The following is a 114,494-nucleotide window of genomic DNA, read 5'->3' as shown; positions in this document are numbered from 1 at the left end:
CCTCCCGGGAGGAACACGCGGCCGTCACGACGGCGAGCCGTGCTCTACGAGCCGTCCAGCACCGTGCCGGTCAGCACCGGCCCGCCGGGCTGCGGATCACCGTTGTCGTTCGTCAGCTGGAAGCGCACGGACTCGGCCGGCTCCGTCACCCGGTCCTTGACCGTCGGCAGGGACACCTCCGCACTCAGCTTCCCCTTGGGCACGTCCGCCCCCAGGTAGAGGTACTTGACCTGCGACAGGGGACGCTCCGGATCCGGCGACTCGCCCGAGGCGCCCGCCAGCCACGCCGGGTCGACGTCCTTGGTGGACAGCTCCGGGCCGCCCGTGACCGGGGCGACGAGGAACATGGGGCTCAGGTCCACGTCCGCGGCCTCGGACAGGGACACCTTCCACTTCAGCGGGTTCCCCTCGGTGACCCGGTCCGCCACCGGCGGCACGGTGATCGTGGGCATCGGGTCGTCGTTCTGCACCGTCACACCACCGCGGTACGAGCCGATGACAGCGCCCCGCAGCGCCTTCACGATCACCGTGTGGTCCACGTCGTAGGCGAAGCGCGTGTTGCCCTTCACCTCCACCGGTACGTCGATGTCATGGCCGCCCGGATGCACCGTGACCAGGCGGGCCTGTGCCCTGCCCGTGACCGGGTCGACGACGTACACCCGCACCTGCCCGCTGCCCCGCCCGGACACCTCTACCGGTACGTGGTACGTGCGGACGCCCGAGTCGCCCTCCTTGACGGTCGTGCGGCCGATGTCGACGCGTGCCAGCGGGGCCTCGTGAACCGCGGGAGTGCCCGGGCGCCAGCCCCAGGCGTCCATCAGCCAGGCCTGACCGGAGCGTGAACGCGGGGTCAGGTCAAGGGACTTGATGTGCTTGAGGTCGAGGCCGGCGCGGGACGCCGCCGACAGCGGGACACGGACCTCGCGCGCCCAGTAGGAAGCGGTCCGTTCCGTGCCCGGCAGGCCGTCGACGGTGGTGCGGCCGAGGGTGGCCCTCCTGCCGTGGGCGTCGGTGAGGGCGACGTCGAGCTTGGTGCCGGTCGAGTCGGGCGGCACGATCACGCGCAGCGCGAGGTCCTTGGCACCGCCCAGCGACACCGGCGCATCCGGGCGCACCCGGACCGCCGACCCGGCCGCCGACCAGTGGAGCGCGACCGCGCGGCGGCCGACCTCACGGTCCGTCTCCCACCGTGCGAAGTGCGGCGCGGCGCCCTTCACACGGGATCCCAGACAGGCCACGTGGTCGTCCGGATCGACCGCCGAGCACAGCCGACCGCCGGTCACCGTGACCTTGCCGTCCGGCAGGAACCCGCCCTCGCGGTTCGCCCCGACCGCGTGCGTGAGCACCCGCGCGGGATCGGCCGAGGGGGCCCGCAGGCCCGAGCCGTCGAGCAGGGGCCGTACCCGGTCGTCCCCGGCCACGAACAGCCGCGCCGCCGCCGCGATGTAGGTGCTGCCCGCCCTGTGCTGCTGATTCGCGGTCAGCCGGGTCGCGGTGCCCGGGGAGCACACCGGGTCGCGGTGGTCCGGGTCGTCGTAGAAGTCGTCCTCGGCGGGCGCCTGGGCCTGTCCCGGGGTCCACTCGGTGTTGAAGAAGTTGTGGTCGGCGCCCACCACGTACACCGCGCTGTGCAGCGCGGCACCCCGGCTGACCGAACGGGTGCCGTCGACGTAGACCTCGCCCTGCAGGTCTGAGACGTCGCCGTCGCAGCCCGGCAGGATCGTCGCCGACGGCACGTCCGCGACCGGATTCTGGCCGAAGACCGTCGGTCCGATGAGGACGGTGCCGCGGATGTGCCAGCGCACCGGGCCGTGGTAGCCGTCCTGCGCGGCGGGCGGCGGGTCGAGGCTGTCCATCGCCGCACGGTTGACGCCCTCGCCGCCGCGGGAGTGGCCGACGAGCAGCACGCGCGAGAGGTCGGCCGGCGGTGCGTTGCGTACGGCCGCGGGGGCCGACCCCGGGGCGGCGGCCCAGTCGGCCCAGTGCGCCAGGTGCCGGCGGACCAGTGAGGAGCGGGCCTGTGCGCCGCCGTCCTCGGCCGCGTCGTCCTGGGCGTTGATGCCGTTGGCCGAGATCGACACGGTCACATAGCCCTGCGACGCGAGCAGCTGCTGGTCGCGCAGGTAGCCCCGGTAGCTCGGGATCGGTTTCGTGCCCTGCGGGCAGGGCCAGTCGCCGGTCACGTCGGTACGGGTGTAGCAGGTGGAGTGGCGGCCGTGCAGGAACAGGGCGAGCGGCCGGTGGCCGGCGGCGCCCTGAGGGGCGACCACCACGGCACGCATCTCGACCGGCTGGGGGAAGCCGGGCAGCTTCACGGGGGCGAGGTCGTACTCGCCGGTCGTCGTGGCGTACCGGCCCGGTTTCCCGGGGTCCACGGAGTTCGCGGGCAGCCGGGCGGGCGGCGCAGCCGCCGCGGAGCGCCGTCCGCCCGGGGTCTCGCTACGGCCCGCGGCATCCAACTCCCGTCCTCCGGCCCGCACATGAAGGGCCGTGAGCCCGGTCGCCGCCGCACCTCGCCCGAGGCCGAGACGGAACGTGCGGCCGTCCCTGTCCGGCCGCGGAACACCCAGCATCCGGCCCCCGGAGTAGAACTCGACCCGCGCGTCTCCCATCGGCACGGGAGCGGTCGAGCGCCAGACGAGCTGCCGGGCCTCACCCTTGCCGGCGATCCGCCAGCCGGGTGGCAGACCACCGTTCTGGTCGGCGGCTGTGCTGGACGGTCTGGCGTCGGGCGGCGGTGCCGCCTGTGCCAGTCCTGGCGATCCCCCCGCCACCGCGAGCACCGCCGCAGCGGTCACCCATATTCGCCGGGCACGGAACAAGGTCCCCTCCTCAAGTACCGAGCAAAAGCACCCCTGTTGGTCAGCCGGGGGTGTCACGCGCTTCAGAGGACGGCGGGAGGGACCTGTGGGTTGCCTGTGACCGACGATTCGGCTGGTGCCCGGTGATGCGATCAGGCCGACCCCGGCGACCAGGCATGGACTCCGGGACCGCGGGACAGGACCCCCCCAATGAGCCGAACACCGTTGCGCGCCGCCGTCGTCGGCACCGGCCACCGCGCCCAGACCTTCGTACGGGGACTCGCCGCCCGCCCCGGCCACCGCGTGGCAGCCCTGTGCGACCCGAGCCCGACGCGGATGGCCTTCCACAACCGGGTGCTGACCGCCGCCGGGGAACCGGCAGCCACCGAGTGGGAACCGGACCGCTTCACCGACATGCTCGCCAAGGAGGCCATCGACGAGGTCGTCGTCACCACCGTCGACGCCGCACACGACCGCTACATCGTGCCGGCACTGGAGGCGGGCTGCCGCGTCGTCACCGAGAAGCCGATGACCGTCGACGCGGACCGCTGCGCACGCATCCTCGACGCGGTGCGGGCGACCGGCAATTCCCTCACCGTCGCCTTCAACTACCGCTTCAACCCGGTGCACGAGAAGGTGCGGGCGCTGCTCGCCGACGGCGCGATCGGCGAGATCCTCTCCGTCCACTTCGAGTGGGTCCTCGACGTACGGCACGGCGCCGACTACTTCCGCCGCTGGCACCGCGAGAAACGGAGCAGCGGCGGCCTGCTGGTGCACAAGTCCAGCCACCACTTCGACCTGGTCAACTGGTGGCTCGGCGACGAGCCGCACGAGGTCTTCGGCTACGGCCGGCTCGGCTTCTACGGCCCGGAGGCGGGCGAACGCCACGGACTGCGCCGGGACTACGACCGCGCCCACGGAGCCGCCGCGGCCGCCCACGACCCCTTCGCGCTGGACCTGGCCGGGAACGACACCCTGCGCGCCCTGTATCTGGACGCGGAGGGGGACGACGGTTACCTCCGCGACCGCAATGTCTTCGGCGGCCCGGTCACCATCGAGGACGACATGGCGGTCCTCGTCCGTTACGCACGCGGGGCGACGATGACCTACCACCTCACCGCCTACTCCCCGTGGGAGGGCTACCGCGTCATGTTCAACGGCAGCGCCGGCCGTCTCGAGCTGGAGGTCGAGGAGAGCCGCTGGGCCCAGCCGCGGACCCCGGTCGCCTCGGACAGCGGTGCGCTGCACGGAGACACGGCTGCCGAGCACGCGGGCGGTGCACGGCTCACCCTGCGCCCGCTGTGGCGGCCGCCCGTCGAGGTGCCGCTCGACGCCGCCCACGAGGCCCACGGCGGGGGAGATCCCCGTATGCTCGACGCGCTCTTCGGACCCCTGGACCCCGGTGCGCCGGATCAGGACGCGACAGCGCATCCCACCGCCACCCAGCGCGACGGCGCCCTCGCTCTCGCCGTGGGGCTCGCCGCCAACCGGTGCTTCGAGACGGGACGGCCGGTGGCCGTGCGGGACCTGGTCCCCGGGGTGTGGCAGAGCTGAGGGGGCGTCAGGACCAGGCGCGGTAGGGCTCGTCGACCAGCTGGAAGACCGGCTCGCCGCGGACCGGGTCCTTGGCCGTCGACAGCCGGACCCGGTCACCGCTGTGGATGGCGATCAGCGGGCCCATGACCCTGCCGCGCACCACGAATCCCTCGGCCATCTCCACGAGCGACACATTGCGCGCGGCGGGGGTGTTGCGGTGCACGATCGTCGCATGGCGGACCGTGCCCACGCCCTCGCTGCGCTCCGTCCGAAGGTCGCCGCCCTGGCAGACCGGACACAGCAGCCGGTGGTACATGGCGGTGCCGCACCAGGTGCAGCGCTGGAAGAGGATGGTGTCCGCATCGGGCGCCTGGGGATCGAGCACGCCCGCCGCGGAGCCGGCTGTCTGACGAGCAACGTTTCCTGAGTGGTGGTACACGCTGGTCAACTCCCTGCGCTCGGCCCGGAATCCCGCGTGCGCGGGTCAACCGTGCACGCACGTGCCCGGTCACCGTGCCACCGTGCACGGCATCAATGTATGGCACTCAGTGTCATACGTAAAGACACTGCGTACCCTCAATAGGGGACTCCGGTCAGTCCTGCGCGAGAGCGCTCTCGATCTCCTGGACCACCCGCCACAACGGTGCGCGACGCCGGGAGACGACCACCACCACGTCCTCGGGTTCCTCGTCCTCGGGCACCGGGCGCGTGGTGAAGGCCTGCTGTACGTACCCCAGGGCGTGGTCGAGGGCCGCGCTCGCGTCCTGCTGCCCGTCCGAGCGCAGCCAGGAACGCAGTGCGTTGTTGTGCGCGGCCGCCACCGCCGCGGCGATCACGTCGGCCTGCAGCGTCCCGTGCGGACGGCCCGCGAGGCGGCCACGCAGATGGTCGGCGAAGGCGCGCTCGTAGCGCCACACCACCGAGAGTTCGTACGCCCGCAGTCCGGGCACCTTCTTGGTCAGGCGGTAACGCTGCACGGAGAAGGTCGGGTTCTCGGTGTACATGCGCAGCACGATCCGCACCGCGTCACAGACCCGCTGCACCGGTTCGTCCTCGTCGCCGCTGTCGGCGAGGAACGCCGTCATCTCGGCCAGGCACCGCTCGTGGTCGGGGAAGACCACGTCCTCCTTGGAGGGGAAGTAGCGGAAGAACGACCGCCGCCCGACTCCGGCGAGCGCCACGATGTCGTCCACCGTGGTCTGCTCGTAGCCCCGCTCCAGAAACAGCTGGAAGGCCGCCGCGACCAGGGCGTCCCGCATGGGTGGCCGCGCGGCAGCCGGCTCCGTCTTCATGAACGGGAAAGTAGCATCCGCACGGCACGGATGGCACTCAGTGCGCCGCCGAAGGGAACTGAGTGTCCTCCTGTGGGGCTGCTGAACTGTCGCGGTGCGGGACGCGTATCACTCCCCGGGAACGGCGGAGGCCCCGCAACGGGGACGGAAGGAGAGCACAGTGCCCATACCTCCCGCATCGGGGTCACCGCAGGACCGCCTGCCGCTGGAGCCCATCCGGGTGCTGCGCCCGCGCCGCACCGACGCGCTGGCGGAGCTGTTCAAGGAGATGGAGCAGGGCACCGGCGATCTCGAGCGCGTCGCCGTGCCGGACCCGCGGTCCTGGGACGAGGGCGAGACACAGGAACTCCCGCCCGTGCGCACCGGGCACGACAGCGCACCGCGCGGTGGCGACCGTTTCGGCTTCGGGCCCGGACTGCGCCGCGCCGCCGTCACGATCGCCGTCGCCGCGGCCGCCCTCGTCGGCTTCGGCGGCGCCCTGCTGCTGCACGAAAGGAACGACGCCGTCGCCGCACCGGAACCCCGCCCCACCGTGTCCGCCGAGCCGGCCGCGACCGCCTCCGCCTCCGCCGCGTCGGACCCCGACGGCCCGGGCACCCTCCGCGAGGGCGACAGCGGCCCCGCCGTGACCGATCTGCAGGAACGCCTGCTGCGCATCCCGGACGTCTACACGGGCGGCTCCGCCGGCGGCACCTACGACGCCACCCTCAAGGCCGCGGTGGCCCGATTCCAGCTCTGGTACGGCATCCGGGGCGACGAGACCGGCGTCTACGGCAACGACACCAGGGCCGCACTGGAGTCCCGGACGGCCTCCGGCACCGGCTGACACCGCGGGGGCCCCGCCGCCTACCGCGGATCCGCAGGCACCCGGATGTCGAGCACACAGACGTCGTCCCGCCGCTCACCCTCCAGCATGGCGGCGAGCATGGGCGCCAGGGAGCCGGGCTCGTCGTTGTGGTGGCTGAGGACGGCCTCGGAGAGCCGTTTCAGGCCTCGGTCGAGGTCCTCCGCGGGCCGCTCGACCAGGCCGTCCGTGTACAGGAGGACACGGTCGCCGGGTGCGAGGGTCAACTCGGCCTCCGCGAAGTCCGGCGCCGTGCTCGCGCCGAGCAGCATGCCGCTGGGGCGGTCGAGATAGTGCGCCTGGCCGTCGCGCAGCAGCAGCGGCGGCGGATGGCCGGCCTGCGCCCAGATCAGCCTGCGCTCGGCGGGGTCGTAGCGGGCGAGGACCATGGTCGCGGTGCCATGGGGTCCGCGGGAGTGCAGCAGCAGTGTGTTGAGCCGGGCGAGCGCTCCCGTCAGCGAGGACCCGGTGATGACCATGCCCTTGGCGGTGAAGCGGAGCTGGGCCATCGTGGCGACCGCGTCTATGCCGTGACCGGCCACGTCGCCGACGACGAAGAGGGCTTCCCCGTCGGGCAGTTCGATGGCGCTGAACCAGTCACCGCCGACGTGGGTGCCCGACTGGGCGGGCAGATAGGCCACTTCGACACGCAGCCCCGCCAGGCGCACGGGCCGGGTGGGCAGGGGCAGCAGGGCGTGCTGCAGCCGGCCGGCCAGCGTCCGCTCGGCGCGCAGCACATCGTGCTGGCTGAGCACGGCCCGCTCGCTCTCGACGAGGGCGAGCTCCGCGCTGCGCTGTGCGGTGAGGTCCTGTACGACGCCGTGCACCTCGAGGGGCCTACCGGCGGCGTCCGGCACGGCCTCGGCGACGGCCCGCAGATGCCGCAGCCCGTCCGCCGTCCTGATGCGGAACGGGACGTCGAAGGGGCGGCCGGCACCCAGGAGTTCGCCGATGGCACGGGCCAGCGCGGGGGCGTCCGAGGGCAGGGCGAGCCCGGGCAGGTCGGTGAGGCCGACCGGGCCTTCGCCCAGGTCGCGGCCGAGGAGCTCGAAGACCTGCGAGGACCAGGTGGCCTCGTGCGTGACCAGGCTCCAGCTCGCCCAGCCGAGACTCCCCAGCCGCTGCACGTCCGCGAGGCGCTGTTCCTGCCGGTCCGAGGAACCGTGCCGCACCCACGTCACGAACAGCCCGTCGCCCAGCCGGGCCGCCCGCACCGTGTAGGTGGACAGCTCCGCGACACCGTCCACGACCTCCTGGTGCGCGAACGGCGCGCTCTCGTACGGCTTTCCGGTGGCCAGCGCGCTGCGCAGGCCCTGCCACAGCGGCTCGCCCGCCAGGGCCGGGCAGGCCTCCTGGAACCGCCGGCCGACCAGGTCGGATCCGGCGCCGCCGACCACGTCGGCGGCCTGCGCGGTGGCGGCGTCGATGCGGTAGTCGTCGATCATGCCCGAGGTGCCGGGCAGCGGAGTGAGCAGCATGGCCGCGCCGGGCAGCGCTTCGAAGACGGTCTGCAGGGCCTGCACGGCTTCGGTGGCGTCGACGGCGGCCTGCGGACCGGTGGGGAAGTCCCGCAGACGTCCGGCGCACAGCCGGACGGCGGCCTTCAGATGAGCCCGCTCGCTCGCGCTGAACGGCCCGTTGCGGGTGCGCAGGATTCCGATGCAGACGCTCGGTGAGGCACCGGTCGGCACCGGCAGCCAGGCGCGGGACGCCCAGCGTTCGGACGGGTTCCCGATCAGCACGTAACGCTTGCGGTCCGCGGCGGCGTCCTCCAGCCAGAGCGGCTCGCCCGCCCGCAGGGCCTGGAGGGCGGGTACCCGGTTCATCGGCGGGATCTGCTGCCACTGGGCGGCGAGGGTGGCGTCGATGCCGGCGTGGCCGATCAGTTCGAGCCCTCCGGCGGGCGGTCGCGCATAGATCATGACCGCGTCGGCGCCCACCTCGGGGGCAAGCTGCTCCAGCAGGCAGGCGGCGAGGTCCTGCGGCGTGGTGACACGGACGAGCTCCCTGCCGAGAGCGCCGAGCGCCGCGGCACCCCAGTGGGCTGCCGCGTTCCGCGAGGGCGGCACGGCGGCTTCGGTCAGGACGGCGGGCTCCGGGACGGGGACGGCACCGCCCGGCGGCGGCAGGCTGCCGAGGGTGATCCAGCACTCCTCCAGCACGGTGCGGTCGGCGGCTGCCGCCCGTCGCTGCAGCTCCTTCTCGGCGGCGCCGGAGGAGCAGCCGGTCAGTGCCATGACCACACCCTTGGCCTGCTCCAGCACAGCCGACATGGCCGCCAGGTGGCGCAGCCGGTCCATCTCGGCGCGCTGCCTGGCGACGACCTGGGCCAGCGCGACGGTGTCGGCAGCGGTGCGGGGTTCCGCCGGGGTGTCGGGCTTACTCGTCACGCGTCGAGCATCGCACAACAGGGCGGGTTCGATCGTGGTCCAGCCTGAGCGGGCTTCACTCGAAAGGAGAAGGGACGGCGTGTCCAAGTGGACGCCGGGTCCGTCGGGCCTGTCAGTCGTCCGGCGGCGGGTACAGCCACAACCGGAACAACCGGCTGAGCAGCGGCATGACCAGATAGGTCAGCACCGGCAGTAGCAGGCAGGGGAACACAGCCGCCCTGAGCGGCAGGGGCCAGGCCGTGGTGCGGGGCGTCACCAGCCACTGGATCAGCAGGGTGAACGGATAGGCGCCGAGGAACGTGGTCAGCACCATCTTCCAGCGGGGCGGGGACTGTGCCGTGGTGCCCGGCAGGCTGAACCAGGTCTCCATCCCGGTGGTCGACTGCCGCTCGTCGTCCACCTCTGTGGCGATCCCCTCGATCCGCGCATGCCACTCGGCCCGTTCAGCGGACTCCAGCCACCGCGCCAGACGCTGTGGATCGGACCAGCGCAGCACCGCGTGATACCGGGGGCCGTCCTCGGGACGCAGCCAGGAGACGCCCTCGTTGCCCGGGAACCGACTGGCGCAGCGGGTGATCCCACGCGTCCAGTCCTCGAACTCCGCTTCACGGCCGGGGCGCACCTGCCAGGTCAGTACCGTGGTGACCGGATCGCGCCGGCGCAACTGGGTGGTGCTCATGCTCACCACGTGTGCCACGCGCGGCGCGAATCATGCCGTGCAGGCCCGGCCCGCCGCGGTCAGCGCCCCGAGTCGACCAACGCCTGGGAGACCGCGCGGACACTGCGCGCGATGTGCTGGAGCTGCAGCACCTCCGCCGCGTACAGCTTGATCGTGTGCTCGATGACCGACTCGGGCAGGCCGAGCGCGGGCAGATCGGCGCGTGCGGTCTGCAGCGCGGTGCGCGCGACCCGGATCTCGTGCTGCACCTGGATCTGCGCATGGCGGGCCAGCAGCACGGGGTGGCGCATCAGGGCCGGGTAGCTGCCGTAGCGGGCCGGCACCAGTTCGCGCAGCCACTTGGCCGCCGAGCGCTCCCAGTCGTAGGAGCCGGGCGTCTTGACCTGGCAGGGCCAGTCCGCACTGATGCGCGTCGTCGTCAGTTGCATGATCATCGCTTCCGGGTGTGCGGCGTCGTGTGGGGGTGGTCCGACGTGGGCGGGCGGCCCCGGTCTAGGGGATGACCGGGGCCGCCAAGGGCGCTCGCGGAGGCGAGGCCCGACCGAACACCCTGGGCGCCGACGCGGGTAGGAGACGGCGGCTTCGGGTGTCCGTGCAGGAGCCCGGGAGAGCAGACGGTGCCGGCGCGGGGATGGTGTAGGCGCATGGGCGGACCGTCGGCTTTCTCCGGGCTGATGCGGGTGGGGACAGGGTGCGGAACGTGTCCGGAGTGGGCCGGTGCGCGATCCGTGAGAAGTATTTATATATGCCGTCCGGTTTGCAAGAAGCATGAAAACATTCATGCGCAGTATGTTGCGAAAGGTCCCTTTGTAATTCCGCTGTAACACCGGTCGGGGACGCCGGATCAGTCGCGCAGGAAGAACTGGTGCTGGTCGGAGATCTGCTCGTACTCCTCGAGCCGTGCCTGGGTGCGCTCGGGATCGGCGTCGGTCATGGCCTGCAGCAGCGCGGCGGCGATCACGCCGGGTGCCGCGTAGGAGTCGAAGACCAGGCGGGAGCCGGTGCCGGTGGCGAAGACGATGTCGGCCTCGTCGGCCACGAGCCCCAGCGCCAGGTCCGTGACCAGGGCGACCTTCAGCCCGGCACTGCGCGCGACCCGGACGGCCGTGAGCGTCTCCTGGGCGTGCCGGGGCATCGAGAAGGCCAGCACCCAGGTGCCGCCCGCCTCACGCGACTGCAACAGCGCGTCGTAGGCGACGCTGCCGCCCCGCGTCACCAGCCGCACGTCCGGGTGGATACGGCGCGCGGCGTAGGCGAAGTACTCGGCCAACGAGACGGAGATGCGCAGGCCCAGGACGGTCAGGGGCGTGGACGCCGACAGCTTGCGGCCGAGCTCGATCAGCTGGTCGGGGTCGGCGAAGTCACGCCGCAGGTTCTCCAGGTTCTCGATCTCGGCGTCGACCGCCGCCTGCAGCTCGTTGCTGCCGTTCTCCTCGGTCGCGGCGGGGCCGCCGGCCAGGGTGCCGAGGGCGATCGACTGGAGCTTCTCGCGCAGCGCGGGGTAGCCGCTGAAGCCGACCGCCGCGGCGAACCGCGTCACCGAGGGCTGGCTCACACCGACGCGTTCGGCGAGGTCGGTGATCGACAGGAAGGCCGCTTCGGTGATGTGCTCGATGAGGTACTGGGCGATGCGCCGCTGGCCGGGGGAGAGCCGGGGCCGGTCGAAGAGTGTCCTGAGCTGGGAGGCCGGGGCGGCCTCGGCTTCCGGAGCCGTCTTGCCCGAGGTGATCGCGGATGCCTGTGCACGTGCCTGCTGCGGCGATGACACCGGTGCGCCTCCTTTGTCTCCCACAGTGCTTCAACATAGCCCACACACCTTCGTGACCAGGGCTTGTGCGGCGGCATCCGGCGCCGACGTCACCGGCGGTAGATCGTGATCGAATGCCCGACGTCGTCGACCGGACGACTGCTGCGGATCAACGCGGCCAGCCGGCCTTGAGCCTTGGCCACCGCCGAGTCCGACACGACGAGCAGCCCGTGCACCTGAGGCGGGGGCACCTGACGCGGATCGGGCGCGTCGATGCCGTAGTACGACGGCACTCCGCTGCCCTTGTACACCAGCCAGATCCGCTCGCCGCGGTAGCGCTGGTGCAGCCGGTCGGCGAGCCGCCCCAGGTCCTGCCCCCAGTCCACGTTGGAGTCGTGCAGCCGCAGACGGGTCTCGGCGGGACCGCCGAACGCCTCGTTGGAGTACGGCAGATAGTACGGATACGTCAGCAGCGAGCTGACCGCGACGAACACCAGCAGCGCTCCCGTCACGAGCGGCGCCCACCGCCGGCGCACGGCGAGCACACAGCCCGCGGCCACCGCCAGGAACATCGGCACGAAAATCGCGTACCGGGTCCCGAAGTCCCGCGACCCGGTCATGGCGGCGGCCAGCAGCACACCGGCGGGCACCAGTACGTACGGCGCCGCGGGCCGCAGCCGTCGCACCGCTGTCAGCACCACGGCCCCGGCCACCCACAGGGCGAGCATGCCGAGCGGCGTCTTCACCAGCAGGGCGGCCGGCAGGTAGTACCAGCGGGACCCGGTGTACAGATGCCCGAACAGGAAGCCCTGCCACGGGTAGTTCTCCAGACCGAACTGAATGCGCATCCCGTCCCGGTAGGACGCCGGCAACGGCAGCAGCCGCACGAGCAGCCCCTTCACCCCGTGCACCGCGGGCACGGGCTGCTCCGGCGTCCACCGCAGCCTTGGGTCGACCACCAGATACGACGCCCACACGACGGCGACCGCGGCCACCGCCGCCACGCCGGCACTGAGAGCCGCCCTCTTGCGGCGGTTCTCGGCTCCCGCCCGCCACACCGACCAGGCGGCCAGCGCCAGCAGCACCGGAACCGCCGGGAGCACGCTCATCTTGGTCGCCAGCCCCGCCCCGAGCGCCACCCCGGCCAGCGGCACATACAGCCGGGGCCGCCGACGCGCCCGCCACAGCAGCCAGGCCGAGGTCAGCACGAACCCGGCCGCGGGCACGTCGAGCGTGGCCAGCGAGCCGTGGGCGATCACATCGGGGGAGAAGGCGTACAGGGCGAGCGCCGCCAACCCGGCCGCGGCGCCCGCGAGTTCACGGGCGAAGGCGAACACGACCAGCCCGAACAGCAGCGTCAGCACGATCATCGGGAGGCGCGCCCAGAACATCAACCGCCATGGATCGTTGCCGGACTCGTACAGCAGATGCCGCCCGGACTGCCCCTGATCACCTTTGTACGAGGTGTCGACGTGCGGACCTGCGATCGCCACCCCCACCGCGATGACCAGCTTGCCGAGCGGGGGATGCTCGGGGTTGAGACGCACCCGGTGCTCGTGCAGATAGTCGGCGGCCGTGGCGACGTAGACGGGCTCGTCGATCGTCGGCGTCTGCTGCACGGCGGTGGTGACCATCGCCGCGGCCATCTGGGCCAGCAGCGCGACGACGAGGAGCGGCAGCAGCCACCGCCCGCGCGGGCGGTCCGACCGCTCGGGGGCCGTCGCCGGCGGCCGGTGTTCCTCGTCGTCGTGTGTGCCCGGCTCGAGGACCGAGTGCTGTTCGTGCGCCATCATCCGCCCCGCGGTGACACGGACCGCGAGGGGGCGGGAGCGATCCGGACCCGTTCCATGGGCCCTACTGTCGCATCAGCTCCCGCCTCCCGGGCCCTACGACCTGGCTCCCCAGGTCGTCACCGCTTCAGGAGTCGTACCGACAGACCTTCCGTCGTGTAGACGGGTACGGCCCGCAGCCGGTCGGAGTTCAGCTCGATGCGGTCGAACTGGCCGCGCAGCCCCGCAGCGCACAGGACGCGCACCTTGCTGCCCGCAACGGGTGGCTTGTCGGCGTCCAGGTGCAGCGTCAGCACGCTCCCCCTGCCCAGCACAGCCCGGCGCGTGACCTCGAGGGCGGGCTCGTGGCCCGAGCGCAGCGTCAGCTCCAGCGCACCCGACTCCTGCGCGTATACGCCGTGCACCTGCACGGGCCGCTGCAGCCGCAGCGTGCCGCCCGACACCCGGACCTCGCCGTGGCCCAGCGCGTGGGACGAGGCGGCGACCAGCACGCCGTCCTTCACCACGGTGCCGCCCGTGAACTTGTTGTGGCCGGTCAGGGTGAGCGTGCCGCTGCCCCGCTTGGTCAGGCCGCCGTCGCCGCAGATGTCGTTGCGCCAGCTGTCGGCCGCGCCGAAGCCGCCCGCTGCCGCGTCGAGCGTGACGGTCACATCGGAGTCGAAGGCGCCGTAACCGTCCGCCGCGGCGAACAGGTTGAGCCGCCCCCACTGCTCGAAGCCGTCCAGCAGCACATACCCGGAGGGCAGCGCGGTCGTGCGCAGCACCTCGCGCCGCTGGTCGGCGTCCAGGTACGGCAGCCGCGTCTCCAGCAGCACCTCCGCGCCCTTCGGCACGGTCAGCGGCTCGCTGCGGCCGTGACGGGTCAGCACGTACGTCAGCCGGGGCCTGACCGCACGCGCGTTGGCCTCCCGGTCCGCGTACGGGTCGGTGGCGTCCGAGTGCGCGTAGGCGTACAGGGTGTCGGCCGTGGTGCCGGTCTGCGCCTCGAAGTAGGCGAGGGCCTGGGCGCGGGCCGCGGCCTTGAGGGCGGCGTTCGCCGGGTCGGCCAGGGTGGCGGCGGCCAGCGCGGTGGCCATGATGCGGCCGCCGATGACGTCGACCGTGGAGTGCATGCCGGCCATGATCCGGGTGTGGCTGAGTTCGAGCGCTCGTGTCACCAGCTCCTGGAAACGCTCCGGAACGGCGTACGCGTAGGCCAGGCCCGCCAGGTGGAAGGCGTTGGTGTGGCCGCTGGGGAAGCCGCCGTCGTCCGCCGGGGAGGTGCTGCGCTGGCGCAGCAGCTGCGGGGCGACGATCACCTTCGAGTCGTAGACGGGGAAGCCGAGGGCGTCTGTCCTCCCCGTGTCGACGACCTCGCTGTCCTCGTTCATGCGCCATGGACGCGGGTACAGGTAGGCGTACTTGGACGGGTTGCCCGAGGCCCAGTTGCCGCGGAGCGTGTCGACCAGTTCGGCCACCTTGCCGAGTGCGGAGTCGTGCGAGCCGGCGCCGAGGGCGGAGCCGGCCGGGGCGTCCGCCGGCACTGCGTCGTCGATCTTGGTGGGCGGTGTGCCGTCGGGGGCGCTGGTGATCGAGGTGACGGCCTTGGCGCCCGCCTTGTAGAGGTCGGCCAGCGGTCCCAGGCCCGCGATCATGGCGTAGCTCTGGTGCTGGCGGTCGTAGAGGAACGCCTCCTTCGCCTGCGCGTCGGTGCGCGCGGCGGTGATGCGGGCGCAGTAGCGCATGTTGGCGCGCAGTATCTCGGGCCGCAGGGGAGTGCCGGTGTTCCAGGCGCCGCCGGTCTTCCATATCTGCGCGAACCCGCCCAGCACACGGACGACCGCGTTGGTCTCCGGCGTGAGGTTCGTCGGGAGGTTGGTCCTGTAGTCGTCGACGAACGCCGCGGGCGTCGTGGCGGCCTTGGCGTCGGCGGCACCCAGCCACGAGACGAAGGTGGGCGCGGCCAGCACACCGGCCGAGGCGCCCAGGGAGGTCTTGAGGAACCCCCGCCTGTTCACGGTCGGTCGACCGGCCTTCGAGGAGGAGCGGTGCCCGGCAGGTGACGGCATGCGTGTGCCTCTCTTCAGTTCTGCGGCCCTGCGGCCGGGGAGGAGATCGTGCGATCAGAGGTGTCCCGCGGGACGCATGAGATGTGCGAATCCGGTGCGTCCCGTGAAGCTTTGAGCGAAGATCTACGGCCGGGTCCTGTCCCGTCGGCGAGGGCCCGGCGGCCGTGACGTGTCGGGTGCGTGAACGCGGGCCGACCGGTTCACAGGATCGAACGGGCCAGCGCCACCGCACCCTGCACCGGCGGTGCGCGCAGCGGCTGCGGGCGTGCTCCCGGCACGGACCTCGCGAGCGCCGTCGCGAACGCGCCGTACAGGGAGGCCTGGGCGAGGACGGTGCTGCCCGCGACCACCACGTCGTCCACCACGACCCCGCGCGCGGCGAGCCGTTCCACGAGCGCGGCCAGCGAACGGCCGGCCTCAGTGATCACCGCTCGGGCGATCGGTGAGCCCGCCTCGGCGGCCGCGAACACGACCGGCGCGTGCCGGCCCCACTGGGCGGAGACGTCCGTGGCGCTCTCCAACGCGGCGCCGAGCGCCGGTACTTCGGAGACGTCGAAGGACGAGAGGAGACCCCGGGCGAGTTCGTCGGGTTCCTCCCCGCGGTCGTGCGCCGCCCATGCGGCCCGTGCGGCCTCGCGGACGAGACCGGCCGCGCCACCCTCGTCGCCGAGCACCGCGCCCCAGCCGCCGACCTGGACGGAGGTCCCGTCGGTGAGCCGGCCCACCGCGACGGAACCGGTACCGGCGACCAGGCCGACGCCCTTGTCCAGTCCCGCGGCGGGCACGAGCAGCTCGGCGTCGCCCACGACCAGCGCGGGCGTGCCGAAGTGCTGTTGCAGGGCGGTACGTATCGCGGCGCACTGGCGCGGGGTCTCACAGGCGTGGCCGCCCACGGCGACGGCCGACGGGCGGGCGCCCGTCGGCAGCGCGTCGGCGGCCAGCGCCGCCAGCCAGCCGGCGGCGGCCACGGGGTCGTGCGGCCGCCAGCCGCTGCTCGTCCGGACATGGTCGGCGACAAGCTCCGTACCGGCGTAGGCACGCAGCTGTGTCTTGGTGCCGCCCACGTCGATGCCGACCGCGAGGGGCGTGGAGTCCTGCACGGAACCTCTTTTTTCGTCGTTGCACTGGGCGCGACGGTCGGGCGAACCGTGCCTGAGATTAAGGGAGTTGGTGAACTAGGGAAGCCCCGGGACGGGCTTCTGGCGGACACGGCAGGCGAGTACCGTGAAGTTCGTTAGGAAGTTAACTAACGAAGTACAGTGCGTCAAGAGGCATCGCGCACTCGACCACTGAGCGGCCCGTGACCCGTGGGAGAACTGTGATACACGACGTGGCGGAAGCCCCCCGTCTGACCGAGAGCGCAAGCGCGGTATTCGCCGTGCTCGCCGAGGCGGGCAGCGCGACCCGGCCGCAGCTCGCCAGCCTTGCGGGCCTGTCCAAACCCACCGTGTCCTCCGCCGTCGCGGAGCTGGAGAGCGCGCGGCTCGCCGCCCACTCCGGCACCGCGTCCGGCGGCACGGGCCGTTCCGCCGCCGTCTACGGCCTCGGACCCGCCGCCGGGACCGTACTCGCCGTCGACCTCGGTCCGGCCCTGACCCGGGTGCGTGGCTGCGCCCTGGACGGCACCCTGCTCGCCCAGGCCACCGGCACCCGGGAGGAGGCCGCCGACGTGGTGCGCGAGGCACTCGTCGCGTTGCCCGCCGGCGCCCCGCTGCGCACCGTCGTCGTCGCCGTCGGCGACGTCACCGCACGCGAGAAGGAGGGCGCCCGGATGCGCCCCGCCACGGCCAAGGCGGGCCCCGTCTTCGACGCCATGGCCGTCGCCCTGCCGCCGGGCGTTCCCGTCCACCTGGAGAACAACGTCAACTGCGCCGCGCTCGCCGAACTGCACGAGGGCGCCGCGCTCGGCCGGCACACCTTCGGCTATCTGCGGATCGGTGTCGGTATCGGCCTCGGTATCGTGGTGGGCGGCCAGGTGCTGCGCGGGGCCAACGGCGCCGCCGGTGAGCTGGCCCGGCTGCCCTACCCCTGGGACGACGGCCGCGAGCCGCGTCATGAGGCCCTGGAGGAGTACATCGGCGCCCGTTCGCTGCTGCGGCGGGCGGCCGCGGCCTGGCCGGACGAGGAGGGGCCCCGCCCGCGCACCGCCGAGCAGCTCTTCGCCCTGGCAGAGGAGGGCCGGGCGGCGGCCCGCGCCGTGATCGGCCGCCATGCCACCGACGTCGGCCGTCTCGCCGCCGCCGTGACCGCCGTACTGGACCCGGGACTGATCGTCCTGGGCGGCAGCACCGGCGCGGACCCGCAGATACTGCCCGGTGTGCGGGCGGAACTCGCCCGGCTGAGCTGGCCCACCGAAGTCGTCAGCAGCACGGTCGGTGATCTCGGCACCGTCGTGGGCGCCGCCCGGCTCGCGGTTTCGCGAGGAGTCCAAACCGTGACCGAGGCCGCGGGGGCTAAGGATTGACGGCCTCCGACTCGACGTGCCAATGTCCGGACAAGCGCTTTCTAAGTCGGCCGGGACGCCGACTCCGGGTGAGCCTCCCGCCCGTACGCGAAGTACGGCAGTCGCACGAGGGCGTGCTTGTGCGACGACGGCCCTCATGGCCGGGGACGCCGCCCGCTCCAGGCGACGCGGCCGGGCGAGGCCGTGCCCCCGGAAAGCGAAATTTCCTGCAAAATGCACCCGTGCCGCCTCGGCTGGCGCCGTGCTCCGTCCAGTACGACGAAAAGGGAAGAAAATGACCAGTGTGGGTGTGCGGCGCTCCCGCCGACTCGGCCGCGGCGGCATAAGCCGTGTGGTTCCCCTCGCTGCCGTGGCCACGGCAGGTGCCCTTCTGCTCACCGCCTGCGGCGGGTCGGGGTCCGGCTCGGGCGGGAACTCCAAGTCCCTGACGTTCTGGATCTCCACGGTTCCGGGGCAGGACGCGGGCTGGAAGAAGCTGGTGGCGCAGTACAAGAAGGAAGCCGGCGTCGACGTCAAGCTCGTCAACATCCCCTACGACGGCTACACGACGAAGCTGCACAACTCCGCGCAGGCGAACGCTCTGCCCGACGTGGCGGCCGTGCCGGCGCTGGACCCGATCTGGTCGAACAAGCTGATCGACCTGAGCTCCATCGCCGGCAACAAGAGCTACAACATCAACGCCAACTTCCTCGCCAAGGACTCGTCCGGCAAGGTGCTGGCCATCCCCTCGGACGTCACCGCGTCCGGCCTGTTCATCAACAAGACGCTCTTCCAGAAGGCCGGCGTCTCCTTCCCCACCTCGCCCTCGAAGACCTGGACCTGGACCGACTTCACCGCGGCCGCGAACAAGGTCCGGGAGAAGACCGGCGCCAAGTACTCCCTGACCTTCGACCAGTCGCCCTCGCGGCTGCGCGCCATGGTCTACGAGATGGGCGGGAAGTACGTCCACGCGGACTCCTCCGGCAAGTTCTCGGTGGACGCTGCGACGAAGAAGGCCGTGAACACCTTCGTCGGATGGAACGACGACAAGACCATGCCGAAGTCGGTGTGGACCAGCGGTGCCGACCCGTCCGCGATGTTCCAGAGCGGTGACGTGGTCGCCTACTGGTCCGGCGTGTGGCAGGTCGCCGCGTTCGCGGACAGCATCAAGAAGTTCGACTGGGCGAGCGTCCCGACCCCCGCCGAGCCGGTGCAGGCCAGTGACGTCAACAGCGGCGGCCTGATGGTGGGCTTCAACAACAACGGCGCCGCGGCCACCGCCGCGAAGAAGTTCATGACCTGGGTGTACGACCCGAAGCAGTACACCGAACTGGTCGAGAGCTCCGGATTCCTCCCGGTCGAGAGCGGTCTGAACCCGAACTACCCCTTCAAGTCCGACGCGGCGCAGTCGGCGTTCAAGCTGTACAACGAGGAGATCCCGCTGTACGCCCCGATCTCCGGCTACTTCAACGGCGCGCAGACGGACTGGGTGCTGAAGGGCAAGAGCCTCACCACCGACCCGACCAAGACGGAGCTCGGCAAGGCGATCAACGGCCAGCAGTCGGCCGACAAGGCCCTGGAGAACATCGTGGCCGGCTACAACCAGCAGGTCGGCGGCGGATCGTAGGCCACAGGGCCGGGGGCGGTGTCGCAGACGCCGCCCCCGGCCCTGAACGCCCACACGATGCCGGGCTCATGGCGTGAACCCGCCGCAACCCAATCCACCAGCACGGAGTCAGGAAGATGACAAAACGCGCCTCGGTCGTGTCCGCGAGCCCGCCCAGCAGACGCAGCAAGTACACCCTTGCGCCGCTCGTCCTCATCGCGGCCAATGTCGTGCTCTTCGCGCTGTTCTTCGTCTGGCCGGCGGTGATCGGGCTCGTCTACTCCTTCACGAACTACACCGGTGTGGGTGCGTTCCAGTTCATCGGACTGGACAACTACCACAACCTGTTCGGGGACTCCACGTTCTACGACGCGCTGACCCGGACGCTCCTGTACACCGTGCTCTTCGTACCGCTGAACTTCGCGCTCTCACTGCTCGCCGCCAACCTGGTGGTGAACAAGCACGCCAAGGGCACATCGGTCGCGCGTGTCATCTTCTTCATCCCGTGGCTGCTGTCGCCCATCGTCGTGGGTGTCCTGTGGCGCTGGCTGTTCGGCGAGAACTTCGGCCTGGTCAACTACGTCATCGAGAAGCTCGGCGGAAGTGCCGTTCCGTGGCAGTCGGATGCGGACCTGTCGCTGCTCGTGGTGGTGATGGCGGCGTCCTGGATGTGGACCGGTTTCACGATGCTGCTGTTCATCGCGGCGATCAAGAACGTACCGGTGTCGTACTACGAGGCGGCATCGCTCGACGGTGCCGGACCATGGCGCCAGTTCGTCAGCATCACGCTGCCGAGCATCGCACCGACCTCCTTCATCGTCATCCTGCTCAACACGATCAACGCGATGAAGGAATACCCGGTGTTCGTCTCCCTCAACAACGGCGGACCCGGAACGTCGAACAACCTCCTTGTCCAGTACATCTACCAGACCGGCTTCCAACGGGGCCAGATCGGCTACGCGAGCGCCGCGTCGTTCGTGCTCATGCTCATCCTGATGGCCGTCGCGATCATCCAGCTGATCGTCAACCGGCGGGTGGAGAACCGATGACAACCACAGACATGCCCCGCAAGGTCGACGCCGGTCCCGGACGGACTGTTTCCAAGAAGCGGACCCGCGGCGCGGCGAGCGGCGGGATCCGGCAGGCGGTGTCCGCGACGACCCTGCTGTGGATCCTCGCGTGCCTCTACGGGCTGCCGGTGCTGTGGTTCATCCTCAGCTCCCTCAAGCCGGCCAGCGACCTGTTCTCCTATCCGCTGACGCTGGTTCCGCACCACCCCACCCTCTCGGGCTACCTGACGGCTTGGCGCAGTGCCAACTTCTCCCAGTTCTTCATCAACACGACCATCGTGTGTGTGATCACGACGATCCTCACGGTGGGAGTGAGCTGCTGCACCGGGTATGCGCTGGCCAAGTACGACAACAGATGGCTGAAGGCGTTCTTCCTCTGCATCCTGGCCACCACGATGCTGCCGGGCGAGGTCATGCTGGCCCCGGAGTTCCTGGTGGTGCGCAACCTCGGCCTCTACAACTCGTTCGCCGGCATCATCTTCCCGGCCGTGCTCACCGCGACCGGCTGCTTCATGTTCCGCCAGTTCTTCCTGACCGTTCCCGACGAGCTCGTGGAAGCCGCCCGCATCGACGGCGCCCGCGAACTGTCGATCTTCCTGCGGATCATGGTGCCGCTCTCCCGGCCCATCATGCTGACCCTCGCCATCCTGTCCTTCCAGTGGCGGTGGAACGACTACATCTGGCCGCTGCTGATGCTCAACGACCCCAACAAGTTCACCGTGCAGATCGGCATCCAGAGCATCGTCGGCGCCCAGAACATCAACTGGTCGGTCCTGCTCGGCGCCTCGGTCATCTCCATGATCCCCCTGATCGTGATCTTCCTGGTCTTCCAGCGCTACGTCATGGGCGCCGACATCAACGCCGGACTGAAGGACTGACCTTGCCCAGCCCGCTCGACCACGAGTTCGTCCGCGCGGTGGCGCTCGCCGCCGACGGGCCGGCCGCCCCGCTGGCGGCCGGCCCGTCGGCGGAAGTCATCGGGCCGCACCGCACCCTTGCAAGGCGGGTGAAGACCCTGGTCGCGGCGTACCGCTCGCCGGAGTCGGCCCTGCACGGCAGCGAGCGGGCCGTCGCCGCCGCGCTGACCCACCTCCGTGCCCTGCGGTCCATGCAGACGGCCTCCGGCCTCTTCGCGGGCGGCGACAACGTGCAGTCGCCGCCGGACTCCGCGTTCACCGTCAACGATGTGTGCGACGCGCACGTCCTCGCCGCAGGCGCAGGGCCGGAACTGGCCGACGTCACGGCGGCGCTCGCCGACATCGCGGGCGGCGCCACCGGCCCGCTCCTGACCGGCGGGGTGCACACCCCGAACCACCGCTGGGAGCTGTCCGCGGCGCTGGCCCGGCTGCACCGCTCGTTCCCGGACGACCGGCTGCTCGCCCGTGTCGAGGAGTGGCTCGCCGAGGGCATCGACATCGACACGGACGGCCTGTACTCGGAACGCAGCGCCGTCTACGCGTCCATCGTCACCAACCCGTCGCTGCTGTTGCTGGCCGAGGTGCTCGGGCGCAGCGACCTGCTGGACGCCGTCGAACGCAACCTCGCCACGACCCTGGACCTGATCAGGCCGGACGGCACGGTGGAGACCGTCCACTCGCGCCGCCAGGACCAGACGCAGTCGTTCGCGCTGTGGCCCTACCTGCCGCACTACCGGCTGCTCGCGATCCGCACCGGCCGGGGCGACTTCGCCCGCGCGGCCCGCCTGGCGGCCGCCGACGGCATCAACGACCCCGACCTGCTCGCCCAGACCCTCCTCACCCCGGATCTGTGCCGCGCCCTGCCGGCCCCGGACGCGGAGAAGCTCCCGCGCGACCGGTACCTCCGCACCGCACGCCTCGCCGCACACGTCTCCGCCACCGCGCACACCGTGGTGTACGGCGGCTCCGACGTGCCCCAGCACCAGCGCATCCGCTCGGGCCTCGCCTGCAACCCCACCCTCCTGCGCCTGTTCGCCGGAGACGCCGTCCTCGACGCGGTCCGCCTCTCGCGGGGGTTCTTCGACCTGGGCCCGTTCCGCGCCGCCGACATGCAACAGCTCGCCGACAACCGGTACCGGCTCACCCAAACCCTCACCACCGCCTACTACCAGCCGCTCCCGGAGGACCGAAGGCGCGACGACGGCGCCTACCGTCTCGTGGACGAGGGCCGCTTCTCCGCGGCGATGGCCTTCCCCGACCGCCCTCAGGACGAGGTCTCCCACACGACCCGAGTCGAGGTCGACCTGCGGGAGGACGGGGCCGACCTGCGGATCGACATCAGCGGCCCATCGGTGCCCTGGGCCCTCGAACTGACCTTCCGGCCGGGCGGCGAGCCGCAGGGCGCCGTACCGCTCGGCGACGGACGCTGGTGCCTGACGACCGAGCCGTTGGCCTACCGTGTCGGCGACGACGAGATCCGGGTCGAGGCCGCCGTCGAGACGGGTGAACCGCTCGCCGGACCGGACCGGAGCGACGTGCTGCGCTACGACCCGGGGCAGGACTACACCGTGGTCGGCGGCACCGACGCGACGACCGGGAACCGCGTCTACCTCGGCGGACACGGGCCGCAGACACTGACCCTCACACTGCGCGCCACATCTCAGGCATGAAGGGCTGATCTCCTTGCACCTCCCACGCCAGCTCGGGCCGCTGCACGACCTGCCGGACACCCCGGAGGCATACGACGCCGTCCTCGCCGACGTCACCGAGCAGGCCCTCGCGCGCCTCACCCCCGAGGGCAACCTCGAACACCCCGACTGCGTCGACGACATCGGCGACACCTCGCTCGGGATCACGTCCCTGCTGGTGCTCGCCCTGCAGCGCACCAAGGACCCGAGACTGCCCGGGGCGGTGCACCGCAGCCTCGCCTTCCACCTGAACGAGCGCGTCTACACCGAGGACAACCCCGGCTACCCGAATCTGCGGATCCGCAACTCCGGCTTGCCGTACGCCCGTTACGTCCTGGAGGCGGGCGCCCATCCCATCGGCGACTGGCCGAGCACGGTGTGGGCGCTGCTCCAGGCGGTCGACATCCTCGACGCGCCGGACGGACTGGTCGACGCCGGCCAGCGGGCCCAACTGCTCGACGTGGCACGGGGTTACTGGCGCTGGCTGACCGAGGCGACCTTCTTCAACCCGCAGGAGGCCGGAAACCAGGCCATCGGCTGCGTGGTCGGCGGCCTGATGCTGGCACGCCATCTCCCGCCGCAGGAAGGGGAGTCGGTCCGCGCCCGGGCGATCGGCCTCTACACCGAGAAGATCCGCGCGCACCGGGTGCCCGACCGGGGCGCCCTGCTGCCTCCCGAGCACGGCGGCGCCTACGACAACAACTACGGCCCGATCTCCCTCTCCTTCCTCGCCCAGGCCCACCGGGTCAGCGGCGAGGAGATCTTCGCCGAGGACGGCGACGCACTCGCCCGCTACATCGACGCCCGCCTCACCGGCGGCGGCTTCGACAACGGCGGTCCCCGCTACAGCGAGCAGCACTCCGGCTTCGAGTCGGTCCTCGGCCTGCGCTACTTCAGCCGCCGTATCGGTTCCGACCTGGGCCGCTACCGCGGCGACACCCGCTGGGGGCGGCACGCGGCAGCGCCCGACGGCGGCGTCGACGGGCACTTCGCCTGGATGCTGGTCTGGCAGATCCAGGACCCCACCCGCTGGCACCGCACGCCCTCGACCGAGCCCGTGCGCCACCAGCTGCGGGCGGGCACCGTCTCGGTGGCCTTCGACGACCGTATGACCCCGTCGGTGGTCGAGGCGGGCGGCACCTACTACCTGCCGGCGGCCGTGAACCGCCAGCACGGCTTCGGCCCGGTGCTGGACGGATTCGTGTTCTGCCGTCCCATGGGCGAAGTCCGGGTCAGGGACGTGCGCGCCGACGGTCTGGCGGCGAAGCTGGTCACCAAGCCGGTGGTCGGCCGCGACCACGTCCTGCGGCACGTGCGGTCCCTGTACGTCACCGACGGCACGAGCCTGTGGACGACGGTCGCCGTGGAGCGCCTGCCCTCAGAGCCGTATCTGCTCGCCGGACTGCCCTACGCGGCCGACGACGGCGACCGGGTGCGCCGGACGGCAGAGGGCGCGGTGGCGTCGGCGGGCACGCTCCGGCTGACCCATCCGCAGGCGCAGGGCGCGGAGCACTTCGACGCCCGCGCGGAACTCACCCAGGAACAGGCGGCGTTCGCGCTCGCCGCCGATCCGCGCGGCTACGGCAACCCCGACGAGGGCTGGCGCCACCTGGTGAGCTCCACCGCCCTGGAGGCGGGCCCGGTTCCGGGCGCACCGGACGACCTGCATGTGTTCGCCGTACGGTACGGCTCCGCGGCGCCGCTCACGGTGGCCGTCGAACGGGACGGGGACGGGCTGCGCATCGGAACCTCCGCCTTCACCGCGGTGATCGGCGCCGACGACGAACGGGGAGAGCCGCAGCTGACGCTCCGCGCCGTCAGCTCTTGAGCGCGAGTTCACCCACCGGCACCACCAGGTCCGCCCGGTCGCGGGTCGCGGCGACCAGCTCCGCATTGCGCTGGTCGCTGCGCAGCACCCACTCCAGCGCCTCCTCATGTCCCTTGCCGAACTCCTCGTGCCGGGCGATCAGCCGGCGGAGGCGTTCTTCTTCGTCCAGTTCGCAGAACCACACCTCGTCGAGCCGGCCGCGCACGCGGGGCCAGGCCCCCGTCTCAAGCAGCAGGTAGTTGCCCTCGGTCACCACCAGCCGGGCCGTCGGCGGCACCGGTACGGCGCCCGCAATGGGCTGCTCCAGCACCCGCTCGAACCCCGGCGCGTACACCACGTCTCCTTCTTCGCTCTCGCGCAGGCGCCCCAGCAGCGCCGCATACCCGGCCGCGTCGAAGGTGTCGGGCGCTCCCTTGCGGTCCCGGCGGCCCAGCCGCTCCAGCTCGACATCGGCGAGGTGGAAGCCGTCCATGGGGACGTGCGCGACCCAGGGCTCCCCGGCGCCGTTCAGCTCCCGTACGAGGTTCTCGGCGAGCGTCGTCTTGCCGGCGCCGGGGCTGCCGGAAATGCCCAGGAGCGCGCGCCGGCCGGGGCGGACGAGGGTGCGGGCACGAGTGAGGAGGTCGTCGAAAGTCAGCGGCACACAGCAGAGTGTGTCACCCGGCCGGCGGCGATGATTTCCGGCCGGACGGGGAGTCGTATCCCCACAGGCCGACACAGGTCCGTACGGGAAAGGAGCGTGCCGTGCCCGACGACGCGGCGCAGATCCGCGCACTGATCACGAAGTGGGCCGAGGCCGTTCACCGGGGCGACCTCGACGGCGTCCTCGCGGACCACACCGAGGACATCGTGATGTACGACGTCCCGCCGCCGCACGAGGGCCTCCACGGCCTCGCCGCCTACCGCGCGACCTGGCCGCCGTTCTTCGAGTGGCAGGCGCAGGGCGCCTGCTTCGACATCGAGTCCCTGGACGTCACGGCCGGCACCGATGTCGCCTACGCGCACGCGCTGCTGCGCTGCGGCACACCCGAGGAGCTGGCCGAACGACCCGCCGTCCGGCTGCGGTTGACGCTCGGCCTGCGCAAGGAGGGCGGCCGCTGGCTGGTCGCACACGAGCACCACTCGTTCCCGCACGACTGACCGCTGTGGCGTGCGCCACAAGCTGGATGTCCCCGAACGGGGGAACCGGACCCCTATGACGCAGCTCGGTCCTCCCCTCGGTCTCCCCGAAGCCATCCAGGCCTGCCTCTTCGACCTCGACGGGGTCGTGACCCGGACGGCCGTCGTGCACGCCGCCGCCTGGAAGGAGACTTTCGACGCTTTCCTGCGCGAGCGGGACGGCGAGCAGTTCCGGCCCTTCGACGCCACGGCCGACTACGACGAGTACGTCGACGGGCGCCCCCGCGCCGACGGCGTCCGCACCTTCCTCGCCTCCCGGGGCATCGAACTGCCCGAGGGATCCCCCGACGACCCGCCCGACAAGGCGACCGTCCACGGCCTCGGCAACCGCAAGAACGTCCTGCTCCTGGAGCGGATCCGCACCCAGGGCGTCGAGGCATACGAGGGCACCCTGCGCTACATCGAGGCCGTACGAGCCCATGGTCTGCGCACCGCGATCGTCTCCTCCAGCGCCAACACCCGTGACGTGCTGCGCTCGATCCACGCCGAGGGCCTCTTCGAGGTCCGCATCGACGGTGTCGTGGCGGCCGAGCGGAAACTGCCCGGCAAACCGCGCCCCGACACCTTCCTCGAGGCCGCCCGTGACCTCGGGATCGAGCCGTCGCGCGCGGCCGTCTTCGAGGACGCCCTCGCCGGCATGGACGCCGGCCGGTCCGGCCACTTCGGGTACGTCGTCGGCGTCGACCGCGTGGGACAGACCGACGCGCTGTACGCCCACGGCGCGGACGTGGTCGTGAAGGACCTCGCCGAACTGGGAGGCCGGGCGTGATCACCCACCGGTCGTACACCGTCGAACCCTGGGCCGTGCGCGAGACGGAGCTGGGCCTCGACGTCCTGGCGCAGAGCGAGTCCGTCTTCGCGCTGTCCAACGGCCACGTCGGCTGGCGCGGCAACCTCGACGAGGGCGAACCGCACGGCCTGCCCGGCTCCTATCTCGGCGGCGTCCACGAACTGCACCCGCTGCCCTACGCGGAGGCCGGCTACGGCTACCCGGAGTCCGGCCAGACCGTCATCAACGTCACCAACGGCAAGGTCCTGCGCCTGCTGGTCGACGACGAGCCCTTCGACCTGCGCTACGGCCGCCTCGTCTCCCACGAGCGCACCCTCGACCTGCGCAGGGGAGTGCTGGAGCGGGTCTGCGAGTGGGTCTCGCCGGCCGGTACGACGATCCGCGTCCGCTCGACCCGGCTCGTCTCGCTGTCCCAGCGGGCGATCGCCGCCGTAGCCTATGAGGTCGAGGCCGTCGGCACGCGCACGCGTGTGGTCGTCCAGTCGGAGCTCGTCGCCAACGAGCAACTGCCCGAGCGCAGGGGCGACCCACGGGCGGCCGTGGCCCTGCAGTCGCCCCTGGAGGCGGAGGAGGCCTTCGCCGAGGGATCCCGGCTGCGCCTCGTGCACCGCACCCGGCGCACCGGCCAGCGCGTCGCCGTGGGCGCCGACCACGTCGTGACCGGTCCGGACGGGACCACCACCGGCAGCGAGAGCAACGAGGACGTCGCCCGCCTCACCGTCACCTCCGTCCTCGAACCGGGCGAGCGGCTGCGGGTGGAGAAGCTCGTCGCCCACGGCTGGTCCGCCACCCGCTCCAAACCGGCGATGAGTGACCAGGTCGACGCGGCCCTCGCGGCCGCCGCGGTGGGCGGCTGGGCGGGCCTCGTGGAGGAACAGCGCGCGTATCTCGACGACTTCTGGGCGCGCGCCGACGTCGAGGTCGACGGCGACGAGGAGATCCAGCAGGCCGTCCGCTTCGCCCTCTTCCACGTGCTGCAGGCCGGCGCCCGCGCCGAACAGCGCGCGATCCCCGCCAAGGGCCTGACCGGCTCCGGCTACGACGGCCACGCCTTCTGGGACACCGAGGCCTTCGTGCTGCCCCTGCTCACCTACACCGCGCCCGAGGCCGTGGCCGAGGCGCTGCGCTGGCGGCACAGCACCCTGCCCGCCGCCCGGGAACGCGCCGCCCAGCTCGGCCTGAACGGCGCCGCGTTCCCCTGGCGCACCATCGAGGGCTCGGAAGGCTCGGCGTACTGGCCGGCCGGCACCGCCGCCTTCCATGTGAACGCCGCCGTCGCCGACGCCGTCGTGCGGTACACGGCGGCCAGCGGGGACGAGCAGTTCGAGCGGGACGCCGGGATCGAGCTGCTGGTGGAGACGGCCCGGCTGTGGCGCTCGCTGGGGCACCACGACCACGAAGGCGCCTTCCACATCGACGGCGTCACCGGGCCTGACGAGTACAGCGCGGTCGCCGACGACAACACGTACACCAACCTCATGGCGCGCGCGAACCTGCTGGCGGCCGCGGACGCCTGCAAGCGGCACCCGGAGCGGGCCGCGCGGCTGGGTGTCGACGACGAGGAGAGCGCGGCCTGGCGGGACGCCGCAGAGGCCATGCACATCCCGTACAACCACGAACTCGGCGTGCACGAGCAGCACGCCGGCTTCACCCGCTACCAGCGCTGGGACTTCGACCGCACACGGCCGGACCAGTACCCGCTGATGCTGCACTTCCCCTATTTCGACCTCTACCGCAAACAGGTCGTCAAACAGGCCGACCTGGTGCTCGCGATGTACACCTGCGGCAGCCACTTCGACGACGAGCACATAGCCCGCAACTTCGCCTACTACGAGCCCCTCACCGTCCGGGACTCCTCGCTGTCGGCGAGCGTCCAGGCCGTGATCGCCGCCCAGGCCGGCCATCTGGACCTCGCCTACGCGTACACGGCCGAGTCGGCGCTGATGGATCTTGCGGACCTGCAGCACAACACGCGTGACGGGTTGCACATCGCGTCCCTCGCCGGCACCTGGACGGCCCTGGTGGCCGGTTTCGGCGGACTGCGCCGCGACGGCGACACGCTGCGCTTCGCCCCGCGGCTGCCCGAGCGGTTCAGCCGCCTGGCCTTCTCCCTCCAGCTCCTCGGCCGCCGCCTGCGCGTGGAGGTCGGCCCCGACAAGGCCACGTACACCCTGCTGTCCGGCCCGCCCCTGACCATCCGCCATCACGAAACCCCCGTGACCCTGGACGACGACGGCCCCGTCGTCCGAGCAACCCCCCAACTCCCGTCCCGCCCGGCCCCGCAACAGCCACCGCACCGCAGCCCGCGCTAGGGCGTCGGGCGTTCGCCCGCATGCCGGGCGGCAGGTGGTCGGCGCGGCCGTCTCGCCCCGATACACCAGCTGCGCCTCGGCCGGCACCGGCGACGACGCCAACTCCACGGCGGACGTCCGGCGGGACCGGACGCCCGCTCCGGGCCCCCGCCGCTTCGGCACGATGCACCTGTTCGTGGCCCCGGCGGTTACTGCGGAAACCGGGACGGCGTTTCCCGGGGCCCCGGTTCAGGTAGGAGTCGGGTGTCCGGCCGACGAGAAGGGGGAGTGGCATGACAGTGAGCGACACCGGTGGCCGGCTGGGGGAGGAGTTCTTCACTCCGGGAACCGCGTCCTTCAGCGAGTTCCTGGCCGCCCACCGCCCCGAACTGCTGCCCACCCGGCCGCCGTTCCCCGATGGCGTCCGCGCCGAGCCCGGCCGGTTCCCGCACGGCACCACCGTGCTGGCACTCGCCTACCGTGACGGTGTGCTGATCGCCGGCGACCGCCGCGCCACGATGGGCAACCTCATCGCCCAGCGCGATTTGGAGAAGGTGCACCCCGCGGACGACCACACCGCCGTGGCCTTCGCCGGCTCCGTCGGACTGGCCCTGGACATGGTGAAGCTGTACCAGGTCGAGCTGACGCACTTCGAGAAGATCGAGGGCATCCCGATGACCCTCAACGCCAAGGCGAGGCGCCTGGCCGGGATGATCCGGCAGAACCTCGGCCAGGCCATGCAGGGCCTCGCCGTCGTACCGCTTCTGACCGGCTACGACGAGGCGGCCCCGGACGGCGAGAAGGGCCGCATCTTCAGCTTCGACGTCGCCGGCGGCCTGTACGAGAAGACGGACTTCCACGCCGAGGGCTCCGGATCGCCGTACGCCCGGGGCGCGCTCAAGAAGCTGTTCCGCAAGGGCATGGACCGGCGGGAGGCGGCCCTGGCCGCCCTGCAGGCGCTCTACGACGCGGCCGACGACGACTCCGCGACCGGCGGCCCGGACATCAACCGCCGTATCTTCCCCATCATTTCGGTGATCACCGAGGAGGGCTTCGAGCGGCTGCCGGAGTCCGAGACGGAGGCGCTGAGCCGCGAGATGGTCGAGCACCGCCGCAGCCGCCCGGACGGGCCGACCGCCACTCCCTGAGCACGGGCCCCGCACGATCGTCTTTCCCCTTCCATGGGGAAGAGCTGCCGCGACCTTTGCTGCACATGTTTTGCAAGTACGGGAGGATGGCATATGGCTGCGGACCGCAGCCGCTGTGCACCCGAAGGAAGACCTCCCCGTATGACGGCCGCACCCGACACCGCTCCGCCGCTCCCCGCCAGGGCCTCCGCCTGGCACCGTGTCCGCACCTCGATGACACGGGAGGAGTGGACCAGGATCGGCGGGATGGCCGCCTTCGTCCTCGCCCTGCACCTCGTCGGCTGGTTCACGCTCGTCGGCATCGTCGCCCCCGAGCACTACAGCGTCGGCAAGCAGTCCTTCGGTGTCGGCATCGGCGTCACCGCCTACACGCTCGGCATGCGGCACGCCTTCGACGCGGACCACATCGCCGCGATCGACAACACCACCCGCAAACTGATGGGCGAGGGGCAGCGGCCTCTGTCCGTCGGCTTCTGGTTCTCGCTCGGGCACTCCAGCGTCGTCTTCGCCCTGGCGCTGCTGCTCTCCTTCGGCGTCAAGGCCGTGGCCGGACCGGTCCGTGACGACCACTCACGGCTGCACGACATCACCGGCCTCATCGGCACGACCGTCTCCGGGACCTTCCTCTACCTCATCGCGATCATCAACCTCGTGATCATGGCGGGAATCTGGAAGGTCTTCCGCCGGATGCGCTCCGGTGACTTCGACGAGGCGGCCCTGGAGGAGCAGCTGGGCAACCGCGGCTTCATGAACCGCCTGCTGGGCCGCGTGATGAGGTCGGTCACCAAGCCCTGGCACATGTACCCGCTCGGCCTGCTCTTCGGCCTCGGCTTCGACACCGCCACCGAGATAGCGCTGCTCGTGCTGGCCGGCTCCGGCGCCGCCTCGGGACTGCCCTGGTACGCGATCCTGTGCCTGCCCGTCCTGTTCGCCGCCGGCATGTCGCTCCTCGACACCATCGACGGCTCGTTCATGAACTTCGCCTACGACTGGGCGTTCTCCAAACCGGTCCGCAAGGTCTACTACAACCTCACCATCACCGGCCTCTCGGTCGCCGTCGCCCTGCTCATCGGCACCGTCGAACTCCTCGGCCTGCTCGCCCAGAAGCTCGATCTGCACGGCGCGTTCTGGGACTGGATCGCCGGCCTCGACCTCAACACCGTCGGCTTCGCCATCGTCGGCCTGTTCCTCGCCACCTGGATCGCGGCCCTGCTGGTGTGGAAGCTGGGCCGCATCGAGGAGAAGTGGACGGCGGGCCTGTCCCGGCCCGCGCAGCAGCCCGCGGACTAGACCCGCCGTCCGTTCAGGCGCTCAGCCCCGCAGCTTCAGCTCCTTGCGCCACCTCACGAACTGCTGGTCCGGATCTCCCGTGTACGACCAGGGAGCCCGTGTGGCCCGGCGCCCCAGCATCCGCAGCAGGGTGGCCGCGACGTCCGGAACGTTTGCATTGCAGGCGGCGTGCGCCAGGTAGTTGAGGTCGCGCAGTTCGCCGGGGGCGATGGCACTGTCCGTGCGGCCCATGATCCAGCGCTGCCAGGTACGGCGTACGTCGCTGACCGCGCCGTCGTGGTTCCAGTGCTGCCCGAGGCCCACCGCGGACTGGCTGCCCTGCGCCGCGTCCAGGGCGTAGCGGTACTCCTCCACGCGCGCGTACTGCACCAGAACCGGCAGTGCGCAGCCCGTGGGTGCCACTCCGGCCGCGTCACGGGCGAAGTCGTACATGAGGCCGTGGCTGCCGTGCCAGCGTGCCGAGTAGTAGTGCAGGACCTGCAGATGGCCCTCCACGCTGTACGGGTCGCGCTGGTGCAACTCGTCCCACCAGCGCGACAGTTCCTGCCGGCGCACCCCCGAGGAGTACAGCCGGGCCACCGAGATCAGGGAGATCCACGGCGTCGGGTCGTCCAGATATGCCTCCGCGGCCTGCAGACACGCCGTCACCGCGGTGTCGATGCGATGCTGGTCGATCGGCACGCCACGGCCCGCGGCGATCGCCAGGTTGAACGCACGGGCCGTCTCCGTCGCCGCCCGCAGCACCAGCGCGTCACCGCTGTGGGGCTCGGCCGCCAGCCACGACTCCACGGTCGAACTGCCCGCACAGGCCTGTGCGAGCAGCCGGATGCGGTGGCCGCGCGCGAGCCACTCCGGGCCGGTGTCCCGCAGCAAATCCCTGAGGCCCTGCCAGCGGCCGATGACGATGTCGTGACGTGCGTCGGTCAGGGGCGCGTCCCCGCAGTCGGGGTCGTAGTCGGGAGCGAATCGGTCTCTCGCCATCGGGGTCTGCCTCAGAAGTCGGTGGAGAGACCTTCGTGGACACGTGAGTTCGCGGTGGGCAGGTCGTCGGGGACGTACTCCGCCTCGACGGTGCGGCTGGCGTCCAGGCGGGCGGGCCGGTAGTAGTCGCTGCCCTGCCTCCAGTACCAGAGCATCGGGACCAGCCCGACGGCGAGCCCGCCGATGCCGATCGCGATCGCCGCGCTGTCGAGCTCGCCCAGCGACTCGGCGAAGATCCAGAACATGAACAGCGCGCCGAACAGCGGCCACAGCCCGCCGAGCAGGAAGTCGGCCGCCGACTTCAGCAGCATCCTGCGGTACGCCACGACCACCGCGAGGCCCGCGAGGCCGTAGTACACGGCGATCTGCAGGCCGATCGCCGAGATCGCGTCGGAGAGGATCTCACCGACGGAGCCCAGGGCGTTGGAGGCGATGAACATCGCCAGCGCCACCGCGCCGACCACCGTGATCGCCACCCACGGGGTGTTCCAGGTGCGGTGCACCCGGCCGAGAGCGGAGGGCATCGTACGGTCCCGGCCCATCGCGAACAACGAGCGCGTGACCTGGATGAGGGTGGTCTCCAGGGTGGCGATGGTCGACAGCATCACCGCCACGATCAGCAGCTTGCCGCCCCAGCCCGGCCAGATCTCCTCGCCGAGCGCACCCAGCACGTTCGCGTCGTTCGCCTCGATCTGCTTCGAGGTCAGGATGACGTTCACCGCGATGGTGAACACCTCGAAGAGCAGGAAGACGATGCCCACCCCGATCAGCCCGGCGAGTCCCGTCGTACGGCGACTGTTGCGGGTCTCCTCGCTCAGGTTGCTGGTGACGTCCCAGCCCCAGTAGTAGAAGGCGGCGACGAGTGCGCCCGAGGCGAAGCCCGACACTCCGTCGAAGTGGGAGAAGCCGAGCCAGGACCAGTCGAACACGCGGGCGTTGCCGGTGTGGAAGACGGCGAGCACCGCGAACAGCGCCAGTATCGCCAGCTCGACGCCGGACATGACGAGCTGGGCCCGGACCGTGAGCCGGGCACCGCCGAGCACCACGAGCAGCATGATGATGAACCAGGCCGCGCCGACCACCGTCGACAGCGCGGTGTTGTCGGCGAGGCCCTCGTCGAACAGGGCCAGCGTCATCGAACCTGCGGGCAGCGAGCCGGCCACCATGAAGATGGTCGCCGAGATGACCAGCGCCCAGCCGCTGATGAACCCGAGAAAGGGATGCAGGGTGCGCCCCACCCAGGAGTAGCTGGCGCCCGCGTTCACGTCGATACGGCCGAGATAGCTGAACGCCAGCGCGATGCCCAGCATGGGTATCGCGCAGTACAGCAGCGCGGCCGGGCTGGCCAGGCCCACCGCGCCGACCAGGACGGCGGTGGTCGCGGCGATCGAGTACGCCGGGGCACTGCCCGCGACGGCCATCACCACGGTGTCGAACGTACCGAGGGCATTGGCCTGCAGCCCTCTGCCCCTGCTGTTGCTCATGGTTGCGCTGCTTTCCGTCTTGCACGACGCGAGGGCGACCCGCCCCGACGGCGTAGGGGGAGGTGGGGGGTGGTGAACCCGCCCCGGATCCCCGAGGGTTGGCCTCGGAGCAGATCAAGGGCAGCGAAAAAACAAAGGGGTGGGTGGAGAGCGCACGGCTACCTGCGTTGTCGTTCGGTCACACCGTGTGTGCGAGTGATGATAGCCCTACTCCTTGAGCTTTCAAGATTGACCAAGGGGTAACCTCCTGCGCCGCCGGCGACTGCCGTGGTTGGACGGCGCGCAACGGGAAACGCGGATCGGGACACCGTAGGAGAACGACCCGCCGCAGCGCGCGAGGAGGCACTCATGGGCAGCGAACGCACGAGCCCCGAACCGATGGCCGACGACGTCTACCAGCCCACCGGGACGAACGAGGAGCAGGAGGACGCGGCGCCGCTCGACCTGCAGGACGCCGTCGACGAACGCACCTACGACGACACCCTCGACGAGGGCTACTCGCCACCGGAGAAGCCGCTCGGCGTCACCAAACACGGCACGACGGCCGCCGAGCAGCGCACCGGCGAGAGCCTCGACGAACGGCTCGCCGAGGAGGTCCCCGACGCGGCCGTGCCCGCCGGTGACGAGATCGGCGACCTCCCCGGAGGCGAGGGCGAACCCGTCGACCCCGAGGCCGGCACGGAGCGCGCGGGCCGCCTGGTCGCGCCGGACGAGGGCGCCCACCCCGACACGACCAAGGAGACGATCGCCGACGACGTGGGCATCGACGGCGGTGCCGCCGGCGCCGAGGAGGCCGCCGTCCACGTCGTCGAGGACGAGACGCGACTGCCCGACGCCGGGCAGGACCGCTGACGCCGGCCCCTCAGTCGCCGATCCGGTCGATCTGCCGCAGCTTGTTGGTGGCGTCGAGGGCGGCGACCTTGTAGGACTCCGCCAGCGTCGGGTAGTTGAAGACCGCGTTCACCAGATAGTCGACGGTGCCACCGCAGCCCATCACCGACTGGCCGATGTGGATGAGCTCGGTGGCGCCGGTGCCGAAGCAGTGCACGCCGAGCAGGGTGCGGTCCTCGGGGGAGACCAGCAGCTTCAGCATGCCGTGCGAGTCGCCGATGATCTGGCCGCGGGCCAGTTCGCGGTAGCGGGAGATGCCGACCTCGAACGGCACGCAGTCCTCGGTGAGTTGGTCCTCGGTCCGGCCGACGAAGCTGATCTCCGGGATGGTGTAGATGCCGATGGGCTGCAGGTTGTGCATCTGCCCGACCGGCTCGCCGCACGCGTGGTAGGCGGCGGCCCGCCCCTGTTCCATCGACGTCGCGGCCAGCGCGGGGAAGCCGATCACGTCGCCGACGGCGTAGATGTGCGGCACCTCGGTGCGGTAGTGCTCGTCCACGGTGATCCGCCCGCGCCTGTCCGCGGACAGTCCGGCCTTGTCCAGGTCGAGTTCGTCGGTCAGGCCCTGCCGGCCCGCCGAGTACATCACGGCGTCGGCCGGTATCTTCTTGCCGCTCTCCAGGATGGTCAGCGTGCCCCGCGCATGCCGCTCCACCGCGGCGACCGTCTCGCCGAACCGGAACGTCACGGCGAGATCCCGCAGGTGGTACTTGAGCGACTCGATGACCTCGACGTCGCACATGTCGAGCATCCCGGCACGCTTCTCGACCACCGTCACCTTGCTGCCGAGCGCCGCGAACATGGAGGCGTACTCCATGCCGATGACCCCGGCGCCCACGATGACCATGGAGCGCGGCACGCGTTCCAGCGCCAGCACGTTGTCGGAGTCCATGATCGTACGGCCGTCGAACTCGACGCTGTCCGGCCGGGCCGGCCGGGTACCGGTGGCGATGACGATGTGCTCCGCGCTGAGCAGCCGTTCGTTGCCGGTGACCTCGCGCAGCGCGATGGTGTGCGGGTCGACGAAACTGCCGGTGCCGGCGAAGAGGGAGACGTGGTTGCGGGAGAGCTGGCTGCGGATGACGTCGACCTCCCGGCCGACCACGTGCTCGGTGCGCGAGGTCAGGTCGGAGACGGTGATGTCCTCCTTCAGCCGGTAGCTCTGCCCGTACAGATCCCGCTGGGTGAGACCGGTCAGATACAGCACCGCCTCGCGCAGGGTCTTGGAGGGGATGGTGCCGGTATGGATGGAGACCCCGCCGACCATGTCGGGGCGGTCGACGACGGCGACCCGGCGGCCGAGCTTGGCCGCGGCGATGGCGGCCTTCTGGCCACCCGGGCCGGATCCGATGACAAGCATGTCGAAGTCGGGCACCCTCCGGAGTCTGTCAGCCCCGCCCCCCGCTTCGAAAGACTGAACGGACGACTACCGCCCACGAAGTGACGGGGAACATCAGCGCCAGTCCGTCCGGCCGATGCCCTCCTCAGGGCGGCCAGCCGGGCATTGTCGCTCCGCTGGGTTGTGCCGGGGGCTGGCCACCCGCAACCACGGCCTCCCGCTAGAGGCCTGCGCCACGACGTGACCCCGCCGGGCCCGCAGTGCACCACCTGCTGACGCGCTACGACATCCCGTACGTCCCCGACGGCACGCTCTGGCCGCTGAGCGTCGGGCGCCGGGTCCGCCGTCCGCTGCAGCTGGACCTGGCCGAACTGCGCGCCCTCCCTCCGGTCAGCACGCGCGTGACCATGCAGTGCGCGGGCAACGGCGGGGCCCTCCTGACGTCCCGTCAGGTCGGCTGGCCCTGGCTCGCCGAGGCCGGCGTGGCACGGGACGCCGTCGAGGTGGTCTTCACCGGCGCCGACCACGGCGTGGAACGGGGCGTCGCACAGGACCACCGGCGCTCCCTGCCGGTGGACTTGGCCGTGGGCAACGAGCCCGAGGTTCTGATGGCGTACGCGATGAACGGCGCCCCGCTGCTGCCCCGGCACGGCCGCCCGCTGCGCCTGATCGTGCCCGGCAGGCAGGGCATGGCCCAGGTGAAGTGGCTGCGCGAGATCACCGTCACCCACACGCCGTCCACCGGTTTCCAGCAGGCCGTGGCCTACCGGCTCCGGCAGGACCCCGCCGACGAGGGCCGGCCGGTCACCCGCATCGAGCCGCGCGCCCTGCTGGTCCCGCCCGGCTTCCCGGACAACATGTCCCGCTCCCGCGTGGTGCGACCCTGGCGAGCATCTGCTGAGCGCGCGGGCCACCCACGCCGAAGGACACAACCAGCCATCGGAGCAGCACTGGAACCGCGGCCGCTGCACCAACACCCTCGTCCAGCGGGTGCCCGTGCCGTGCCTGGAGCCCGGCGACACGGACTGAACCGGCACCGGGTCTCCAGGCGGCCGTACGGGAGCGGGTGGGGCTCTACGGCAGCAGTTTCTCCAGGGCGGCGGGGCCCTCCGTCTCCAGCTTGCGCCTGGCCCATTCGAGGTTGCGCGGGGTGATGTCCCTGCCCGTGGCAAGGACCAGGTCCTCCGGCGACACATCGGTGCCGGTACTGGTGTGGAGCAGGTCGTCCGGGGTGATGCGTTCCTCGGACGGCCCGGACACGTCGGGCTGTGACGTCGGCATGATCTCTGCTCCTCGAGTCCGGATCGCTACTGCTAACACCATTCATCGCGGGAGCCCGGCGTGCATCCGGAAGCACACGCGAGCGACCCGAGATGCCTAAGTGACAGGGCGGGCGTCTAATGAGAGGCGACGACCGTCTCGACCGGCAGAGAAGACCGAGAGAATGTCACCGACCCACACCGAAACGGGGGGCGCAGGGGCTGCCCCCGGAGGGGGGCTGCGACGGCTGGGGGAGTGGTGCGCCAGGCACTTCGTGATCGTCATCCTGGCCTGGCTGGTGGCGCTCGTGGCGCTGCAGACCCTGAACCGGTCCTTCGGCGGGGAGTACTCCGACAATTTCTCCCTGCCGGGCGTGCAGTCCCAGCAGGGCCTGGACGTCCTGAAGAAGCACGATCCCGCGGCGGGCGGCTACAGCAGCCAGATCGTCCTGCACGACGGGCAGAAGTCCCTCACCGCGCTGAGCTCGCAGATGTCCACCGCGATCGGCGACGTGCAGAAACTGCCGCACGTCCTGTCGGCCCAGAACCCGCTGTCCGCCCCGGCCTCGAAGGTCGGCCCCCTCGCCTCCGACGGGAAGACCGGCTACATCACCGTCCGCTTCGACGTCCAGCCCTCGACCCTGGGCGACAACTACCTGAGCGGGGTGGACAAGGCGGTGCAGCCGCTGCGCTCGGCAGGCGCCCAGGTCGAGTACGGCGGACCGCTCGGCGAACTGGGCCGGTCCGCCGCCGACGACCGGGTGAGCGAACTGATCGGCTTCGCTGTCGCGATCGTCGTCCTGCTGATCGGCTTCGGCAGCGTGATCGCGGCCGGCCTGCCCCTGTTCACGGCACTGGTCAGCGCCGTCGCCGGGCTCGCGATCCTCGGACTGCTCGCGGCGGCGTTCACGTTCGCGACCGTCTCACCGACCCTCGCGACCATGATCGGGCTCGGTGTCGGCATCGACTACGCCCTGTTCCAGCTCACGCGGCACCGCCAGAACCTCATGAACGGGGTGGATCCGGTCCAAGCCGCGGGCCATGCCACCTCCACCAGCGGCCGGGCCGTGCTCGTCTCCGGCTGCACGGTGATCATCGCGCTCGCCGGCCTGTACGCGTCCGGGGTGAGCTTCATCGGGAAACTCGGCCTGGCCGCCGCCATGACGGTCATCTCGGCGGTCGTCGGCGCACTGACGCTGCTCCCGGCCATGCTCGGCCTGATCGGCAGACGCATCGACCGCTACCGCGTACGGCGTCCCGTCGCCGAGACCGACGCCGAGCCCGGAGCCGAGCCGACCGGCACGTGGCACCGCTACGCCCAACGTGTGGAGCGCAGACCCTGGCAGTTCCTGGCGGCAGGCATCACGGCCGTCGTCGTCCTCGCCATCCCGTTGCTCTCCATCCAGCTCGGCCACATCGGAGACGGCGCCGACCCCACCTCCTTCACCGACCGCCGCGCCTACGACCTGATGACCAATGCGTTCGGCCCCGGCTCCAACGGCCCGCTCACCGTCGTCATCGACCAGACCTCCGTGGCGTCCTCCCAGCGCTCCGCCCTCTCCTCCCAGGCCCAGAAGACCCTGAACGCAGTGGCCGGCGCCTCCACCGTCACGCCCCTGACACCCACCAAGGACGGCGACGTCCTCGTCGGCACGGTCTACTCGAAGCAGTCCCCGCAGAGCGCCTCGACCACCGCCCTGACCAACCGCCTGATCCACCACACCCTCCCCGACGCGGTCTCCGGAACGAAGGCCAAAGGGTACGTAACCGGCACCACCGCCGCCCAGGTCGACTTCCGCGACATCGTCGCCGGCCGGCTGCCCCTGATCATCGGCGTCGTGGTCGCCCTCGCGTTCCTGATCATCCTGGCGGTCTTCCGCGGTCTGCTCGTGGCGGTCAAGGCGGCCGTCCTCAACGTGCTGTCGATCGGTGCCTCGTACGGCGTGGTGGTGGCCGTCTTCCAGTGGGGCTGGGGCGGGCCCGCGCTCGGCGTGCACGGCAAGGTGCCCATCGAGAGCTATGTGCCGATGATGATGTTCGCGATCATCTTCGGTCTGAGCATGGACTACGAGATCTTCCTGCTCTCCCGTGTCCACGAGGCCTGGCTGCGCACCGGCGACGCCAAGGCCTCGGTCGCCCACGCCCTGGAGATCACCGCCCGGGTCATCACCTGCGCCGCCCTGATCATGGTGAGCGTCTTCGCGGCCTTCATCGTCAGCGACAACATCGTGGTCAAGATGCTCGGTCTGGGGCTCGCGGTGAGCGTGCTGATCGACGCGACCGTCGTACGGCTGCTGATGGTTCCGGCCGTGATGACGCTGCTGGGGCCGCACGCCTGGTGGACGCCCCGCTGGCTGGACCGGATCATGCCGCACATCGACGCCGAGGGCGGGCAGGTGGCAGACCCCGCGTCCGACGTCAGCCGCCGTCCCGTGACACGGGCGTGAGGACGAGCATCGTCACGTCGTCGTCGATGCCGGGGCAGTACCGCACGAGATCCGCCCACACCCGGTCCGCGAGCACGGCCGGATCGTCGTCGGCCAGCGCGGACAGCCGGTCGGTCAGCGGGTAGAAGGTGCCGGAGGGGTCGCGGGCCTCGCTCACGCCGTCCGAAGCCAGGAACAGGCTGTGGCCGGGCTCCAGCCGCAGCGTGAGCCCGGCGTGCGGACCGCCGTCCGACAGGCCGAGACCGAGCGGTGTCCACGCGGCGAGCTCGATCTCGGTGGCCTGCCGGCCGCGCAGCAGCACGGGCGCCGGATGCCCGCAGGACACCATCCGCACCGACCGGCCGTCGGGCGAGAACTCCAGCAGTACGGCGGTCGCGAACAGCTCGGCGTACCGGGACGACGCCGAGTCCAGCTCCAGCCTGCGGTCGAGGCGAGCGGCGACCGACTCCAGGTCCGGCTGGTCCAGCACCGCCTCCCGGAAGGCCCCCAGCAAGGCGGCAACCGTGGAGACCGCCGCCAGCCCGTGCCCCTGGACGTCGCCCATCACCGCCCGCACCCCGTGCGGTCCCTCGCGTACGTCGAAGAAGTCGCCGCCGACCAGCGTCCCGCGCTGCGCGGCCCGATACAGGCCCACGCAGCGGACCGGGCCGACCCGCTCGGGCAGCGGAGGGACGACGGCGCGCTGCGCGGCCTCCGCGACGGTGCGCTCCAGATCCAGCTGGGCGTCGCGGCGGCTGCGCACATAGGACACGAACACGCTCAGCACGGCGACGAAGGAGATGGTCAACAGGTCCGTGTTGCCGGGGTGGTTGAGCTGGAAGGCCGGGATGTTGAGCACGGCGACGACGACACCGCCGAGGAGCGCGGTCGTCAGCGGCCCGTACGAGAGGACGGCGAGCGGTGGGATGGCGCCCAGCAGAAAACCGATGTCGAGGGGTTCCTGGCTGGCCAGGGTGGCCGCGCAGACGCCCGCGATCAGGACGACCGGGAGCATCCGCACCAGCCGGGGCGGTGGCGCGCCCCGCAGCCAGCCCCGCCGGTCGTGGTCCTGCCGGCGCGCTGACAGGAGGTGCACCTTTCCCACAGCACCACGCTCCTACGGCGGGACGCCGCCCGCACGCCGGGCCGGCTGTCGGTGCCGGGTGGCATGCTGGTCGATGGCGGTGATCGGCGGCTGAAGGGGGAGCGGCGTGGGGTTCGAGGGCGAGGTCTGGCAGGTGCGCACGGGCGCGGAACCGGTCGGGGAGATCCTGATCGACGACGCCGACTTTCCTTGGCTGTCCGGCCGTTTCACGGCTGGTCCGGCGTTTGCGGAGGTCCGGGATCTGTTCGCCCGTGAACTCGCCCTGGTCGCGCGGGACGACGAGGAGCAACGGCAGGAGTGGGAAACGGCCTACGACGAGATCACCAGACGGGTGTCCCTGTCGTCGCCGGACGGACCCGTTCCCGAGTTCCTGCTGCACATCGAGGGCGACCGGGCCTGGTTCCGCTGGAGCGACGAACCGTCCGAGCATGGGTAGCGGCGCGGCGGCGCCCGGCGTACGGGTCGTGCTGATCGGCGGCACGTCGAACGTGGGCAAGTCGACGGTTGCACGAGCGGTGGCGGAGCGTCTCGGTTTCGAGTATCGGTCGACGGACCTGCTGGCCCGCCACCCCGGGCGGCCCTGGAGAACCCCGGAGCGGGAGGTGCCCGCCCATGTCGCCGAGCACTATGCGTCGCTGACGGTGGACGAACTGATCACATCCGTCCTCGCCCACTACGAACGGCTGTGGCCCCGCATCCGCACACTGATCGGGACCCATGCGGCCCAGAACGGGGCCGGCGCAGGCCTCGTCCTGGAGGGCTCGGCGCTGTGGCCCGCCCGCGTCGCAGGGCTGGACGTCCCGCACACGGGCGCCGTGTGGCTGACGGCCGACGCAGCGGTGCTGCGCGCCCGGGTGCACGCGGGCGGACGGTACGAGGCGGCGACGGACGAGGAACGGGCACTGATGGACCGCTTCCTCGCCCGCACGGAGCGCTATCAGAACCTCATGGTCGAGGCCCTCGACGAGCTGAGCCTCGACCGCATCGACACCGGAGCCGGTCTGACCGTCCCCACGCTGGTCGACTCGGTCCTCGCCACAGTGGCGAAGCAGACCGCACCAGGCAGACCGTGACGCCGTGTCAGCACTTCCCACAGGGCCTGGGCCTCGCTTCGATGCCGGGTCGCGGGGCGGACCGTCCCCACGCTGGTCGACTCGGTCTCGTTGTGGCCAAACAGCCCGTCGCGGAGGGGCCATGACGTCGCGTCAGCCGACTGGAGTCCGCAACAGGGCCCTGTGGCTCGACGACCGCATCGATGCCGGGGTGTGGGCGGTCCGGCCGGCGCGTCGATCGACTCGGCCCGTTTTGATCAAATGGGCCGCTGTAGAAAGACTGTGACGTCGCGTCAGCCGGTGGCGCCGTCCAACAGGCCCTGCGCCTCGACCAGGATCTCGGTGACCCGTTGGCCGAACGCGGCGTCGCATGCGTGCGGGCGTCCGGTGCGGGCGGCGGCGAGGAGTGCGTCGGCGGCATGTCCGAGCGCGGCGACGGCTCCCTCGGCGCTCTGCGGCAGCACCGACACCCCCGCCGCGCCCCGGAGTTCGGCAGCGGCGCACGACGCCGCGGGCGGGGCCGACAGGCTGAGCGTCAGGGTGCTCGAGGCGCCGCCGGCATGGTCGAGAACCAGATGGACCGTGTCGCCGGGACCGGGCGCCGCGGCCACCACACGCCGGGCGTCACCGAGGACCGGCAGCAGTACGGACAGGGCATGCGGGCCCACGTCCCACAGCGCGCCCTTCTCCCGCCGCCAGGGCGAGTTGGCGAACGGGCTGTCGCTGTCACCGCCGAACAGCGCCCCCAGCCACTGCGCGTGCGCCGTGAACCAGCCCCCCACCCCTGCCTGTTCGGTGATCCACGCCTCGGTCTCCGGCAGGAAGCGGCTGGTGAAGAAGACGACCGAGGCGACGCCGGCCTCCTGGACGGCGTCGACCACGGCCCGCCCCTGCCCGACGGTCGTGGCGAGCGGCTTGTCCAGCAGCAGATGACACCCCGCCCGCGCCGCCCGCACCGCGAGCTCCGCCTGCACGGCCGGCGGCAGGGCGACAGCGACCGCGTCCACGTTGGCGAACAGTGCGTCGACGTCGTCGTAGGCACGCGTGCCGAACCGGTCGGCGAGCTGCTTCGCGGCCTCCGTACGGCGGCCCCACACCCCCACGAACTCCAGCTCCGCATGCTCGTGCAGGGCAGGGGCGTGCGCCATCTCCGCCCAGGGACCGGTACCGAGAAGTCCTATGCGCATGCCGCCGCCTCTCCACTCCGTCGCCCTTGCGGCGACCGACCGCGAGCGAGCCTCGCACACCGGCCGACCGGTCGCGCAAGCAGATTCGGCTCAGGCGGCGATTCAGTGGTGCGGCTGCTGAATGCGTTCTCTTTCCTCTATTGGACCTACGGCCCGTAGGCGGGTCACGCTGGAATGCGTTTGGGCTTTCCCGCACTCCATGTGCGGTGGGCCGAACATCATTCGGTACCGCGCAACAACCGGAAGAGGTCACGAGCACATGCAGACCCGCCGCATCGGTGACGTCGAAGTCAGCGCGATCGGCCTGGGCGGGATGCCCATGTCGATCGAGGGACGGCCGGACGAGGCACGCTCCCTCGCCACGATCCACGCCGCCCTCGACGCCGGCGTGACCCTGATCGACACCGCGGACGCCTACCACCGGGACGCCCACGAGGTCGGCCACAACGAAACCCTGATCGCCAAGGCGCTCTCCTCCCACGACCGCGGCCGGGACGTCCTGGTCGCCACCAAGGGCGGCCATCTGCGCCCCGGCGACGGCAGCTGGACCCTCGACGGCAGCCCCCGCCACCTCAAGGAGGCCTGCGAGGCGTCCCTGCGGCGGCTCGGCGTGGAGGCCATCGGGCTCTACCAGTTCCACCGCCCCGACCCGAGGGTGCCGTACGCCGAGTCCGTCGGTGCGATCCGCGACCTGCTGGACGAGGGCAAGATCCGACTGGCGGGCATCTCCAACGCGAACCCCGACCAGATCCGGCAGGCGAACGAGATCCTCGGCGGCCGGCTGGTCTCCGTGCAGAACCAGTTCTCCCCGGCCTTCCGCTCCAGCGAGCCGGAACTCGAACTGTGCGACGAACTCGGCATCGCGTTCCTGCCCTGGAGCCCGCTCGGCGGCATCTCCCGGGCCCGTGAACTGGGCTCCGCCTACGCGCCGTTCGCGCGGATCGCCGAGGCCCACGGGGTCAGCCCGCAGCGTGTGTGCCTGGCCTGGATGCTCGCCAAGTCGCCGGTGGTGGTGCCCATCCCCGGCGCCAGCCGCCCGGAGACCATCCTCGACTCCCTCGCCGCGACCGAACTCACCCTCGACGCCGAGGAACTCGCGCAGCTCGACGCCGTCTGACAGGCCCACCCGGTCCGCACCCTCGGCTACCTGTTCCGCGCCGACCGCCGCCACCTGATCGCGGCGGTCGGCGTGTCCACGCCAAGCTCGGCCCGATCTCCCTGCTGACGCTGATCACCGCATCCCTCGTCGACGCCGTCGTCAAGCACCAGCCCATCGAGCGGCTCTGGCTCGCACCGGGATCATCCTGCTCATCCTGCTGGGTACGGCAGTGTGCGCCGCACCCGTATGCAGCAGCCGTCCATCGGCTGCCACTCGCGCGTCAGCGCCGGCGTGCTGCAGGCCAAGGTGGTCCGCGACATGGAGACGGTCGAGCAGCTGGTGTCACCCGCGCCCACGGCCTGGCGGGCAAGGCGCCGCGCCGCATGGACGGCACCCTGCGCAGGCTGTTGACCTCGGCATGCGCCTCGACCTGCTCAACGGCCGGTTCGGGTCGCCGGCCTGGCTCGTCCTCAGGTGGTCGGCGTGGTCGTCCATGACACCCGGCGAGACGATGCCCTCGTCGGTGCGTCCGGCGCGGGCAAGTCCACCCTGCCGCAGGGCTTCCCGCGCCCTGATCACGGATCCCAAGGGCTGGTCCTGGACGAGGCGACCTCGGCCCTGGACACTCGCTCGGAGGCTTTCGTCCGGCAGGCGCTGGCCCGGCTGCTGCACGGGCGGACCACCTTCGTGGTGGCGAACCCCTGCGCGGCGGCGGGGCGTACACACAGCTGCGCGGCGGACAGATCGCCTGAGCCGCCGTGCGCGCCCCGCGCCGTCTCCTCAGGCGGCGCTGCTGCGGCGCATGCCGTGCGGGCAGGTCGAGTCGTGGTGGATGCCGAGGCTCGTCCACCAGCGTTCGCAGCACGCGGCGTCCAGCTCACCGCGCACGATCTCGTCGGTGGCCGTGCGCGCGGGGTGGCGTGCCACGACCGCGGCCCTGCGCAGGTCGCGGATCAGTGTCTCGCGGACGACGGCGATGACCGGGACCAGGCTCGCCGCGGCGAACAGACATGCGGCCCACCGGGGGCCGTGGAGGAATTCGAGGACCGTGGCCCAGGCGAGTTCGGCGCTGGTGGTGAGGTAGAGGGTGCAGAGGAGGCGGCCGGAGCGGTTCATGTGCTTCACCGTTCGTGCTGAGGGGGTTACCCTCTGTTCAACGCCTCGCGGCGCGCTGGGAATCGGGTCGGACGGCGGTTTTGCGTCAATTGAGGCTCGGGGCGCGGAAGATGCGATTGGTCCGGGCCTGACCGGGAAGGCGAGGCGCAAACCAAAGAGAGGAGCACTTCGTGCTCGTTCCGGACCCCAAGGTCGTCAGAACGTTGCTCACCAGATACGCGTCGCTGCGCATCGCGCAGGCGGAGCGTGAGGAGCCGCAGGCCGCACGGGAGTTGGCGGACGTCAGCCTTGCCCTGTGCGCCACCATGGGAGCCGCGAGCGTCGAGGACGCGATCACCAAGGCGGACGCCCTGCTCATCGCCTCGCGAGGGGCCGCAGGCGGGGACGGCGGCCTGTCACTGGCCGTCTGACGCGACGACAGTTTCGAATGACGCACATCCGGACAGTCACAACCGCCGTGTCGGCGTCAAGTGCTCCTGGAGAATTCACACCCTGGTATCCCGGGGCGCATACACTCGACAGCCGTGCCCATGCGCATGGGCCACCACACGAAAGGCGCGTCGGTGTTCCAGGATTCCCCGATCTACGACCGACTCGTCGCCGAGCGCGGCGACGTCCCCACTCAGGCTCGCCGGGAGGCCGAGCGCGTGAGCCGGGAACTGGAGTACGCCATGCGGCCGCTGCAGTCCTTCGGCTCCGTACCCGCCGCCCCCGAGCGCCACTCCTCGCCAGGGGCCGGATGGCAGCGGACCGCGCTGCTGCCCGGCTCGCTGCCCCACTGACCGCCGCCCTCAACACACCGTGGTGCTGGAGCCGTTGACTCGTGTCTGCGGCTCCGGCCCGGGACGAGCCAGCCACTCCGCTATGGTCCGGGCGATCGGCAGCCCCGTCTCCACCTCGACGAAGCCGAACTGCCCCGACTGATTGCACTCCAGGAACCACCAGGTGCCGTCGGCGTCCTCGGCGAAGTCGAAGGCGCCGTAAGCCAGTTCGGCCTCACGCAGGTAAGAGCGGACGGCGTCGGCGATGCGCGGCGGGACGTCGGTCGCACGCCACGGTATGTCGGCCGAGGCGAAGCGCACGTCCACCGCACCGGGATCGTCCGGATCCGCGTCGTCGGCAGCCGCCTTGCGGGCCGCCAGCAGCCGCTCGCCCACCACGGTCAGCCGGATGTCGGCCCGCTTGCCCACCCGCCGCTGCAGCAGCGTCGGCCCGAACGCCACGGCGGAGAAGTCCGTGTCCGGCGCCACCCTGCTGGTCGGTACCGCCCGGGGCGGATCCTGCGGATGGGCCCCGGACACCGGCTTGACCACCAGATCCGGATAGCGGTCGGCGAACTCCCGGGCCGCCTGCGGAAACGTCGTGATCAAGGTGGCCGGCACGGGCAGTCCGCAGCGCTGGGCGAGCCGCAGCTGCCACGGCTTGTGCCGGGCCCGGCGGGCCGCGTCGGGATGGTTCATCCAGCGGGCGTCCGAGCCCCGCAGCATGCCGTACAGGGCCTGGGCGGACTCCTCGGTCAGCCAGGCGGATGGCTGGGCCGCCCGCGCGGCCGCATCCCCCGGCCTGCGCACCCAGACCGACCGCAGCCCGGCGATGCTCACCAGGCGGCCCGCGGACTGGAGGTGGCCGCGGAAACGGCCGTGCACGTACTCACCGGACAACGCGACAGCGCCGGGCAGGTCGGCGGGGTCCAGGCGGACCACCGGGACCCCGGACGCGTTGAGGTGCACGACCACCATGTCGGCGGTCACGTCCTCTTCACAGGTCAGGATCAGCACGGTCATAGTGGGCGGTTCCGCGTTCAGTCGTCGAAGTGTGTCTTGGAGCCCGCGGTGGACGTGGTGGTCCCCAACTCTCTGAGCAGCGCGAGGTCGCCGGCGGCGACCCGGCCGTCCATGAGCACGTTCAACTGCAGCCCGGAGTCGTAGACGTACGGAGTCGTGGCTTCCAACTCCACCGCCGGACGTGCGTAGTTGAGCGCGAACGGTTGCATCGTGTCTCCCTCGTCAGTGCAGCACCGACCCGGCGGTCCGCTCCCCGCGGCGCCGCCCGGCCCGCCGACTGCATTGCCCTTCCAGTCACTTATACGAATCGAACGAGTGATTGGTTTCCTTACTCTGCGTAGTCACAGGGAGGATTCGTGACGATTCGGCCCGTCCAAAGGGCCGCGCATGCTGCGCAGAGCAAGGAGAAGGACGCCGATGTCGTCCAGGTAGACCGGGTCGGGCAGCAGGTCGGTCGGCAGCACGAAGTACAGGACGGCACCCCAGAAGACCCAGCGCCGACCGGTCGGAAGCCCGGCACGCATCAGGTCGCGCCGCGTCCGCACCAGCCGTACCAGCAGGGCGACGGCCACCGCGAGGGCGAGCGCCGCGAGGGCAACGGCGACCACGATCACCGTTGTGGTCCATTTCACGGTCCTCCTCCATCCGGCGTGCCGAACGGCGCGCCCCTTGTCCCGGATTCCCCTTTCCGGCGTTCGTACGTCCTCCGTCACCCCGTCAGAAGCGCGACAGTGCCTCACACCTGTGGCCCATCCCGACTGGCACGGACCGGAAGCGGCGCTTAGTAATGGCACTGCATCGCAACGTCGTGAAACGCGCCGGGAGATGCGAGAGCAGGTGAACCGTTCCGTCTATTCCATGGAGGAGAGTCATGAGCATCCGCTCTTCATCACCCCGTCCCTACGACCCCTCCATAGTCGGCGCGCACGACGACCCGGCCAGCGCCCTGGTGCATGCCGCCATCGCGGACCGGCCACTGGAGGAAGTCGCCAACCTGATCACCATGCTGGAGCAGTCCCCGGAGTATGCGAAGGCCACCATCGACGCGTTGCGCGCGGTCGGCACGGACCGCTCCGTGGAGGACGTCACCCGTCTGGTCACCCTGCTGACCCAACCGCCGCGCGACCCTTCCAGTGCGGACGAGGTCATCCGTGCGGCGGCCGAGAACCGTCCGGTGGAGGAAGTGACCCGGCTGATGGCGCTGCTGCACCTGCCGTCGACGGAGCGCCGCTTCGGACAGGAGGCCGCAAAGGCGGTCGCCGCGGCGCGGTCCGTGGAGGACCTCGTGGAACTCATCGGCCGGCTGAGCACAGAACGCGGTGCCCACCCCGCCCCGCCGAAGACGGAGCCGTCGCTTCCGCAGCCCGGCGAGGCGGACTGGCGCCCGGAAGGCACCGGCAGCGGCCTTCCGCCGTTCCCGACGGTCCTGCCTTCCTACGGTGGCGACACCATGCCGAGGCAGCCCGTCGGCGCGCCGCGCCGCGCCGCCGAGCGCCCGCCGTGGGCGGGCCTGCTCGTCGCAGCCGCACTCTTCCTGTGCGCGCTGCTCTGGTTCCCGATGTACAAGTCGGGCACGTCCGTCGACGTGTACGCCTCCGGCATCGCGGTGTCGATCCTGTACGCCCTGCTGGCCGTACTGGTGACCCTGCGTCCCGTCCGGGCCGTGCTCGTGGTCGCGGCCGTGCTGCCGGCGCTGCTCGCCGGGGCCGAGCTGTACCGCGGGTTCCGCTCGCGGTCGCTGTTCCGGGCGCTCGACCTCACGCTCGCCCCGGGCTGGCTCGCCGGCCTGGTCGCCGTGATCGCGGCACTGACGGCAGTGACGGCCCTGGTCCTGCGCGCAGCAGCGCGCCCTCCCGCCCTGGGGGGTGCTCCTGCCCGTCCTCTGGCCACGGCACGGCGTCTGGACTGATGCGCCGCGTCCCCGCCGCCCGCACGGCGTCGCGGCCCCGCGCCCGCGGTTCTCCGGACCGCGGGCGCTTCGGCGTCGGTGGACAAACCCCGCGCAGGCGGTTCCCGTGCCCAGGTGCTCAGCGGCCGGAGGAGTCCGGCCGCTCGACTGCGCCCTCCGCCTCCTGTCCGCTGTCCGGGGCGGACGTGGGACGCAGCGCTTTGGCGGTGTCCTTCAGCCGCTCCAGCTTCCGCGTCAGCTGCTGGAAGGGCGAGCCCTGGGGCTGAGCGGGCGGCTGCGGCCGGGCCGGCGGCCCGTCGCCGTTCTCGCGGTAGACGGCCAGCGCCTCGTGCGCGCGCTCGGCGGCCTCGCGGTACAGATCCCGGGACTTCGTCATGGCCTCGAGCGCCTCGGCGTACATGGCCACGAGCCCCCGTGCGTGGGCGAGTTCCTCCTCGATCGTCCTCAGCTGCCAGTCGTCCCGCAGGGCGGTGACGGCCTCCTCGGCGCCGTCCGGCAGCGGAAGCGGCAGCGCGGCGAAACGGGTCAGGGCGTCGACGAGTTGTGCGGGCCGTGAGCCGTCGAGGAAGACGGTGCGTACGGAGAAGTCGTCCGCGTCGAAGCCTTCGGGGGCCGGCGTGGTGGGCAGCAGGACGGCACCGCCGCGCGGGACCTGCACCCCGAACTCGCGCAGGGCCCGGTTGACGATACGCAGCTGGTCCGGTGCGGCACGGTGCTCCAGCACGCGGTGGCGCAGGCTCGGCGGCAACAGCGGGCCGAGCGGCAGCCGCCCGCGCTCGTCGGGCGTCATCGCCTCGTGCACGACGAGGTTGATGTTCCAGGCTCCGTGCACGGAGTTGCGGAGCAGGCGCCGGATGTCCTTGTCGTCCGCGGGCAGGCGGTTGGCCTCCCGCAGGCGCAACCCCGTGCCGGGCTGGTGGTCCCAGGGTGCATCCGGCTCGGCGGGCCAGAACATGGTGGCGGGGGAGGGCCACGCCTGCTCCCAGGGGCGTTCCGCCTCCGCCGCCAGCACCCATTCCACGCCGGTGCCGGCATCGGGCGTCAGGGTCAGCCTGGCCCGCACGGTCACCGACTCGGCGACCGTCCAACGCGCCTCGAAGACGCAGTCCGAAGTACTCGCGGAGGTCTCGGAGACGGCCACCTCCAGATGGTCGTCGATGGTCCCCTCGTCCTTGAGCCGGTGCAGCGTCCGGCGTACGACGTCTTCGGCATCGGGCCCGGTATGGCTGCCGCGGGCCAGCCACAGGGTGGGGGACGGGGTCGGTCGGACGGAGGGCGAAGTACGCATGAGTCCATCTGAGGGCGGGGGCACGTGTATCCACCAGTATCGTCGCCGCGCGCCGGCGGGGTGCCCCCGGGGGGTGCTCGCACGGGAGGCGCGCGGTGCACTCGGGGTGCGAGGAACGCACTCCAGGACACCCGGTTCACCCGTATCCCCGGCGTACGGGGCCCGCCACAATGGCGCCCGCGAACAGGGCCCGCCCACCATCCGCTTAGGGGCGGGTCCTGTTCGTGTACCGCCGCGCCGTATGACTCGCTCTTGGGTTATATATCGGAAGCCGAGATATCATGGCGGCATGGCATCGAGGAGCATGACTCAGGCGGCGTTCTTCGTCCTCACCGCCCTGGCCGACCAGCCCCGGCACGGCTACGGGATTCTCCGGGAGGTCGAGGAAGTCTCCGGCGGCGCCGTGCAGTTGCGCGTCGGCACCTTGTACGGCGTCCTGGACCGGCTCACCGCGGACGGGCTGATCGTCCTGGACCGCGAGGAGGTCCACGAGGGCCGGCTGCGGCGCTACTACCGCCTGACCGACGAAGGCATGCGGGCGCTCGACGCGGAGGCGGAGCGCATGGCGGCCGGCGCCAGCGCCGCCAAGTCGCGCATCGCCGAGGGGCGCAAGACCCCCGGCGCGGTCGCGAAACCGTCCGCAGGCCCAGGACTGGCAGGAGGTGTGGCATGACGACGCTGCTCGAGAAGCGCTGTCGCACGGTGCTGCGCCTGCTGCCCGCCTACTACCGGCGGGGCCGGGAGGAGGAGATGGTCGAGGTCTTCCTGTGGGACGTCGACGAGGAGCTGCAGGACCAGAGCAGGCCCACCCTGGGCGAGGTGGCGAGCATCGCCGCCCTCGCCGTGCGCAGCAGGCTCGCCGCCACCGGGGCGCCCCGGCCGTACGCCCTGCTCGGGTCGGCCGTCCGTCGCTTCGCCCTGTTCGCCGTGCTGCTGCAGGCCGCCGCCGCGGTCGTCGACCGGGTCCTGGAGCTGACCTGGGCGGGCACGCACGGAGCACGCGAGTGGGACATGTTCCTGACGGGATTCACCGGCCGCGGGCCGCTCATGAGCGTCGTCGGGGCCGCCCAGTGGACGCTGCCGCTGCTGTGGACGGTCGGATACTTCGCCCTCCTGCACGACCGCCGGCGCCTCGCCCGGACGTCGGTGCTGCTCGCCGCGCTGCCCACGCTGTGGCCGTTCGCCGGTCCGCTGGTGCTCGAACTGGAGCCGTGGGACCCGTGGTTCGCCACCGCCGGCGCGCTCTTCGCCTGGCTGCCGGCGCTCGCCCTGTGCGCGGCACACCACCGGGACGCCCCCGCGGCCGTGCTGCCCGTCGGCACACCCGGCCTCGTCTTCGCGGCCTGCAGTGTGGTGATGGGTGCGTCCGAGGTCGTGCTGCCCGCCACGCCCGACGCCGTCTGGGCGCCGGCCACCTGCTTCGTCCTCGGGGCGCTCGGCTGGCTGCTGCTGCGCCGTCGCCGCATGGACACGCGCCCCGCCTGCGGCGCCATGGCACTGGCCGCGCTGGGCCTGCTGCTCATCGCGGTGCGATGCGCCACGCTGTATCCCTGGCTGGGCCTTCCCGTCCCCGCCGCCTTCGTCGGCGCCGCCCTCGGCCAGACGGCCGCGCTCACGCTGCTGACCCTGGCGCTGACGGTGGTGGCCAGACGAGACCTCGCCGGGCGCTGACCCGCGCGGGGGCCGGGGCCGGCGCTGCCGCCCCCCATGCTCAGTGCGGGTAGACGCGCGGAGGCCGCTGGCGCGCCAGCCCGGCGCGGAAGTCCTCGATGACGGCGCTGATCTGGCGCATCAGCGCGGTGTTCTCCAGCCGGTCCAGGTAGAGGTTCCGGCGGGCGAGACCGGGTGCGTCCACGCAGAAGTACAAGGACATCAGCGGGTTGATGAACAGTTCGCTGTCCTTCGTGCGCCGCGTGAAGCGGACGTCGCCGAACTCACCGCGTACGGCTGCCGCCACCGAGCCGTTGACGATGCTCGGGTACTCGGGCGTGCTGCGCTGGGCATGGGCGACCGCGTCGAGGTAGAGGGCGCCTTCCCTGCTCTCGCGCGGGAGCGAGAAGGTGCCCAGGTAGGCGCCGTCCCGGTCCAGCGCGGCCAGGTTCTCCAGCACCAGGGAGTGGTTGACCCCGTGATGGGCGTCCGCCCCGAACCCCAGGCAGGCGACGAGCCGTTGGGGTATCTCGTCCAGCCCGTTCACGGCGGCCAGGCTCGCCATGTCCTCCTCCGGTGTGCCCAGGCCGTGCTCGTCACCCCGCATGAGGATGTCGGTCCCGCCGTCCACCAGCACCAGGGCGTCGACGCCGCCGAGATGCTCGACGAGAGCGCGGTACGCGGCGCGCAACGGTTGCACCCCGGTCTGCGGGAACGCGTACACCGTGGCCGGCAGGCCCTGCCCTTCCAGCCACCGGGCGAGGGTGCGCTCCGGGAAGTAGTCACCGCGCGCGGCGGTGTCGGGCCCGACGGCCGCGACGTCCGCCTCCAGCCACACGTCCATGTCCAGCCCGTACAGATCGGCGAAGGACAGGTTGGCCAGATGGACCTCCTTGCCCGCCGAGCGCAGCGCGAGGGCCAGCGGAAGGCCGGCGTACACGTCGAAGCCGCCGCCCGTACCGGCGACGAGAACCCGCCGGGCATCGCGCAGACGTGTGAAGAAAGGGGGCTCTGTGAGGGAGAACACCGGGGGACGGTAACAGGCTGAGGGGGTGTCAGGGCGGTGCCTCTTCCGGCCGTCGGCTGGTGCCCGGCACGCTCACGCGTTCCCGGCCGACTGTTCTTCCATGATGTCGGACTCCCACTCCAGCAGACGTATCAGTCCATCCTCCCCGGGCCGTGCAGGAGGCGTACCCCGAGGCCCGGCCGGGGACGGGGAGTGCGTGCCCCGGGAGATGTTCCCGCTCACGGTGATGTTGTGTTCGACGCGTGGCCGGCGCAGCTTCTCGTACAGGCTGAGCGCCGTGTCGGTGCCGGGTGCGTCGCGCAGGCACTTCGCGAGGATCACCGCGTCCTCCAGCGCCATGGACGCGCCCTGACCGGTCGCCGGGGAGGCCGCGTGGGCCGCGTCGCCGATGAGCAGGAGGCGGCCGGAGCGCCAGGGAGTGCCGGCGGGTATCTCGGTGGCGTTGGTGACCATGACCTCGGCACCGGCGGCCGCGACGATGTCCGCGGCGGGAGTGGTGTCCTTGCGCAGCAGCGGAACGAGCAGTTCACGCCAGTCGGCGGGCGAACCGTTCGCGATCTCGTCGGCGTCCAGCGGCTCGCCGCCCACACGTGCGAACCAGTACGTCTCCCCGTCGGGCGAGACGGCGTAGCCGAAGGCCGCCGTGCTGCCGCGCACCATGGTGATGCACGCCTCCGGTCCCGACCGCTCCGCGGCGCCGGTGTAGCCGTAGAAGACCCGCTGGCCGGCGTAGCACGGCTGGGTTTGCGGGGTGATCTGCCGGCGGACCGTGGAGTTCAGGCCGTCGGCGCCGATCAGCAGGTCGCCGGTCGCGGTGCTGCCGTCGGTGAAGTGTGCGGTGACGCCGTCGGCGCCGTCCTGGACGGAGGCGAGGCGGGCGCCGTGCCGGATGACGATGCCGCGGCGTGCTGCCTCCGCCTGCAGGGCCGCGGTGAGGTCGCCGCGGCGCAGGCAGCGGTACTGCAGGAGAGGGGCGGCGGCTTCACCGAGGGGTACTTGTGCCAGCTCGGCGCCCGAGTCGTCCAGCACCCGCATCGAGGTCAGCGGGAAGCCGAGCGCCGTGACCGCGGCAGAGGCGTCGAGCTGAGCGAGGGCGCGCATGCCGTTGCTGGCGAGGGTGAGGAACGCGCCCAGATCCTCGGCCGAGCCGGGATGCGCCTCGTGCACGGTCACCTCGAAGCCCGCCTTGCGCAGGGCCAGAGCCGCCGCCGTGCCGGCTGTGCCGCCGCCGATGACCAGTACGTGTGCCACGCCCCACCCCGCTCGTCTCCGCACGGCCCCCGCGGTCGTACGCCCACAGGGAGGAACGCATGAGCGACATCAGGGGTTCCGTGCGAAGCCGACGCCGGTGGTGCCAGGCTCCTGCGAGGCGTGGCACGACCGGCGTTCGTCCGCGTCAGGCGCCGCTCGCCCCGAGCATGTCCTCACGCTCGACGATCTTCACGCGCTCACGGCCCTGCGGCTCGCCCAGCGCCTTCTCCGCGGCGTCCAGCTTGTACCAGCCCTCCCAGGTGGTGAAGCGGACGCCACGCTCGGCGAGGAACGCGTCCACGGCCTCGGGCTCGGGTGAACCCGGCGTCTGCAGACGGCCGTTCGCGTGGTCGTCCAGCAGGTTGGCCACCGTCTCGTTGGCGTCGCCCTTGGTGTGCCCGATGAGGCCCACCGGACCGCGCCGGATCCAGCCGGTGACATACGTCGACTGCAGGTGCTCGCCGGACTCCTGGACGACCCGTCCGCCCTTGTCCGGGACGGTGCCCGAGTCGAGGTCCCAGGGCAGCTTGGGCAGCTTGTCCGACAGGTAGCCGACCGCACGGTAGACCGCGGTGACGTCCCAGTCCTTGAACTCGCCGGTGCCCTTGACGTTGCCGGTGCCGTCGAGGGCGGTGCGCTCGGTGCGCAGGCCGACGACCTTGCCGTCCTCGCCGAGGATCTCGCTGGGCGACTCGAAGAAGTGCAGGAACAGCTTGTGCGGGCGGTCGCCGACGTCGCGGATGGCCCAGTTCTCCAGGGTCTTGGCGACCATGTCGGCCTGCTTGTTGCCGCGCCGGGTCTCGATCGAGCCCGCGTCGTAGTCGATGTCCTCGGGGTCGACGATGACCTCGATGTTGGGGGAGTGGTCCAGCTCCCGCAGCTCCATGGGGGAGAACTTCGCCTGCGCCGGGCCGCGCCTGCCGAAGACGTGGACCTCCAGCGCCTTGTTGGCCTTCAGGCCGTCGTAGACGTTCGGCGGGATCTCCGTCGGCAGCAGCTCGTCCGCCGTCTTGGCGAGGATGCGGGCCACGTCGAGTGCGACGTTCCCGACGCCGAGCACGGCGACCTTCTCCGCCTCCAGCGGCCAGGTGCGCGGCACGTCCGGGTGGCCGTCGTACCAGGACACGAAGTCGGCGGCGCCGTACGAGCCGTCGAGGTCGATGCCGGGGATCGGCAGGGCGCGGTCGGCCGTCGCACCCGTGGAGAAGATCACGGCGTCGTAGAAGGCGCGCAGGTCGTCCAGGCTGATGTCGGTCGGGTAGTCGACGTTGCCGAAGAGGCGTATCTGGGGCTTGTCGAGCACCTGGTGCAGGGCCGTGATGATGCCCTTGATGCGGGGGTGGTCGGGGGCGACGCCGTAGCGGATCAGGCCGAACGGGGCGGGCATCCGCTCGAAGAGGTCGATGGACACACCGGGGTCGGCGGCCACCTCGGACTTGAGCAGGGCGTCGGCGGCGTAGATCCCGGCGGGGCCGGCTCCGACGATGGCTACCCGCAGGGGGCGCGGCATGATCAGGTTCCCTTCGAGCGATGACAGACGACTCGAACGGGAAGCCTAAGCTAAGGCAAGCCTAAGTCGGTACACGGGTCCGCTCTATGAGCTCATAAATCAATTTTATGACTGGGGAACGGGAACTCGAACACGGGCATCGGCCTGGCACCGCCGGGCTGCCGTACCGTGCGGGGGCGGTACGGCAGCCCGGCGCAGCGCTCAGCCGATGTGGTAACTGTCCCCGTACACCTTCCAGTTGAGCGGGGTGTCGAGACACAGGTTGCCGTTGCGCAGGAAGACCCGCTGCTCGGTGTCGACCCGGCTGGTGTCGCTGTGCGCCTCCTCCTGCTTCATGGCCCACACCCGGGCGTCGAGGAAGGCGTTCAGGTACGCCACCTCGTCGCCGCCCTGCGCCGGCGGCTTGGCCTTGTTCAGGGCGCGCTTGCGTATGTTGCGGAAGCTGGTGGGGTCGTCGCCGTCGCCGTGCATGACGATGGCGTCGTAGTACGCGAACTGCCCCAGCGTCCCGATCCGGTCCGCCCTGCCCTGCTGGACGGCCGGATTGAAGTACACACGGTCGCGCTCGTCGTTCTGCGCCTGCTGGAACGCGGTGTCCTGGGCCGCCTTGCGCCAGTCGCGGGGGAAGTTGGGGTCCAGGCCCTCGTGCGAGTCGGAGCCGTTCACCGCGCGCAGCGCCGGGAGGTATTTGGCAAGGACGTTGCCGGGCTTGCGGTCGGTGTAGAGCTGGACGAGGTCGAGCATGTCGCCGGTGCCGGAGCAGAAGCCGATGATCCCGGCGGTGTAGCCGCGGCCGTCGCCGATGTCCTCGATGTACTTGTACTGCGCCTTCCAGTCGAGCGAGGAGTTCTCCGCGCTCGACACCAGCTTCATGGCGATCTCCTTCTTCGCCGGATCGTCGAGGCCCACGCAGCCCGCCGCGGCCGGGCTGGCCGAGGCGTGGGAGGGCCGCAGGAAGGGCGCTGCGGCGAGGGATGCTCCGGCCGCCACGAGGACGGTGCGGCGTGCGATGCCGGCTGGGCGTGCAGGGTCGCTGGCGGGGTGCGTCACGGGGGCTCCAAGTGGTGGTGGGGGGTGGGGAGTTGGCCGTACTGACACTGATAGGAAGGTTTCCTATCAGAGCGACGACGTGACGCACACCCGTCGCGGAAGAAGTTCGTAGGGTCGTACGAACCAGGTACGGACCAAAAGGTGGTGAGTCAGGGCAACGGCTGTTCCGCCCAGATGACCTTGCCCTCGGGGGTGTACCTGGTGCCCCAGCGATCGGCGAGCTGCGCCACCAGGAACAGCCCGCGGCCCCCCTCGTCCGTCATCGCCGCATACCGAAGGTGCGGCGATGTGTTGCTGCTGTCGAAGACCTCGCAGATCAGGGTGCGGTCGAACAGCACGCGCACCTGGATGGGGTCGGCGCCGTAGCGGATCGCGTTGGTGACCAGCTCGCTCAGGATCAGCTCCGTGGTGAACGTCAGCTCGTCGAGCCCCCACTCGGTGAGCCTGCGGCTGACGGAGGCCCGCACCTCACCGACGGCCGCCGGGTCGTTGCGCACCTGCCAGTCGGCGATCCGGTCGGCGTCGAGTCCGCGGGTACGGGCCACGATCAGGGCGACGTCATCGCTCGGCCTGGCCGGCAGCTGCGATTCGAGCACCACCCGGCAGGTGTCCTCCGGCGACTCTCCCGCGCGCTCCAGTGCCCCCTGCAGGAGCGCGAGCCCCTCGTCGATGTCCCGCTCCCGGTCCTCGACCAGCCCGTCCGTGTAGAGGACGAGACGGCTGCCCTCCTCCAGCACGAGATCGGCCGTCTCGAACGGCAGGCCGCCGAGGCCGAGCGGGGGGCCGGCAGGCACGTCGGGGAACTCCACTTCGCCGTCGGGCCGGATGAGGGCCGGCGGCGGATGGCCCGCCCGGGCGATGGTGCACGTGCGCGACACGGGGTCGTAGATCGCGTACAGGCAGGTCGCGCCGGTGACCGGGGCGTTGCCGCCGTCCGCCGTCTCGTCCTGGTCGATGCGGCCGACCAACTCGTCGAGCAGCGCGAGAAGTTCGTCGGGCGGCAGGTCCAGGGCGGAGAAGTTGTGGACCGCCGTGCGCAGCCGCCCCATGGTGGCCGCGGCATGCAGCCCGTGCCCGACGACGTCGCCGACCACGAGGGCGACCCGGGCACCCGACAGCGGCAGTACGTCGAACCAGTCCCCGCCCACTCCCGCCTGCGCCGGCAGATACCGGTAGGCGATGTCCAGCGCGCTCTGCTCCGGCAGGCGGCGGGGCAGCAGGCTCCGCTGCAGTGTCACGGCCATGCTGTGCTCACGCGTGTAGCGGCGGGCGTTGTCGATGGAGACCGCGGCGCGGGCCACCAGCTCCTCCGCGAGGGCCAGTTCGTCCGCGTCGAAGGGCTCGGGCTTCTCCGAGCGCCAGAAGCTGACCACCCCGAGCACCAGCGAGCCGGCGCGCAGCGGCACGGTGATCAGCGAGTGGATCCCGTACTCGACGACCTGGGCGGTGCGCTCCAGATCCTGCGCCTGCCAGCCCGGCGCCGCACCGAGGTCCGGCTCCAGCACGGCCTGCCCGGAGTGCAGGCTCCGGGCGTGCGGCGAGGAGTCCACGAACTTGATCTGCCGGCCCACCTTGTACAGCGGTGCGTCCTCACGGATCCCGCTCGACGCGGTACGGCGCAGAGAAGTCACCCCCTCCGGCTGGCCCCCGCCCAGCACCGCGTCGAACAGGTCGACCGTGGCGAAATCGGCGAACCGCGGCACGGCGAGCTCCGCCAACTCCTCCGCGGTACGGGTGACGTCCAGGCTGGTGCCGATGCCCACCCCGGCGTCGTACAGCATGTTGAGGCGTTCCCGTGCCGTCTCCGCCCGGCCGGAGAGGGCGCGCAGCTCGGTCGAGTCGCGCAGCGTGGCAACACTGCCCGGCGGGCCGCCCTGCACGTCCGTGGGCCGCTGGTTGACCGCAAGCAGCCGGTCCTTGACCAGGTGCACCTCGTCGGTGGCGACGCGCCCGGAGGCCAGCAGCTCGGCCGTGTCCGGGGCGAGGCCCAGATCGAGGGCGTGCCGGCCCTCGGCGTCCGCGGGCAGGTCGAGCAGACGGTGCGCCTCGTCGTTGGCGAGCAGCAGCCGGCCCTCACCGCTGACGATGAGCACGCCCTCGCGCACGGCGTGCAGCACCGCGTCGTGGTGCTCGTACATGCGGGTCATCTCGTGCGGGCCGAGGCCGTGCGTCTGGCGCAGCAGCCGTCTGCTCACCAGCGCGGTGCCGCCGGTGGCCAGGGCGAGTCCCCCGGCAGCGGCGAACAGGACGAGGGGCAGCTGCCGGTCGGCGGTGCCACCCACGGTCGCGGTCGTGATGCCCGCCGAGACCAGGCCCACGACCTTGCCGTGCGGGTCCTTGATCGGCACGACCGCCTGCACCAGCCGCCCGATCGTCCCGTTGATCTCCTCGGTCACTGTCCCCCCGGCCAGCGCGGGGGCGATCGTCCCGACGAACTTCTTGCCGATGCGGTCCGGCTTCGGGTGGGTGTAGCGGATGCCGTCGGTGTTCATGACGACGATGAAGTCGACGCCGGTCGCCTTGCGGGCGGCCTCCGCCCGCGGCTGCAGAATCTTCGTGGGCTCGGGGCTGCTGAGCGCCTCGCGGGTGCCCGGCGCATTGGCGAACGCCTGCGCGACGGCGACCGACCGGTTGCGGGCCTCCTGCGTGCTGTCGTGCCGGACCTGCAGATACAGCGCCACCACCGCGGCCACCACCAGCAGCAGCACGATCACCACCTGCAGGACGAACACCTGCCGGGCGATGCTGCGCCCGGTCAGCGCCGACCGCAGTGCGCTGATGCGGCCCGGTTCCGGCTCGGCCGGGTGTCCACCCGGGCGGGTGGGCGTACTGCGCGGAGTCCGCGTCGTGCGCCGCCCGTGCGCTGCGTGGGCGCGATCGCTCGCGCGGCGGGCACGGGGACCGCCGGGACGGCGGTGCGACCGGGTCCCGGAACGGTCCGGAAGTCGGACCATGTGCCCATGTCTACACTGCCGGGCCGCGTGAGGCGAGAGGCGTCACAGCGGGTGACGGAGATCGCCCTCTGTCCGGGTGCCGATGTCACAGGCGGTGGACGGTGTCACTGCTGGTTCCTGTGCGCCGTGCGGCGCGTGGCGAGGAGCGGTGTGATGTTCGTTTGGACGGTTGGCGGAGTGCGGGGCGGTGGCGGTGCGGCGGCTGGCGAGTCCGGCCGGCGGAGGGCGGGCCGGGCGGTGACGGATATTTTGCTCCCTGCCTGGGTGCCGATGTCACAGGCGGTGGACGGTGTCACTGCTGGTTCCCGTGCGCCGCGCGGCGCGTGGCCAGAAGCAGTGCGATGTCGTCGGGACGGTCCGCGGAGTGCCGGGCCGTCGCGGTGAGGCGGTCGGCGACTCCGGCCAGCGGGCGGCGGCCGGGGCGGACGGCAGGCGCGCCGACCTTCGCCAGGGCCACCCGCAGAGCGGTGATGCCCTCGTCGATGTCGACACCGGGCCGCTCGACCAGCCCGTCCGTGTACAGCGCGAGGACGGCGCCGGGCTCGATGCGCAGTTCCGCGACGGGGTACTGCGCGTGCGGATCCACGCCGAGCACCACGCCACCGGGCAGATCCAGCACCTCGGTGTGGCCGTCCGGGTGACGCAGCAGCGGCGGCGGATGCCCCGCGCGGGCCGCCCGCGCCAGGCCCGAGGCCGGGTCCAGCCGGATGTAGCAGCAGCTCGCGAACTGCCCGGGATCGAGGTCGATCAGCAGATGATTCGTGCCGCTCATCACCTCGTCGGGCGGCCGGTCACCCAGCGCGAACGCCCTTACCGCGCTGCGCAGTTGGCCCATGGTGGCCGCAGCCTGCACGCCGTGCCCCTGCACATCGCCGATGACCAGCGCCAGACCGTCCCCCGCCTCCACGACGTCGTACCAGTCGCCGCCCACCTCCATGCCCTGCGTTCCGGGCAGATAGCGGCCGGTGGTCTCCACCTGCGGATGGGCCGAGAGCCGGCGGGGGAGCAGGGCCTGCTGCAGTCCGCGGGCGAGCGCCGCCTCGCTCTCGTAGCGCTTGGCCTTCTCCATGGCGTGGGCGATCAGCCCGGCGAGCGCGGTGAGTGCCGTGCGCTCCTCGGTGCTGAAGCTGCGCGAACCGTCGAAGCCCAGGATGCAGGAGCCCACCGGACGCCCGGAGGCGATCAGCGGCAGGAAGGCGCGGGCGCCCTCGTCCGCGTCCAGCGGGATGCCGGGGTAGGCGGCGGCCAGCTGCTCCATAGAGTCGAAGAAGATCGGCCGGCCGCTGGTCAGCGTCTCGACCCCGGGCAGATGGGCGTCCAGGCCCACGCCCTCGAAGGGGCTGAGGAACCCTTTGGGGAAGCCGTTCTCCCAGGCCAGATACAGGTGTCGGTCCTGCAGCAGATAGATGGCGAGGCGGCGGCCGCCGAACGCGGGCAGCAGTTCCCGCATGACCACGGCTGCCACCTGCCGTGCGGTGACCGCCTCCGTCAGCGCGATGGCCAGCACGATGGGGCGGTACAGCGGAGCCATCGAGGGGACCCCGGGCGAGGTGGCGGCGGCCGGGTCCCGGGTGAGGTCGGCGGCCGCGTCCGCCACCCGGTTCGCCGGGCGGAACGTGCAGGTCAGCACGGACGGACCGGGATAGACGCAGACATCGAGCCAGGCGCCCTCGTACGACGCGTCCTCGTCCTGCGCGCCGTCCGTGGCGGGCCGCGCGACATGGAAGCGCACCGGTTCCGGGGACAGCAGCGCGCTGCGCAGATGGTCCTCGAACGCGGGCTGGTTCAGCCACGGCACGCCTTCCCACAGGGGACGGCCGAGCAGCTGCGTCCTGGAGCAGTGCAGCAGCTGGCCGGCGCGCGGGTTGGCGTAGAGGACCAGCCCCAGCCGGTCCAGGCAGAGCACCCCGTCGGGCAGCAGATCGGCGGCGGCGTCGGCCGCCGCGCCGGGACCGGGATCGACGATGAAACCACGCACCGGATGCGCGCCGGACGGAGTGCCGGGCGGGGCGGGCGCCGCGTACGGGCTCCACAGCTCCACCAGGCGCAGTGCGCCGTCCTCGGCCCGCACGTACAGCGGCAGCGGCGGCGGTCTGCCCGCGGCCGTCTCCCGCAGCGCGGCCAGGACCCGCTGGGTCTCGGCCGGGGCCACGGCCTCCGCGAGCGCCTCCACGGACGTGGCGAACGCGTCGACCGGCACCCCCAGCAGGGCCGGCAGGCGTTCGTCGACGGTCACGACGTCCGTCACCGGATCCCAGGCGAAACCCCCGGCACGCCCCGCGGGCGGGCGCGCGCCGGGCGGCCGTACGCACACGGGCTCCCCGTCCCAGGCGACCGACGACCTGCCGCCGTCCTCCAGCCGCCACAGGGCCGTGCCCAGGTCCTCGGCCAGCCGCACCATGCGATCGCGGTGGTGCAGCAGCTCGGTGGCGTCCGTGGTGGAGTGCCGCAGCACGGTCAGCACACCGAAGGTCGTCGACCCGCAGCCGATCGGTACGTGCATCGACCCGAACTGGAACGGCAGCCCGGCCGCGAACTGGGGATAGCGGCGCATCGTCTCCGCCGCGTTCGGCAGGACCACCTGCACGCCCAGCCGGTAGGCGTCGGCCACCGGGAACGGGCGGTCCACATGCAGCCGCCACCAGGGCCGGAACAGCGGGCCGGGCAGCCCCGCGAGCACCGCCAGCCGCAGCAGCCCGGGCGTGCCGGAGCGCAGATAGACCCCTCCCGAGTGCCCGCCGGCCGCACCGATCGCCTCCGTCGAGGCGTCGATCAGCAGTGCGGCCAGCTGCCCGGGCGTCCGGTGTGCGTGCTCCGCGCGAGTCATCGGCCCTACCTCGTCCGTACGCCGTCCAGCGGGCGACACAGCAAGAATGCGCCACGACCGGCCTGTGGCGCACCTGGGCGGTCCCAGTCTCCGCAGACGAATCACGGCTCCCGGGTGTCTCAGGCACGCACGGCCTTCGGTTTCCTCGGCGCCTGCGAGGACAGCGCGGAGCCGCACAACCTTGTGGGAGCGCTCCCAGGCAGGCAGGATGCTGCGGTGACCGCGACGCCCGCCATCCGCCCCTACCGTCCCGAGGACCGCGAAGCCCTCGACGACATCTGCATCCGCACGGCACACAACGGCCAGGACAGCCGTCCCCTCTATGCGGACCCCACCATCTTCCCGACGGTCTTCGCGGCGCCGTACGTCGTACTGGAGCCGGAGCTGGCCTTCGTCCTGGACGACGGGCACGGCCGGGCGGTCGGCTACATCCTCGGCGCCGCGGACACGCCCCGCTTCGTCGAAGACTTCCGCACCAAGTGGCTGCCCCTGGTGGCCGACCGCCACCCGGAGCCCTCAGGACCGCCGACGACCCCGGACGAGCAGATGATCCCGCTCCTGCACCACCCGGAACGGATGATCGTCCCCGAGGTCGCCGCCTACCCCGCCCATCTGCACATCGACCTGCTCCCCGCCTGGCAGGGCCGGGGGCACGGGCGCGAGCTGATGCGTACCTTCCTGCGGGCCCTGCACGACCGGGGCGTCGCCGCCGTACACCTCTCCATGGTCACGGCCAACACCCCGGCCAGAGCCTTCTACGACCGGCTGGGCTTCCACCGCATCGACGTTCCGGACCCGGGGCCTGTCACGTATCTCGGCCGCTCGACAGGGGAGCTGGATACTCTGTGACGCCCGGGGACGCCAACTCCGGCCTCATATCCAGGTGTACAGCCACATCCGGGCCCGCCAGTCGCCGTACGGGATCGTCGTGCCCGTGTACAGCGGATAGAAGTAGATGAAGTTCCAGGCGATGAGCAGCACCAGCACGCCCGCGCCCACCGCGCCGGCCAGCCGCCGCCGCTCGTCGGCCCCCGACGGCCCCAGCAGGGCGCCGACCATCATGGCGACGGCCAGGCACAGGTAGGGCACGAACACGACGGCGTAGAAGGAGAAGACCGTACGGTCCTGGTAGTTGAACCACGGGAGGTACCCGGCGCCGACCGCGCACAGGACCGCGCCCGCGCGCCAGTCGCGGCGCAGCGCCCACCGGAACAGCAGGTAGAGCAGCGCGCCGCAGGCCGCCCACCACAGCAGCGGGGTGCCCAGGCCCAGGATCTCCTGAGAGCAGCCGGTGGCGGCGTGACAGCCCTGCTGCCCGGCCTTCGGCGACTGGTAGTGGAACGCCACGGGCCGCCCCTGGACCAGCCAGCTCCACGGGTTGGACTGGTAACGGTGCGGGGCGTGGAGGCCGATGTTGAACTGGTAGACGGCGTGTTCGTAGTGCCACAGGCTGCGCAGCGGAGCCGGAATCCAGGACCAGGTGCCGCCGTGGCCGTCCGCCCAGTGCCGGTTGTAGCCGTTGTCGGACAGGAACCAGCCGGTCCAGGTCGCCAGATACGTCACTACGGCGACCGGCACCAGGGAGAGCGCTGACCAGCCGAGGTCCTTGCGCAGCACCGCCCGGTACGGGTGGCCCGCCCCGGCCACGCGGCGGGCGCCGACGTCCCACAGGAGAGTCAGGGCCGTGAAGAAGACGAGGAAGTAGAGGCCGTTCCACTTGCTCGCGGCGGCGAGCCCCAGGAGGACACCGGCCGCGAGCCGCCATGGACGCGCGCCCATGCCGGCCTGTTCGCCGGTGTGCGCATCGGGACGCGCGAAGCCGTCGCCGTCGACGGGCAGGGCCGCGGCCAGCCGGGCCCGTGCCTTGTCCCGGTCGACCAGCAGGCAGCCGAAGGCCGCCAGTGCGAAGAACATCACGATGAGGTCGAGCAGAGCGGTACGGCTCATCACGAAGTGCAGACCGTCCACCGCCAGCAGCGCTCCGGCGAGACAGCCCAGCAGCGTCGAACGGAACAGCCGGCGCCCTGTTCGGCACAGTATGAACACCGACAGGGTGCCCAGCGCCGCCGTCATGAACCGCCAGCCGAACGGGTCGAGTCCGAACACCCCCTCCCCGAGGGCGATCACCCACTTGCCCATCGGCGGATGCGCGACGAAGCTGCCGGTGTCGGAGAGCGGGATCACCTGGGGGTGCGCCAGGATCTGCGGGTCGGCGATCTTGCGGTCCGGCCAGCTGCCCTCGTAGCCCAGCCGCAGCATCGCCCAGGCGTCCTTGGCGTAGTACGTCTCGTCGAAGACGACGGCCCGTGGTTGCCCCAGCCGCCAGAACCGGAGAGCGCCGGCCAGCACGGCGACGAGGACCGGTCCCAGCCAGCCCGTGGAGCGCGCGAGGCGGTGGGCGGTCCGAGGTCCGAGGCCCACCAACTCCCAGATTCTGGTGGCCGGTTCGGGAAAGGGCGGCACCAGCCGGGCACGGACGTCGGTCCGGGGGGCTGCCGCGTACCCGAACCGCCGCAGCCGCTGCGCCCAGGGGGTCGCCTCGGGTGCGGCGGTCGTGCGGGCGTCTTCGTCGACGTCGGCCCGTGTGGGGGTGTCACTCGTCACCGGGTCATCGTAGGGAACGCCAGTGCGGTTCGGGTTCGGCGCCCGTGGGCTCGGCGTGGTGCAGGGCCCCGACCGCACCCGCGCGGCGGTCGGGGCCCTTCGCGCACCGGCTCAGGAGCGCGCGTGCAGGTGCGAACTCGCGGTACCGCCCAGCCACTTCAGTCCGTCGAGCAGGAAGCGGTTCTGCGTCTCGCTCGCGAACGTCGACGACAGGGTGGTGTTGGTGGCGTAGTCCATCGCGTTGTGGCCGAAGTTGGCGTACAGCATCCGGTACTTCGTGTTCGTCCACAGGATCGGGTAGTAGCCGCTGTACCAGCTCTGGTCGGGGTCGGTGCCGAGCGGGAAGCTGCTCGGGTCGACCGAGGCGAGGATCTTGATGTCGGGGTTGCGCCGCAGGTCGTTCGACCAGCTGTACCACTCGCTGACGGACGAGGTGAAGGTCGCGGGCAGGTTCCTCGTCGACGGGTGCGTACGGTCCTCGACGCGCAGGACCGCGGTCGTCGGCCCCCAGGTGTTGGACTTGAAGTCGCCGCTGCCGAGGAACTGGTTGTGGTACCAGGGCCAGCTCTTCGCGTCGGTGGTGAACGCGCAGACGTGGAAGCCCATCCAGGCGCCGCCGCCCCGCATATAGCGTTCGAATCCGGTGCGTTGGGCGGCGGACTGAGGCAGGTCGTCGAGGAACAGCACGACCTGGTAGCCCCTGACTCCGCCGTTGGCGAGCAGGTCCCAGTCGTTGCTCGCCGTGTAGGTGAAGCCGTTCTGCGCGGCATGCTCGGGGAACCAGTCGTTGGCCTCGTGGACGAAGCTGATGTGGGCCGCGTCCCAGGTGCCGTTGTAGAGGGCGAGCACCTTGAACGGCTGCGTCGCGGCGTGGGCGGGTGGCGCGGACAGGGCCGTCAGCAGGATCGCCAGGAGCACGAGGATGCGTACGGCGCCGGTTCGGATGGCGTGCATCGGATGAACTCCCCTCTGGTCAGGGGTGGTTGACGAGATCGCCCACCTGGGTGGGTTCTTCTGTACGGGTGCAGGGGAGTTCAGCCGGTGTACTGGGCGAAGACGCGCGTGTAGTCCCAGGCCTGCTGGGCGACGCCGGAGCAGCTGTCCGCACCGCCGCCGGTGCAGGGGCGGTCGCGGTTGGCGGACCAGAAGGTGAGCCGGGCCAGGTGGTGCTGCCGGGCGTAGCCGAGGATGGTGCGGAAGTCGGCGACGGTGACCTTCTCGTTCTGGTCCGTGATCCCGTTCATGGAGGAGATGCCCATGGTCCGGTAGGCCTGGTCGTCGCCGTAGCCGTAGGCGCTCTTGAGCGCGGACTTGAGGCCCTCGGCGGCCTTCAGGGTGAGCGTCCCCATGTTCTTGCCTGCGCCGCCGAAGTCGAACGGCATGATGGCCCAGGCGTCCACCGAGAGCCGGGACGCGGCCGCCCGTTTGATCAGGCTGGTGTCGGGCCCGCTCTGGTCGGTGCCGATGGTGACGTACACCTTCAGGCCCGGGTTGTTCGCCTTCACGGTCTTCAACGCGTCCACCGTGCGCTGCTGCACGGCCGGGTTGCTGTAGGCGTCGGCCTCGATGTCGATGTCGATCGCCTTGAGCCGGTAGGCGCCTATGACCTTCTGGTAGGCGGCTGCCAGCTCCCCGGCGTTGGAACAGGAGCTCTCCAGCTTGTTGCCGCTGTACCCGCCGAAGGAGGGGATGACGTCGCCGCCGCCCGCACGCACGGTGTTGACGGTCCGCTGGTCGACGCCGCCGGTGAGCGGGCGGCTGCCGTCCCACTGCGGATTGCAGTGCCCGTTGCTGAGGATGAAGGCGAGGGTGAACCACTTGACGCCGGTGGCGCGGGTGATGGTGGCCGGGTCGGGCGGGCTGCCCCAGCCGTTGTAGAGGTACGGCGCGACGGCCATGGGGGCTGCGGCCGGGGCGGCGTCGGCGGGAGCGGGGGTGACGGCTCCGGCAAAGAGGGCGGACAGGGCTATGGCGAGACAGGCGCGCAATGCGACGCCAGGGGTGGGGGGTTGGGGGCTCATGGGTGGGGGTCACAGCCTTTCGCCGGCAAGGGACGGTGGGGTGGAGACAGCACAAGGCGGTTCACGTGGATGAACGCTGGACGTACTCGTGAAGCTGTGTGACCGGGAACCTAAAGGTCTGAACCAAACACGTCAAGGGGTGAAGTCGCGGTGACACGAGTCCGCTATGTCTCTTCAAGAAGTGAGTGCACATGGAATCCGAGTGCGGCGGGGGGCCGGTTCGCCCATCATGAGCGGATGACTTCGCTGACCTTCGACCGGTGCTGTCGCGAAATCGTCACCCAGACCGACCTGCTCAGAGCGCAGATCAAAGGAGCGAACACCAGTACCCCGGTGGCCACTTGCCCCGGCTGGGATCTCGGCCGACTCCTGCGGCACGTGGGTGGGGATCACCGCTGGGCGGAGGAAGTGGTCCGGACGCGAGCCGTCGAACCCGTTCCCGGCGACCCCGTCGACGACCCGGCCGCATACTCCCGACTGGACGACGGCGCACTGGACGACTGGCTCGCCGAGGGGGCCGCGCAACTCGGCGCCACCCTGCGCGATGCCGGACCCGACGCGCGGGTGTGGACGCCGGCCCACGATCGGAACACGGCCTTCTTCTGGGCCAGGAGGATGACGCACGAGACCGTCGTGCACCGCGCCGATGCCGCGCTGGCGACGGGCGCCGCATTCACGCTCGACGACGATCTGGCCGTGGACGCGGTGCAGGAGTGGATGGAGTTCGCGACGGTCCCCGAGGCGTACGAGCCCCGGCCGGGAGCACCCGGCCTCCTCGGCCCCGGTCGTACGCTGCAGTTCGAGGCGACCGGCGCCGGGCAGTGGCACGTCGACCTCGGCGGCGACCGGCCCGCCTGGTACAGCGGGCGCGCGGCGGCCACCACGGCTGTACGCGGACCGGTCACTGACCTGCTGCTGTTCCTCTACCGGCGCCCCGCTCCCGCAGTCGAGACCCGAGGCGACACGGGACTGCTCGAACTCTGGCTGACCCGTACGGGGTTCTGGCTGGAGGCGTAAGAGGTCGGTGCGCGAGGCGCGGGGCGGCATCGGGGTTCCAAACAGGGTCACTGAGATGCGTGGCGAAGAGCGGTCTCACGGCCGGCCGTCAGCCGTTGACGGGCCCTGCCCTACGGCCCCGCACACCCCAGGCGCGTGCCCGGAGTGGGATCGAGCCGTCCGCCCGAGTCGGCACCCGCAGTCGGAGCGGTGTCCGCAGTCGTTCCCTGGCGGCCGGTGCCAGCGAGGCGACACAGCCGTGGGCGGGCCCCTGACCGGACAGGAACGGATCTCACAGGTCGGCGAAGTCGGCGAAGCGGGTGGGCACTTCGAGGAGTACGACCTCCGCCTCGACCAGCGCGGCCTCGCTCCACAGCGGCCGCAGTGGGGCCGGCCGGCACGTCGAGAACCGAGCAGCGTCCGGGGCGGGAAACCGGCGCGCCACGGCCGAGGTCAACGCACCCGAACCGCAGCCGACGTCCGGTCACCGAACTCCGGGCGCACGCACCAGCCAGGCCGCGAACTCGTCAGCCACCAGGCGGCTCCAGCGCCCCATGTGCCGCTCGTACGGGTCCCCGGCGCTCCACACGTCGAAGTCCTGCCCGGCTCTACGCTTCCACTGTGCCGTGCTGTCCCGGTTTGCGCCACGTGTGGGGATGTGGGGGCACGCGCTTTCTGAGAGGTTCGTATGAATCTGTGGGGTGCTTGAACACGCCGGTTCCGCCGTCCGTATGTGGCGAGGGATTTCCATGCCCGACCGCCGTGATCCGTAGGAGAACTCTCGTGGGACGCAACACGCGCAGACGCCCAACAGGCCCGCGCCGCGCAACCTTTGCGGCATTCGCGCTGATGCTGGGCGGAGGCGGGCTGGTGGCGGTCAATGTCTACGCCTCCGCGACGGAAGGCGGTTCGGGCACGGACGCGCAGACGCGCAGTGCCGCGGCCGGCACGATCGACTGCCCGGACGTCGGCAGCAAGCTGACGCAGGTGCCGGAGCAGGCGCGGGGCGAGGTCGACAAGGAACTCGCCTCGATGGACCAGCAGATAGAGGAGGCCTACCAGCGGCTGCAGGCGTCGACGCCGGAACAGCGCCAGGACGGGGGCTACACCGACGACCAGGTCATGAAGCCGCTGAAGGAGAAGCGGAGCGAGTCCCTCGACCGCATCGGCAACGCCATGGACCAGGCCGGCCGGCGTACCGACGGGCTCGGCTCCATGGCGGACTGCTCGATGCGCACCTGGAACGACCAGAACGGCGCCCAGGGTTCGCAAGGCGGCCAGCAGCAGGGACAGGGGGACCAGCAGAACGGCGGCCAGCAGAACGGCGGCGGTCAGCAGGCCGGCAACGGAGGCCAGGCCGGCAACGGGCCGGTCGCCGCGGACTACCAAAACATCAACTCGGTTCAGCCCAACGCCCCGGCGCCGGACCTCAAGTCCTTCGTCTCCAAGGGCGCCTTCACCACAAGCTGCGGTGCGAACGCGAACGGCCTGCGCAACTCCGACAACGTGATCGTCGCCCCCGGCGTCACCAACGGCGCCCACCACTTCCACGACTACGTGGGCAACCAGTCCAACAACGCCTTCGCCAGCGACGCCGACCTCGCGAACGCCCAGACCAGCTGTGAGAACCCGGGCGACAAGTCCACCTACTACTGGCCGGTGCTGCGGCTGCAGAACGGCACGCAGGACAAGGACGCGAACTCGCCCGGCGGCGGCATCGAGGGCAACGCGGGCCAGATCGTGACGCCCAAGCAGGTCACGATGACGTTCATCGGCAGCCCGCGCAGCCAGGTCACGGAGATGCCCCGTCTGCTGCGCATCATCACCGGCGACGCCAAGGCGTTCGTGAACGGACCGGCCAACGCCAACGCCTCCTGGAGCTGCACCGGTTTCGAGGACCGGCAGCTGAAGGACAAGTACCCGCTGTGCCCGCAGGGCAGCGACGTGGTCCGCACCTTCCGGTTCCAGAGCTGCTGGGACGGGCGCAACATCGACAGCGCCAACCACCGCACGCATGTGGCGTTCGCCGACGCCTCCGGCAACTGCGCGAACGGCTTCAAGGCCATCCCACAGCTGGTGCAGCGCATCGTCTACGACGTGAAGGCGCCGAGCCTGCAGGACGGCGGCCGTACGACCCCGCTGTTCGCGGTGGACTCCTTCCCGGAGCAGCTGCACAAGCCGGTCACCGACCACGGCGACTTCATCAACGTCTTCGACGAGGGCCTCATGAAGGAGGTCGTGTCCTGCATCAACGGCGGCCGTGAGTGCGGTGCCGGCACCGGCGAGGACCCGGGCTCCGGCGGGGGAGCGACCCAGCAGCCCACCGAGACGCCGACGCACCAGCCCACCGACCAGCCGACTGCCACCGACCAGCCCACGGCCACGGACCAGCCGACGGCCACTGACCAGCCCACCCCGGAGCCGACCGCAAAGCCCACCGACGACCCGACCGCACCGCCCGCCGGCGACCACGACGGCACCTCGGGCGGCGGGTCCGGCAAGGGGAACTCCGGCAGCGGATCCGGCGACCGGAACGCGCAGCCCGTGACCGCCGCTCCGGAGACCGGGCAGCCCGCCGACGACGGCAAGCCCACGATCTCCAGTACGTCGCAACCGAGGGTCTACGCAACGTCCAAGGCCTCCCGGAGCGCCGCGGCCGCCCCGGCGAACGGCGGCACCAACGCGGGCGGCAACTCCGCCCAGCCCCAGGCCACGGGCGTAAACGTCCCCGCCGCCGGCAACCGGACCGAACCGCAGGCGGCCCAGAGCGGCGCGCTGGCCGAGACCGGCACCACCTTGTGGCCCGCCACGGTCGGCACCGTGCTGCTGCTGGCAGGGCTGTTCCTGCTCACCCGTACACGGCGCAGTTACCTGCGCTGACGCCTGGGGCCCCTGCTGCCGCTCCAGGGGCCCCGGCACCGCTGCTATGCCGCCGGCCGCACCCGCCTGTGCACCTGGACACCCCAGACCAGCAGGGCCGCCAGGGCGATCGACACGAAGGCCGTCGACATCCCGGCCTGGACGCCCACCCGCACGGTGAGGGTGCCGGCCACCAGGGCGCCGAGCGGAACGCCCAGGCCTGAGGAGAGCATCCGGCGCGTGGTGTTCACCCGGCCCTGCAGCTCGGGTGGCGTCACTTCCTGGGAGTAGGTCATCGTGTTCACCAGGACGACGAGGTAGGCCGAACCCCATACGGTCAGTGCGACCAGCGTGACCCGCCAGTCCGAGCTCAGGACGACCGCCAGGCCGAGCAGGGCCCCGGCGGGCAGCACCCCCAGGAGAAGAGGGAACGCCTCGAAGCGGCGCCGCAGCCGGGGCAGCAGGAAGGATCCGCCGATGCCTCCGGCACTCCACGCCATGTAGAGCAGGCCGATCCGCCCGTCGGAGCCGTGGATGCCCAGCACACGGTCGGCGAAGACGACGAGCTGGCCGATGACGGCCCCGCCGGAGAAGGACTGCAGGGTGCCGACCACCGTCATCAGGCGCAGCGTCGAGTGGTGGCGGAGGAAACTGAGCCCTTCCCGGACGGACTCCCTGAACCCCGGCCGCCGCCCCGCCGGCTTGCCGGACGCGGAGGTGTGTGTGACCGCCTTGAGGAGCAGCGCGGAGGCGGCGAAGGACAGGGCGTCCAGCGCCAGGGTGCCGGCCGGGCGGAACAGGACGATCAGACCTCCCGCCACCGCGTTCCCTGCGATGCGTACGACGGTCTGCGCTCCGTACACGGCGCTGTTGGCCTCGGACAGCTGCCCCTTGCCGACGATGTCGGGGACGAAGCCGTACACCCCCGCGTCGAAGAAGAGGCCGAGAGCGGCCGAGGCGAAGGCCACGACGAGAACCTGGCCGCCGGTCAGGATGCCCAGGGCGGAGGCGGCCGGTACGGACGCGATGCAGACGGCGTTGAACCAGTCGGTGAGGATCATCAGGCGGCGCCGGTCGGTCCGGTCCGCCACGCTGCCCGCGATGAGCCCGAAGACCACGTAGGGCAGGGTCGCCGAGGCCGCCACCAGGGAGACCATCAGCGGCGAGCCGGTCTCCTGGAAGGTCAGCACGGGCAGCGCCACCGTGGTGACGGCGGAACCCAGCCCGGAGACCACGCGCGAGAGCCAGAACCAGCGGAAGTCGGGGACGCGGCGCAGCGGGATGTCCGGTGCTTCGGGTGTGCGGTCGTCTATGTCCTTGCGGGGCAGGGAGGTCATCGCGGTCGGTGGGTCCTTTCGGTGAGGTGTCGTCCGGCGCCTCCACCAGGAACCGGGCGTAAAACGCGGGACACCCCATCAGCAGGGTGCTGATGGGGTGTCAGATGGGGCGCGGTGTGTTTCGAGACGGAACCGGTCGCTCGGCGGCGGCCCGCGACGTCCGCGGAGGCGGAGCGTGAGCGAGGGGGTTCCGGAAACCCGCGGGATCATAGCAGGCGGCGGCCGGTCAGCTCCTCTGCTCGGACTGCCGCACCGCCCGCTCGACCTCCGCCTCGACCTCGTTACGGGACCTGCCGGACTCCTTCGCATACTCGGTGACCGACGTCCGCGCCTCGCGGGCCAGGTCGCGCCAGGCGCGGCGTGCGGTCTCGTAGGTGTCGGCCTGCTGTCCGCTCCAGCCGCCGGGCTGGGCCACGGGGCCGTACGAGTGCTGCAGCTCCTCGACCCGGAGGTGCGCCTCGTCGGCTGCTCGCTGTTTCTCGACCAGCTCGTCGAAGGTATGTGTCACGCAAATGGAGCATAAGCGCACATTTGACATTTCGCGCGGCGAGCAGGTGGGCCGGGCCGAGCGGCCCGTCGGCTCTCACCCCTTCCCGGACAAGGCCTCGCCGAGCAGTTCCCGCGCTGTGTCCAGCGCCGCGGCGCGGTCTGCCGGCACCATGCCGATCCGGGTGCGGCGGTCGAGGAGGTCGGACTCGTCGAGGGCGCCTTCGTGGCGCACCGCCCACAGCAGTTCGGCGGCGGTGACCGGATGGCCCGGCAGCACGCGCTCCCCCAGCCGGGGGTTGTCCGCGCCGAGTGCGAGCACGGCCGGTGCCTCGGTGCCGTAGCGCCGTACCAGATGGCGAGGCGCCTGCACCGCGTCGAGCGTCTGGGGGGATGCGGCGCCGACGAGCGGGAGGGAGGCCGTGGGGGAGGCGCCGGCGGGGAGGCGGCGGGCGGCGACGGCGGCGTCCACGGCGTCCTCGGCCATGCGCCGGTAGGTGGTGAGCTTGCCGCCGACCACGGTGATGACGCCCTCGGACGAGGTGAGCACCGCGTGCCGGCGGGAGATGTCCGCGGTCCTGGCCACGGCGCCGGAGCCGGCCTGCGGTGCGGTGTCCAGCAGGGGGCGCAGCCCCGCGAAGGCCCCGACGACGTCCTCGCGCCGGACCGGGACGTCGAGGACCGAGCCCAGCACGTCGAGGAGGAAGCCGATGTCCGTCTCGGGCGCCTCGGGCACGTCGGGGATGTCGCCCTCGACGGGTTCGTCGGTGAGGCCGACGTAGACGCGGCCGTCGCCCTGGGGCAGGACGAGGACGAAGCGGTTCGTCTCCCCGGGGACGGGGACGTGCAGGCCGGCCGGGAGCGGGCCGAGATGGTCCGAGCGCAGGATCAGGTGGGTGCCGCGGGAGGGGCGGATGCGGATGCCGTCCACCAGGCCGCCCGCCCAGACACCGGAGGCGTTGATCACCGCGCGGGCCCTGATCTCGCCCTCCTCGCCGGTGAGTTCGTCGCGGACGCGGGCACCGGAGGCGGTCAGTTCCAGTGCCCTGACGCGGGTCAGGATGCGCGCCCCGTGGCCGGCCGCGGTGCGGGCGACGGCGGTCACCAGGCGGGCGTCGTCGACGAGGCGGCCGTCCCAGGACAGCAGGCCGCCGCGCAGCCCGTCGGTGCGCAGGGCGGGGGCCAGATGGCGGGTTTCCAGGGCGGAGAGCCGGCGCGGCGCGGGCAGCGTGGCCCGGGCGGTACGGGCCGTCAGTCGCAGGGTGTCGCCGGCCCGGAAGCCGGCCCAGGCGAGCGCCGCCTGGCCGCGGGAGACCAGTGGCGTCAGGGGCAGGACGAACGGCTGTGCGCGGACCAGGTGGGGTGCCGTGCGCTCCATCAGCACACCCCGTTCGACCGCGCTCTCATGGGCGACGTCGAGCTGCCCGGAGGCGAGATAGCGCAGCCCGCCGTGGATGAGCTTGCTGCTCCAGCGGGAGGTGCCGAAGGCCAGGTCGTGGGCGTCGACGGCAGCCACGCTGAGGCCGCGCGCCGCGGCGTCCAGTGCGGCTCCGGCACCGGTGGCACCGAGCCCGACGACGAGGACGTCCACGGCGGGGCCGCCGACGGTCTCGGCCAGTTCGCGCGAGCGCCGGGCGGCGGACAGGGACGATACGGGGGCGGCAGGACTGGGGCTCATGGCGTGAGGGTCCTCTCCAGGATGGAGCGCAGCTCCGTGAGGAAGGCCGCGGAGGACAGCTCGGCGTCGTCCTCGTCGGTCATGGTCCGCAGGGACAGGGTGAAGGACTGGACGATCAGCAGCAGGGAGCGGGCCTGACGCTCGGGGTGGCAGACGCGGACCGACCCGTCGGCGTGCCCTTGCTTCAGGCCGTCGGCCAGCAGTTCCAGGAGGGCGATCTGGCTGGCGCCCCGGCGGTCCAGGACGTAGGGCAGGAGCAACTCGGGATCGACGTCGACGATCTTGCGGAAGAGGGGATGGGCGCGGAAGGACTCCACTCCTGCCACCAGTCCCTCCACCAGCAGGCTGCGCGCGTCCGCCTCCGGTCTGCGCTCGGGTATCGCCCGCGTGGCCACGTCGACCCACTCACGGGTCATCAGGTCTCCGACCAGCGTGCGCACATCGGGCCAGCGCCGGTACAGCGTCATCCGGGAGACGCCCGCGCGGCGGGCCACGTCGGTGAGTGTCGTACGGCGGACCCCGACGGCCAGCACGCAGTCCCGCACCGCGTCGAGCACCGCATCACTGTCCGAGCTGTTGTGACGAATAGGCGTCATGTGTCACAGTGTAACGCCTCGACGCCCTGCGGGATCGTCGGAGGACGGAACAGCTCGAACGGAATCGCTCGAATCGACCGGTGAGGACGACAGTCATGGACATGCTGTGGAGCGGCTGGGGCGACCCGGCCAGGGCGACGCCGCTGCCCGACACGGTGATCGGGCTGTTGCGCGATCTGCTCGGCGTCAAGCCGTGCGGCGCCGAGCCGGTCGGGCTGGCGGACATCGCCGTGCCGGAGGGGCAGTTGGAGCCCGCGGCGTATCGGGCCCTCGTGGCGGCCGTGGGCGGCGAGGAGTACGTACGTACCGACGCCGAGACCCGCATCCGGCACACCCGCGGCAAGTCCACCCCCGATCTGCTGCGCATCCGGGAGGGTGACGTCGCGGACACCCCGGCGGCGGTACTGCTCCCGGCCGGCCACGACGAGGTCCTTGCACTGCTGCGCGCATGCGCCGAACACGGCCTGGCGGTCGTCCCGTTCGGCGGCGGCACCTCCGTCGTCGGCGGACTCGCCCCCGGGCAGCGAAGCACCTTCGTAGCCCTGGACCTGCGGCGCATGGACGGTCTGCTCGCCCTGGACCCGGTCTCCCGCACCGCCACCCTGCAACCGGGCCTGCGCGCCCCGCAGGCCGAGGCGCTGCTCGCCGAACACGGCTTCACCCTCGGCCACTTCCCACAGTCCTACGAGTGGGCCACCATCGGCGGTTTCGCCGCCACGCGCTCCAGCGGCCAGGCCTCGGCAGGCTACGGCCGCTTCGACGAGATGGTCCTCGGCCTCACCCTGGCCACCCCCGATGGCACCATCGACACGGGCCGCGCCCCGCGCTCCGCGGCCGGACCGGACCTGCGCCAGCTCGTCCTCGGCTCGGAGGGAGCGTTCGGCGTGATCACATCCGTGACGGTCCGCATCCGCCCCGTCCCGCAGACCCGTGTCTACGAAGGCTGGCGCTTCGCCTCCTTCGAGGAAGGCGCCGCCGCACTGCGTCGCCTCGCCCAGGACGGGCCGCGCCCGACCGTGCTGCGCCTGTCCGACGAGACCGAGACCCTGATCGGTCTCGCCCAGCCGGACGCCATCGGGTCCTTGGACGGTCAGACGGCCGCCGGATGCACCGCGATCGCCGGCTACGAAGGCGCGGAGGACGACGTCTCGTACCGCCGCGAGCGCGCCGCCGCCGTGCTGCGCGCATGCGGTGGCACACCGCTCGGCGAGGAGCCCGGCGAGCGCTGGGCGCACGGCCGCTACTCGGCCCCCTATCTGCGCGACGCCCTGCTCGACGCGGGTGCCTTCGCCGAGACGCTCGAGACGGCGACCTTCTGGTCCCGCATCCCGGAGCTGTACTCGGCCGTACGCGACGCGCTCACCACCACACTCACCGAGGCCGGCACGCCGCCCCTGGTCATGTGCCACATCTCGCACGTCTACGAGAACGGCGCCTCGCTGTACTTCACCGTCGTCTCCGCCCAGGGCGAGGACCCCCTCGCGCACTGGACCCGGGCCAAGCACGCCGCCAACGAGGCGATCCTCGCCGCCGGCGGCACCATCACCCATCACCACGGCGTGGGCACCGACCACCGGGACTGGTACGTCCGCGAGGCCGGCCCACTGGCCGTCGAGGCCCTGCGCGCCGTGAAGCGGCGACTGGACCCGGGCGGACTCCTCAACCCCGGGATCCTGCTGCCCCTCGACGACTGACCGTTCCCCCAGTTCGCCAGTACCGACCGTCCGCCCTCGGAGGCACACCGATGCGACAGTTCACCGCCGTCGTCAACCCCACCGCGGGCGGATCCACCTCGGCCGCCGCGCTGCTCGCCGTGGCCAGGCTGCTGCGGGAGGCGGGCGCCGAGCTGCAGACCGAGTACAGCCGCAGCCTGGCCCACGCCCAGGAACTCGCCCGGCAGGCGGGCGGCGAGGGCCGGGTGGTGCTCGCCGTCGGCGGGGACGGCATGGCCGGCGGCATCGGCGGCGCCCTCAGCGGCACCGGAGCCGTACTCGGCCTGGTCCCGGCCGGCCGCGGCAACGACTTCGCCCGGGCGCTCGAACTCCCCACGGAACCAGCGGAGTTGGCCGAGGTTCTGCTCCACCATGAGCCGCGCGCCGTGGACACCATCGAGGTCGAGTCCGCCGCTTACGACCGCACCGTCGTCCTCGGCAGTGTGTACGCGGGCGTCGACGCCCTCGCCAACCGCCATGCCAACCACGCGAGACTCCTGCGGGGCGCGGCCTCCTACTACGCCGGCGGCCTCCGCGCGGTCACCACCTGGCGGCCGGCCCACTACCGGGTCACGGTCGACGGCACGGAACACCGCCACACCGGGTACACCGTGGTGGCCGCCAACTCCGGCTACTACGGCTCCGGCCGCCTCATCGCCCCCGACGCCCGCGTGGACGACGGCCTCCTGGACGTGGTGATGATCAGCGAGGCACCCCGACGGCTGTTCTTCGCGATGATGAACGAACTGAAGACGGGCAGCCATGTCCACCGGCCGCAGGTGCGCATCCTGCGCGGCAGGGAGATCACCATCTCCGCCGACCGCGATGTGCCCTACGGCGCCGACGGCGAGGTCGAGGCCGTTCTGCCCGTCACGGTCAGAGTGCTGCCGGGAGCGCTGCGGGTGCTGAGCCGAGCCTGAACTAGGGTGCGGGTGTGCCCACCCTGCTGATCGTGCATCACACGCCCTCGCCCAACTGCCAGACGATGCTGGAGGCCGTCCTCTCCGGCGCCACCGCGCCCGGGATCGAGGGCGTCGAGGTCGTGCGGCGGGCGGCGCTGGCGGCAACGGCGTCCGACGTGCTGGCGGCCGACGCCTATCTGCTCGGCACCCCGGCCAACATCGGCTACATGTCCGGGGCGCTCAAGCATTTCTTCGACCAGATCTACTACCCGTGCCTGGATGCGACGCAGGGCAGGCCCTTCAGCTATTACGTGCACGGCGGGAGCGACGTCACCGGTGCGGTGCGCGGGATCGAGGCGATCACGACCGGCCTGGGCTGGCGCCGCGCCGCGAAACCCGTCACCGTCACCGGGGAACCCGCCGAAACGGACGTCGAGGCCTGCTGGGAGCTGGGCGCGACGCTGGCCGCAGGACTGCTCGACTGAGACGCAGGTCACATTCGGCTGTGTCACAACCTGTGGGGCCGTGCCGTCAAAGAGGTGTAACCACCGACAACGGCACAGGAGCACACCATGGAAGCTCGTCTCAACCTCTTCGAGAACCCGGTCGCGGCCAAGCTCTTCCGGCACCTCAACGCGGCGGGCAGGATCGTCTCGGAGTCGCCGCTGCCGCTCGCGACGCAGGAGCTGGTGAAGCTCCGCGCCAGCCAGATCAACGGCTGCGGCATGTGCACCGACATGCACACCAAGGACGCCCTGGCCGCGGGGGAGGACCCCCAGCGTCTCCATCTCGTCGCGGCCTGGCGGGAGGCCAAGGTGTTCACCGACGCCGAGCGCGCCGCCCTGGAGCTGGCCGAGCAGGGCACCCGCATCGCGGATGCGGCCGGCGGGGTCACGGACGAGGCCTGGGCGAACGCGGCCAAGCACTTCGACGAGGACCAGCTCGCCGCCCTGGTCGCCACCATCGCCGTGATCAACATGTACAACCGCTTCAACGTCATCGTCCAGCAGCCCGCCGGCGACTACCAGCCGGGCATGTTCGGATGACGCCGACCCTCTGACCCTCACCGGCAACGACAGACGGCCCGGGCGCTCCCGCCCGGGCCGTCGTTGTGACTGCATTGTGCGGAGGCGGATTTCGCGTACCTGGCACGGCCCGGCACATCCGGCCCTGGCGGCCTTCAGCGCCTTGCGGATGCCCCCGGGGTGAGCATGCCGGTGGCGAGTTTCGTGGTGGGACCGGGCAGCGGCGTGTCTGCCGGTGTCGTGGTGGAGGTGCTGTGCTGCCCGCCGCTCTTCGGAGACGCCGACGCCTTGTTGCCGCCGTCCGGCCACGCCACCCAGGTGATGCCGCACACCAGCACGGCACCGGCCGCGACGGAACGCGAAGGTTCTCAGGATGGTAAAGGCCGCCGGGTGAACCGTGGGGCCGTATGCAGCAGCCGGAAGAGCCTCCCCACGGGCGCGGGGACAGGCTTGGCCTGCAACTACGGCCCGCCCCGGGAGACCTGATGCCCCTTCGCTCCACTCCGGCCCGTCCCTTCCCGCTCCGGACCCGACTGCGGGCGACCGGTGTCGCCGCGGTCTGCCTGGCAGCGCTCTGCCAGACCCCCGCGAGCACCGCCGCCGCTCCCGCAGCACGCGGCAGCGACCTGCAGAACCAGCTCGAGCAGCTCGTCCGCGCCCCCGGCGGCCCGCCCGGCGTGATCGCCGTGCTGCGCAGAGACGGGCGCACCCAGGTCGTACGGGCGGGTGTCGCGGACCTCGCCACCGGCCGTCGCCCGAGCCAGTACGACCACATGCGCATCGCCAGCACCGCGAAGGCCTTCAGCGGAGCCGTGGCCCTGTCCCTGGTCGACCGGCACACCCTTCGCCTGAACGAGACCATCGGTGAACGGCTGCCACAACTGCCCAAGGCCTGGCACCGCGTCACGCTGCGGCAGCTGCTCAACCACACCAGCGGACTGCCGGACTTCAGTGCGGCCCCCGAGTTCCGCAGCATCCTCGCGGCCGACCCGCACCACCACTTCGACTCCCGGCGCCTGCTCGACTTCGTCGCCGACCAGCCCCTCGACTTCCGCCCGGGCAGCCAGTACCGCTACTCCAACTCCGACAACATCGCCGTCGCGCTGATGGCGGAGGCAGCGACCGGCACCCGCTACGAGCTGCTCCTGCGGAAGCTGGTCTACCGGCCGCTGGGCCTGCACGACACGACCCTTCCCCAGGGCTACATGATGTTCGAGCCCTATCTGCACGGCTACGACGTGACCCCACCGCCCCCGCAGGACGTCAGCGAGCTTCTCAGCGCCTCGGGCTCCTGGGCCTCGGGCGGCATCGTCTCCACCCCCGCCGACATGACCCGCTTCATCCGCGGCTATGCGGGCGGCGCCCTCTACGGCAAGAACGTCGTGCGCGAGCAACGGCGCTGGATCGCCGGCGCCTCCGAACCCGCGGGCCCCGGCCGGAACATGGCGGGCCTCGCCATCTTCCGCTACGCGACCCGCTGCGGCGTCGTCCTCGGGCACACCGGCAACTTCCCCGGCTACACCCAGCTCATCGCCGCCACCCCCGACGGCCGCCGCTCCCTGACCTTCTCCGTCACCACGCAGATCAACAAGTCCCAGACCCCGGCGCTGCTCACCCGACTGCGCACCGTCCAGGAGAACTTCGTCTGCGCGCTGCTGGCACGTTCCGAGCACTGAGCGCCTGTGTCATGTCCCCGGCCGCCCGGCCGGGGACATGACACAGGCTTTGACCCGCTCTCGCTGGCCGCCGCCCTCACGAGAGAAGATGGGGCGGCAAGCGTCTTGGTCAACCGATGTGGAGGAGCGGGCACATGCAGCACGAGCGAGCGGGCAGCCCGGCACGCCCCGAGGACCTCGTCGACGTCGCCCGGCTGGTCACCGCGTACTACGCGCTGCACCCGGACCCGGCCGACCCGGGGCAGCGGGTGGCGTTCGGCACGTCAGGACACCGCGGATCGTCACTGACGACCGCGTTCAACGACGACCACATCGCCGCGACCAGCCAGGCCATCTGTGAGTACCGCGCCGAGCAGGGCACCGACGGCCCGCTCTTCCTCGGCGCCGACACCCACGCCCTGTCCGAGCCGGCACGGGTCACCGCGCTGGAGGTGTTCGCGGCCAACGAGGTGACCGTGCTCATCGACAGCGCGGACGGCTACACGCCCACCCCCGCGGTCTCGCACGCCATCCTCACCCACAACCGCGGCCGCACCTCCGGCCTCGCCGACGGCGTGGTCGTCACCCCCTCCCACAACCCGCCCGCCGACGGCGGCTTCAAGTACAACCCGCCCAGCGGCGGCCCCGCGGGCTCCGAGGCGACCTCCTGGATCCAGGACCGGGCCAACGAGATCATCGCGGCCGGGCTGAAGGACGTACGGCGCATCCCGTACACCCGGGCGCTCGCCGCCGAGACCACCCGCCGCCACGACTTCCTCGGCGCCTACGTCGCCGACCTGCCGCATGTGCTCGACCTGGACGCCGTCCGCGCCGCGGGCGTCCGTATCGGCGCCGACCCGCTCGGCGGAGCCTCGGTCGCCTACTGGGGCCGGATCGCCGAACAGCACCGCCTCGACCTGACCGTGGTCAACCCCCTCGCCGACCCCACCTGGCGCTTCATGACGCTGGACTGGGACGGCAAGATCCGTATGGACTGCTCCTCGCCGTACGCGATGGCCTCGCTCATCGAACAGCGCGACCGCTTCCAGGTCGCCACGGGCAACGACGCGGACGCCGACCGGCACGGCATCGTCACCCCGGACGCCGGCCTGATGAACCCCAACCACTACCTGGCCACGGCCATCTCCTACCTGTACGCCCACCGCAAGCAGTGGCCCGCCGACGCGGGCATCGGCAAGACGCTGGTGTCCTCCGGCATGATCGACCGGGTCGCCGCCGGCCTGGGGCGCCGCCTGGTCGAAGTGCCGGTCGGCTTCAAGTGGTTCGTGGACGGGCTGGTCGGCGGCTCGATCGGCTTCGGCGGGGAGGAGTCGGCCGGGGCGTCCTTCCTGCGCCGGGACGGCTCGGTGTGGACCACCGACAAGGACGGCATCATCCTGGCGCTGCTCGCCTCCGAGATCATCGCGGTCACCGGGAAGACCCCCTCGGAGCACTACGCCGCCCTCACCGCCCGCTTCGGCGAGCCCGCCTACGCACGCATCGACGCTCCCGCGACCCGAGAGGAGAAGGCACTGCTCGCCAGGCTCTCACCCGCGCAGGTCACCGCCGACACCCTGGCAGGGGAGGCGGTCACCGGGGTGCTCACCGAGGCACCGGGCAACGGCGCGGCCATCGGCGGCATCAAGGTGTCCACCGAGAACGCCTGGTTCGCGGCCCGCCCCTCGGGGACCGAGGACGTGTACAAGATCTACGCCGAGTCGTTCCGCGGCCCCGACCATCTGCGCCAGGTGCAGGAGGAAGCCAAGGACGTGGTCATGGCGGCCCTCGGCGGCTGATCCGGGTACGCCCCGGCCGGGAGCGCCGGAGCGTGGCAGGGCGGGTCGGCGAAACCGCATGGCGGACTCACCGACCGCCATGTCGCGAACATCCCATTAAACGCATAATCTGGGGATTTGCCCCGAAGGGGCCATGGCCCACGGTCCCGCCGGAGTGATCAATGTCCCTCGATCGTCCGACAGAGGACGGCGACGAACTGCTTGCCCGACTCGGGTCGCTGACCGCCCAGGCACGCGAACTAGCGGAGCTGCAGCGCTCCCGGGTGGAGCTGGCCCTCGCCCTGCAGCGCGGCATGCTGCCCCGCGACCTGCCCGCCGCCTGCCGCTACCGCCTGGCCGTCCGCTATGCCCCGGCCTGCCAGGGCCTCAACGTGGGCGGCGACTGGTACGACGCCTTCACGATGCCCGACGGCCGCATCGGACTGTCCATCGGCGACGTCCAGGGCCACAACACCGAGGCGGCCGCCTTCATGGGGCAGGTCCGGGTCGGTCTGCGCGCGCTGGCCTCCGTCACCGGCGAGCCCGGCGAGCTCCTCACCCGCACCAACGATCTGCTGCTGTCCCTGGGCACCGACCTCTTCGCCACCTGCACCTTCCTACGGCTCGACCCGGCCACCGGCGTCCTGGAGAGCGCCCGGGCCGGACACATCCCGCACATCTGGGCCACGGCCGACGGACAGTGCGGTATCGCCGAGGACGAGGGCGGACCACCCCTGGGCATCGCGGCAGGCATCCACTACCCGGTGACCCGCCACCGGCTCACCACCGGCGGTGTGTTCGTCCTGCTCACGGACGGCGTGGTGGAAGGCCCCTCGCTGAGCGTCGACGAGGGCCTCGCCCGGGTGGTGCAGCTCGCGGGCAGCGCCGCGGTGGCCGGCATGGAGGCCGACGTCCTCGCCGCCGGCGTGATGAAGATCGCCGAGCGGGTCGGTCACGAGGACGACGCGGCCGTCCTGGTCGTCACCCACGACGGTCCCGGCATTCAGCCGTAGGGCCGGACCCGGCGCCTCCCGCCTCGCCGAGCGTGCGGCACCGGTGTCTCATGTCAGCTGTGCTGGGTATCCAGGATCTGCGCCGACCGGCCGTCCACGCCCTCCAGACGCTGGCGGTCACTGCCTGCTACTTCGCCGCCGGGCGGCTGGGACTTCTGCGGCAGCTGCTCGTGGAGGGCGCCGTCGTCACACCCATCTGGCCGCCCACCGGCGTCGCGGTGGCCTGTCTGCTGCTCTTCGGCCTGCGCATCTGGCCCGGCATCGCGCTCGGCGCGCTCCTCGTCGTCATGTCCATCAGCTCGGTCCAGCCCGCCGTGACCGGCACCCTCGTGGGCAACACCGCCGCCCCCGTCTGCGCGTACTACCTGCTGCGCAAGGTCGGCTTCCGCACCGACCTCGCCCGCTTGCGGGACGGCTTCGCGCTGGTGTTCCTGGCCGCGCTCACCGCCACGCTGATCAGCGCGACCGCCGGCGCCGGGCTGCTCGTCCTGACCGGCAAACTCGCCACGGACGGCTTCTGGCTGGTCTGGTCGGCCTGGTGGGCCGGCGATGCCATGGGCGTCCTGATCGTCACCCCGGTCCTGCTGGTGCTGTACGGCGCGCGCCGCCACCGTGACGCGCGGCGCTGGAAGGAGACCGTGGCCCTGGCCCTCATCACCTGCGCCCTCGTCCCCTTCGCCGTGCACAGCTCCGTGGGCCTGCTCTTCCTGGTCTACCCGCTCCTGATCTGGGCAGCCCTGCGCTTCCAGCTCGCGGGCAGCATGCTGTGCGCCCTCTTCGCCTCCGTGATGGCCACCATCGCGGCGACGGACCAGGTCGGTCCCTTCGCCCGGCTGACCGGCGTCGAAGTGATGATCAAACTCCAGGCCTTCAACGGCGCGATGGCACTGACCGCCCTGCTCCTGTCAGCAGTGATCACCGAGCAGCTGAACACCAGACGGTCGGTGGAACAGGCCTGCCAGGAACTGGTCGAGGTCCTGGAACACCTCACCGCGGGGGAGAACCCGCAGAGCCGGCCACCCATGGAACTCGACGATCGGCACTGACCTCAGTTCCAGACATCAGTTCCACAGGGGATACGTCACCGTCGGCGCGAACGTGTCCGGCCTGCCGGCGGGGTATTCGAGGGTCATCCGGCTGTAGTGCTGCAGGTGCGGGTGCTTCTTCCAGGGCTGCGCCCGGTCGAGCCGGACGACGATCGGGTAGGAGTGGAACCTGCCCGCCGCGCAGTACGGCTTGCAGTCGTTGACGATGTTGACGCCCTCGGCCCTCGCCGAGTCCGCGCCCCACTTGGACCAGTGCATGGCGGCCAGGCGGCTGTTGCCGTCACCGCAGGCGAGGATGAAGTCGGTGGGGCGCACTTCCGGGTGGAAGAGACAGTCGACGAGCACGGGCACCCTGGCCTGCTGCCGTGCGGTCTGCGAGGCCGGCGGGGACGCCGGCCGGGCTTCGGAGGGCGCGCTTGCGGCTGCCGCGAGCGAGGCCGCGAAACAGAGCGTGACCGCCGTACTCAGTGTGTGCCTGCGCATGTCCGCTCCCCGCTGCCGTCTCCTACCGACGCTATGACGCTGTGACGCCAGGACTCGTTCCGACGCTACGACTGCGGGCAGGAATACACCACTCGGACGGAGCAACGACAGGGCTCTCGATGCGTCACGCCCGGCGGTTGAGGGCGAACGTGCTGAGGACCGCCGCATGGTCCGAGGGCCAGTCGTTGCCCGCGACGTCCGGCCACGCGCGCGGGGCGCCGGTGACGACGGTGCGGGAGTCGACGACTTCCAGGCCCTGGCCGTTGTGGAGGACGTAGTCGATGCGGTCCTGAGGTTCCGGGCGGGTGAGGTCGTCCTCGTTGCGGGTGTGGACCGGCGACCAGGTGTGGCCCGGTGCGCGGACCGGATCCGGATGGGCCTCGCGGTAGGAGTCGCGCAGTCCGGCCGCCTCGGCCGCCCTCGTCACCGGCCAGGCCACGTCGGGCCAGTCCAGATGGGACGGGCAGTTGAAATCACCGGTAAGGATCACGGGGGTCGTCTCGTCCGCCGACTCGGCGATCCGGCGCAGGGCCTCCCGCATCTGGGCCAGCCGTACGTCTTCATGGGCGATCAGCTCGGCCGGTCCCAGCCCGTCGAAGGCCGCTTCGTACGGGCCGTACGGCGTGTAGTGCAGATGCGCCGTCCACACGTCCACCTCGTGGGCGGGGCCGATGCGGATGCGGGCGCCGGCCGCTCCGTAGAAGCCGACGTCGGGGTCGCCGAGGCGGGCCGTGATCGGGTGGCGGCTGATGATGCCGAGGTTCTCGCCGGCCTGGTGGTGGTGCCAGCCCAGCGCGTCGGCGAGTTCCCGGGCCGCCGTACCGGCCGTCTCCTGCAGGCCCACGACATCGGCCTCGGTGTCCAGGATGACCTTGAGCTGTTTGGCGCGATGGTCGTCGACCTTCGCGCCGCCCAGCCAGAGGTTCCAGCTCAGCACCCGCAGCCGGGGGACCACCAGGGCCCGCAGCCGGTCCGGGGTCACCTCCTCCAGGCTGGCCACGACCGTCCGCCCGGGCGCCGCGTCGATCGGCGCCAGCGACGGCACCGCCAGCACCGTGCACCCGGCGGCTTCCGCGGAGCTGACCCCCGTGAGGGTGTCCTCGACGGCCACGCAGCGCGCCGGGTCGACGCCCAGGGCGCGGCTGGCCGTGAGGTAGGGGTCGGGAGCGGGCTTGGTGTGCTCGGTGTCGTCCGCGGTGACGGAGACATGGAAGCGGTCGGCGCCGAGCACGCGCAGGACGCTGTCGGTCACCGAGCGGGGCGAGGCGGTGACCAGGGCCGTCGGCACGCCCTCGCGGGCCAGGGCGTCGAGGAGGCCGATCGCGCCGGGGCGCGGCACGATGCCGGTGCGCACCCGGTCGGCGAACTCGGAGTGCAGCCGGTCGGCGAGATCCGGTGTCCCGGTGAGCGCGCCCAGCCAGGCGGCGGTGTGCTCGACCGGCCTGCCGAGGACCTCCGGCTGGTCGGCCTCGGTCAGCGGCCGGCCGAGGCCCGTGGCCACGTACTGCACCGCCTCCCACCACAGCCGCTCGGTGTCGACGAGCGTGCCGTCCATGTCGAACAGGACGGCCTGGAGCGGGGGTTGGGTCACGGGGTCTCTTCTTTCATGTGGGGGGATGTCCTGGATGCCCTGCGGGCGAGTGTCCGGCGTCTCACGCCGCCCGCTCGGCGACCAGCACCGGGCGCTCGGGCAGCGAGACCCGTACGGTCGCTCCGGCTCCGAGCTCCGCGGCCTCGTGGGTGGGCAGGTCGGCCTTGACCTCGGTGCCGTCGGCCAGGCGTACGGTGATGCGGGTGGCGGCGCCGAGGAAAGCGGTGGCGATCACCCGGGCGTCACCGGTGGCGTCCGCGGTGACATGCACGGCCTCGGGCCGCACCAGCACGTCCACCTCCGTCGCCGCGGGAAGGGTTCCCTCGACGGGCAGCCGCAGGCCCAGGACGTCCACGGTCGAACCGGACAGGTGCCCGGGGATGCGGCTCATCGTGCCGACGAACTCGGCGACGAAGGCGGTGGCCGGACGCCCGTACAACTCGGCCGGTTCCGCGCACTGTTCGAGCCGTCCGGCCCGCATCACGGCGACCCGGTCGGCCACGGACAAGGCCTCCTCCTGATCGTGCGTCACGAACAGGGTGGTGATGCCGAGTTCCTGCTGCAGCCGCCGGATCTCCTCGCGCAGCGTGAGGCGCACCTTGGCGTCCAGCGCGGACAGCGGCTCGTCCAGCAGCAGCACCCGGGGCCGCAGCGCGAGCGCGCGGGCCAGCGCGATACGCTGCTGCTGGCCGCCGGAGAGCTGGTGCGGAAAGCGGTTGCCCTTGTCGGCGAGACCGACCAGGTCCAGCAACTCGGCCGCCCGGGAACGGCGTTCGGCCGTACGCACCTTGCGCATCCGCAGCCCGAAGGCGACGTTGTCGAGGGCGCTCAGATGCGGGAAGAGACTGTACGACTGGAAGACCATCCCGGCGTCCCGGCGGTGGGCCGGCACCTGGGTGACGTCCTCGCCGTCGACCAGCACCTCGCCGGAGTCGGGGTGTTCGAACCCGGCGAGCATGCGCAGCGCGGTGGTCTTGCCGCAGCCGGACGGGCCAAGCAGCGCCAGGAACTCTCCGGGCTGCACGGTCAGGTCGAGCCCGTCCAGGGCGACGGTCGCCCCGAACTCCCGGCGCAGACCGCGGAATTCGACCGTGGCGGCCTTGCCGACGGCTGTCTTCTCAAGGGTGGTGGCGGTCATGGTTCATCCTCGGGACGAAGCGGTACGGGTCCGCCCGCCGAGGCCGGCGAGCGTGAGGAGCAGGGCCCAGGTGACGAGCAGGCTGAGCACGGACACGGCGACGGACAGCTGGGCCTGCGAGCCGCCGACGCTGTAGATCCACACGGCGAACGGCTGGAAGCCCAGCAGCTGGGCCACGGTGAACTCGCCGAGCACCAGCGCGAGCGTGAGGAACGAGGCGTTCAGCAGGGCCCCGCGCAGATTGGGCAGCACGGCTCGCACCAGCGCCTGCGGCCAGGCGGCCCCGCAGCTGCGGGCTGCCTCGACGAGCGTGCGTACGTCGATGGCGCGCAGTCCCGAGTCCAGCGCCCGGTAGACGAACGGCAACGCCATCACTACGTACGCGAGGACGAGCACGAACGGGAAGCTCGGGTTCTGCACGGCCACGAACGTCTCGAACAGCGGGGTGCGCGAGAGGTATTCGGGACCCCACTTCAGCACGGTGGCGATACCGGCGACGAACGCGATCGGCGGCACGACCAGCGGCAGCGAGCACACCACTTCGACGACCGGCCGCAGCCGGGGCGCGGCGAGCCTGAGCGCGACCATGGCAGGGACCATGAGCAGCAGGACGATCGCGATGGTGGCGGCCGCCAGTTCCAGCGAGAGCAGCAGGCTGGAGCCGAAGCCGTCGGTGGAGACGATCTGGCTGTAGGCGTCGAAGGTGACGCCCTGGCCCGGTACGTCGACCGTGAAGATCACGGAAGCGGCGAGCGGGACGAGGAAGTACAGGGCGGCGAGGCCGAGGACGACCCACCGCCACGGGTTCAGGCGTCGAGCCATCGCGCGCTCCGTCGTTGCAGGGGCAGGTACACGGCCATGACGAGCCCTGCGACCAGGACCATGTCGAGGCTGAGGGCGAGGGCCACGTTCTCCTGGCCGACCAGCACGTTGCCGGAGATGGCGTCGGCGATCTGCAGGGTGACCAGCGGGACCGAACTGCCCACCATGGCCGCGGCGGTGGCGTAGGCGGCGAACGCGCTGCCGAAGAGGAGCACGAACCCGCCGAGCAGCGACGGCAGCAGCACGGGCAGGGCGACGTGCCGCCAGTACTGCAGGGCGGTGGCGCCGTTGTTCTGGGCGGCCTCGCGCCACTGGGAGCGCAGCCCCTCCAGGGCGGGCGTGATGGTGAGGACCATGAGCGGGATCAGGAAGTACAGGTAGACGATGACCAGGCCCCAGAAGCTGTAGAGGTCCCAGCCCTTGTCCGCGAGATGCAGGTGCTTGGTCAGCACGCCCGCGTTGCCCAGGGTGGCGACGAACGCGAAGGCCAGCGGGACACCGCCGAAGTTGGCGAGCACCCCGGACGCGGTGAGCACGGCCTCGCGCAGCGCACGGAACCGGGACGTGACGACGACGTGCGCGAGGGGCAGCCCGAGGACGGTTCCGATGCCGGCCGAGACGGCGGACAGTTTGACGCTGCCGAGCAGGGCCGTCAGATAGGCACCCTGCAGAGAGGCCGTGAGGTTCGCGGTGCTGTACGAACTGGCCCCGGTGGCCTGGTCCTTGACGCTGAACGCGCCGTTCAGCATGGCGATCGCGGGCACCCCGAAGGCGACCGCGACGAACACGAGCAGCGGGACGACGGCGAGCCAGCCGGGGACCCGGCGCCGCCGCTTCACCGAGGTGAGCGGCGGCGCCACGTCCACGCCCGTGAGGGTGGCCGTCATCCGGAGACGGCCTTCGACCAGCCCGTCGCGATGACCGTCTTGGCCTTGCTCTGCTGGGCCTCGGTCGGGAAGGAGGGCGTACCGGAGACTGCCGGGAGCTTGGCAGCGGCGGTCTTGTCGAGGGTGCCGGCCTTGTCCATGGCGGTCATCAGCGCCGGACGGGCGTAACCCTTGAGCCACAGGTTCTGGCCCTCGGCGCTGTACAGGTACTCCTGCCACAGGCGTGCGGCCGCCGGGTGCGGGGCGTCCTTGTTGATGGCCTGCGAGTAGTACTGGGAGAACCGGCCGTCGGACGGGACCGCGACCTTCCAGTCGACGCCCTTGGACTTGAACTCGTCCGCGTAACCGGCGTTGAGGTAGTCCCAGTCGATGCTGATCGGCGTCTCGCCCTTCTCGACGGTCGCCGGAGTCGACTCGACGGGCGTGTAGTTGCCGTTCTTCTTCAGCTTGGCGAAGAAGTCCAGGCCGGGCTGGATGTCGTCGAACGAGCCGCCGTTCGCGAGCGCGGCCGCGTACACGCCGCCGAAGGCCGAACCCGACTTGGTGGGGTTGCCGTTGAGCGCGACCTGCCCCTTGTACTGCGGCTTGAGCAGGTCCTTGAAGGTGGTCGGACAGGTCTTGACCCGCTTGGCGTCGCAGCCGATGGAGATGTAGCCGCCGTAGTCGTTGTACCAGCGGGCCTGCGGGTCCTTCTGCCCGGCGGGGAGGTCCGCGTACGAGGTCACCTTGTACGGCGCGAGCAGGCCCTGCTGGGCGGCGCTCAGGGCGAAGGAGCTGCCGAGGTCGAGGACGTCCGGGGCGCGGTCCTGGCCCTTGCGGGAGGTGACGGCGTTGATCTCGTCCTGGCTGGTGCCGTCCGGGTTCTCCACGTCGACCTTGATGCCGTACTTCTTCTTGAAGCCGTCGATCAGGGCGCCGTAGTTGGCCCAGTCGCGGGGCAGCGCGATGGCGTGCAGCGTGCCCTCCTTCTTGGCGGCCTTCACCAGGGCGTCCATGCCGCCGAAGCCGGCGGCGGAGGTGGCGGTGGCGGCGTTCTTGCCGCCGGCGGTGGTCGACGCGTTGTCGGGAGCGGCGCCGCAGGCGCTCAGGGCGAGTGCGGCTACGACGGCGAGGGAGCCGGCCAGGGCGGCTGTTCTCGGCTGGGACACGGTGACTCCAGAAGGGGGCGCAGGGGAGGACGCACAAGGCTGAGAACTTGTCTGAACAAGTTGGCCTCAGTAATGCCGTCTGTGGTGACCACTTCGTAAACAGTGGCGAAATTGTGACCTCCTAATCCCTGCACAGTTCGGGGCGAGCGCGATCACCCGCCGGTCTCGATTAGGCTGGTCACGCTGTGCACAGCAGCTGACTCGGAGGGATACGGTGGCGACACGACACGAGGAGATCGCCGACGAGCTGCGGCGGGCGATCGACCGTGAGGAGTACACGGTCGGTAGCAGGCTGCCCGCCGAGACGGAACTCGCCGCCCACTACGGCGTCTCGCGCGGCACCGTCCGCCAGGCCGTCGCCGCGCTGACCGCCGAGGGCCTGATCGGCTCCCGCCAGGGCGCCCGCCGGGTCGTACTGGCCAGCCGCCGCAGCCAGAGCTTCGCCGAACTGCGCAGCTTCGCCCAGTGGGCCCGCGCCATGGGCCGTGAGGCCACCGGCCAAGTCGTGGCCCAGGAGTACCTGCCGGCCACCGCGCAGGATGCCGCCCGCCTTCAACTCCGGGAGGGCGCACGGGTGTTGCACGTCCTGCGGGTCCGCGGGCTGGACGGCGAACCGGTCCTCGTCGAGCGCACCGTGTATGCCGACTGGATCTCACCGGCCGTCGAGGTGATCGACCCGTACGCCCCCTCCGTCACCCAACTCCTGTATGACAGCACGGGCCTGGTCTTCGCCTACGGCGAGCACGTCATCGACGCGGTCGCGGCGAGCGCACAGGACGCCGAACTCCTCGGCATCCGCCGCACCAGCCCCCTGCTGCGCGTCCGCCGCGTCACGACCACCCGAGAGGGGCGCCCGGTCGAGTGGTCCGACGACCGCTACCGCTCGGACGCCGTGAGCTTCAGCGTGCACAACTCGATAGACAACAACGCACTGGCCCGCAAGACGGCGGAGTAGCCGAGCACATGGCTCGGTCTTCGCGGGAGCCCTACGACCCGCAGCGGTGTTGCCTGTCGTGCGCTGGGGCATGATGCGGGAACCTGGAGCGGGGGGGCCATGGCAAATATGACGGAGGCGCGGGGGAGCAGATCAGCCCGCGGGCGCGTTGGGTTCATGCTGTTTCGCTGCATGATGGTCCTGCTCGTCGTCTTCTTCGTGGTGCGGACCTATGAGGAGACCGCGATAGCCGTCGCGCGCGGCACCGGAGGGCTGGACACCGTGGACGCGGCTGTGGTGGAGGCCGGGTGGCGCTCCCACGAAGGCTGCTCCGGCGCCGGCCAGGACACCAACTGCGACGAGAAGGTCACCTGGTCCAGTCGTGAGGTGAGTCTGCGGGCGGGAGGTGACACCAGGACGGTGTCCGTGGACGCCGACGGCCCCTCCTTCACCGAGGGCCAGCGGGTACGGCTGGGCCTGTGGCACAACAAGGTCGTGGAGATCAACGGATACCTGGTCCACAGCGCCTGGAAAGGTGACGGCCTCTTCTTCGTTGTGCCGCTGACGCTGTATCCCCTGGTCATGGGGTACGTGGTGGTTGTAGTCACCGCGCTGCTGGCGCGCTTGCTGAACCGGGGCCGACGCGCCCGCCTCGACCTGGGGAGGCGCATTGAGGCAAGCGCCTGCGGTGTCGTTGTCGGCCTGGCCGTCTGCCTGTTCCTCGTGTTCTTCTCGGCGATACGGGAGGCCACACCGCCGTGGTGGCCGATGGCACCGGTCGGCGCCGGATCGGCCGTCGCCGCGCTGGTGCTCGTCATCAAGGCACGGCGCGCCACTGAGTCCGTGCCAGTGGCGGCCTGACGTCAGCGACCGACAGGGCGAGCCAGCAGGTCGGCGACGTGTTCACGCACGGTTCGCCACGCCGCCGCGTGGAGCGTGCCGACCGGTGTGTCCCCGAGCGCGCGGATCGCCTCTTCGATCCCGCCGGTGTCACAGGAGACATCGGCCGTGAGGACGTCGTAGCCGTCGCGTACGGCGACATGCAGACGGTTGAGCCCGACGTCATCCATGTGCACTGCGGCGGCGACCACGAACGGCGGCTGCCCACCCGCCTCGCCGGGCAGTTTTCGGTAACTGCTGGCGAGTGGCTCACGCCAGTGCAGGCTGAGCAGGAGGTGGTGCTTGGCGAGGACTTCGGCGAGGTCGGTCTCGTAGATCCGGTCCCCTTCGAGCACCGTCGCCCAGGACTCCAGCACCAGCGCGGCCGGCAGCAGGCAGCGCAGCGTGCTGCCGACGAGGTTGCCGCCGACCGTGGCCGTTCGGCGCACGGCTCCCGTTCCCACCGCGGCGGCCGCTCGGTGCAGCACCTCGGGCACCCGCTCGTCGACGCTGTTCAGCACGACGGCGCCGCCCAGCACCCCGCGCCCGATCAGATTGGCCTCCGGCAGCCTGCGCAGCGACACGGCCTGCTCGGGAAACCCGTCGCGTTGCCAGTCGGCCCAGATCAGTGTCGCCCCGCCGACGGGTACGGCTCCCTCGGCGAGGCACTCCTGCGCTTCGGACACGGACTCGGGAAGACGTAGCAGCACGGGAGCCGACCTGCTTTCTCGACGACTTGGAGCGGAGGTGCACGGCGTTCTCGACCAGGAGAGCGCCGACCTGGCGCATTTTCTCCACCTGCGTGGAGGCGCGTACAGGGCTCACTGATCCGCTGTGTGCGCCCCCTGCGCGGCGCCGCCCCGGAGCTTCGGGGGAGGATGAGGTGTCCGGAGCGGAGAGGTGCAGTACTGGTGAGGAACCGTGGGGCAGTGCAGCGCAACGAGTCCGCGCTGATCGTGCGGCACGCGCCGCCCGAAGGCGTGGCCGCGGCGATCGTGACACTGCACGGCGGCCACGAGCTCAGCCGCCGGACGGCGCACCCCTGGCAGCCGGCCGCGCTCCGTATGCTTCCGGTTCTGCGGGCGGCCGGAGCGGCCTCGCCCCCGGACGTCCTGCTCGGGCAGGTCCGCTACCGGCACCAGGGGTGGAACGACGCCGATCCCGCCCACGACGCACTGCGGGCGCTGGACGAACTCCAGCGGCTGGCGGGAACGGTGCCCACCGTCCTCGTAGGGCATTCGATGGGGGCCAGGGCGGCCCTGCGGGCCGCGTCGCACCCGATGGTGTGCGGCGTGCTGGCGCTGGCGCCGTGGTGTCCGCCCGTGGACTCCGCCCGCCACCTCGGTGGCGTGCGCCTGCTGGTCCTGCACGGTGACCGCGACCATGTGACGCCGCTCGCGGAGTCGACGGACTACGTGCGCCGGGCGAGGGAGGCCGGTGCTCGGGCCGGCCTGGTACTGGTCCGCGGCGGCGACCACGCGATGCTCCGCCGCAGCGGCGACTGGCACCGGGCCACGGCCGAGATCGTCGCCGGGATGCTGCGGCCGGACCCGGACGCCGAGGAGCTGGCCGCGAGGGCTTGCGCGGCGGAGGGCGCCGTCGAGCTGTAGGCGCCGTCCGCCGATGAGCCGGTTCAGCCGGGGACGATGCTCAGCAGGCGCCCTCGTCCTGCCAGGGCCCCCAGTCGGTGGCGGCCGGCGTCTCGTTCTGGGTCCACCACTTGGCCTTCCAGTTGTGCTTGTTGTACGAGACCTCGTCGCCGGTGGTGTAGACGGCGCTCGAACTCCAGGTGGTCTTGCACGCGGTGGGTGTCGGCGTGGGCGTCGGTGTGGGAGTGGGAGTCGAGTCCGGCGGGGTGGCGCCCGCGAACTTCACCGAGTACTTCGCGAAGTCCCAGGAGTTCTGCGCCACGCTGGAGCAAGTGCCGGAGGTGCGCCCGCCGTTGTCGGGCGGAGTGCACTGCCGGTCGCGGTTGAGGGACCAGAAGGTGAACCGGTCCATGTTGTGGCTGGTGGCGTAGTCCAGCACGGTCTGGAAGTCGGCCTGGGTGAAGATTTCGCCGCTGTCGCTGCGCCCGTTCATCCCGGAGAAGCCCTCGTGGGCGTAGGCCGTCGCCTGGTCCCAGCCGAACGTCGACTGGAGGATGGCGTTGAAGCCGGTGAGCGCGCCGGTCTGCGAGGCCGCGCCGTTGAAGCCGCCGTCGAAGGGCATGATGGAGAAGTTGTTCGGCGTGAAGCCCTGCGACTTCGCCTCCAGCAGCATCTGCTTGCCGAACCAGCCGGTGCCGTCGGCCGTGCCGGCCGTGGTGACGGAGACGTACAGGCCGGGGTTGTTGTGCTGGAGGATCTTCGCGGCGCCGATCTCGTTCTTGATGGCCGCGGTGTTCTCGTACTCCGGCTCCTCCAGGTCGAAGTCGATCGCGTGGAGGCTGTACTTGGTGATGACCTGCTGGTACGCGGCCGCCGTCGCCGCCGCGTCCGAGCACACCTGACCGAGCTTGGTGCCGCCGTACCCGCCGACGGAGACGGACACGTCGCCGCCCTTGCCGCGGATCGTGTTGATGACGGACTGGACGGCCGTGTCCGAGGAAACGGGGGCGGTGCCTCCCCAAGTGGGCGAGCAGCCGCCGCCGTTGGGGGCGAGGACGAAGGCGAGCTGGAAGGCCTTGAGGCCGGTGGCGTCCATGATGGCGGCCGGGTCCGGCGGGTCGTTGTCCAGTGGCATCAGGTACGGGGCCGCCGCGTACCAGCGGTTGCTGAGCGCGGCGGTGGCGCCCGAGGCGTTGCCCGCTACCAGGGCTGTGGTTCCTGCGACGGCGAGTCCGACGGCGGCGGCAGCGCCCAGGGATGCACGAAGTCGTCTCACGGTGAGCCTCCGATGGGGGTGGGGGAGTGCCCCAGCTTCCTGCCGGACCATGACCGCGTCCATGCTTTGGACTAGACCAAACGGCTTCTTGGTCTAGACCATGCAATTCCTTTGCGCTGTACCTGTCAGGTCGGTGGCGGGTCTTGTGCGGTTTGGCCGGTGCGCGGTAATTCGTCATCCGTCATCCGTGAACTACCGGCACACCGGCCCCGGGCGCGAGCACCACTCGGGCCTGCTGGGCTGCTGCTGCGCCCGTGCATCCACCTGGTGACTCCTCCCCCTGGCAAAAGCGAGGCGGCTTCTCGCCGAGCGGGTGGTTCAGGCGGCTTGCTGCGGCGTCACCGGGGTCGGCTCCGGTCTCTTCGCCGTGAAGCCGTCCCCCGGCACCCGGCCGCGCAGCCGCCGCCACAGCCAGGGCCCCACATGGTCCACGGCCCAGCGCACATCGGCCTTCACGGCACGCAGCACCGGGACCGGGGACGGCGCAGGCAGCGGGTCGGCCCAGCCGTCGTGGCCCGGCAGGCCGAAGGTGTGGGCCATGCCGGCGGCGATCCGGGCGTGTCCGATCGGACTCGCATGCAGCCGGTCGTCGCTCCACAGCCGCGGGTCGGCCGTGAACGCATGCGGAAAGACGTCCAGGACGGCAACCCCGTGCCGTGCCGCGAGCACCCGCAGCCGCGCATTGAGGCCGAGGATGCGAGGCCGGACCCGGCGCGCGACCGGTGACACCTTGCCCAGGTCCGGAAAGGTCATGGTGGCGACGCGCGCGCCCGACGCCGACAGCCGGGCGAACGTCTCCTCGATGTTCGCGGCGACCGCCTCCGGGTCGTAGCGCGGCCGTACGACATCGTTCATGCCCGCCGTCACCGTCACCAGATCCGGCTGCAGCGCGAGCGCCGGAACCAGTTGATCAGCCCTGATCTGGGCGCTGGTCTTGCCGCGGACGGCGAGATTGGCGTACGTGAGCCCTGGTTGCTGCTGCGCGAGGATCTCGGCGAACCGGTCGGCCCAGCCGCGGTGCCCGCCCGCCGGACCCGGATCACCGATGCCCTCCGTCAGGCTGTCGCCGATCGCGACGTAGCGCAGACAGGGGTGGGAGCCGGTCATGCCGTGTGAGTCTATCTTCGGTTCATCCAAAGTTCAGACCCGCACGGCCGACCCGCGCTCCCGCATCCGCGGCGCACACAGCACCCGCTTCCTGCGCGCCCGCCTGCCCTCGATCGCCGCGACCGTCAGCCGCGCCGCCTGGGCCGCGATCTCGCTCAGCCCCCAGTCCACCGTGGTCAGCGGAGGCGTGAGCACCCGCGAGACGGGATGGTCGTCGAAGCCGACCACGGAGACGTCCCGGCCCACCTCCAGGGAGTCCTCCGCCGCGGCCGCATACACCCCGTACGCCAGCGAGTCCGAGAAGCAGAACACCGCCGTCGGCGAGTGCGCACCCTGCAGCACGCGCCGCGCCACCGCCGTCGCCTCGCCCAACTCCTGCGGACAGGGCACCAGTTCGGCCCGCAGCCCGAGCCGGTCGGCCGCCTCCCCCACGTACACATCGGCCGGCCGGTCCGGTGTGCTCGGCCGGGTCGGCGTCAGGACGGTCACCCGGCGGTGGCCCAGCCCGTGCAGATACTCCAGTACGGCGTCGATGCCGGCCCGGTTGTCGAAGATGACCTGCCCGGCCGTGCGGGCCCGGCTCAGCGAGTCGCCGACGGCCACCACCGGCAGCGCGTCCGCGATATCGGCCCAGCCCTGCGCCGAGGGATCCACGGGAGACACCAGCAGCGCGTCGACCCGCTGATCGCGCAGCTGCTTGGCGAGGACCAGCTCGCGGTCGGGGTCGCCGCCCGCGTCCAGGATCAGTGCATAGCGGTCGCCGGCCAGGAGTTCCCGGCCGATGGCCGCCATCAGCTGCTGCTGCCACAGGTCCTGGAGGTCGCCCGCCAGGACACCGACCATGCTGGTACGGCCGCTGGCCAGGGCCCGCGCGATCGGGTCGGCCTCGTAGCCGAGCTCGGCCGCGGCCCTGCGCACCCGTTCCTCGGTCTCCTTGGAGACGTGTTTGCCGCGCAGGGCATAGGAGACGGCTGCGGTGGAGAGGCCCGTGGCCTCGGCCACCTCCCGGAGGGTGGTGCGCTTGTTGGGCCTGGCCATGCCGGGAAGCCTACCGGGGCGGCTGCGCCTTGTGGTCGCATCGCCCCGCGACACCGTTGACACGGCTTCTTGTTAAGCGGTTAAGTTAACCGCATCAGTGAATCGCTTAACATCGCTCTCCCCAGCGAGGATCGCCGCGTGCCCACCGACGTCCACCAGCACATCTGGCCGCCCGCCCTCATCGTGCTGCTGCGCTCCCGCACGACACCTCCGCACCTGGACGCCTGGACCCTGCACCTGGCCGGCGAACCGCCCTACGCAGTCGACCCCGCCGACCACGACCCCGAGGCCCGCACCCGCCTCGCCGCCGACGACGGACTCGACCTGGCCCTGGTGTCCCTCTCCAGTCCCCTCGGCATCGAATATCTGCCGCCCGCCGAGGCCGTCCCCCTGCTGACCGCGTTCCACGACGGCGCCCTCGCCCTCCCGGCCCCCTTCGCCGTCTGGGCCTCCCCCTGCCTGACGGCACCGGACCCCGAAGCGGTGGAACGCGAACTGCGCCGCGGCTGCGTCGGCCTCCAACTCCCCGCCACCGCCCTCCTCGACGCGGCAGGCTGGGCGCACTGCGCACCCCTCCTCGACGTCCTCACCCGCCACGACAAGCCCCTCCTGGTCCACCCCGGCGCGGCCCCGCCCGCCGACGGCACCCCGCCGTGGTGGCCGGCCCTGGTCCCGTACGTGCAGCAGCTGCACGCCTCCTGGTTCGCCTTCCGCGCCTTCGGCCGCGCCCGCCACCCGGCGCTGCGCGTCTGCTTCGCCGCCCTCGCGGGCCTCGCGCCCCTGCACGGCGAACGCCTCGCCGCACGCGGCGGCGGACGCGGCGAGATCGACTTCGACGTGTTCTACGAGACCTCCTCCTACGGCACCCGGGCCGTCGACGCCCTCGTCCGCGCCGTCGGCATCGACGTGGTCGTCAACGGCAGCGACCGCCCCTACGCGCCGCCCGTCGTCCCCGACCTCGGCGCGGACGCAGCCGTCCACGCCCTGCGCACCGTCAACCCCGCCCGCCTGCTGCACGGCCGCACCTGAACCACCGTGCCCCGAGCCCGACGCAGCTCCGAAAGGAGCCACCCATGACGTACGAGTCCCTGCCGGAGCGGACCCTCGACAAGCACGAACTCCGGGCCCTCGTGACGGACCTCGCCGTCCGCCCGGACCTCTGGCGCGCCCACGTGGCCTTTTCCGACCAAGAGCGGCACTACGCCTCCCTGTACCGCGACGCCTACGTCGACGTCTGGCTGCTGTGCTGGACCCGGCAGAACGACACCGGCTGGCACGACCACGACCTCTCCGCCGGCGCCGTCATCGTCGTACAGGGCGCACTCGAGGAATCCACCCCGCGCATCGGTGGCAGCCATCTGCGCGTCACCGTCGACGCGGGCACTTCCTTCTGCTTCGGCCCCGAGCACATCCACCGGCTCAGCGGCGCCACCGACGACGCCGTCTCGATCCACGCCTACTCTCCGCCACTGTGGCGGCTGGGCCAGTACGACATCTCCGCGGACGGCCTGATGCGCCGCATCTCGGTCTCGTACGCGGACGAGCTGCGCCCCCTGGACACTCCCGCCGCCTGAGAGGGTTCGCGCAAGTCCGGTCTGCTGACCGCGAGTTCGTAGTCCCGGGGGGAGCGCCCGGGAAGCGCCGTGGGAACCGCGAAATCCCTCGTTCCGCATGGCTCACCCAATCGGCCGCGCTCGGAGCGAAATTGGCCGCAGGGGTGTGCAAGGTGGCTGCATGAACACAACGCAGGGGAACAACCCCACTCGCTCAGGCCGCGCCAACAAGATCGCTTTCCGACTTCCGCGAATATTCGCGGTGAGTGCCGTGCTGGGCATCGCCTGCGTGGCCGGAGCGGCGACCGCCGCTTCCGCCGCTGACGCGACGCCCGCCGTGCAGCTCACCGCAAAGACGACCGCTGCCGAGCGGAACTCGGTACAAGGCCACGGTGGCGAAAGAAGTCACCGTGGCCGTGGTGGTGGTCATGATGACGATGGCGACAACGAGTGCAACGGCCTGATCGTCCTCCTCTGCGTCTGACCATCGGCGGCAGAGTCGCCTTCACCCACAGGGCGGGCGGGAAGAGGGACAACTCCCTCTTCCCGCCCGCCCTGCCGTGCGTCTTCATCCGGGCCCGGCCGACCGACAAGCCCGCCACCGGACGCATCCGCTCCGGCTTCCTCGGCCACGACAAGGTCGGCTCCCCCGTGAGCCGTGCCGACAGCGCCGCGTCAGCAACGGACCGGGACCACGGTCCCACCGCCCGGATACCCCGCGGAGCGCTTAGTGTCGTCGCCATGGCAGAAGACTCCCTGCGCTCCGTCACCGTCGAGCGCACCAGCACCGGACACTTCGTCGCGACCAACGCCCGCGGCGGCACGATCAGCTTCGGGACCGGTTCCGAACCCCAGAGGGAGGATGAATTCACCCCGGTCGAGTTGCTGCTCGCCGCGCTCGGCGGCTGCACGGCGGTTGACGTCGACATCGCCACCAGCCGTCATGCGGAGCCGACCAGGTTCTCCGTCGCGGTGACCGGCAACAAGATCAATGATCAGCTCGGCAACCGGATGGCCGATCTCCAGGTCACCTTCTCCGTCGCCTTCCCGGACGGCGAGGGCGCGGACCGGGCCCGCGCGATTCTTCCCCGGGCCGTCAAGACGTCCCACGACCGCCTCTGCACGGTCAGCCGCACGGTCGAGACCGGCACGCCCGTCGCCGTGACGGTCGAGGAGGCCTGACCGCACGTCAGGTACCTGCCAAACTGGTTCGGTCAGAACAGCACGCAGACCTGCTTGCCGTTGGAGAAGGCGTCACCGCCGAGCCCGATGATGTCGTCGTGCCTGGTGCCGGTCACGCGGACGGCGGCCCCGCGCAGGTTCTTCGGGTGCTTGCTGAACGAGCCGTAACCATAGAGGTTCACGACGGCCCCCTTGCGCGGCTCGGTGTCCGGGCCGTATCCCGGCGAAGGGTCAGCCGTTCGGCCGAGGCAGGGCAGACCGGCCGGTCGGCCCGGCCACGGAATCCCGGTGGACGGGTCAGACCCGCCCGGTCACCCGGCGAGCTCCTTCGTGATGCGGTCGAGCATGAAGGCCGAGGAATCCCTGGCGCGTTCCTCCCAGGCGAAGACGCAGGCCGTGGCCACGCCGTCGAAGTTCAGTTCGCGCAGCGTGCCGAAGAACGCGTCCCAGTCGACCTCGCCCTGGCCGATGTCGAGATGCTGGTGGATACGGGCCGGGGTGCCGGGCGGGTTGAGGATGTAGCGCAGACCGCTGGAGCCCTTGTGGTTGAAGGAGTCCGCGATGTGCACGTGCTGCAGCTTGTCCCCGGCGTAGCGCATCATCGCCGCGATGTCCGCCGTGGGGTCCGCCCCGGAGAGGTGGAAGGAGTGCGGGGCGCAGTAGAGGTAGTTCACCCATGGCTTGTTGATGGCGCGGACCAGGTCGACCGCGGGGGTGTTCTCCTCGCAGAAGTCATCCGGGTGGGCCTCCAGGTTGAGGGCGATGCCTTCGCGCTCGAACAGCGGCAGGAGTTCCTCAATCGAGCGCCAGAAGGCGGCCTCGCTCTCGGCGGCCCGCTCGGGGCGCCCGTTGAACTCCGAGTTCATCAGCGGACATTCGAGATCGGCCGTGATCTCGATCATCCGCTTCCAGTACCGGACCGCGGCCTGCCGCTCGGTCTCGTCCGGCGACGACCACTTGTACAGCGGCAGCACGGAGGAGAGCTTGACGCCGTATGTGCGCAGGGCGTGCTTCAGTTCGGCGATGCGCCCGTCGTCCGCCCGCGGGTGCAGGAAGAACGGCATGAAGTCGTCCCGCGGCGACAACTCGATGTACCCGTAGCCGAGTTCGGCGACCGTGCGCACCATGTCGTCGAGCGGCAGGGCACGGAACATGTACGGGTCGAGGGCGATCTTCACGCGGCACCTCCGTAGAAGACAGGGCGGGGCTTGAGGTCCGTGGCGACCACGCGGCCCGACTCCAGGGCCTCGACGGTCGCGCCGGTGACGACGGTCGCTGCGTAGCCGTCCCAGGCCGAGGGGCCGGTGGGCTCCTCGCGGGCGGCGATGCCGGCGATCCACTCGCGGAACTCGGTGTCGAAGGCGTCCCGGAAGCGGCCCACCCAGTCCGTGAGCACCTCGGTGCTGTGCCGGGCGGCGGTGCGCACGCCGACCGCGGCGGGGTCGGGCAGCCGTACGAGACCCTCCTCGCCCACCGCCTCGCACTGGATGTCGTAGCCGTACTGGCAGTTGACGAACACCTCGAGATCGATGCGGACGCCCTTGGCGGTCTCGAACAACATGATCTGCGGGTCCTTGAGGTGCTCGAACCGCTTGCTGGTGGCGCGCGGGGTGATCACCTGGGTGGAGACGATCTCGTCGTCGAGCAGCCAGCGCAGCACGTCCACCTCGTGCACCGCCGTGTCCAGGGCGGCCATGCCGGAGGTGTAGGACTCCGGGACGGCGGGATTGCGGTGGGCGCAGTGCACGATCAGCGGCTCACCGATCCGGCCGGCGTCGATGACCTGCTTCAGCTGCCGGTAGCCGAGGTCGTAGCGGCGCATGAAGCCGACCTGCACCAGGCGGCGGCCGTGGGCCGACTCCGCCTCGACGATCCTCAGGCAGTCCTCGGCGGTGGTGGCGAGGGGCTTCTCGCAGAACACCGGCTTTCCGGCGGCGATCGCGTTCAGCACGTGCCCGGCGTGGGCCGGGCCCCAGGATGTCACGAGGACGGCGTCCACGTCGTCCGCCGCGACCACGGCCGCACCGTCGGGCAGCACCCGGGCGCCGACCGGCTGAGCCGCCTCGGCGGCGCGGGCGGGGTCGATGTCGGTGACCGCGGTGACCCGGGCGCCGGTGACGGTGTGAGTGAGGCGCCGGATGTGCTCCTTGCCGATCCAGCCGGCGCCGATGACGCCTACGCGCACAGTCATGGGAGGTGGTCCTTTCTGCGGTCCCCGGGCCGCCGTCGGCCCGGGGACGGAGGGGGTGTTCAGGAGAAGCGCGCCCGGAGTTCGGCTTCGAGTGTTCCGAGCGTGCGGCCCTTGGTCTCGGGGACGTAGAGCTTCACGAAGGTGAAGGAGAAGATCCCCGCCACCACGAGCAGGAAGAAGGTGCTGGAGATCCCGATCCCCGACACCAGGGGCGGGAAGACGAGACCGATCACGAAGTCGGTCAGCCACAGCACCACGGCCGCGACGCCCATCCCGAAGCCGCGAGAAGACCCCGATCAGCAGCAGGGCGGCCGTGGTGCCGATCTGGCCGGTCATCAGCATCGGACGGCGGTTGCCTCTGCTCAGCAGCCAGATCCCGACGAAGGTGGCCGGGGCCGAGATCACACCGTTGGCGATGTTCACCGTCAGCGCGAGGTCGGCGGCGAAACCGGTACCGGCCGCCCGGTTTCTCCTGCTCCTCCTTCACCGGTTCCCCCTCGCTCCGCAGGCTCCGGGGGAGCTGTCACGGAAGGCTTTCTGGCGCGCTCTACTAGCGCGCTCTAGTCCGAGTACGATGACTCCTGTCCAAATGTCATGTCAATAGCTTGGTGCCGGGAGATTTTTCGGCCGCCCGATAAGGTGGGCGAGTCGGAGGGTGGGTTCTCAGGTGGATGCATCGGGCAAGCAGCGGCCCACGATGGCGGACGTCGCCGAGAAGGCGGGCGTCTCCCGGGCGCTCGTCTCGATCGTGTTCCGCAACCAGCCGGGGGCGAGCGAGGAGACCCGGCAGCGGGTGCTGCGGGTCGCGGACGAGATCGGCTACCGCCCCGACAGCGCGGCCCGGCTGCTGGCGCGTGGGCGCAGTCGCACGATCGGTGTGATGTTCACCGTCCACCAGACCTTCCACACGGACCTCATCGAAGGCATCTACCCGGAGGCGGAACGGCTCGGCTACGACGTCCTGCTCTCCGCCTCCGCCCAGGCGCGCAGCGAGGCCAAGGCCGTCGAGGCGCTGCTCGGCCACCGCTGCGAGGCGCTGATCCTGCTCGGCCCCGACGCGGAGCCCGCCTACCTCGACGAGCTCGGGCAGCGCGCCGTCACCGTCTCGGTCAGCCGCAGGGTGCCGCGCGCCCGCGTGGACTTCGTGCACAGCGCCGAGGGCAAGGGTGTACGTCAGGCGATGGACCACCTCGTCGAGCTGGGCCACCGCCGGATCGTGCATATCGACGGCGGCCGCGGCCCGGGCTCCGCCGACCGCCGGCGCGCCTACCGGGCGGCGATGTGCCGCCATGGGCTGGAGGCGGAAGTACGGGTGATTCCCGGCGAGCACACCGAGCAGTCCGGCATCGAGACCGGACGGCTGCTGGTGGCGGAGCGCGACCAGGGGCTGCCCCTGCCGACGGCCGTTCTGGCGGGCAACGACCGTTGTGCATGGGGCCTGTTGATGGCTCTGACCCGGGCCGGCCTGGAGATTCCTCGCGACGTGTCCGTGGTCGGATACGACGACAGCCATCTCTCCCATCTGATGCCGATCGGCTTGACCACCGTGCGCCAGGACGCGCGGCTCATGGCGGAACACGCCGTACGGTTCGCCGTGGAACGGCTGGAGAAGCCGGAGCTGGAACCGCGGGAAGCGGTCCTGGACCCCAAGCTGGTGGTCCGGGGCACCACCGGACCGGCCCCGGAACCGGCTGCCGACGGCCGCAGGTTCGCTGAGCAGTTCGGCCGGCAGGCTGCCCGCCGCGGCGAGTGACCACGGCAGCAGCCCGCCCGCATGGCCCGCGATCGTGCCGCGCCGCGCGCAGACCCGGGAGCGGACCGCTGCCTGGGGCGAGGCCGCACGGCGGGCGCTGTAGCCACGTTGCCGAATTCCTGCTTTTCGGCGCCGGCAGTGCGACCGGTGTCGAGGTCCGGCACGCATTCCACCAGGACCGGGCCCCGGGCGCCGTGAACGAGGCCCTGGCGCCGACCATGCCTGGATGAGCAGGCCGGGCAAGGCTCTTTCCGCCGTGCGGTGTTGCTGGTTCAGGCGTCGCGACGCAGGGCGTCCGAGATCGGCATCGCGCCGCCGTGGCAGGTGAGGCCGCCGTCCACCGGGATCTCGGCTCCGGTGATGAAGGCGGAGTCGTCCGAGAGGAGGAAGGTGACGAGCGGGGTGATGTCGTCGACGGTTCCGGTGCGTCCGAGGGGTGTGCCGGTGAGGTTGGCCTCGCGGAAGGCGGGTGCGGCGGAGGCGGTCATCTCGGTCTCGATGTAACCGGGGTGGATGGTGTTCACGCGGATGCCGCGTGGTCCCAGTTCCATGGCGGCGGTGGCCGACAGGCCGCGCAGGGCCCACTTGCTGGCGGTGTAGGCGACCGGGTAGTGGGCGATCAGGGCCGCCGAGGAGCCGACGTTCACGATCGACGCCCCGGGGCGCATCAGCGGTGCCAGGTGCTGGATGCCCAGGAGCGGCCCGGTGACGTTGACGGCGTGGACGCGGGCCATGTCCTCGGGGCGTACCTCGTCGATGCGGGCGCGCCAGGTGACGCCCGCATTGTTGACCAGGCCGTGCACCCGCCCGTAGGACTCCCGCAGCTCGGCGGCGAGGCCGGCCCAGTCCTGCTCGCTGGTGACATCGAGGCGGCGACAGCCGGGCCCCTCCGTCACATCGGTGGCGATCACCCGGGCGCCCTCGCGGGTGAGTGCCTCCGCCTCCGCGGCGCCCTGGCCGCCCGCCGCGCCCGTCACCACGACGACCCTGCCGAGCAGCCGCTTGCGACCGAGGCCGCTCACGGCCGCTCCCGCGAGCGGCGCCGGCCGGCCGGGAGGGGCAGCGGATCGGGGCCGCGCACCACGGTGTTGGAGACACTGCCGATGCCCTCGACGGTGAGCGTGACCGTGTCGCCGGGCTTCAGCGGCGCCGGATCCTGTCTGCCCCGTACGCCCCACAGCTCGGCGAGACAGCCGCCGTTGCCGCAGGTGCCCGAGCCGAGGACGTCGCCGGGGCGCACCCAGGTCCCGCGCGAGGCGTAGGCGACCATCTCCTCGAACGTCCAGCTCATGTTGGACAGCAGGTCCTTGCCGACCACCTCGCCGTTCACCGCGGCGGTGAGACCCAGCCGCAGGAACCCCTCCTCGTCGCGGTGCTCGTCCAGTTCGTCGGCGGTGACCAGACAGGGGCCCAGCGTGGTGGCGGTGTCCTTGCCCTTGCACGGGCCGAGACCCACCCGCATCTCGGCGGACTGCAGATCGCGGGCGGACCAGTCGTTGAGGACGGTGTAGCCGACGATGTGCTCACGCGCCTGCTCGGGAGTGAGATCGCGGCCCTCCTTGCCGATCACGGCGGCGACCTCCAGCTCGAAGTCCAGCACGCCGGATCCCGGCGGCACGGGAATGTCGTCGCCCGGCCCGTACACCGCATACGGATTGGTGAAGTAGAACGTCGGGGCCGCATACCACTGCTCGGGCACACCCACGCTGCCGTCCACGGACCGCCGTACCCCCTCGACGTGCTCCTCGAAGGTGACGAAGTCCCGTACGGTGGGCGGCTGCAACGGCGCCAGCAGCCGTACCTCCGAGACCTGCGGGCCGCCCGGTACGTCGATCGCCGCGGAGCCCGCGTCGAGCAGCGCGGGCAGACCGCCGCACTCGGCGAGCAGCCCGCTCAGCGAGGTGATGCCGGGCAGGGGGTGGAGCGTGCCGTCCTCTTCGACGACGGCCACTTGGCGCCGGGTGCGGTACTCGTACGTGACGAAACGCATGGGCGGGGTCCTCTCGGAGGGAGGGCGGTCAGACCGGCGGCGCGATGAAGACGCCGCGGTCGACGTCGTTGAAGGACTCCTTGGCGACCAGTTCGTTCATGGGGTTCGCGGTGCCCCACTGGTCGGTGACCTCGGGCTGGGAGAAGTCGTAGACGTGCGGGTGCCAGGTGTCCTCGTCCAGCACCTCGAGCTCCGTCGTGTACTCGACGGTGTTGCCGTGCGGGTCGAGGAAGTACGTGAAGGTGTTGTCGCCCGCCATGTGGCGGCCCGGGCCCCAGATCTTCCGGACCCCGGCCCGCATCACACGCCCGGAACCGCGCATGTACTCGTCCAGGCCACGCATCTCGAAGGAGACGTGGTGCAGGGCGGTGTGCGGGCCCTGCGCGATCGCCATCGAGTGGTGCTGGTTGGAGATCCGCATGAAGTGCATGACCTCGCCCATGTGCGGCGAGCTGAGCGTGTCGGAGAGACGGAAGCCCATGTGACGCTCGTACCACTGCCGGGTGCGGTTCAGATCGGGGGAGTTGAGGACGACGTGCGACAACTTGACCGGGATGGACTCCTTCTCCTCGATCCTTCGGTGCTGCCGTACCCGGACGTCGGCGGAGACCTCGATGGTGCGGCCGTCGACGTCGAAGAAGCGGAAGCCGTAGCCCCCTCCGGGCGTGTCCATCTTGCCCGGCTGTGAGATCAACTGCACGCCGTCGGCGAGGAGTTGCTCGGCGAGGGCGTCCACGTCGGCCGTGCTCGCAGCCCCGTAGGAGACCAGGTCGAGGCGCTTCTCGTCGGCCTTGCGCAGCCGGATGACGTACTGCTCGGGGCTGCCCTCGGCGGCCAGGAAGGAGATGCCGGAGTCCTCGGCGACCTTGGTCAGGCCCCACACTCCGGCGTAGAAGTCGAGCTGCTTGTCGTAGTCGGGCACGGCGAGGTCGACATGCCGCAGGTGGGTCAGCAGGCGGTTGCTCATGGGGGCCTCCTCAGGCGAGGTCGAGCAGGGCGGCGGCGTTGCCGCCCCGCACCGCGTGGAAGTCGGGTTCGGGCAGCTCCGCGGCGCGCAGCGCGTCCAGCGGGTCGTCGGTGCCCATGTCGAAGGGGAAGTCGGAGCCGAGCAGGACCCGCTCCGGCCCGGCGGCCCGGAGCAACTCCCGCAGGACGTGCCGGTCGTGGACGAGGGAGTCGAAGTGGAGCTGCCGCAGGTAGCTGCTCGGCTGCCGTGCGCAGCCGCGGGCGTCGGGGCGGGCCCGCCAGGCGTGGTCGGAGCGGCCGATGTGGGTGGGCAGATAGCCGCCGCCGTGGGCAGCGATCAGCTTCAGACCCGGATGGCGGTCCAGGACACCGGAGAAGATCAGATGGGAGAGGGCCACCGCGTTCTCGGTGGGCTGACCGACGGTGTTGGACAGGTACCACCGCTCCAGGCGCTCGTCGAGCGTGCAGCCGAAGGGGTGCAGAAAGACCAGCGCGCCGGTCTCCTCCGCCCGCGACCACAAGGGGTCGTACGCGGGATCCGACAACTCGCGGCCGGGCGCGTGCGAGGAGATCTCCACGCCCTTCAGCCCCTGGTCAAGCGCGTGGTCGAGCAACTCCACGGCCACTTGGGGGTGTTGGAGGGGCACCAGACCAAGGCCGTGCAGCCGGTCGGGGGCCTTCGCGCAGTGCGCGGCGGTGCCCTCGTTGGCCAGCCGGCATATCTGCTCGGCCAGTTGGGGACCGGCCCAGTAGTGGTAGTGCGACGGGGACGGGCTGACCAGCTGGAGGTCCACACCCTGCGCGTCCATCGCCGCCAGCCGTACGGCGGCGTCCGTCAGCTTCGGCAGGCGGGCGCCGACCATCGGACCGTTCACGGCCAGGGCCGCCGGCCCGTTGCGGCGGGCGTCGAGGTCGCGGGCCTCGGTGAGCCCGGGATGCCCGGCGACGGTCTCCTCGACCTCCGGGAGCAGAAGGTGGGCGTGGACGTCGATCGTCGGGATCGCCGACATCGGCGAGGGGCCGGTCGGATCGGTCACGGGAGTTCCTTCAGCGCGTTCATGGTGCGGTCCATCAGCCCTGGTATGTCGGCGTCGCGCACCCCGTCGAGCGTCCACTGGCCGAGCTGCACGGAGGCGTCGACGACCATGCGCACCCGGGGCAGCCGCCGGTCCCGGTAGTCGGTGAAGAGCCGGTCGTCCCAGTCCTCGCGGCTGGTCAGCAGCTCGGCGAGGACCAAGGCGTCCTCGAGGGACATCGCCGCGCCCTGCGCGAGGGTGGGCGGACAGCAGTGGGCGGCGTCTCCCACCAGCACGACCCGGCCGCGGTGCCAGGGTCCGTCCACCAGGTGACGGTCGAACCAGGTGTAGTTGACCTTGGCCGGATCGTCGATGTGTTTCACGATCTCGGGCCAGAAGCCGCCGTAGCCCTGTGCGAGGGCACGCATCTCGTCGGCGTACGACTGCGGCGGGATCGACGCACGGTCCCGGCACCCCTCGACGACGTAGGCGTAGAGGGTGCTCTCGCTGGTCGGGCAGTATCCGGCGATATAGGCCGGGCCGCCGTGGGCGAGGTCGGTGCGCTCCAGGCCCTCGGGACGCGGGGCGGCGATGCGCCAGATGGCCATGCCGGTCGGTGCGGGCTTGTCGGTGATGCCGATGGCGGCACGGGTCGCCGAGTTGAGACCGTCCGCGGCGACGACCAGGTCGTACCGGCCCTCGATGCCGTCGCTGAAGCGTACCCAGACGCCGTCGCTGTCCTGCTCCAGGGACTCGGCGGTGACGCCCAGGCGCACGGTGGCGCCGGACGCGCGGACCGCCTCGCTCAGGATCTGCTGCAGCCGGGGCCGCTGCATGCCGACGGTGGCGGGCAGCTCCGGGCCACCGGTCTGGATGTCCTCGGCGACGAACAGCACGGTGCCGTCGGCCGTGGTCACCCCGAGCGAGCCGAAGGCGAACCCGCAGGCGCTCACCTGCTCCCAGACGCCCAGCTCGCGCAGCACCCTGAGGGCGTTGCCCTGGAGGGTGATGCCGGAGCCGGTGGAGGCGTGCCAGTCGGGACTGGCCTCGATCAGGTCCACCGTGATGCCCGCACGGCGCAGCAGGATCGTGACGGCGTTGCCGGAGGCGCCTCCGCCGATGACGAGTACGGAACGGGCGCAGGGATCAGTCATGTAGGGGATACCTCCCGGTCGGGGCCGCACGGCTTCGGGCGGCGGGGGATGCGGCTCGCCCCTTCAGGGCGCGGCTGTGGGCGTTACTTGACGGCGAGCGGGTTGACCGGGGAGCCGACCGCACCGGTGATGGGCAGCGGCGCGGCGGTGAGCCAGAACTCGTACACGCCGTCTTCGGCGCAGTCCGTGGCGAGCGCGTCGAGATCCCACATCTCGCCGACGAGCAGTCCGACGTTGGGGATGACGACCTGGTGCAGCGGCTGGAAGGCGTTCTCGAACTCGTTGGGCCGCACCTCGAAGCCCCAGGTGTCGGTGGCGATCGCGGCGATCTCGGTGCGGTGCAGCCAGCCTGCGGTGGTGAAGGACAGGCCGGGCGCGGGCCCGCCCGCATAGTCGCCCCAGCCCTCGCGCCGGGCCCGGGCGAGGTGCCCGGTCCTTACGAGGACGATGTCGCCGCGCCCGACGGCCACCCCGTGCGCCGCGGCGGCCGCGGCCAGATGCTCCTCGGTGATCGCGAACCCGTCGGGCAACTCACCGTCTTCGCCCATCACTTGGCCCACGTCGAGGAGCACTCCGCGCCCGGCGACACACGGCGCCATGTGCTCGATGCCGGTGACGAGGTCGCCGTCGGAGGTGACGACCTTCTCGGCCGCCCGCCCGTTCCAGGCCTTGCCGTGGTCGAAGATATGGCCGAGCCCGTCCCACTGGGTGGAGCACTGCAACGGCATGGCGATCATGTCGTCGGCGCCGCCGATGCCGTGCGGGAAGCCCTGGTTGCCGAGGGCGGCGTCGGTGCCGGTGTCGAGCATCGTGTGGACGGGGTTGGTCCGCCGACGCCAGCCCTTCTGCGGACCGTTCATGTCGAAGGACTGCGACAGGGAGAAGCTGACCCCCCGGCGCACGAGCGCAGCGCCTTCGCGCCGCTTGGCCTCGTCGAGGAAGTTGAGCGTGCCGAGCACATCGTCCTCACCCCAACGCCCCCAGTTCGAGTAGGCTTTGGCGGCCTCAGCGATCGCCCCTTCCGGGTCGTGACGGTCAAGAGTCATGACGCTCTCTCCCCGACACATCGGGTGCGCTGAACGCCCAGACCGCTGATGGAGCCCTCCATGACGTCGCCGTCGCGCAGCAGCCGGCCCCAGTGGATGCCGTTGCCGGCCGGGCTGCCGGTCAACACCAGGTCGCCGGGCAGGAGTCGGGAGGTCCGGGAGATGTACGACACCAGCCGCGCAACCCCGAAGAGCATGTCCTTGGTGGACTCGTCCTGCATGGTGTCGCCGTTCAGCTTCAGCGTGACCCGAAGGTCCTCCGGGTCGGCAATCGACCCGGCCGGCACGAGCCACGGCCCGAGCGGGGTGAAGCCGGGGGCGTTCTTGCACCGCAGCCAGTCGGTGCCGATGGCCTTCATGTCCCGGCGGAAGACGGTGGCACGGTCGGTGAGGTCGTTGGCGATCGTGTACCCGGCCACGTGTCCGAGGGCCTCTTCCACCGGCACCCGGTAGGCGGGCTTGGCGATGACGGCCGCCAACTCCAGCTCCCAGTCCGGCTGTTCGGCCCACTCGGGCAGTACGACGTCGTCGAACGGTCCCGCGATCGTGCTCGGCAGGCCGATGAACACGTAAGGCAGGTCCTCCGCGGCCCGGCGGTCCATGACCGCGGCGATCTCGGCACGTGCCTCCTCGACCGTGCGCGGATCATCGGGGGAGCGGTGGGCGACCTCCAGGTCGATCACGTGCTGCCGGTAGTTGGCGCCGGACTGGAAGATCTGGCGGGGCTCCAGCGGGGCGTGCACCCGCAGGCCCTCCAGCGGCCGCCAGCCGAGGGCGGTGTCGGCCGCCAGGGCGTGCAGCACGGGGAGGGCCTGCTCCCACCGCTCCACCACGGCACGCACCCCGGACGGCGTCCAGTCCAGGGCCTCGCTCAGGTCGAGTACCCGGCCCTCGGCCAAGAGGCCGGGGAAGGGATCTTCGTCGTCCTGGGCCGAGAACGTGCCGAGCGCGAACGGGCCGGCAGGTTGCACGAGCGTTGCCATGGGATTTCCTCCTGCTGGGTTGCGGTCTACTCTGACCCTGATCAAGCAATCAGGGAAATCAATCCTGTGGATCTGGCACATCCACGGCATGGATGACTCGTGGGGTCTGCTCTCACGCATCAGCTCGCCAGCTCGCTCCTGGGTGGTAACCGGTGAACCTGTCCCGACTCGACCTCAATCTGGTCCTCGCCCTGCGTGCGCTGCTGGAGGAGCGCAACGTCACCCGGGCCGGCGAGCGCATCGGCCTGAGCCAGCCCGCGATGAGCGCGGCGCTGGGCAGGCTTCGCCGTCATTTCGGCGACGAACTGCTCGCACGCACCGGGAACTCCTACGAGCTGACCCCGCTCGGCGTCGCCCTGCGAGACCGCAGCGTGACCGCCTGCGACCTGCTGGAACGTGTCTTCTCCAGTCAGGCCGACTTCGACCCGGCCGCGGAGACCCGGGAGTTCACGCTGCTCGCCTCCGACTACGGCACGGCTGTCTTCGGCGCCGCGCTGGCCCGCGCCCTGCACCACGAGGCGCCCGGTATCCGGCTCACCTTCCAGCACACGCCGCCGTCCGTCGTGGAGAACCCCGCCACCGCGCTGAGCACGGTCGACGGTCTGCTGATGCCGCACGGCGTCATCGACGGCCTGCCCGCCGTCGACCTCCACCAGGACCGATGGCTGTGCCTGGTGGCCGACGACCACCCTGAGATCGGTGACGAACTCACCCTCGACGATCTGGCGCGCCTGCCCTGGGCCGTCTACCAGCGCCCCTACGACGCTCCCGCGGCCCGCCAGCTGAGCATGATCGGCATCAGCCCCCGGGTCGAGGTCTCCGTGCAGGCCTTCCAGTTGCTGCCCCACCTGGTCGAGGGCACAAGCCGGGTCGCGATGATCCAGGAACGCCTGGCCCGCAGAGCGGTCCGCTCCGCCGCGGTACGCGTCCTGCCCTGCCCCTTCGAGGCCGTGCCGGTGCAGGAGGCGATGTGGTGGCATCCCGTCCATGCCCAGGACGCGGCCCACATCTGGCTCCGGCAGAAGGCGACAGAGGTGGGCGCGACGCTGACGGGCAACGGTCACGAGACGGCCGGCTCCGTCGCACACGGGGGCGGGCCGGCGCCGGGCCGGCTGTGATCCGTTCGGCGCCGGCCCGGTGCGGGTGTGGGACTCGGGCCGATCGGGCGCATTGTGGCCGAGGGGCGACGGCGGTGGGCGGCCAGGGCCGCGGCCATGACCCAGCCCGCTCGCGGTTCCTGAACGACGCTGTCTGCGGTCGTCGGTGTACGCAGCCTCAGGCCAGTTGTTCCGGCAGCGGCCGGGACTCGGCGGCGGGCGCGCGGCGGCGGGCCGCCAGCAGTCCCGCCGTGACGAGAACGGCGGCCAGCCCCAGTACGCCCACGGCGCCGGCGAGGCTGCCCACCGCCGACTCCACGGCCAGCAGCACCAGCGGGCAGACGAACTCACCGGCGAAGAAGGCCGCCGTCCACAGCCCCGTGCCGCGACCGCGGTCCTCGAAGGCCAGCCGGGACATGGCGCCGGTGAGCAGAGCGGGCAGCAGCATGCCCGTACCGACACAGTTGATCACCGCTCCGACGACCAGCAGCGGTGCGTTGCCCGCGAGGAACATCACCCCGAAGCCGACCCCGCAGACGGCGAGAACGGCCGGCAGCATCCCGTCCGGGGAGCGCCCGAGACGGGCGAAGGTGATCGCCCCACCCACGGTCGCGGCACTGGCGATCGCCGTGGCCAGGCCGATCACACCGGAGTTCTTCGTCCCGAGGTCGTCGAGCAGGTACGACATCTCCACCGGGACGGTGTAGAAGACCATCGCACCGAAGAAGGTCAGGGCGCAGATGCCCCGCAACTCCCGCCAGGGGAAAGGCCGTCGGACCTCCCGCGCGGCCGGTGCCCCGACGGCCGGGCGTGCAGCCGGGTCGGGCAGGGCGGTCGCCATCAGCGGGGCGAGTGCCAGACTCACGGCGTACACCCAGAAAGGCACGCGCCAGCCCGCCGATCCCGTGGCGCCGCCCAGCACGAAGAAGACGGTGGCCGAGGCTGAGGCGCACATGGTCTGCAGCGCGAGGTACTTCACCCGCCGCTGCCCGGAGTAGTAGTCGCCGATCAGTGTGGTGCAGCACGTCATGATCGCGGCCTCGGTGACTCCGACGAGGGCGCGGCTGGCGATGATGGCGCCGAGCGAGTCCAGCCAGAGCGGCGCGGTGCCGAACAGGGCGTACAGCAGGGTCGCCGCGATCAGCAGACGCTTGCGGCCGAGCCGGTCCACGATCACGCCGGCGAACGGGGCCAGCAGGGCCAGCGCCAGCGCCGGAACGGTCAGCGCGAGCGGCACCAGCGCCTTGGCACCGGGAACGGATCCGAAGTGGTCCTGCATCTTCGGCAGCACCGGCGCGATCAGCACCGCCCCCAGGATCGGCAGACAACTCCCCGCCATCAGCAGGGTCACCCGCAGCAGATGGGCCGGACCCGATACGGCTACGGGTGACGGAGCGGCGTCTTCGACCGCGGCGGCTGAGGGCGGCGGGACGGAACCGGGCATGGCGACTCCAGGCAGGGTGTACGGAAGCGGGCATGCTTGTCAGGGGCGCCATCGGCGCTCGGCATGCAGGGGACGGCCGCGCGACGGGCGGCTGGTCCGGACAGCCGCGTGGCGGGTTGGGACGACTATGGGCCCCTCCGGAGCCTGGCCGCCATCCTTGACGCGATCCGAATCACGTATCCGGAGCATCCATGCGATGGATGAGCCGATGTGCGTTTGAATCTTCAACCACAAGTGGGGCAGAGTGCGCCAGTAAATGGGTGTGGCCTCAACTGCCTTGCATCCAGGCACGCGTGCCGAACGACGCACACGCCCGCGAGGCCACAGCGGCCGCACTTCGCAGTGCCCGTACGAAACCCTCCGACGTCAGGGGCCCCTGAACGGCGAGGTGATGAGCGAGCGCCCCATGGAGCACGTCACCCGCCCCCAGCGTGTCCGCCACACGGACCGCGGGCACCTCCACCGTCCCACTGCTGTGGGGGCCCGCCCACATGATGGGCCGACCTCCCCGGCTGACCGCCGACCAGACGACCCCGTGCTCCCGCAGGAACCGCAGCACGTCCGTCGGCGTGCCGGCGCCGGGCGGGCGGAAGTCGGCCGAGCAGACGGCCACGTCGATGAAAGGCAGCAGGTTCTGCGTGCCGTCCTTCCAGCTGCCCCCGTCGAAGACGGTCGTACGGCCGGCGGTACGCGCGAGCCGGGCGGAGGCCACGGCCAGGTCCATGTGGTGGCCGTCGAACTCCGCGATGTCGCAGGCGGCCACCAGCACGTCGAGATCGTCGGGCGGGGCGAGCCGGTGGCCTATCGCGTTGGTCGAGGCGACGGCGCGGTCCCCGCTGGACGCAGTCACCAGAATGGACGAGACGGCCGGCGGCTCGGCCGACTCCGCCGCCAGGTCCGACACGGCCACGCCCAGGCGCCCGAGGTCCTCCGTGACCCCGACCCCCAGCGGATGG

General features: G+C 71.4%; 100 protein-coding genes and 4 pseudogenes (1 of these 104 running past the window's edge). 45 read left to right on the top strand and 59 right to left on the bottom strand.

All coding sequences use genetic code 11. From position 1 onward, the window contains the following. Positions 1-44 precede the first annotated feature (44 nt). Complete coding sequence (locus tag ACWCRD_RS33300; RefSeq protein ID WP_450969458.1) at positions 45-2,822, bottom strand: alpha/beta hydrolase family protein; 2,778 nt, start codon at positions 2,820-2,822, stop codon at positions 45-47. A gap of 189 nt (positions 2,823-3,011) precedes the next feature. On the opposite strand from ACWCRD_RS33300, the gene ACWCRD_RS33295 reads away from it, so the two are divergent. Next, positions 3,012-4,355 (top strand): Gfo/Idh/MocA family protein, encoded by a 1,344-nt coding sequence (locus ACWCRD_RS33295; RefSeq protein WP_450969457.1) that lies wholly within the window; start codon positions 3,012-3,014, stop codon positions 4,353-4,355. Between the two features lie 7 nt (positions 4,356-4,362). On the opposite strand, the gene ACWCRD_RS33290 is transcribed toward ACWCRD_RS33295, so the two are convergent. Together ACWCRD_RS33290 and ACWCRD_RS33285 are read right to left on the bottom strand one after the other, a co-directional pair. Then, positions 4,363-4,776 carry a Zn-ribbon domain-containing OB-fold protein gene (locus ACWCRD_RS33290; protein WP_450969456.1) on the bottom strand — a complete coding sequence of 138 codons (414 nt, stop codon included), beginning with the start codon at positions 4,774-4,776 and terminating at the stop codon, positions 4,363-4,365. Positions 4,777-4,930: 154 nt separating this feature from the next. Further along, positions 4,931-5,596, bottom strand: a complete 666-nt coding sequence (locus ACWCRD_RS33285; RefSeq protein ID WP_450969505.1) for a TetR family transcriptional regulator — start codon at positions 5,594-5,596, stop codon at positions 4,931-4,933. Between the two features lie 193 nt (positions 5,597-5,789). Here ACWCRD_RS33285 and ACWCRD_RS33280 point away from each other — a divergent pair, with 193 nt between their 5' ends. Further along, entirely contained in the window at positions 5,790-6,455 is a 666-nt protein-coding gene (locus tag ACWCRD_RS33280) for a peptidoglycan-binding protein (protein ID WP_450969455.1), read from the top strand. Positions 6,456-6,475: 20 nt separating this feature from the next. Here ACWCRD_RS33280 and ACWCRD_RS33275 read toward each other — a convergent pair whose 3' ends face one another. From ACWCRD_RS33275 to ACWCRD_RS33245, 7 genes are all read right to left on the bottom strand, one after another. Continuing rightward, positions 6,476-8,773 (bottom strand): PP2C family protein-serine/threonine phosphatase, encoded by a 2,298-nt coding sequence (locus ACWCRD_RS33275; protein WP_450969504.1) that lies wholly within the window; start codon positions 8,771-8,773, stop codon positions 6,476-6,478. Between the two features lie 202 nt (positions 8,774-8,975). Next, a complete protein-coding gene (locus ACWCRD_RS33270; RefSeq protein ID WP_450969454.1) occupies positions 8,976-9,542 on the bottom strand; it encodes an antibiotic biosynthesis monooxygenase in 567 nt (188 codons plus the stop codon). Between the two features lie 59 nt (positions 9,543-9,601). Further along, positions 9,602-9,976: a hypothetical protein gene (locus ACWCRD_RS33265; RefSeq protein ID WP_450969453.1), complete on the bottom strand. Its 375-nt coding sequence runs from the start codon at positions 9,974-9,976 to the stop codon at positions 9,602-9,604. 410 nt (positions 9,977-10,386) lie between these two features. Continuing rightward, positions 10,387-11,310, bottom strand: coding sequence for a MurR/RpiR family transcriptional regulator (locus ACWCRD_RS33260; protein ID WP_450969452.1), 924 nt, complete (start codon positions 11,308-11,310; stop codon positions 10,387-10,389). Positions 11,311-11,399: 89 nt separating this feature from the next. Further along, positions 11,400-13,082, bottom strand: a complete 1,683-nt coding sequence (locus ACWCRD_RS33255; RefSeq protein WP_450969451.1) for an ArnT family glycosyltransferase — start codon at positions 13,080-13,082, stop codon at positions 11,400-11,402. Positions 13,083-13,198: 116 nt separating this feature from the next. Continuing rightward, positions 13,199-15,127, bottom strand: a complete 1,929-nt coding sequence (locus tag ACWCRD_RS33250; RefSeq protein WP_450969450.1) for a phosphatase PAP2 family protein — start codon at positions 15,125-15,127, stop codon at positions 13,199-13,201. 200 nt (positions 15,128-15,327) lie between these two features. Beyond that, on the bottom strand, positions 15,328-16,227 hold the full coding sequence (locus ACWCRD_RS33245) for an N-acetylglucosamine kinase (RefSeq protein WP_450969449.1): 900 nt from the start codon (positions 16,225-16,227) through the stop codon (positions 15,328-15,330). Positions 16,228-16,457: 230 nt separating this feature from the next. On the opposite strand from ACWCRD_RS33245, the gene ACWCRD_RS33240 reads away from it, so the two are divergent. From ACWCRD_RS33240 to ACWCRD_RS33215, 6 genes are all read left to right on the top strand, one after another. Then, a complete protein-coding gene (locus ACWCRD_RS33240) occupies positions 16,458-17,591 on the top strand; it encodes an ROK family transcriptional regulator (RefSeq protein WP_450969448.1) in 1,134 nt (377 codons plus the stop codon). A 274-nt stretch (positions 17,592-17,865) separates the two neighbouring features. Then, a complete protein-coding gene (locus tag ACWCRD_RS33235; RefSeq protein WP_450969447.1) occupies positions 17,866-19,197 on the top strand; it encodes an ABC transporter substrate-binding protein in 1,332 nt (443 codons plus the stop codon). Positions 19,198-19,313: 116 nt separating this feature from the next. Next, positions 19,314-20,225 carry a carbohydrate ABC transporter permease gene (locus ACWCRD_RS33230; RefSeq protein WP_450969446.1) on the top strand — a complete coding sequence of 304 codons (912 nt, stop codon included), beginning with the start codon at positions 19,314-19,316 and terminating at the stop codon, positions 20,223-20,225. Further along, entirely contained in the window at positions 20,222-21,124 is a 903-nt protein-coding gene (locus tag ACWCRD_RS33225) for a carbohydrate ABC transporter permease (RefSeq protein ID WP_030937935.1), read from the top strand. The genes ACWCRD_RS33230 and ACWCRD_RS33225 overlap by 4 nt, the downstream gene beginning before the upstream one ends. A gap of 2 nt (positions 21,125-21,126) precedes the next feature. Beyond that, positions 21,127-22,833, top strand: coding sequence for a hypothetical protein (locus tag ACWCRD_RS33220; RefSeq protein ID WP_450969445.1), 1,707 nt, complete (start codon positions 21,127-21,129; stop codon positions 22,831-22,833). A gap of 13 nt (positions 22,834-22,846) precedes the next feature. Continuing rightward, positions 22,847-24,679 (top strand): hypothetical protein, encoded by a 1,833-nt coding sequence (locus tag ACWCRD_RS33215; RefSeq protein ID WP_450969444.1) that lies wholly within the window; start codon positions 22,847-22,849, stop codon positions 24,677-24,679. Here ACWCRD_RS33215 and ACWCRD_RS33210 read toward each other — a convergent pair. Beyond that, positions 24,669-25,322 carry a nucleoside/nucleotide kinase family protein gene (locus tag ACWCRD_RS33210; protein WP_450969443.1) on the bottom strand — a complete coding sequence of 218 codons (654 nt, stop codon included), beginning with the start codon at positions 25,320-25,322 and terminating at the stop codon, positions 24,669-24,671. The genes ACWCRD_RS33215 and ACWCRD_RS33210 overlap by 11 nt on opposite strands. A gap of 101 nt (positions 25,323-25,423) precedes the next feature. Between ACWCRD_RS33210 and ACWCRD_RS33205 the strand changes: the two genes are divergently transcribed. From ACWCRD_RS33205 to ACWCRD_RS33185, 5 genes are all read left to right on the top strand, one after another. Continuing rightward, entirely contained in the window at positions 25,424-25,819 is a 396-nt protein-coding gene (locus ACWCRD_RS33205; RefSeq protein ID WP_450969442.1) for a YybH family protein, read from the top strand. A gap of 55 nt (positions 25,820-25,874) precedes the next feature. Then, positions 25,875-26,627, top strand: coding sequence for an HAD family hydrolase (locus ACWCRD_RS33200; RefSeq protein WP_450969441.1), 753 nt, complete (start codon positions 25,875-25,877; stop codon positions 26,625-26,627). Then, the gene (locus ACWCRD_RS33195) at positions 26,624-28,960 is read left to right on the top strand and encodes a glycoside hydrolase family 65 protein (RefSeq protein ID WP_450969440.1); all 2,337 of its coding nucleotides are present in this window, start codon (positions 26,624-26,626) and stop codon (positions 28,958-28,960) included. Before ACWCRD_RS33200 ends, ACWCRD_RS33195 begins: the two co-directional genes overlap by 4 nt. Before the next feature lie 272 nt (positions 28,961-29,232). Beyond that, positions 29,233-30,087, top strand: coding sequence for a proteasome subunit beta (prcB, locus tag ACWCRD_RS33190; protein ID WP_450969439.1), 855 nt, complete (start codon positions 29,233-29,235; stop codon positions 30,085-30,087). 141 nt (positions 30,088-30,228) lie between these two features. Further along, positions 30,229-31,377, top strand: coding sequence for a HoxN/HupN/NixA family nickel/cobalt transporter (locus ACWCRD_RS33185; RefSeq protein WP_450969438.1), 1,149 nt, complete (start codon positions 30,229-30,231; stop codon positions 31,375-31,377). A 21-nt stretch (positions 31,378-31,398) separates the two neighbouring features. Here ACWCRD_RS33185 and ACWCRD_RS33180 read toward each other — a convergent pair whose 3' ends face one another. Continuing rightward, a complete protein-coding gene (locus ACWCRD_RS33180) occupies positions 31,399-32,358 on the bottom strand; it encodes a hypothetical protein (RefSeq protein WP_450969437.1) in 960 nt (319 codons plus the stop codon). Positions 32,359-32,369: 11 nt separating this feature from the next. Further along, on the bottom strand, positions 32,370-33,842 hold the full coding sequence (locus tag ACWCRD_RS33175; protein ID WP_450969436.1) for an APC family permease: 1,473 nt from the start codon (positions 33,840-33,842) through the stop codon (positions 32,370-32,372). Positions 33,843-34,190: 348 nt separating this feature from the next. On the opposite strand from ACWCRD_RS33175, the gene ACWCRD_RS33170 reads away from it, so the two are divergent. Further along, entirely contained in the window at positions 34,191-34,694 is a 504-nt protein-coding gene (locus ACWCRD_RS33170) for a DUF5709 domain-containing protein (RefSeq protein ID WP_450969435.1), read from the top strand. A gap of 10 nt (positions 34,695-34,704) precedes the next feature. Here ACWCRD_RS33170 and sthA read toward each other — a convergent pair whose 3' ends face one another. Further along, complete coding sequence (sthA, locus tag ACWCRD_RS33165; protein WP_450969434.1) at positions 34,705-36,108, bottom strand: Si-specific NAD(P)(+) transhydrogenase; 1,404 nt, start codon at positions 36,106-36,108, stop codon at positions 34,705-34,707. A gap of 224 nt (positions 36,109-36,332) precedes the next feature. On the opposite strand from sthA, the gene ACWCRD_RS33160 reads away from it, so the two are divergent. Continuing rightward, a complete protein-coding gene (locus ACWCRD_RS33160) occupies positions 36,333-37,226 on the top strand; it encodes a molybdopterin-dependent oxidoreductase (protein WP_450969433.1) in 894 nt (297 codons plus the stop codon). Here the strand turns inward: ACWCRD_RS33160 and ACWCRD_RS33155 are convergent. After that, positions 37,147-37,353: a hypothetical protein gene (locus ACWCRD_RS33155; RefSeq protein WP_450969432.1), complete on the bottom strand. Its 207-nt coding sequence runs from the start codon at positions 37,351-37,353 to the stop codon at positions 37,147-37,149. The genes ACWCRD_RS33160 and ACWCRD_RS33155 overlap by 80 nt on opposite strands. A gap of 163 nt (positions 37,354-37,516) precedes the next feature. On the opposite strand from ACWCRD_RS33155, the gene ACWCRD_RS33150 reads away from it, so the two are divergent. Further along, positions 37,517-39,778 (top strand): MMPL family transporter, encoded by a 2,262-nt coding sequence (locus ACWCRD_RS33150; RefSeq protein WP_450969431.1) that lies wholly within the window; start codon positions 37,517-37,519, stop codon positions 39,776-39,778. Here ACWCRD_RS33150 and ACWCRD_RS33145 read toward each other — a convergent pair. Further along, complete coding sequence (locus ACWCRD_RS33145) at positions 39,750-40,772, bottom strand: PP2C family protein-serine/threonine phosphatase (protein ID WP_450969503.1); 1,023 nt, start codon at positions 40,770-40,772, stop codon at positions 39,750-39,752. The genes ACWCRD_RS33150 and ACWCRD_RS33145 overlap by 29 nt on opposite strands. 196 nt (positions 40,773-40,968) lie before the next feature. On the opposite strand from ACWCRD_RS33145, the gene ACWCRD_RS33140 reads away from it, so the two are divergent. Both ACWCRD_RS33140 and ACWCRD_RS33135 read left to right on the top strand, forming a co-directional pair. Next, positions 40,969-41,298, top strand: coding sequence for a hypothetical protein (locus tag ACWCRD_RS33140; protein ID WP_450969430.1), 330 nt, complete (start codon positions 40,969-40,971; stop codon positions 41,296-41,298). Continuing rightward, positions 41,291-41,935, top strand: coding sequence for an AAA family ATPase (locus ACWCRD_RS33135; RefSeq protein WP_450969429.1), 645 nt, complete (start codon positions 41,291-41,293; stop codon positions 41,933-41,935). Before ACWCRD_RS33140 ends, ACWCRD_RS33135 begins: the two co-directional genes overlap by 8 nt. Positions 41,936-42,207: 272 nt before the next feature. Here ACWCRD_RS33135 and ACWCRD_RS33130 read toward each other — a convergent pair whose 3' ends face one another. Continuing rightward, on the bottom strand, positions 42,208-43,101 hold the full coding sequence (locus ACWCRD_RS33130; protein ID WP_450969428.1) for a Gfo/Idh/MocA family protein: 894 nt from the start codon (positions 43,099-43,101) through the stop codon (positions 42,208-42,210). 259 nt (positions 43,102-43,360) lie between these two features. On the opposite strand from ACWCRD_RS33130, the gene ACWCRD_RS33125 reads away from it, so the two are divergent. Next, positions 43,361-44,218, top strand: a complete 858-nt coding sequence (locus tag ACWCRD_RS33125) for an aldo/keto reductase (RefSeq protein ID WP_450969427.1) — start codon at positions 43,361-43,363, stop codon at positions 44,216-44,218. A gap of 6 nt (positions 44,219-44,224) precedes the next feature. Beyond that, positions 44,225-44,672: pseudogene (locus tag ACWCRD_RS33120) on the top strand (hypothetical protein); the annotation flags it as partial. 308 nt (positions 44,673-44,980) lie between these two features. On the opposite strand, the gene ACWCRD_RS33115 reads toward ACWCRD_RS33120, so the two are convergent. Continuing rightward, positions 44,981-45,316 carry a hypothetical protein gene (locus ACWCRD_RS33115; protein WP_450969426.1) on the bottom strand — a complete coding sequence of 112 codons (336 nt, stop codon included), beginning with the start codon at positions 45,314-45,316 and terminating at the stop codon, positions 44,981-44,983. 170 nt (positions 45,317-45,486) lie between these two features. Here ACWCRD_RS33115 and ACWCRD_RS33110 point away from each other — a divergent pair, with 170 nt between their 5' ends. Together ACWCRD_RS33110 and ACWCRD_RS33105 are read left to right on the top strand one after the other, a co-directional pair. Beyond that, positions 45,487-45,726 carry a DUF5133 domain-containing protein gene (locus tag ACWCRD_RS33110; protein ID WP_450969425.1) on the top strand — a complete coding sequence of 80 codons (240 nt, stop codon included), beginning with the start codon at positions 45,487-45,489 and terminating at the stop codon, positions 45,724-45,726. A gap of 153 nt (positions 45,727-45,879) precedes the next feature. Beyond that, the gene (locus ACWCRD_RS33105; RefSeq protein WP_115911561.1) at positions 45,880-46,098 is read left to right on the top strand and encodes a hypothetical protein; all 219 of its coding nucleotides are present in this window, start codon (positions 45,880-45,882) and stop codon (positions 46,096-46,098) included. A 9-nt stretch (positions 46,099-46,107) separates the two neighbouring features. On the opposite strand, the gene tgmB is transcribed toward ACWCRD_RS33105, so the two are convergent. From tgmB to ACWCRD_RS33090, 3 genes are all read right to left on the bottom strand, one after another. After that, positions 46,108-47,100 (bottom strand): ATP-grasp ribosomal peptide maturase, encoded by a 993-nt coding sequence (tgmB, locus tag ACWCRD_RS33100; RefSeq protein ID WP_450969424.1) that lies wholly within the window; start codon positions 47,098-47,100, stop codon positions 46,108-46,110. Positions 47,101-47,117: 17 nt separating this feature from the next. Further along, entirely contained in the window at positions 47,118-47,309 is a 192-nt protein-coding gene (gene tgmA / locus ACWCRD_RS33095) for a putative ATP-grasp-modified RiPP (protein ID WP_099933570.1), read from the bottom strand. Positions 47,310-47,441: 132 nt separating this feature from the next. Beyond that, positions 47,442-47,732: a YkvA family protein gene (locus ACWCRD_RS33090; protein WP_450969423.1), complete on the bottom strand. Its 291-nt coding sequence runs from the start codon at positions 47,730-47,732 to the stop codon at positions 47,442-47,444. Positions 47,733-47,971: 239 nt separating this feature from the next. On the opposite strand from ACWCRD_RS33090, the gene ACWCRD_RS33085 reads away from it, so the two are divergent. Next, complete coding sequence (locus ACWCRD_RS33085; RefSeq protein ID WP_450969422.1) at positions 47,972-49,009, top strand: hypothetical protein; 1,038 nt, start codon at positions 47,972-47,974, stop codon at positions 49,007-49,009. A gap of 118 nt (positions 49,010-49,127) precedes the next feature. Here the strand turns inward: ACWCRD_RS33085 and ACWCRD_RS33080 are convergent, their stop codons facing one another. Continuing rightward, positions 49,128-50,297 (bottom strand): hypothetical protein, encoded by a 1,170-nt coding sequence (locus tag ACWCRD_RS33080; protein WP_450969421.1) that lies wholly within the window; start codon positions 50,295-50,297, stop codon positions 49,128-49,130. A 304-nt stretch (positions 50,298-50,601) separates the two neighbouring features. Between ACWCRD_RS33080 and ACWCRD_RS33075 the strand changes: the two genes are divergently transcribed. After that, positions 50,602-50,970: a PadR family transcriptional regulator gene (locus ACWCRD_RS33075; protein WP_450969502.1), complete on the top strand. Its 369-nt coding sequence runs from the start codon at positions 50,602-50,604 to the stop codon at positions 50,968-50,970. Continuing rightward, positions 50,967-51,968, top strand: a complete 1,002-nt coding sequence (locus tag ACWCRD_RS33070; protein ID WP_450969420.1) for a hypothetical protein — start codon at positions 50,967-50,969, stop codon at positions 51,966-51,968. Before ACWCRD_RS33075 ends, ACWCRD_RS33070 begins: the two co-directional genes overlap by 4 nt. 40 nt (positions 51,969-52,008) lie before the next feature. Here ACWCRD_RS33070 and ACWCRD_RS33065 read toward each other — a convergent pair whose 3' ends face one another. The 6 genes from ACWCRD_RS33065 to ACWCRD_RS33040 all read right to left on the bottom strand — a co-directional run bounded on the left by ACWCRD_RS33065 (position 52,009) and on the right by ACWCRD_RS33040 (position 62,566). Continuing rightward, positions 52,009-52,974 (bottom strand): DUF1152 domain-containing protein, encoded by a 966-nt coding sequence (locus ACWCRD_RS33065; RefSeq protein WP_450969419.1) that lies wholly within the window; start codon positions 52,972-52,974, stop codon positions 52,009-52,011. Between the two features lie 72 nt (positions 52,975-53,046). Continuing rightward, positions 53,047-54,225: an FAD-dependent oxidoreductase gene (locus ACWCRD_RS33060; protein ID WP_450969418.1), complete on the bottom strand. Its 1,179-nt coding sequence runs from the start codon at positions 54,223-54,225 to the stop codon at positions 53,047-53,049. A 145-nt stretch (positions 54,226-54,370) separates the two neighbouring features. After that, complete coding sequence (locus tag ACWCRD_RS33055) at positions 54,371-55,735, bottom strand: FAD-dependent oxidoreductase (protein WP_450969417.1); 1,365 nt, start codon at positions 55,733-55,735, stop codon at positions 54,371-54,373. Between the two features lie 201 nt (positions 55,736-55,936). Then, positions 55,937-56,785 (bottom strand): chitosanase, encoded by an 849-nt coding sequence (locus tag ACWCRD_RS33050; RefSeq protein WP_450969416.1) that lies wholly within the window; start codon positions 56,783-56,785, stop codon positions 55,937-55,939. 149 nt (positions 56,786-56,934) lie between these two features. Next, positions 56,935-59,739: a SpoIIE family protein phosphatase gene (locus ACWCRD_RS33045; protein ID WP_450969415.1), complete on the bottom strand. Its 2,805-nt coding sequence runs from the start codon at positions 59,737-59,739 to the stop codon at positions 56,935-56,937. Between the two features lie 292 nt (positions 59,740-60,031). Beyond that, a complete protein-coding gene (locus tag ACWCRD_RS33040; protein ID WP_450969414.1) occupies positions 60,032-62,566 on the bottom strand; it encodes a SpoIIE family protein phosphatase in 2,535 nt (844 codons plus the stop codon). A 216-nt stretch (positions 62,567-62,782) separates the two neighbouring features. Between ACWCRD_RS33040 and ACWCRD_RS33035 the strand changes: the two genes are divergently transcribed. Beyond that, the gene (locus ACWCRD_RS33035; protein ID WP_450969413.1) at positions 62,783-63,415 is read left to right on the top strand and encodes a GNAT family N-acetyltransferase; all 633 of its coding nucleotides are present in this window, start codon (positions 62,783-62,785) and stop codon (positions 63,413-63,415) included. 24 nt (positions 63,416-63,439) lie between these two features. On the opposite strand, the gene ACWCRD_RS33030 is transcribed toward ACWCRD_RS33035, so the two are convergent. The 3 genes and pseudogenes from ACWCRD_RS33030 to ACWCRD_RS33020 form a co-directional block, all read right to left on the bottom strand. Then, positions 63,440-65,170: a dolichyl-phosphate-mannose--protein mannosyltransferase gene (locus tag ACWCRD_RS33030; protein WP_450969412.1), complete on the bottom strand. Its 1,731-nt coding sequence runs from the start codon at positions 65,168-65,170 to the stop codon at positions 63,440-63,442. 132 nt (positions 65,171-65,302) lie between these two features. Further along, a pseudogene (locus ACWCRD_RS33025) lies at positions 65,303-66,124 on the bottom strand (ThuA domain-containing protein); the annotation flags it as partial. Positions 66,125-66,204: 80 nt separating this feature from the next. Next, a pseudogene (locus tag ACWCRD_RS33020) lies at positions 66,205-67,080 on the bottom strand (chitinase); the annotation flags it as partial. A gap of 348 nt (positions 67,081-67,428) precedes the next feature. On the opposite strand from ACWCRD_RS33020, the gene ACWCRD_RS33015 reads away from it, so the two are divergent. After that, entirely contained in the window at positions 67,429-68,208 is a 780-nt protein-coding gene (locus ACWCRD_RS33015) for a maleylpyruvate isomerase family mycothiol-dependent enzyme (RefSeq protein WP_450969411.1), read from the top strand. Positions 68,209-68,479: 271 nt separating this feature from the next. Here the strand turns inward: ACWCRD_RS33015 and ACWCRD_RS33010 are convergent, their stop codons facing one another. Further along, entirely contained in the window at positions 68,480-68,644 is a 165-nt protein-coding gene (locus ACWCRD_RS33010) for a hypothetical protein (protein WP_450969410.1), read from the bottom strand. A 326-nt stretch (positions 68,645-68,970) separates the two neighbouring features. Between ACWCRD_RS33010 and ACWCRD_RS33005 the strand changes: the two genes are divergently transcribed. Beyond that, positions 68,971-71,067, top strand: a complete 2,097-nt coding sequence (locus ACWCRD_RS33005; RefSeq protein ID WP_450969409.1) for a DUF1996 domain-containing protein — start codon at positions 68,971-68,973, stop codon at positions 71,065-71,067. A 44-nt stretch (positions 71,068-71,111) separates the two neighbouring features. Here the strand turns inward: ACWCRD_RS33005 and ACWCRD_RS33000 are convergent, their stop codons facing one another. The 4 genes from ACWCRD_RS33000 to ACWCRD_RS32985 all read right to left on the bottom strand — a co-directional run bounded on the left by ACWCRD_RS33000 (position 71,112) and on the right by ACWCRD_RS32985 (position 75,143). Continuing rightward, positions 71,112-72,383, bottom strand: coding sequence for an MFS transporter (locus tag ACWCRD_RS33000; RefSeq protein WP_450969408.1), 1,272 nt, complete (start codon positions 72,381-72,383; stop codon positions 71,112-71,114). A 226-nt stretch (positions 72,384-72,609) separates the two neighbouring features. Further along, positions 72,610-72,891, bottom strand: a complete 282-nt coding sequence (locus tag ACWCRD_RS32995; RefSeq protein ID WP_450969407.1) for a hypothetical protein — start codon at positions 72,889-72,891, stop codon at positions 72,610-72,612. A 75-nt stretch (positions 72,892-72,966) separates the two neighbouring features. Beyond that, positions 72,967-74,547: a glycerol-3-phosphate dehydrogenase/oxidase gene (locus ACWCRD_RS32990; protein ID WP_450969406.1), complete on the bottom strand. Its 1,581-nt coding sequence runs from the start codon at positions 74,545-74,547 to the stop codon at positions 72,967-72,969. After that, positions 74,544-75,143 carry a TetR/AcrR family transcriptional regulator gene (locus ACWCRD_RS32985; protein WP_450969405.1) on the bottom strand — a complete coding sequence of 200 codons (600 nt, stop codon included), beginning with the start codon at positions 75,141-75,143 and terminating at the stop codon, positions 74,544-74,546. The genes ACWCRD_RS32990 and ACWCRD_RS32985 overlap by 4 nt, the downstream gene beginning before the upstream one ends. A gap of 95 nt (positions 75,144-75,238) precedes the next feature. Here ACWCRD_RS32985 and ACWCRD_RS32980 point away from each other — a divergent pair, with 95 nt between their 5' ends. From ACWCRD_RS32980 to ACWCRD_RS32945, 8 genes are all read left to right on the top strand, one after another. Then, a complete protein-coding gene (locus tag ACWCRD_RS32980) occupies positions 75,239-76,837 on the top strand; it encodes an FAD-binding oxidoreductase (protein WP_450969404.1) in 1,599 nt (532 codons plus the stop codon). Positions 76,838-76,887: 50 nt separating this feature from the next. Next, positions 76,888-77,775: a YegS/Rv2252/BmrU family lipid kinase gene (locus tag ACWCRD_RS32975; RefSeq protein WP_450969403.1), complete on the top strand. Its 888-nt coding sequence runs from the start codon at positions 76,888-76,890 to the stop codon at positions 77,773-77,775. Positions 77,776-77,789: 14 nt separating this feature from the next. Next, positions 77,790-78,242, top strand: a complete 453-nt coding sequence (locus ACWCRD_RS32970) for a flavodoxin family protein (RefSeq protein WP_450969402.1) — start codon at positions 77,790-77,792, stop codon at positions 78,240-78,242. A gap of 87 nt (positions 78,243-78,329) precedes the next feature. After that, positions 78,330-78,803 carry a carboxymuconolactone decarboxylase family protein gene (locus tag ACWCRD_RS32965; RefSeq protein WP_450969401.1) on the top strand — a complete coding sequence of 158 codons (474 nt, stop codon included), beginning with the start codon at positions 78,330-78,332 and terminating at the stop codon, positions 78,801-78,803. Positions 78,804-79,267: 464 nt separating this feature from the next. Continuing rightward, entirely contained in the window at positions 79,268-80,458 is a 1,191-nt protein-coding gene (locus ACWCRD_RS32960) for a serine hydrolase domain-containing protein (protein WP_450969400.1), read from the top strand. 134 nt (positions 80,459-80,592) lie between these two features. Further along, on the top strand, positions 80,593-82,233 hold the full coding sequence (gene pgm / locus ACWCRD_RS32955) for a phosphoglucomutase (alpha-D-glucose-1,6-bisphosphate-dependent) (protein WP_450969399.1): 1,641 nt from the start codon (positions 80,593-80,595) through the stop codon (positions 82,231-82,233). A gap of 161 nt (positions 82,234-82,394) precedes the next feature. Further along, positions 82,395-83,225 carry a PP2C family protein-serine/threonine phosphatase gene (locus ACWCRD_RS32950; RefSeq protein WP_450969398.1) on the top strand — a complete coding sequence of 277 codons (831 nt, stop codon included), beginning with the start codon at positions 82,395-82,397 and terminating at the stop codon, positions 83,223-83,225. Positions 83,226-83,275: 50 nt separating this feature from the next. Next, a complete protein-coding gene (locus ACWCRD_RS32945; RefSeq protein WP_450969397.1) occupies positions 83,276-84,271 on the top strand; it encodes an MASE1 domain-containing protein in 996 nt (331 codons plus the stop codon). Positions 84,272-84,286: 15 nt separating this feature from the next. Here the strand turns inward: ACWCRD_RS32945 and ACWCRD_RS32940 are convergent, their stop codons facing one another. The 6 genes from ACWCRD_RS32940 to ACWCRD_RS32915 form a co-directional block, all read right to left on the bottom strand. Beyond that, on the bottom strand, positions 84,287-84,754 hold the full coding sequence (locus ACWCRD_RS32940; RefSeq protein WP_450969396.1) for a hypothetical protein: 468 nt from the start codon (positions 84,752-84,754) through the stop codon (positions 84,287-84,289). Positions 84,755-84,878: 124 nt separating this feature from the next. Further along, complete coding sequence (locus ACWCRD_RS32935; protein ID WP_450969395.1) at positions 84,879-86,345, bottom strand: HAD-IA family hydrolase; 1,467 nt, start codon at positions 86,343-86,345, stop codon at positions 84,879-84,881. A 61-nt stretch (positions 86,346-86,406) separates the two neighbouring features. Then, positions 86,407-87,483: an ABC transporter ATP-binding protein gene (locus tag ACWCRD_RS32930; RefSeq protein ID WP_450969394.1), complete on the bottom strand. Its 1,077-nt coding sequence runs from the start codon at positions 87,481-87,483 to the stop codon at positions 86,407-86,409. Between the two features lie 3 nt (positions 87,484-87,486). Continuing rightward, the gene (locus ACWCRD_RS32925; protein WP_450969393.1) at positions 87,487-88,305 is read right to left on the bottom strand and encodes an ABC transporter permease; all 819 of its coding nucleotides are present in this window, start codon (positions 88,303-88,305) and stop codon (positions 87,487-87,489) included. Beyond that, positions 88,290-89,192: an ABC transporter permease gene (locus tag ACWCRD_RS32920; RefSeq protein ID WP_450969392.1), complete on the bottom strand. Its 903-nt coding sequence runs from the start codon at positions 89,190-89,192 to the stop codon at positions 88,290-88,292. Before ACWCRD_RS32920 ends, ACWCRD_RS32925 begins: the two co-directional genes overlap by 16 nt. Continuing rightward, positions 89,189-90,340: an ABC transporter substrate-binding protein gene (locus ACWCRD_RS32915; protein ID WP_450969391.1), complete on the bottom strand. Its 1,152-nt coding sequence runs from the start codon at positions 90,338-90,340 to the stop codon at positions 89,189-89,191. The genes ACWCRD_RS32920 and ACWCRD_RS32915 overlap by 4 nt, the downstream gene beginning before the upstream one ends. 214 nt (positions 90,341-90,554) lie before the next feature. Here ACWCRD_RS32915 and ACWCRD_RS32910 point away from each other — a divergent pair, with 214 nt between their 5' ends. Next, positions 90,555-91,295, top strand: a complete 741-nt coding sequence (locus tag ACWCRD_RS32910) for a GntR family transcriptional regulator (RefSeq protein WP_450969390.1) — start codon at positions 90,555-90,557, stop codon at positions 91,293-91,295. Positions 91,296-91,451: 156 nt separating this feature from the next. Next, on the top strand, positions 91,452-92,135 hold the full coding sequence (locus ACWCRD_RS32905) for a hypothetical protein (RefSeq protein ID WP_450969389.1): 684 nt from the start codon (positions 91,452-91,454) through the stop codon (positions 92,133-92,135). A 2-nt stretch (positions 92,136-92,137) separates the two neighbouring features. On the opposite strand, the gene ACWCRD_RS32900 is transcribed toward ACWCRD_RS32905, so the two are convergent. Next, entirely contained in the window at positions 92,138-92,863 is a 726-nt protein-coding gene (locus tag ACWCRD_RS32900) for an FAD binding domain-containing protein (RefSeq protein WP_450969388.1), read from the bottom strand. 219 nt (positions 92,864-93,082) lie between these two features. Here ACWCRD_RS32900 and ACWCRD_RS32895 point away from each other — a divergent pair, with 219 nt between their 5' ends. Beyond that, positions 93,083-93,763 (top strand): dienelactone hydrolase family protein, encoded by a 681-nt coding sequence (locus tag ACWCRD_RS32895; RefSeq protein WP_450969387.1) that lies wholly within the window; start codon positions 93,083-93,085, stop codon positions 93,761-93,763. Positions 93,764-93,803: 40 nt separating this feature from the next. On the opposite strand, the gene ACWCRD_RS32890 is transcribed toward ACWCRD_RS32895, so the two are convergent. The 3 genes from ACWCRD_RS32890 to ACWCRD_RS32880 form a co-directional block, all read right to left on the bottom strand. Beyond that, entirely contained in the window at positions 93,804-95,018 is a 1,215-nt protein-coding gene (locus ACWCRD_RS32890) for a carbohydrate-binding protein (protein ID WP_450969386.1), read from the bottom strand. Between the two features lie 318 nt (positions 95,019-95,336). Then, positions 95,337-96,125: an SGNH/GDSL hydrolase family protein gene (locus ACWCRD_RS32885; RefSeq protein ID WP_450969385.1), complete on the bottom strand. Its 789-nt coding sequence runs from the start codon at positions 96,123-96,125 to the stop codon at positions 95,337-95,339. A gap of 33 nt (positions 96,126-96,158) precedes the next feature. After that, complete coding sequence (locus tag ACWCRD_RS32880) at positions 96,159-97,163, bottom strand: LacI family DNA-binding transcriptional regulator (protein ID WP_450969384.1); 1,005 nt, start codon at positions 97,161-97,163, stop codon at positions 96,159-96,161. Positions 97,164-97,301: 138 nt separating this feature from the next. Between ACWCRD_RS32880 and ACWCRD_RS32875 the strand changes: the two genes are divergently transcribed. From ACWCRD_RS32875 to ACWCRD_RS32860, 4 genes are all read left to right on the top strand, one after another. Continuing rightward, positions 97,302-98,192, top strand: a complete 891-nt coding sequence (locus ACWCRD_RS32875) for an amidohydrolase family protein (protein WP_450969383.1) — start codon at positions 97,302-97,304, stop codon at positions 98,190-98,192. A gap of 44 nt (positions 98,193-98,236) precedes the next feature. Then, the gene (locus ACWCRD_RS32870; RefSeq protein WP_450969382.1) at positions 98,237-98,737 is read left to right on the top strand and encodes a cysteine dioxygenase; all 501 of its coding nucleotides are present in this window, start codon (positions 98,237-98,239) and stop codon (positions 98,735-98,737) included. Positions 98,738-98,897: 160 nt separating this feature from the next. Further along, entirely contained in the window at positions 98,898-99,200 is a 303-nt protein-coding gene (locus ACWCRD_RS32865) for a hypothetical protein (RefSeq protein WP_450969381.1), read from the top strand. 257 nt (positions 99,201-99,457) lie between these two features. Further along, positions 99,458-99,898 carry an OsmC family protein gene (locus ACWCRD_RS32860; protein WP_450969380.1) on the top strand — a complete coding sequence of 147 codons (441 nt, stop codon included), beginning with the start codon at positions 99,458-99,460 and terminating at the stop codon, positions 99,896-99,898. Between the two features lie 32 nt (positions 99,899-99,930). Here the strand turns inward: ACWCRD_RS32860 and ACWCRD_RS32855 are convergent, their stop codons facing one another. The 4 genes and pseudogenes from ACWCRD_RS32855 to ACWCRD_RS32840 all read right to left on the bottom strand — a co-directional run. Then, the gene (locus ACWCRD_RS32855; protein WP_450969379.1) at positions 99,931-100,080 is read right to left on the bottom strand and encodes a hypothetical protein; all 150 of its coding nucleotides are present in this window, start codon (positions 100,078-100,080) and stop codon (positions 99,931-99,933) included. A gap of 129 nt (positions 100,081-100,209) precedes the next feature. Then, positions 100,210-101,076: a sugar phosphate isomerase/epimerase family protein gene (locus ACWCRD_RS32850; protein WP_450969378.1), complete on the bottom strand. Its 867-nt coding sequence runs from the start codon at positions 101,074-101,076 to the stop codon at positions 100,210-100,212. After that, a complete protein-coding gene (locus tag ACWCRD_RS32845) occupies positions 101,073-102,089 on the bottom strand; it encodes a Gfo/Idh/MocA family oxidoreductase (protein WP_450969377.1) in 1,017 nt (338 codons plus the stop codon). The genes ACWCRD_RS32850 and ACWCRD_RS32845 overlap by 4 nt, the downstream gene beginning before the upstream one ends. A 59-nt stretch (positions 102,090-102,148) precedes the next feature. Next, positions 102,149-102,539: pseudogene (locus tag ACWCRD_RS32840) on the bottom strand (MFS transporter); the annotation flags it as partial. A 247-nt stretch (positions 102,540-102,786) separates the two neighbouring features. On the opposite strand from ACWCRD_RS32840, the gene ACWCRD_RS32835 reads away from it, so the two are divergent. Beyond that, a complete protein-coding gene (locus ACWCRD_RS32835) occupies positions 102,787-103,842 on the top strand; it encodes a LacI family DNA-binding transcriptional regulator (protein ID WP_450969501.1) in 1,056 nt (351 codons plus the stop codon). Positions 103,843-104,114: 272 nt separating this feature from the next. Here ACWCRD_RS32835 and ACWCRD_RS32830 read toward each other — a convergent pair whose 3' ends face one another. From ACWCRD_RS32830 to ACWCRD_RS32800, 7 genes are all read right to left on the bottom strand, one after another. Next, complete coding sequence (locus ACWCRD_RS32830; RefSeq protein WP_450969376.1) at positions 104,115-104,864, bottom strand: SDR family NAD(P)-dependent oxidoreductase; 750 nt, start codon at positions 104,862-104,864, stop codon at positions 104,115-104,117. Continuing rightward, complete coding sequence (locus tag ACWCRD_RS32825) at positions 104,861-105,832, bottom strand: fumarylacetoacetate hydrolase family protein (RefSeq protein WP_450969375.1); 972 nt, start codon at positions 105,830-105,832, stop codon at positions 104,861-104,863. Before ACWCRD_RS32825 ends, ACWCRD_RS32830 begins: the two co-directional genes overlap by 4 nt. A 28-nt stretch (positions 105,833-105,860) precedes the next feature. Then, the gene (locus ACWCRD_RS32820; protein ID WP_450969374.1) at positions 105,861-106,799 is read right to left on the bottom strand and encodes a VOC family protein; all 939 of its coding nucleotides are present in this window, start codon (positions 106,797-106,799) and stop codon (positions 105,861-105,863) included. Between the two features lie 10 nt (positions 106,800-106,809). Next, positions 106,810-107,808: an amidohydrolase family protein gene (locus ACWCRD_RS32815; RefSeq protein WP_450969500.1), complete on the bottom strand. Its 999-nt coding sequence runs from the start codon at positions 107,806-107,808 to the stop codon at positions 106,810-106,812. Positions 107,809-107,831: 23 nt separating this feature from the next. After that, a complete protein-coding gene (locus ACWCRD_RS32810) occupies positions 107,832-108,968 on the bottom strand; it encodes an FAD-dependent oxidoreductase (RefSeq protein ID WP_450969373.1) in 1,137 nt (378 codons plus the stop codon). An 83-nt stretch (positions 108,969-109,051) separates the two neighbouring features. After that, entirely contained in the window at positions 109,052-110,014 is a 963-nt protein-coding gene (locus tag ACWCRD_RS32805) for a cyclase family protein (RefSeq protein WP_450969372.1), read from the bottom strand. Continuing rightward, positions 110,011-110,997, bottom strand: a complete 987-nt coding sequence (locus tag ACWCRD_RS32800) for a fumarylacetoacetate hydrolase family protein (protein WP_450969371.1) — start codon at positions 110,995-110,997, stop codon at positions 110,011-110,013. Before ACWCRD_RS32800 ends, ACWCRD_RS32805 begins: the two co-directional genes overlap by 4 nt. Positions 110,998-111,149: 152 nt before the next feature. Between ACWCRD_RS32800 and ACWCRD_RS32795 the strand changes: the two genes are divergently transcribed. Beyond that, positions 111,150-112,115 carry a LysR family transcriptional regulator gene (locus ACWCRD_RS32795; RefSeq protein WP_450969370.1) on the top strand — a complete coding sequence of 322 codons (966 nt, stop codon included), beginning with the start codon at positions 111,150-111,152 and terminating at the stop codon, positions 112,113-112,115. Between the two features lie 157 nt (positions 112,116-112,272). Here the strand turns inward: ACWCRD_RS32795 and ACWCRD_RS32790 are convergent, their stop codons facing one another. Beyond that, on the bottom strand, positions 112,273-113,538 hold the full coding sequence (locus tag ACWCRD_RS32790) for an MFS transporter (RefSeq protein WP_450969369.1): 1,266 nt from the start codon (positions 113,536-113,538) through the stop codon (positions 112,273-112,275). Between the two features lie 268 nt (positions 113,539-113,806). Continuing rightward, positions 113,807-114,494: the 3' portion of a PfkB family carbohydrate kinase gene (locus ACWCRD_RS32785; RefSeq protein ID WP_450969368.1), read on the bottom strand. The gene runs 251 nt beyond the window's last position; 688 of the gene's 939 nt are visible here — the last part of the coding sequence; its start codon lies beyond the right edge, outside the window; it ends in the stop codon at positions 113,807-113,809.

Source organism: Streptomyces sp. NPDC002092, from assembly GCF_053593775.1.
This window is presented reverse-complemented; position numbering and strand designations above follow the sequence as displayed.

What these genes read in the sequence shown, in the direction of transcription:
- ACWCRD_RS33295 (WP_450969457.1), top strand. Translation starts at nt 3,012, where the DNA reads ATGAGCCGAACACCGTTGCGCGCCGCCGTCGTCGGCACCGGCCACCGC.
- ACWCRD_RS33285 (WP_450969505.1), bottom strand. Translation starts at nt 5,596, where the DNA reads ATGCGGGACGCCCTGGTCGCGGCGGCCTTCCAGCTGTTTCTGGAGCGG.
- ACWCRD_RS33275 (WP_450969504.1), bottom strand. Translation starts at nt 8,773, where the DNA reads ATGGACCGGCTGCGCCACCTGGCGGCCATGTCGGCTGTGCTGGAGCAG.
- ACWCRD_RS33270 (WP_450969454.1), bottom strand. Translation starts at nt 9,542, where the DNA reads ATGAGCACCACCCAGTTGCGCCGGCGCGATCCGGTCACCACGGTACTG.
- ACWCRD_RS33265 (WP_450969453.1), bottom strand. Translation starts at nt 9,976, where the DNA reads ATGATCATGCAACTGACGACGACGCGCATCAGTGCGGACTGGCCCTGC.
- ACWCRD_RS33255 (WP_450969451.1), bottom strand. Translation starts at nt 13,082, where the DNA reads ATGATGGCGCACGAACAGCACTCGGTCCTCGAGCCGGGCACACACGAC.
- ACWCRD_RS33250 (WP_450969450.1), bottom strand. Translation starts at nt 15,127, where the DNA reads ATGCCGTCACCTGCCGGGCACCGCTCCTCCTCGAAGGCCGGTCGACCG.
- ACWCRD_RS33235 (WP_450969447.1), top strand. Translation starts at nt 17,866, where the DNA reads ATGACCAGTGTGGGTGTGCGGCGCTCCCGCCGACTCGGCCGCGGCGGC.
- ACWCRD_RS33230 (WP_450969446.1), top strand. Translation starts at nt 19,314, where the DNA reads ATGACAAAACGCGCCTCGGTCGTGTCCGCGAGCCCGCCCAGCAGACGC.
- ACWCRD_RS33225 (WP_030937935.1), top strand. Translation starts at nt 20,222, where the DNA reads ATGACAACCACAGACATGCCCCGCAAGGTCGACGCCGGTCCCGGACGG.
- ACWCRD_RS33200 (WP_450969441.1), top strand. Translation starts at nt 25,875, where the DNA reads ATGACGCAGCTCGGTCCTCCCCTCGGTCTCCCCGAAGCCATCCAGGCC.
- prcB (WP_450969439.1), top strand. Translation starts at nt 29,233, where the DNA reads ATGACAGTGAGCGACACCGGTGGCCGGCTGGGGGAGGAGTTCTTCACT.
- ACWCRD_RS33185 (WP_450969438.1), top strand. Translation starts at nt 30,229, where the DNA reads ATGACGGCCGCACCCGACACCGCTCCGCCGCTCCCCGCCAGGGCCTCC.
- ACWCRD_RS33180 (WP_450969437.1), bottom strand. Translation starts at nt 32,358, where the DNA reads ATGGCGAGAGACCGATTCGCTCCCGACTACGACCCCGACTGCGGGGAC.
- ACWCRD_RS33175 (WP_450969436.1), bottom strand. Translation starts at nt 33,842, where the DNA reads ATGAGCAACAGCAGGGGCAGAGGGCTGCAGGCCAATGCCCTCGGTACG.
- ACWCRD_RS33170 (WP_450969435.1), top strand. Translation starts at nt 34,191, where the DNA reads ATGGGCAGCGAACGCACGAGCCCCGAACCGATGGCCGACGACGTCTAC.
- ACWCRD_RS33155 (WP_450969432.1), bottom strand. Translation starts at nt 37,353, where the DNA reads ATGCCGACGTCACAGCCCGACGTGTCCGGGCCGTCCGAGGAACGCATC.
- ACWCRD_RS33150 (WP_450969431.1), top strand. Translation starts at nt 37,517, where the DNA reads ATGTCACCGACCCACACCGAAACGGGGGGCGCAGGGGCTGCCCCCGGA.
- ACWCRD_RS33145 (WP_450969503.1), bottom strand. Translation starts at nt 40,772, where the DNA reads ATGCTCCCGGTCGTCCTGATCGCGGGCGTCTGCGCGGCCACCCTGGCC.
- ACWCRD_RS33135 (WP_450969429.1), top strand. Translation starts at nt 41,291, where the DNA reads ATGGGTAGCGGCGCGGCGGCGCCCGGCGTACGGGTCGTGCTGATCGGC.
- ACWCRD_RS33130 (WP_450969428.1), bottom strand. Translation starts at nt 43,101, where the DNA reads ATGCGCATAGGACTTCTCGGTACCGGTCCCTGGGCGGAGATGGCGCAC.
- ACWCRD_RS33125 (WP_450969427.1), top strand. Translation starts at nt 43,361, where the DNA reads ATGCAGACCCGCCGCATCGGTGACGTCGAAGTCAGCGCGATCGGCCTG.
- ACWCRD_RS33115 (WP_450969426.1), bottom strand. Translation starts at nt 45,316, where the DNA reads ATGAACCGCTCCGGCCGCCTCCTCTGCACCCTCTACCTCACCACCAGC.
- tgmB (WP_450969424.1), bottom strand. Translation starts at nt 47,100, where the DNA reads ATGACCGTGCTGATCCTGACCTGTGAAGAGGACGTGACCGCCGACATG.
- tgmA (WP_099933570.1), bottom strand. Translation starts at nt 47,309, where the DNA reads ATGCAACCGTTCGCGCTCAACTACGCACGTCCGGCGGTGGAGTTGGAA.
- ACWCRD_RS33085 (WP_450969422.1), top strand. Translation starts at nt 47,972, where the DNA reads ATGAGCATCCGCTCTTCATCACCCCGTCCCTACGACCCCTCCATAGTC.
- ACWCRD_RS33080 (WP_450969421.1), bottom strand. Translation starts at nt 50,297, where the DNA reads ATGCGTACTTCGCCCTCCGTCCGACCGACCCCGTCCCCCACCCTGTGG.
- ACWCRD_RS33075 (WP_450969502.1), top strand. Translation starts at nt 50,602, where the DNA reads ATGACTCAGGCGGCGTTCTTCGTCCTCACCGCCCTGGCCGACCAGCCC.
- ACWCRD_RS33070 (WP_450969420.1), top strand. Translation starts at nt 50,967, where the DNA reads ATGACGACGCTGCTCGAGAAGCGCTGTCGCACGGTGCTGCGCCTGCTG.
- ACWCRD_RS33055 (WP_450969417.1), bottom strand. Translation starts at nt 55,735, where the DNA reads ATGCCGCGCCCCCTGCGGGTAGCCATCGTCGGAGCCGGCCCCGCCGGG.
- ACWCRD_RS33045 (WP_450969415.1), bottom strand. Translation starts at nt 59,739, where the DNA reads ATGGTCCGACTTCCGGACCGTTCCGGGACCCGGTCGCACCGCCGTCCC.
- ACWCRD_RS33040 (WP_450969414.1), bottom strand. Translation starts at nt 62,566, where the DNA reads ATGACTCGCGCGGAGCACGCACACCGGACGCCCGGGCAGCTGGCCGCA.
- ACWCRD_RS33015 (WP_450969411.1), top strand. Translation starts at nt 67,429, where the DNA reads ATGACTTCGCTGACCTTCGACCGGTGCTGTCGCGAAATCGTCACCCAG.
- ACWCRD_RS33000 (WP_450969408.1), bottom strand. Translation starts at nt 72,383, where the DNA reads ATGACCTCCCTGCCCCGCAAGGACATAGACGACCGCACACCCGAAGCA.
- ACWCRD_RS32990 (WP_450969406.1), bottom strand. Translation starts at nt 74,547, where the DNA reads ATGAGCCCCAGTCCTGCCGCCCCCGTATCGTCCCTGTCCGCCGCCCGG.
- ACWCRD_RS32985 (WP_450969405.1), bottom strand. Translation starts at nt 75,143, where the DNA reads ATGACGCCTATTCGTCACAACAGCTCGGACAGTGATGCGGTGCTCGAC.
- ACWCRD_RS32980 (WP_450969404.1), top strand. Translation starts at nt 75,239, where the DNA reads ATGGACATGCTGTGGAGCGGCTGGGGCGACCCGGCCAGGGCGACGCCG.
- ACWCRD_RS32975 (WP_450969403.1), top strand. Translation starts at nt 76,888, where the DNA reads ATGCGACAGTTCACCGCCGTCGTCAACCCCACCGCGGGCGGATCCACC.
- ACWCRD_RS32965 (WP_450969401.1), top strand. Translation starts at nt 78,330, where the DNA reads ATGGAAGCTCGTCTCAACCTCTTCGAGAACCCGGTCGCGGCCAAGCTC.
- ACWCRD_RS32960 (WP_450969400.1), top strand. Translation starts at nt 79,268, where the DNA reads ATGCCCCTTCGCTCCACTCCGGCCCGTCCCTTCCCGCTCCGGACCCGA.
- pgm (WP_450969399.1), top strand. Translation starts at nt 80,593, where the DNA reads ATGCAGCACGAGCGAGCGGGCAGCCCGGCACGCCCCGAGGACCTCGTC.
- ACWCRD_RS32950 (WP_450969398.1), top strand. Translation starts at nt 82,395, where the DNA reads ATGTCCCTCGATCGTCCGACAGAGGACGGCGACGAACTGCTTGCCCGA.
- ACWCRD_RS32945 (WP_450969397.1), top strand. Translation starts at nt 83,276, where the DNA reads ATGTCAGCTGTGCTGGGTATCCAGGATCTGCGCCGACCGGCCGTCCAC.
- ACWCRD_RS32940 (WP_450969396.1), bottom strand. Translation starts at nt 84,754, where the DNA reads ATGCGCAGGCACACACTGAGTACGGCGGTCACGCTCTGTTTCGCGGCC.
- ACWCRD_RS32930 (WP_450969394.1), bottom strand. Translation starts at nt 87,483, where the DNA reads ATGACCGCCACCACCCTTGAGAAGACAGCCGTCGGCAAGGCCGCCACG.
- ACWCRD_RS32925 (WP_450969393.1), bottom strand. Translation starts at nt 88,305, where the DNA reads ATGGCTCGACGCCTGAACCCGTGGCGGTGGGTCGTCCTCGGCCTCGCC.
- ACWCRD_RS32920 (WP_450969392.1), bottom strand. Translation starts at nt 89,192, where the DNA reads ATGACGGCCACCCTCACGGGCGTGGACGTGGCGCCGCCGCTCACCTCG.
- ACWCRD_RS32905 (WP_450969389.1), top strand. Translation starts at nt 91,452, where the DNA reads ATGCTGTTTCGCTGCATGATGGTCCTGCTCGTCGTCTTCTTCGTGGTG.
- ACWCRD_RS32885 (WP_450969385.1), bottom strand. Translation starts at nt 96,125, where the DNA reads ATGACCGGCTCCCACCCCTGTCTGCGCTACGTCGCGATCGGCGACAGC.
- ACWCRD_RS32880 (WP_450969384.1), bottom strand. Translation starts at nt 97,163, where the DNA reads ATGGCCAGGCCCAACAAGCGCACCACCCTCCGGGAGGTGGCCGAGGCC.
- ACWCRD_RS32870 (WP_450969382.1), top strand. Translation starts at nt 98,237, where the DNA reads ATGACGTACGAGTCCCTGCCGGAGCGGACCCTCGACAAGCACGAACTC.
- ACWCRD_RS32865 (WP_450969381.1), top strand. Translation starts at nt 98,898, where the DNA reads ATGAACACAACGCAGGGGAACAACCCCACTCGCTCAGGCCGCGCCAAC.
- ACWCRD_RS32860 (WP_450969380.1), top strand. Translation starts at nt 99,458, where the DNA reads ATGGCAGAAGACTCCCTGCGCTCCGTCACCGTCGAGCGCACCAGCACC.
- ACWCRD_RS32845 (WP_450969377.1), bottom strand. Translation starts at nt 102,089, where the DNA reads ATGACTGTGCGCGTAGGCGTCATCGGCGCCGGCTGGATCGGCAAGGAG.
- ACWCRD_RS32835 (WP_450969501.1), top strand. Translation starts at nt 102,787, where the DNA reads ATGGCGGACGTCGCCGAGAAGGCGGGCGTCTCCCGGGCGCTCGTCTCG.
- ACWCRD_RS32825 (WP_450969375.1), bottom strand. Translation starts at nt 105,832, where the DNA reads ATGCGTTTCGTCACGTACGAGTACCGCACCCGGCGCCAAGTGGCCGTC.
- ACWCRD_RS32820 (WP_450969374.1), bottom strand. Translation starts at nt 106,799, where the DNA reads ATGAGCAACCGCCTGCTGACCCACCTGCGGCATGTCGACCTCGCCGTG.
- ACWCRD_RS32815 (WP_450969500.1), bottom strand. Translation starts at nt 107,808, where the DNA reads ATGTCGGCGATCCCGACGATCGACGTCCACGCCCACCTTCTGCTCCCG.
- ACWCRD_RS32810 (WP_450969373.1), bottom strand. Translation starts at nt 108,968, where the DNA reads ATGACTGATCCCTGCGCCCGTTCCGTACTCGTCATCGGCGGAGGCGCC.
- ACWCRD_RS32805 (WP_450969372.1), bottom strand. Translation starts at nt 110,014, where the DNA reads ATGACTCTTGACCGTCACGACCCGGAAGGGGCGATCGCTGAGGCCGCC.
- ACWCRD_RS32800 (WP_450969371.1), bottom strand. Translation starts at nt 110,997, where the DNA reads ATGGCAACGCTCGTGCAACCTGCCGGCCCGTTCGCGCTCGGCACGTTC.
- ACWCRD_RS32790 (WP_450969369.1), bottom strand. Translation starts at nt 113,538, where the DNA reads ATGCCCGGTTCCGTCCCGCCGCCCTCAGCCGCCGCGGTCGAAGACGCC.